General features: G+C 47.3%; 66 protein-coding genes. 34 read left to right on the top strand and 32 right to left on the bottom strand.

The features are described from left to right. Together HMPREF0650_RS13545 and HMPREF0650_RS13370 are read left to right on the top strand one after the other, a co-directional pair. The coding region (locus HMPREF0650_RS13545) for an IS256 family transposase, variant Zn-binding type (protein ID WP_004349642.1) at positions 1-549 on the top strand (549 nt) is incomplete at its 5' end. A 434-nt stretch (positions 550-983) separates the two neighbouring features. Further along, the gene (locus HMPREF0650_RS13370) at positions 984-2462 is read left to right on the top strand and encodes a hypothetical protein (protein WP_040562848.1); all 1479 of its coding nucleotides are present in this window, start codon (positions 984-986) and stop codon (positions 2460-2462) included. 168 nt (positions 2463-2630) lie between these two features. Here the strand turns inward: HMPREF0650_RS13370 and HMPREF0650_RS07350 are convergent, their stop codons facing one another. The 4 genes from HMPREF0650_RS07350 to HMPREF0650_RS07365 all read right to left on the bottom strand — a co-directional run bounded on the left by HMPREF0650_RS07350 (position 2631) and on the right by HMPREF0650_RS07365 (position 6471). Next, positions 2631-3149, bottom strand: coding sequence for an outer membrane beta-barrel protein (locus HMPREF0650_RS07350; RefSeq protein ID WP_004349645.1), 519 nt, complete (start codon positions 3147-3149; stop codon positions 2631-2633). Between the two features lie 175 nt (positions 3150-3324). Further along, positions 3325-4350, bottom strand: coding sequence for a recombinase RecA (gene recA, locus HMPREF0650_RS07355; protein WP_004349647.1), 1026 nt, complete (start codon positions 4348-4350; stop codon positions 3325-3327). A 215-nt stretch (positions 4351-4565) separates the two neighbouring features. Next, the gene (locus tag HMPREF0650_RS07360; protein ID WP_004349648.1) at positions 4566-5783 is read right to left on the bottom strand and encodes a saccharopine dehydrogenase family protein; all 1218 of its coding nucleotides are present in this window, start codon (positions 5781-5783) and stop codon (positions 4566-4568) included. Positions 5784-5871: 88 nt separating this feature from the next. Next, on the bottom strand, positions 5872-6471 hold the full coding sequence (locus HMPREF0650_RS07365; protein WP_040562830.1) for a DUF6621 family protein: 600 nt from the start codon (positions 6469-6471) through the stop codon (positions 5872-5874). Between the two features lie 490 nt (positions 6472-6961). On the opposite strand from HMPREF0650_RS07365, the gene nhaD reads away from it, so the two are divergent. The 3 genes from nhaD to HMPREF0650_RS13140 are packed head-to-tail and all read left to right on the top strand — an operon-like array spanning position 6962 to position 8708. Continuing rightward, positions 6962-8311, top strand: coding sequence for a sodium:proton antiporter NhaD (gene nhaD, locus HMPREF0650_RS07370; RefSeq protein ID WP_004349652.1), 1350 nt, complete (start codon positions 6962-6964; stop codon positions 8309-8311). Positions 8312-8371: 60 nt separating this feature from the next. Further along, a complete protein-coding gene (locus HMPREF0650_RS13135) occupies positions 8372-8527 on the top strand; it encodes a hypothetical protein (protein WP_155813609.1) in 156 nt (51 codons plus the stop codon). Between the two features lie 19 nt (positions 8528-8546). Continuing rightward, positions 8547-8708, top strand: a complete 162-nt coding sequence (locus HMPREF0650_RS13140) for a hypothetical protein (protein ID WP_004349656.1) — start codon at positions 8547-8549, stop codon at positions 8706-8708. Here the strand turns inward: HMPREF0650_RS13140 and HMPREF0650_RS07375 are convergent. The 4 genes from HMPREF0650_RS07375 to cysK form a co-directional block, all read right to left on the bottom strand. Next, positions 8692-9273 (bottom strand): GNAT family N-acetyltransferase, encoded by a 582-nt coding sequence (locus HMPREF0650_RS07375; RefSeq protein ID WP_004349658.1) that lies wholly within the window; start codon positions 9271-9273, stop codon positions 8692-8694. The two genes, HMPREF0650_RS13140 and HMPREF0650_RS07375, sit on opposite strands and share 17 nt — an antisense overlap. Next, positions 9270-10685 (bottom strand): sensor histidine kinase, encoded by a 1416-nt coding sequence (locus HMPREF0650_RS07380; RefSeq protein WP_004349660.1) that lies wholly within the window; start codon positions 10683-10685, stop codon positions 9270-9272. Before HMPREF0650_RS07380 ends, HMPREF0650_RS07375 begins: the two co-directional genes overlap by 4 nt. Continuing rightward, positions 10682-11377, bottom strand: a complete 696-nt coding sequence (phoB, locus tag HMPREF0650_RS07385) for a two-component system response regulator PhoB (protein WP_004349662.1) — start codon at positions 11375-11377, stop codon at positions 10682-10684. The genes HMPREF0650_RS07380 and phoB overlap by 4 nt, the downstream gene beginning before the upstream one ends. A gap of 300 nt (positions 11378-11677) precedes the next feature. Next, the gene (gene cysK, locus HMPREF0650_RS07390; RefSeq protein WP_004349664.1) at positions 11678-12625 is read right to left on the bottom strand and encodes a cysteine synthase A; all 948 of its coding nucleotides are present in this window, start codon (positions 12623-12625) and stop codon (positions 11678-11680) included. A gap of 423 nt (positions 12626-13048) precedes the next feature. Here cysK and HMPREF0650_RS07395 point away from each other — a divergent pair, with 423 nt between their 5' ends. The 3 genes from HMPREF0650_RS07395 to HMPREF0650_RS07405 are packed head-to-tail and all read left to right on the top strand — an operon-like array spanning position 13049 to position 15204. Further along, positions 13049-13870: an AAA family ATPase gene (locus HMPREF0650_RS07395; RefSeq protein ID WP_004349666.1), complete on the top strand. Its 822-nt coding sequence runs from the start codon at positions 13049-13051 to the stop codon at positions 13868-13870. A 33-nt stretch (positions 13871-13903) separates the two neighbouring features. Beyond that, the gene (locus HMPREF0650_RS07400) at positions 13904-14938 is read left to right on the top strand and encodes a DUF4435 domain-containing protein (RefSeq protein ID WP_004349668.1); all 1035 of its coding nucleotides are present in this window, start codon (positions 13904-13906) and stop codon (positions 14936-14938) included. A 32-nt stretch (positions 14939-14970) separates the two neighbouring features. Further along, on the top strand, positions 14971-15204 hold the full coding sequence (locus HMPREF0650_RS07405; RefSeq protein ID WP_040562833.1) for a hypothetical protein: 234 nt from the start codon (positions 14971-14973) through the stop codon (positions 15202-15204). A 237-nt stretch (positions 15205-15441) separates the two neighbouring features. Here the strand turns inward: HMPREF0650_RS07405 and HMPREF0650_RS07410 are convergent, their stop codons facing one another. Genes HMPREF0650_RS07410 through dxs form a run of 4 tightly spaced genes read right to left on the bottom strand, consistent with a single transcriptional unit; the run spans position 15442 to position 21216 of the window. Beyond that, positions 15442-16404: a type I phosphomannose isomerase catalytic subunit gene (locus tag HMPREF0650_RS07410; protein ID WP_004349670.1), complete on the bottom strand. Its 963-nt coding sequence runs from the start codon at positions 16402-16404 to the stop codon at positions 15442-15444. A gap of 40 nt (positions 16405-16444) precedes the next feature. After that, positions 16445-17902, bottom strand: a complete 1458-nt coding sequence (locus tag HMPREF0650_RS07415) for a TrkH family potassium uptake protein (RefSeq protein ID WP_004349671.1) — start codon at positions 17900-17902, stop codon at positions 16445-16447. Positions 17903-17922: 20 nt separating this feature from the next. Continuing rightward, on the bottom strand, positions 17923-19266 hold the full coding sequence (gene trkA, locus HMPREF0650_RS07420; protein WP_004349672.1) for a Trk system potassium transporter TrkA: 1344 nt from the start codon (positions 19264-19266) through the stop codon (positions 17923-17925). A gap of 42 nt (positions 19267-19308) precedes the next feature. Continuing rightward, complete coding sequence (gene dxs, locus HMPREF0650_RS07425) at positions 19309-21216, bottom strand: 1-deoxy-D-xylulose-5-phosphate synthase (protein WP_004349673.1); 1908 nt, start codon at positions 21214-21216, stop codon at positions 19309-19311. Positions 21217-22018: 802 nt separating this feature from the next. Here dxs and HMPREF0650_RS07430 point away from each other — a divergent pair. After that, on the top strand, positions 22019-23377 hold the full coding sequence (locus HMPREF0650_RS07430) for a C1 family peptidase (RefSeq protein WP_375342088.1): 1359 nt from the start codon (positions 22019-22021) through the stop codon (positions 23375-23377). 57 nt (positions 23378-23434) lie between these two features. Then, positions 23435-25885, top strand: a complete 2451-nt coding sequence (locus HMPREF0650_RS07435; RefSeq protein ID WP_004349679.1) for a S9 family peptidase — start codon at positions 23435-23437, stop codon at positions 25883-25885. A 52-nt stretch (positions 25886-25937) separates the two neighbouring features. Here HMPREF0650_RS07435 and HMPREF0650_RS07440 read toward each other — a convergent pair whose 3' ends face one another. After that, positions 25938-26837 (bottom strand): diaminopimelate dehydrogenase, encoded by a 900-nt coding sequence (locus tag HMPREF0650_RS07440; protein WP_004349681.1) that lies wholly within the window; start codon positions 26835-26837, stop codon positions 25938-25940. 436 nt (positions 26838-27273) lie between these two features. On the opposite strand from HMPREF0650_RS07440, the gene ruvA reads away from it, so the two are divergent. Together ruvA and sov are read left to right on the top strand one after the other, a co-directional pair. Beyond that, the gene (ruvA, locus tag HMPREF0650_RS07445) at positions 27274-27888 is read left to right on the top strand and encodes a Holliday junction branch migration protein RuvA (RefSeq protein WP_004349682.1); all 615 of its coding nucleotides are present in this window, start codon (positions 27274-27276) and stop codon (positions 27886-27888) included. A 41-nt stretch (positions 27889-27929) separates the two neighbouring features. Next, entirely contained in the window at positions 27930-35558 is a 7629-nt protein-coding gene (gene sov / locus HMPREF0650_RS07450; protein WP_040562834.1) for a T9SS outer membrane translocon Sov/SprA, read from the top strand. Here the strand turns inward: sov and HMPREF0650_RS13145 are convergent. Beyond that, the gene (locus HMPREF0650_RS13145) at positions 35516-35722 is read right to left on the bottom strand and encodes a hypothetical protein (RefSeq protein ID WP_155813611.1); all 207 of its coding nucleotides are present in this window, start codon (positions 35720-35722) and stop codon (positions 35516-35518) included. The genes sov and HMPREF0650_RS13145 overlap by 43 nt on opposite strands. Before the next feature lie 456 nt (positions 35723-36178). Between HMPREF0650_RS13145 and HMPREF0650_RS07455 the strand changes: the two genes are divergently transcribed. The 4 genes from HMPREF0650_RS07455 (at position 36179) to HMPREF0650_RS07470 (ending at position 40462) form a co-directional block, all read left to right on the top strand. Continuing rightward, positions 36179-36622, top strand: coding sequence for a PH domain-containing protein (locus HMPREF0650_RS07455; protein ID WP_004349685.1), 444 nt, complete (start codon positions 36179-36181; stop codon positions 36620-36622). Beyond that, entirely contained in the window at positions 36619-37881 is a 1263-nt protein-coding gene (dacB, locus tag HMPREF0650_RS07460; protein WP_004349687.1) for a D-alanyl-D-alanine carboxypeptidase/D-alanyl-D-alanine endopeptidase, read from the top strand. The genes HMPREF0650_RS07455 and dacB overlap by 4 nt, the downstream gene beginning before the upstream one ends. A gap of 45 nt (positions 37882-37926) precedes the next feature. Next, positions 37927-39138 (top strand): mechanosensitive ion channel family protein, encoded by a 1212-nt coding sequence (locus HMPREF0650_RS07465; protein WP_004349688.1) that lies wholly within the window; start codon positions 37927-37929, stop codon positions 39136-39138. Between the two features lie 82 nt (positions 39139-39220). Further along, positions 39221-40462: a serpin family protein gene (locus HMPREF0650_RS07470; protein ID WP_040562836.1), complete on the top strand. Its 1242-nt coding sequence runs from the start codon at positions 39221-39223 to the stop codon at positions 40460-40462. Between the two features lie 103 nt (positions 40463-40565). On the opposite strand, the gene HMPREF0650_RS07475 is transcribed toward HMPREF0650_RS07470, so the two are convergent. The 3 genes from HMPREF0650_RS07475 to gdhA form a co-directional block, all read right to left on the bottom strand. Further along, complete coding sequence (locus HMPREF0650_RS07475) at positions 40566-41423, bottom strand: enoyl-ACP reductase FabI (protein WP_004349690.1); 858 nt, start codon at positions 41421-41423, stop codon at positions 40566-40568. A 606-nt stretch (positions 41424-42029) separates the two neighbouring features. Next, positions 42030-42614 (bottom strand): septal ring lytic transglycosylase RlpA family protein, encoded by a 585-nt coding sequence (locus HMPREF0650_RS07485; protein WP_004349693.1) that lies wholly within the window; start codon positions 42612-42614, stop codon positions 42030-42032. Positions 42615-42631: 17 nt separating this feature from the next. Further along, a complete protein-coding gene (gene gdhA, locus HMPREF0650_RS07490; RefSeq protein WP_004349694.1) occupies positions 42632-43969 on the bottom strand; it encodes an NADP-specific glutamate dehydrogenase in 1338 nt (445 codons plus the stop codon). Positions 43970-44282: 313 nt separating this feature from the next. Between gdhA and HMPREF0650_RS07495 the strand changes: the two genes are divergently transcribed. Then, positions 44283-47249 (top strand): PEP/pyruvate-binding domain-containing protein, encoded by a 2967-nt coding sequence (locus HMPREF0650_RS07495; protein ID WP_004349695.1) that lies wholly within the window; start codon positions 44283-44285, stop codon positions 47247-47249. Positions 47250-47910: 661 nt separating this feature from the next. Here HMPREF0650_RS07495 and HMPREF0650_RS07500 read toward each other — a convergent pair. Both HMPREF0650_RS07500 and HMPREF0650_RS07505 read right to left on the bottom strand, forming a co-directional pair. Then, positions 47911-49050, bottom strand: coding sequence for a sensor histidine kinase (locus HMPREF0650_RS07500; protein ID WP_004349697.1), 1140 nt, complete (start codon positions 49048-49050; stop codon positions 47911-47913). Between the two features lie 3 nt (positions 49051-49053). Next, positions 49054-50382, bottom strand: a complete 1329-nt coding sequence (locus tag HMPREF0650_RS07505) for a sigma-54-dependent transcriptional regulator (RefSeq protein ID WP_004349698.1) — start codon at positions 50380-50382, stop codon at positions 49054-49056. 295 nt (positions 50383-50677) lie between these two features. On the opposite strand from HMPREF0650_RS07505, the gene HMPREF0650_RS07510 reads away from it, so the two are divergent. The 15 genes from HMPREF0650_RS07510 (at position 50678) to HMPREF0650_RS07585 (ending at position 78798) form a co-directional block, all read left to right on the top strand. After that, positions 50678-52003, top strand: coding sequence for a TolC family protein (locus tag HMPREF0650_RS07510; protein ID WP_040562852.1), 1326 nt, complete (start codon positions 50678-50680; stop codon positions 52001-52003). Beyond that, positions 51988-53241 carry an efflux RND transporter periplasmic adaptor subunit gene (locus HMPREF0650_RS07515; RefSeq protein ID WP_004349702.1) on the top strand — a complete coding sequence of 418 codons (1254 nt, stop codon included), beginning with the start codon at positions 51988-51990 and terminating at the stop codon, positions 53239-53241. Before HMPREF0650_RS07510 ends, HMPREF0650_RS07515 begins: the two co-directional genes overlap by 16 nt. 70 nt (positions 53242-53311) lie before the next feature. Beyond that, a complete protein-coding gene (locus HMPREF0650_RS07520; RefSeq protein WP_004349704.1) occupies positions 53312-55678 on the top strand; it encodes an ABC transporter permease in 2367 nt (788 codons plus the stop codon). Between the two features lie 2 nt (positions 55679-55680). After that, a complete protein-coding gene (locus HMPREF0650_RS07525; RefSeq protein ID WP_004349705.1) occupies positions 55681-58026 on the top strand; it encodes an ABC transporter permease in 2346 nt (781 codons plus the stop codon). A 55-nt stretch (positions 58027-58081) separates the two neighbouring features. Further along, positions 58082-60469 carry an ABC transporter permease gene (locus HMPREF0650_RS07530; RefSeq protein ID WP_004349706.1) on the top strand — a complete coding sequence of 796 codons (2388 nt, stop codon included), beginning with the start codon at positions 58082-58084 and terminating at the stop codon, positions 60467-60469. A gap of 2 nt (positions 60470-60471) precedes the next feature. Then, positions 60472-61203 carry a head GIN domain-containing protein gene (locus HMPREF0650_RS07535; protein WP_245543476.1) on the top strand — a complete coding sequence of 244 codons (732 nt, stop codon included), beginning with the start codon at positions 60472-60474 and terminating at the stop codon, positions 61201-61203. Between the two features lie 41 nt (positions 61204-61244). Continuing rightward, positions 61245-63617 carry an ABC transporter permease gene (locus tag HMPREF0650_RS07540; protein ID WP_004349710.1) on the top strand — a complete coding sequence of 791 codons (2373 nt, stop codon included), beginning with the start codon at positions 61245-61247 and terminating at the stop codon, positions 63615-63617. 67 nt (positions 63618-63684) lie between these two features. After that, on the top strand, positions 63685-64347 hold the full coding sequence (locus HMPREF0650_RS07545) for an ABC transporter ATP-binding protein (protein ID WP_004349712.1): 663 nt from the start codon (positions 63685-63687) through the stop codon (positions 64345-64347). A gap of 1214 nt (positions 64348-65561) precedes the next feature. After that, positions 65562-66536, top strand: a complete 975-nt coding sequence (locus HMPREF0650_RS07555; RefSeq protein ID WP_004349714.1) for a YitT family protein — start codon at positions 65562-65564, stop codon at positions 66534-66536. Between the two features lie 71 nt (positions 66537-66607). Beyond that, positions 66608-67705, top strand: coding sequence for a porin (locus tag HMPREF0650_RS07560; protein ID WP_004349715.1), 1098 nt, complete (start codon positions 66608-66610; stop codon positions 67703-67705). A 249-nt stretch (positions 67706-67954) separates the two neighbouring features. After that, a complete protein-coding gene (locus HMPREF0650_RS07565; protein WP_040562842.1) occupies positions 67955-70489 on the top strand; it encodes a zinc-dependent metalloprotease in 2535 nt (844 codons plus the stop codon). Positions 70490-70508: 19 nt separating this feature from the next. Further along, on the top strand, positions 70509-73754 hold the full coding sequence (locus HMPREF0650_RS07570) for a SusC/RagA family TonB-linked outer membrane protein (protein ID WP_004349718.1): 3246 nt from the start codon (positions 70509-70511) through the stop codon (positions 73752-73754). 6 nt (positions 73755-73760) lie between these two features. Next, entirely contained in the window at positions 73761-75116 is a 1356-nt protein-coding gene (locus HMPREF0650_RS07575) for a RagB/SusD family nutrient uptake outer membrane protein (RefSeq protein ID WP_004349719.1), read from the top strand. Between the two features lie 117 nt (positions 75117-75233). Then, complete coding sequence (locus HMPREF0650_RS07580; RefSeq protein WP_004349720.1) at positions 75234-76841, top strand: hypothetical protein; 1608 nt, start codon at positions 75234-75236, stop codon at positions 76839-76841. Positions 76842-77025: 184 nt separating this feature from the next. After that, positions 77026-78798, top strand: a complete 1773-nt coding sequence (locus tag HMPREF0650_RS07585) for a MutS-related protein (RefSeq protein WP_040562845.1) — start codon at positions 77026-77028, stop codon at positions 78796-78798. A 183-nt stretch (positions 78799-78981) separates the two neighbouring features. Here the strand turns inward: HMPREF0650_RS07585 and HMPREF0650_RS07590 are convergent, their stop codons facing one another. From HMPREF0650_RS07590 to HMPREF0650_RS07605, 4 genes are all read right to left on the bottom strand, one after another. Beyond that, entirely contained in the window at positions 78982-80148 is a 1167-nt protein-coding gene (locus HMPREF0650_RS07590; protein ID WP_004349723.1) for a DUF4876 domain-containing protein, read from the bottom strand. A 122-nt stretch (positions 80149-80270) separates the two neighbouring features. Next, positions 80271-81749: a hypothetical protein gene (locus HMPREF0650_RS07595; protein ID WP_004349725.1), complete on the bottom strand. Its 1479-nt coding sequence runs from the start codon at positions 81747-81749 to the stop codon at positions 80271-80273. A gap of 31 nt (positions 81750-81780) precedes the next feature. Further along, entirely contained in the window at positions 81781-83247 is a 1467-nt protein-coding gene (locus HMPREF0650_RS07600; RefSeq protein WP_040562856.1) for a hypothetical protein, read from the bottom strand. An 8-nt stretch (positions 83248-83255) separates the two neighbouring features. Beyond that, positions 83256-85673, bottom strand: coding sequence for a TonB-dependent receptor (locus tag HMPREF0650_RS07605; protein WP_004349727.1), 2418 nt, complete (start codon positions 85671-85673; stop codon positions 83256-83258). A 367-nt stretch (positions 85674-86040) separates the two neighbouring features. On the opposite strand from HMPREF0650_RS07605, the gene HMPREF0650_RS07610 reads away from it, so the two are divergent. Next, positions 86041-87270, top strand: coding sequence for a sugar MFS transporter (locus HMPREF0650_RS07610; protein ID WP_004349728.1), 1230 nt, complete (start codon positions 86041-86043; stop codon positions 87268-87270). Between the two features lie 799 nt (positions 87271-88069). On the opposite strand, the gene HMPREF0650_RS07615 is transcribed toward HMPREF0650_RS07610, so the two are convergent. The 7 genes from HMPREF0650_RS07615 to HMPREF0650_RS07645 form a co-directional block, all read right to left on the bottom strand. Continuing rightward, complete coding sequence (locus HMPREF0650_RS07615) at positions 88070-89521, bottom strand: PA14 domain-containing metallophosphoesterase (protein ID WP_004349730.1); 1452 nt, start codon at positions 89519-89521, stop codon at positions 88070-88072. 30 nt (positions 89522-89551) lie between these two features. After that, positions 89552-90379 (bottom strand): ROK family protein, encoded by an 828-nt coding sequence (locus tag HMPREF0650_RS07620; RefSeq protein WP_245543477.1) that lies wholly within the window; start codon positions 90377-90379, stop codon positions 89552-89554. A 32-nt stretch (positions 90380-90411) separates the two neighbouring features. Beyond that, entirely contained in the window at positions 90412-92025 is a 1614-nt protein-coding gene (locus tag HMPREF0650_RS07625) for an MGH1-like glycoside hydrolase domain-containing protein (RefSeq protein ID WP_004349733.1), read from the bottom strand. A 147-nt stretch (positions 92026-92172) separates the two neighbouring features. Continuing rightward, positions 92173-93300, bottom strand: coding sequence for an alkaline phosphatase (locus HMPREF0650_RS07630; protein WP_004349735.1), 1128 nt, complete (start codon positions 93298-93300; stop codon positions 92173-92175). 105 nt (positions 93301-93405) lie between these two features. After that, positions 93406-95043 carry a RagB/SusD family nutrient uptake outer membrane protein gene (locus tag HMPREF0650_RS07635; protein ID WP_004349738.1) on the bottom strand — a complete coding sequence of 546 codons (1638 nt, stop codon included), beginning with the start codon at positions 95041-95043 and terminating at the stop codon, positions 93406-93408. Between the two features lie 27 nt (positions 95044-95070). Next, entirely contained in the window at positions 95071-98256 is a 3186-nt protein-coding gene (locus tag HMPREF0650_RS07640; RefSeq protein ID WP_004349740.1) for a SusC/RagA family TonB-linked outer membrane protein, read from the bottom strand. 1246 nt (positions 98257-99502) lie between these two features. Further along, on the bottom strand, positions 99503-100513 hold the full coding sequence (locus tag HMPREF0650_RS07645; RefSeq protein ID WP_004349743.1) for a class II fructose-bisphosphate aldolase: 1011 nt from the start codon (positions 100511-100513) through the stop codon (positions 99503-99505). A 316-nt stretch (positions 100514-100829) separates the two neighbouring features. On the opposite strand from HMPREF0650_RS07645, the gene bglX reads away from it, so the two are divergent. After that, positions 100830-103091, top strand: coding sequence for a beta-glucosidase BglX (gene bglX / locus HMPREF0650_RS07650; RefSeq protein ID WP_004349745.1), 2262 nt, complete (start codon positions 100830-100832; stop codon positions 103089-103091). A 195-nt stretch (positions 103092-103286) separates the two neighbouring features. Here the strand turns inward: bglX and HMPREF0650_RS07655 are convergent, their stop codons facing one another. Next, complete coding sequence (locus HMPREF0650_RS07655) at positions 103287-104333, bottom strand: DUF4831 family protein (protein ID WP_004349747.1); 1047 nt, start codon at positions 104331-104333, stop codon at positions 103287-103289. Between the two features lie 3 nt (positions 104334-104336). After that, entirely contained in the window at positions 104337-105854 is a 1518-nt protein-coding gene (locus HMPREF0650_RS07660) for a bifunctional ADP-dependent NAD(P)H-hydrate dehydratase/NAD(P)H-hydrate epimerase (RefSeq protein ID WP_004349749.1), read from the bottom strand. Positions 105855-106115: the final 261 nt, after the last annotated feature.

A 106115-nucleotide genomic window follows, 5' to 3' on the forward strand; every position in this document is an offset into this window, starting at 1 on the left:
TGTATTGAGAAGCGTGGATATGTCATACGCGGTCTAATCATTGACGGGAAAAAGAGCCTCTTCAAGTCTTTCTCCGAGTACCATGTACAGATGTGTCAGTTCCACATGAAGCAGATTGTCAGAAGGTATCTTACGCAGAATCCAAGAATGCTGGCCAGCCGGGATTTAAAAGCTCTTGTGGACAGGCTGCATCGAATCCACGAGGCTGATTTTAGGAGCGAATATCAAGCATGGAAGGAAAAGTGGAAGGGTACGATAGAACACCGCAGCCTGCACAAGGACGGCAGGCTGCATTATACGCACCGACGGTTGAGGTCAACCATGAACAGCCTTGATTTCTACTTGCCTTATCTCTTTACCTGGCAGCGGGAGGACTGCCGAGGAATGCCCAATACTAACAACAAGATAGAGGGAACATTCACTGACCTGAAGAAAAACTTGAACAATCATAGCGGACTTACACAAGAGAATCGCAAAAGGTTCATCAATGGGTTTTTCTTGGCATTGATAGAAACTCAAAGTATGAAAAAGCAGGAACCACACCCATAGTGGATCCTGCTCATACTTGTCGTTTTATACAATCCTATTCCTCATGGAGTTGCTCCCCAGCAGAGCCCCATTATGCTTCAGACTGCATGGCAAAGGTATATAAACTCTTTGAATATTCTGAATAAAGCCAGCCTGCAATTTGAGCTATTGAACACCTAATACAAAAAACAGCCTGCAAAATGAGCTATACGCCTGTTTTTTCTAGATTGAAAGTTTTTATGAGCCGTTTTTGGGGGTGAAAATTCAGAAAAAACCGAACAATTCATGCCAGACGTATTACATTGATGGGGTGGGAATGTGGGGGTGATTTTCGTTCAACCACCTTGGGTAAAGGAGGATGTTTATTGTTGGCGGACGTGTGTAATATTGACAATAATGCTTTTGTCGTTCGAAAAAACTCTGTATCTTTGGAAATGAATAATAGAAACAACCTGATGGCAAAGAAAAAACATAAAACGCAAGGCGGACAACAGTTCTTGTCAGATACCGACTATCTGAAACAGCGTATGCGGTCGGTTGAAATAGGGACATGCTATATTTCACCATCCATTCATGAACTTGGATTGGGGCATGTCGTGGTTACCCGTAGGCATACTGGAGGTAATGTCAGTGTGGGGTGTTATTTTGTGGATACCTTTTGCCTGGGTGTGAAAGACTCGTTCTACCGCCTGCGGATGACTCCGTACGAATTTTCCTTCTTCATGAAGCCGCTGGAACGGGAGGGTGTTGAGGAATGCAGCTACGAGGAGGCTCACAATTGGATATATGGTGCCATTGACTTTGCAGAGGAAGGCGGCATAAAGCCCGACAAGAGCTTTGCTCTGACGAAGTATATATTGGAGGAAGACACCGACGACGTGCCGCTGATAGAATATGAGTTCGGCAAAGACGGCCAGCATTTTCTGGCTGTGGACAGTGAACTGGAGGCAAGCAAGTACCTCCCCACGCTGCGGAAGACGCTGGGCGACGATTTTGACTTCATGATTAATGACGACTTGGATGACTTCGATGAGGACTACGAAGATGAGTTTGACGACATGGAGGACGATGACTGGGACATGCCACGCAGCGGGACAGATGCGCTCGTGGACATGCCTTATACCTACAAGCATCCGCCTTATCCATCGACCTGTACCATCAAGCACGAGTGGCTGTTGCAGGAACTGGGTAAAAAGGAGAATGCCTTTGGACTGAAAGACGAGCTGACAGACCGTATTCTGACACTGCCCAAGGAGGAATCGCGGCAAGACTTAGAGCAAATTTTAGCGTTCAACCTGGGGTTAACCTGCGATGAAGATTTGACTGATGGCGATGATGAAGAGTTTATTGGCATTGTCGGCTCGTGCATTCTGTTACTGGGCGAGGTGGGGAACAGTGACAGTAGTTTGGATTTGGTATTGGAGATGATGAGGCAGTCGCCCGCGTTCTACGAGTATCATTTCGGTGATTTTGGTCCCGATATCTTGGTTCCGACGCTGAATAAACTTGGGCAACATCGAATCGACAAACTGCTGGATTATTGTAAGGAAGCGGGACTGTATACCTATGCCAAGTGTCAGGCAATAACAGCTTTGGCAAGCATTGGTGTTCTACAGCCTGACAGGCGGGACGAAATAGTAGGCTTGTTTAGAGAGCTTCTTGTGTTTGCCACAGAGCACTTGGCCGAAAATACCACCTTCACTCCTACGCTGACCGGACTGATGACTTGTGATGTGATGGACTTACAAGCCCGAGAGTTGTTGCCAGAACTGAAGAACCTGTATGATACCAGGCTGGTGGATGAGGGCATTGCCGGACATTTCAGTGAAATAGAAAAGCAGCTGACAGGGCAGCTTCCCATGCTCATTGGTATACAACAAGAAATGGACATTCGAAAAATATTTGCCAGGATGCGTACAATTTCATCAGATTAACAGTAGGTAGGTTTGATGGATGGAATTTCAGTTGTATGTCAAGAGAATGATAAATAAGAAAAACCATATCATTCCGCCTCATGACGGGTTGATATGGTTGAATGATATGAAATACCTTAGCCTGCTAAGGCTGTTCGTATTTTGACACGGTCATGCAGCTCGGTCTTATCAGAATTTGTAGGCAAGACCAGCAGAGATGACGCCTTGGTTGGTGTTTTTAATAATCTGGAATTTAACCTCTGCATTCAGGGCAAGCTTGTCTGTGAGGTCGTATTGGAAACCACCACCAAGGTTAAGACCAAGATTGCCGTCACTGTATGAATATTTGCTTCCTTCCACGACTTTACCTGTATGTTCGTCGAATGATTGAATGGCGCCATCAGCAGAAGCGTGGAGATAGGTAAGTCCCGCCAGAGGGTATACCTTGATATTGTTTCCAAGTGGGAAGAGATAATGTACATCCAGATTGAGATCCCACCAAGAAACGTTGTTCTTTTTTAGGAAGTAGTCGAATGTTGCCTGTGCGCGGATAGCGTCAGTGATTCCATAGCCACCCTTTACACCAATACCCAACGATTCGATTTCTGTTGGATACGCCAATTGCCCACCTAAATAGGCTTGACCCTTTTGCGCATAAGCGCCAATACTGAGCAATGCAATGACTGCTGTTAAAAATAATTTCCTCATAATTACGATGATTAAATGAATAATGTATCCTATTCCTTAGTCATTGATGCTTAGTGAGAACCAATTTTGACTGATACCACCAGCCTTGACTTATGGGTTAAGAAAATGTTGTTACAAAGATAGAAAATGTTTATTATTTAAGGATGAATATATCATCTTTTTTTATTATGTTTTTTTATTCCATCTTATCAGCGATCGCCTGCTTAATCTTTACTTCCAACTCTTCGCACAATTCTGGATTGTCTTTGAGTAAGTTTTTGGTCGCATCGCGTCCCTGTGCCAATTTAGAATCTTGATACGAATACCACGAACCGCTTTTCTTGATGATGTCATATTCAACACCAAGGTCAACAATCTCGCCAATTTTTGAGATACCTTCGCCGAAGGTTATTTCAAATTCAGCCTTGCGGAAGGGAGGTGCCACCTTGTTTTTAACCACTTTTACGCGAACCTGGTTTCCAAGAACCTCGTCGCCATCCTTCACACTCGATTTCTTGCGGATGTCAAGACGCACCGAAGCGTAAAACTTCAGCGCGTTACCACCTGTCGTTGTTTCAGGACTTCCAAACAGCACGCCTATCTTTTCGCGCAGTTGGTTGATGAAGATGCATGTGGTATTGGTTTTGCTGATGGTAGAAGTTAGTTTTCGCAAGGCCTGACTCATCAATCGGGCTTGCAGGCCAACATTGCTATCGCCCATGTCACCTTCTATTTCTTTCTTGGGAGTCAGTGCAGCCACTGAGTCGACAACCAGGATGTCTATAGCCGACGAGCGGATGAGTTGGTCGGCTATTTCCAACGCTTGTTCACCATTGTCGGGTTGTGAAATCCACAGATTGTCGACATCCACGCCCAACTTAGCCGCATAAAAACGGTCGAAAGCGTGTTCGGCATCGATGAAAGCAGCAATGCCGCCAGCTTTTTGTGCTTCGGCAATGGCATGGATTGCCAATGTTGTTTTACCCGACGACTCTGGCCCGAATATCTCTATGATTCTTCCTCGTGGATATCCACCAACGCCCAAAGCCACGTCTAAGGCGATGCTGCCAGTGGGAATTACTTCCACATCGGCTATTTGTTCGTCGCCCATGCGCATGATGGCGCCTTTACCAAAGTCTTTTTCTATTTTAGCCATCGCAGCTTGTAGGGCTTTCAATTTTCCCTCGCCGGATGTAGGATTGTTTGTTTGTTCTTTTGCCATAAATAAATGGAAGCCTCACCCCCGTCCCCTCCCCAAAGGGGATGGGCGTAGATAGCTTCTTTTTTTATTGTTATTGTTTAATAATGTTATTTCTCACTGTTGATTAAATGAACGGTCATTTATTGTTTATCTTTATTGGTAAGCAATGATGCTTTCAGCAGAAAGTCTAATCACTCCCCTCCCTTTCGGGGAGGGGCAGGGGGAGAGGCCTCTTTTCATTCCTCTCCAAACACTTCGTGCCAAGGCAAGCCTTGCTTGTTGAGTTGTTCCATGAAGGGGTCGGGGTCGAAGTCTTCTACATTCCAAACGCCGGGTTTCTTCCAAAGACCTTTCAGGAACATCATGGCACCAATCATGGCAGGCACACCAGTGGTATAGCTCACTCCTTGCATCCCCGTTTCTTTGTAGGCATCCTGGTGTTTGCAGTTGTTGTAAACGTAATAGGATAGTTCTTTGCCGTCTTTTATACCACGAATGCGACAGCCGATGCTCGTCTCACCGTCGTAGTTCTCGCCAAGGTCTTGTGGATTGGGCAAAACGGCTTTCAAGAATTGTAGAGGAACAATGTTCACCTTCACCTTCTTGCCCGAACCGTCTGCCAATTCAGCTTCGTATTCAATCTCGTCAATGCGCGACATTCCCAAGTTTTGAATGACATCCAGATAGTTAAGGTATTGCTCTCCGAAAGTCATCCAAAAGCGAGCCTGCTTGATGGTAGGATAGTTTTTCACCAAACTTTCCAGCTCTTCGTGGTGCATCAGATAGCTCTCACGCGGCCCAATGTTTGGGTAAGTAATGGGTTTATGAATTTCTAACGGTTCGGTTTCTATCCATTTGCCGTCTTTATAATAAAGACCCTTCTGCGTAATCTCTCGAATATTGATTTCTGGATTGAAGTTTGTGGCAAATGCCTTGTGGTGATTGCCCGCATTACAATCCACGATATCCAAATAATGTATCTCGTCGAAATAATGCTTGGCTGCGTAGGCGGTGAAGATACCACTCACGCCTGGGTCGAAACCACAACCCAGGATGGCCGTAAGTCCAGCCTGCTCAAACTTTTCTTTGTATGCCCATTGCCATGAATATTCAAAGTGCGCCTCGTCTCTGGGCTCATAGTTGGCCGTGTCCAGGTAGTTGCAACCACAGGCCAGACAAGCCTCCATGATGGTGAGGTCTTGGTAGGGCAAAGCCAAGTTGATGACCAATTCGGGTTGATAATCGTTCATCAGCGATTTGAGTTGTTCCACATCGTCAGCATCTACCTGAGCTGTTTTGATGCTTGGCTTACCAATTGCTTTCACAATTTCATCACATTTTTCCTTTCGTCGGCTTGCTATCATGAAGTCAGTGAAAACCTCTGGGTTTTGTGCAATCTTAAATGCGGCAACTGTTGCCACGCCACCGGCGCCAATCATTAAAACTTTTGACATGATAAAGATTCCCCGTCACCCCCAGCATGTGGAGGAGAGTGCCTCGCAGGGTACGCTTTTAGCGGCACTTTCTGTTGGTTGTTATACGTTATTTTATTTCTTCACTCTTGATTCCCAAGGCGTTCATCAGCGAGTAGCCCAATATCTCTTGCCTGAAGTTGCCTCCTGGTAAGGGTTGCATGGCAAACACCGTGATGCGCTTGTCGTCGTCTACCTGTTGCAACACATGGCGCATACGGTCGTACAGACCATCTTTCTCGAAGTTTGGAACGATCATCACGCGTTTCACATTAGGCTGTTCGCATGCTGCTTGCACAATCTCCATCAGGAAGTCTGTCTCATCAACAATCTCCTCGATGGGCAGCGAACTGAGCATGAATTCACCCAAGTGGTCTTTGAAAGCCTTTCCGTTCAGGTCACTTTCATAATCAGATGGCATGAAATTCTCCATGCCCTTCCTGTCTTTTCGATGAATCAGCACCACCTGAGTTTGGTGTTCACCCTCCCTGATGCCGCCGTCAAGCGCCACGCAGTCTAACCACCTGGGCAGGTCAGCAGCGGGAATACGTCGCCCAATCATCCGCTCGAAGTTGACGATGAGGTCAAAAGTCACGCTGTCAACATAATCAGCATCTGCGATGATGATGTTTTCGCTCCATTGCGCTTCGCTGTTGATTTGTGTATCCATACCTTGCAAAGTTAGTGAAAAAAGTAAGAATAAGCGGCTGAATGCCATTCTTTTTATTTTCTAATTTTGGAATTATCAATTATTCTGGCCCATGTGACTGAAATGTGTCATGTAAAAACAAACAACACATCCCTTATTTCCTTCAAAACCAATCTCAATGAGTTTGGAGGCTAATATCAATGACTTTGGAGGTCAAACTCAATGACTTTAGAGGCCAATCTCATTGCTTTTGGAAATCTGTATTTTTGGCCTGTTTTTCAGGCCGACGACGGGTTCGTAGTTCTATGTTGAGGTTGGGATATGCCATTAGAAGGGTGTTGCAAAATAAAGAGGGTGTTAATAATAATAAAGATGTGTTTTTTTTTGGTTGTTCAGTAGGCAACAACTATCTTTGCAAAGATTTTTCAGCCAAGGCTATCAAAGACACTTTTCAGCACTCTGTAGCATGATTTCAGCTGAACTTAACGAAAAATAATTAGATATAAATTTTATGACATCTTTAACGTTAGCGATTGTTGTCGTTTTCATCATTGGTTATCTATGTATAGCCATTGAGAGTGTTACTAAGGTGAATAAGGCCGCTGTTGCCTTATTGATGTTCGTGTTCTGCTGGACACTGTTCATGCTCGACCCAAATGCGTATATGCCTGGGGTTACGGGGCAAGACTTGATTAACCAGGTGAGCCATGTCATTGAAAAGCATTTGGGTAGTACGTCTACCACTTTGTTCTTCTTGATGGGTGCCATGACCATTGTCGAGGTGGTTGACCAGAATGGTGGATTCAACTTCGTGCGCGATGTCATGAAGACTAAGAGCAAGCGAACCCTGTTGTGGCGTATCGCTTTCATGACTTTCATCCTCTCTGCCATCTTGGATAACCTGACTACCAGTATCGTGATGATCATGATTTTACGCAAGTTGGTACATAGTCACGAAGACCGTTTGATATATGCTTCTTTGGTCATCATCTCGGCTAACGCCGGTGGAGCGTTCTCGCCTATCGGCGATGTGACGACCATTATGCTGTGGAACAAGGGTGTTATCACGGCTTTGGGCGTGATGGAAGAAATCTTCCTGCCATCGGTTATGGCCATGGTTGTGCCAGCATTCATCATGCAATATTCATTGAAAGGCGAGTTGGAGATGGCGGAAGTCAACATGAAGTCCGACTATCATGTGCTTGACTTTACTGAGCGGCAGCGCAAAGTGATATTCATAGTCGGCGTTGGCGGCTTGATGTTTGTACCGATTTTCAAGAGCTTGACCCACCTGCCGCCGTTTGTAGGCATCTTGTTGGTGCTGGGTGTGCTTTGGACTGTCACCGAGGTGTTCTACCGTGGGTTGGATCATAAGAAAGATGGAATGGGCAAGCGCGTGAGCAAACTGCTGTCTAACATCGACATGTCTACCATCCTGTTCTTCCTTGGTATCCTCATGGCAGTGGCTTGTTTGGAAGAAATTGGCGTGCTGGGAGGCCTGGGCGTATGGCTCAACGACGTGTCTAACGGCAACCACTATGTGGTGACAGGTGTGATTGGTGTGATTTCGAGCATCGTAGACAATGTTCCCTTGGTGGCTGGATGCATGGGCATGTACCCCTTGGAGGCTGTTGGCGACATGGCTATTGATGGAATTTTTTGGCAGTTGCTGGCTTACTGTGCCGGTGTTGGTGGGTCTATCCTCATCGTGGGCAGTGCGGCTGGCGTGGTTGTGATGGGTCTGGAGAAGATTACCTTCGGTTGGTATATGAAGCATGTCAGCTGGTTAGCCTTCGTTGGTTACCTTGCAGGTATCTTGAGTTACTGGGTTATCCGTTCGTTCATCATACCTATGCCCTAATAATTTCACTGAACAACGCTTTACAAAATGGTACGGCTGACCTGATTGAAACATGAAATAATGGGGAACAAACGTACGACATTCCTGTCTGTGTTATTACTGATAACGGTATCGGTGATGGCACAGACAGGTTCTGTTTTTGAGCAATACCTCGCCAATGCCACCGCGTTTGTTAACCTCTGCTGTATCCTAAGAGTGGATTTGACGATACGATGAAAGATAACCGCCGCAGGCGTTGTATTGGAATCCACGATTAAAAACTGACGAAAATGGTTGTGCCACCATTGAGAATTACAACGGTCGTAATGTCACTTACATGAATGTGGATGTCGAAACCTTGGTGGCTGGCAAGCCTGCTGCGGTGAATACGCTATCCTATCCTACGAGAAAAAGGTAGCATGATATTGCAAGTGTTTCATGGGATGGCCACCCCATGTGGTGTCACCAACATACCTGAATCCTTGGGCTACATACAGTTTTTCGGCCAAAGGGTTATCTTTGTCTACCAATAAGCCAATCTTGTGAATGCCCATTGATTGAGCCTTTGTAATCGATTCCAATATGAGTCGTTTCGCAATACCTTGTCTTCGATAGTCGGGATTGACGGCCAAGCTGTCGATGTATAGTTCATCATTATCGGCTTCATCAATCTGGTTCTGGTAGTCTATATCGAATTTTTTGAGTGCAGCGTCAATGAATGGCTGCCGAAGGTCATGCAGCTGGGCGCCGTCATAGCTTACGCAAACGCCGATAACCTCATCTTCATCGTTCAATGCAACCAGGGTATTGGTATAACTGTATTGTGATTTTTCCAGCGCAACGAGCTCTGTCAGCAGGTCTTCAAACTCGGTTAACGTATGATGAGGCCCCGCCAAGTTTTGACAACATTCATAGTTCATGGCCAGCATGATGTACTTTGCAATCTCTCTGGCCTGGTGTTTGCTTGCTTGTATTATCTTCATTTCTTCTTTTTTAAATTAAACTCGAAACAGAGTCCGCCTGTTTCTACATTGTGAACTTGTATGCTTCCTCCGTGCAACATGATGGCATTCTTGACAATAGCCAATCCAAGTCCGGTGCCACCGAGCTTCCTACTCCTGCCTTTGTCTACGCGATAGAATCGTTCGAACAGTCTGGAAAGATGCTGATTTGATACGCCTATGCCGTTATCTCGGAAGGTAAATCTCCATTCTTGCTCATCTTCTTTTCCGTCAAGGGTGATGGTTGTCCCGTCACCAGCGTATGTAATGGCATTGTCAGTCAAGTTTCTAAATACGCTGTACAACAGACTTTGGTTGCCTTGGATGATGACGTTTTCTGGTAAGTTGTTGACAAAAGCCATGTGATGATTATGCATTTGCAGTTCCGTTTCCTTGCAGATGTTCTCAATCATCTGCGAGATGTTCACGGGTGAGTATTCCATCAAGTCGGGAGCATCATCAATTCTGTTCAGCGTAGAGATGTCTTGCAGCAAGGAAGTGAGCCGTTGACTCTGCGCATAGCTGTGTTGCAAGAATTGTTGTCGCGTCGCTTCATTGATGTGAGGGTTGTCCAAGATGGTTTCCAAATAGCCTTGAATGCTGGCCACTGGCGTTTTTAATTCGTGCGCAATGTTTTGAGTAAGCTGTCTTTTCAGAATGTCCTGTTCCTGTCTGGTGCTCTGAAGACGCTTGTATATCTTGATGATTCGTTCGGCTATTTCGCCCAACTCGTCGTCTGGAAAGGCAATTAAGTCTTCGGTATCGAGGCTCTCATTGTGGTCGGCACGACTGGCAAACAACTTCAATTTGGTGATGTTGGCCGACAATCTTCTTAAAAATCGCCACAACACCAGCGTCAAGATGACAATCGCTGTGAGTGCAAACCAAATGAAATGTTGGTCGGCTTGCAGCGACTTAGCTAAGCCGTTGTTGTACGGCAAGGCACTCCTAATCGTCATCTTGTCATCCTTGAAGTAGGTTGCCGAATAGAAAAACTCTTGTTTCAGGGTCTTACTGTTTCGTTCTACGCTTGACCCTGTCCCCGTTTTCCGTGCCTCAATTATCTCCGGACGGTTGGCATGATTCTTAAAGTTGCTGTAGTCTTTTTGGAAATTGTCAAACACAACCTGTCCTTGATCATCGATTATTGTTACCCGCAGGTTAGGTATGCTGTGCGTCTTTACATAGGTACTCAGCGTTTGTTCGTCTCTCTTGCCCAGGTATTGAATGGCATCTGCCATCCTGGTGTTATAGCCTTGCAGCCTCATGTTCAGCAGTTCCCGCTTGTATTGCTTTTCTCTTGTCTGTTGAAAGACTATGAACGAGATGGCAAAAAGCAAGAATACCGCCAAGATACTGATGTATAGTTTGCTGCCTACCGATACCTTTCTCATAGAACATCAAAGTAGTATCCAAAGCCAAGTCGGGTGACAATGCACTTGGAGAACCGTCCAATCTTCTTTCTTAGTCGTGTGATGTTCACGTCTACCGTGCGGTCGAGCACCAAAACGTCCTTTGGCCATATCCTGTCTATGAGCTCCTGACGTGAGAAGACGTGTCCCTTTTCAGAAAGAAATAGGTGCAGTAACTCGAACTCTGTCTTGGTGAAAGGAACATTTTCACCGTCGATGGTCACTGTCTTTTTGTCCAAATCCATCTCCAACCCTTGGTATTTCAGCGTCTTCGGCTCTGTGTGATCGTCAGTTTCGTTGGTCCTTCGGATGACAGCACGAATGCGAACCAATACTTCGCGAATGGAGAAAGGCTTACTGATATAGTCGTCAGCGCCAAGATTGAAGCCGGTTACCGTATCGTTCTCGGTATCGCGAGCGGTCAGAAAGATGATGGGAATGCTGGCTGTCTTGGGATTCTCTTTCAGCTTTTTAGCCATGGAAAATCCCGACATCTCACCCATCATCACGTCTAACAGCAGGAGGTTGAACGATGAAATGTCCATCATCATGGCCTCTTCGGCAGAGTTTGCCGTTTCTACCACATAGCCTTCTGTTTCCAAATTAAACTTCAGAATTTCACATAAGTCTTGTTCGTCGTCTACAACGAGAATACGATATTTGTTCTCTTTCATATAGTTTGTTATCTATTTTCACTTGACAAAGTTAGCACGTTGGCTCTTCATAAGCATGTCAAACGTGTTACAATCGTATTACTTTTAGACATAATTCCAGCTGGGCATGCTTGAAGTATGCATCTGGTGGCAGGCCGATATCCACTTGCCTAATGCTACAAAGTTACGCAATAAAAAGCATTTTGTCAAGTCTTGGCGGTAATTATTTAAAATGGTAGATTGATATACAATAGCGGGAAACCTCTTTGTGGTGGCCTCCCGCTATGCTTTTTCGATGTGTAGTTGTGCTGTTACAGCTTTTTATAATGGATATTCGTCAAAAGCATAGAGCACCGTTGAGAGGTAACGCTCGCCGGTATCGGGCAGCAACGCCACAATCTTCTTGTCCTTATTCTCCGGTCGTAGGGCCAATTCTGCTGCGGCAAAGACTGCTGCCCCTGACGAGATTCCCACCAACAGTCCCTCCTGTTGAGCCAACTGCCGGCCTGTTCGGATGGCGTCATCGTTGTCTACGGGCAGTATCTCGTCTACCACCTCGGCATGATAGGTTTGTGGAATAAAGCCGGCTCCGATGCCCTGAATCTTATGAGATCCCGATTTTCCGCCGCTCAATACTGGGGATGCCGATGGCTCCACAGCTACAATTCTAACGTTGGGCTTCTTCTCTTTGAGGTATTTGCCGATGCCAGAGAGCGTGCCACCAGTCCCCACACCAGCCACGAAGATGTCAATGTCACCGTCGGTGTCGTTCCATAATTCAACAGCCGTGGTGTCATAATGTTTCTGGGGATTAGCAGGATTGGTGAATTGTCCCAGTATCACTGCACCTTCTATGCTGTCTCTCAGCTTCTCGGCCGCCTTGATGGCACCATTCATCCCATCCTTACCAAGGGTCAACTCAACCTTGGCACCGTAGGCTTTGACGAGGTTTCGGCGTTCAACGCTCATGGTTTCGGGCATGGTGAGAATCAGTTTGTAGCCTTTTACGGCCGCAACGAGCGCCAAACCCACGCCCGTGTTGCCACTGGTAGGCTCGATGATGGTGGCTCCAGGCTTCAAGGTTCCGTCTTTCTCTGCGGCTTCCACCATTCCTAAGGCGATGCGGTCTTTCACGCTGCCGCCTGGATTGAAGAACTCAACCTTGGCCACAAGGGGCGTTTTAAGCCCGCGAAAGGCTGAATATTTGTTCAACGCTACCAAAGGAGTCTTACCAATCAAGTCTGTCATTTGTTTTGCAATCTTGCTCATATTGTATCTCGTTTTTAATGAATAAATAGTATCTGGGTGCTCGCCTCATCATGCTCTTCCGTCCTATAGCATGTTGCTTGTTCTCGTTCAGCGTGTCGTTTTCTCGACGGTGGATGCGGAAATATTGTCATGCGGCGTTGCTCCCCATGAATGATATTGCAAATATACACAAAAAAACGCTGACATGCAATCGCACGATAACGGTATTTGGCCTACCACGATTGTGGTATTTTGCATCTTTGTGAATCCTCCTTTCTTTGACGAATAGAACGTGCTGACTTCTAAAATTGATGTCATTAAAAGGCCATTGTGCTTGCTGCATTGGTGATAATTGCTTATATTTGCCCTACTAACAGTACCTGATGCGTCATGATTGGCTCGCATTGTTTCATGCCAACCTCAGGTACATAACGCACAAAGCTCATGAAATACGCTGATTACATCGAAAGGGTAGAGATAGACTCGTTGTGGAGTGGTCGCAAGCATGTGGCCTGGAATCTTGACAGACAGGTTAACGTGCTGAGCGGTGTCAATGGTGTTGGCAAGAGCACCATCTTGAACCGGGTGATCAAAAGCTTGTCAGAAGGTGGCGACTTCAACTCGCATTTGCCCAAAGGGGTGCACATCACGGTGTCACCGGCCGATGCTACGGCCATCCGTTATGATATCATCCGGTCGTTCGACCGACCGTTGATGAGCTCGGAGATGGTTGCCAAGGTAGACATTAGTTTGGCCACAGAACTAGACTGGCAGCTCTTTCAGTTGCAGCGCAAGTATCTGGATTATCAGGTAAACATCGGCAACCGCATCATCGAGGTGTTGCAGAAGGGGGGCGCAGATGCAGCCGTTGAGGCGCAACGCGTATCGGCCAACAAGTTGAAATTTCAAGACATGGTGGACAAACTGTTTGCCGAAACGGGCAAAACCATCGTCAGAACCGAGAACGAGATACGTTTCATGCAGATGGGAGAGAAGCTCTTGCCCTACCAATTGTCAAGTGGCGAGAAACAAATCTTGGCCATCTTGCTCACCGTGCTGGTGGAAGATCGCCTGCCCTACGTGCTGCTCATGGACGAACCAGAGGTGAGTTTGCACGTTGATTGGCAGGAACAACTCATCGACCTGATACTGCAACTCAATCCCAATGTTCAAATTATCCTCACTACGCATTCGCCTGCCGTCATCATGAATGGGTGGATGGGACATGTTACCGAGGTTAGTGACATAACGGATGTTCACAGATAGGAAAGGTCTGGATGTGAAAAAGATACATGAACCATGGGCAAAAAACTAAAAGACAACCTCTCCTCACGCTATTTCGAGGCGGCTAACAAGATGAAGTCGCAAAACGCCAGACGCCGCATCGCAGCCTATGTGGAGAGTTACGACGACATATTTTTCTGGCGTTCTGTCTTGAGTGACTTCGAAGACGACACCCGGTATTTCCAGGTGATGTTGCCCTCTCGCATGCAACGTCTTGATAGAGGCAAAAAAGCGGTGCTGATGAACCTGCTCATGGACAAAGTAGGACGTGACATGATTGCCTGCGTGGACGCCGATTACGACTATCTTATGCAGGGTGCCACCGAGATGTCAAAGCAGGTAACAACCAATCCTTACGTCTTTCACACCTACGCTTACGCCATTGAAAACCTGCAATGCTATGCGCCATCGTTGTACGAAACCAGTGTCATGGTTACCCTCAACGACCACCACATCTTTGACATGGAGGCTTACCTGCGCGACTATTCGCGAGCCATCTTCCCGCTTTTCATATGGAGCATCTGGTTTTATCGAACGCCCAATTACGGCGAGTTCACCATCATGGACTTTCTGCGCGTCATCGAACCGGGACACTTTACCATGGCGAAGGCTGAGGACATGGTGGCCAGAGTGCGCAGAAAGGTGGGCAAGCGCATCAACCAACTGCAACAAAAATATCCAAACAACAAGGAAAATTATCTGCAAGTAAAGGAGGATATCAAGCGACTGGGTGTGACCCCCGATACCACCTATTTATATATACAAGGTCATCATCTCTTCGATAAGGTAGTGGTGCCCATGCTTAACAAGGTTTGTATGCAGCTTATTCGTGAGCGAGAAGTAGAGATTTCTCAACAAAGTGTTCACGGCACACAGCAGCGTAACGAACTGTCTTGTTACCGCAACAGCATCGAAGCCATTCCGTCGATGCTCAAAAAGAACACCCGTTACAAGCAGTCAGAGCCGGTGGCGCGCATACAGGCTGATCTTCAACGATATTTAGAGCTGACCAAACAAAATCGTACAACCAGCGACACAGACCGAGAGTAACCTGTGCCCAGATAAATATTTAAAACCATTTGATGATGTTAGATTTGATTTTTGCCGTATTGGGAATTTGCTTGCTGCTGGTCATCGTGGTGCCTGGCGTATACAATTATGTGAAGTCGATGAGGGAGAATGTACGGGAGAAGGATGTTAAGAACGCCTTTTTCAACACGCTGTACTTTGGCGTCGTGCTGGTGCTGAGCATCCTTTTATTAAAATCTATTGGCGTTTTCAAGGGCTTTGACACCATTGCGGCATACCTGCATTGATGCAATGTCACGAATGGGGCATTGAGCATGGGTTTCAATGTCATTGAGTTTGCGTTCCAATGTCATTGAGTTTGGGCATTAATAGCATTGACTTTGGAGGCCAAACTCAATGCTATTGGAAGGATATCTATATCTTCTTGTCAACCAAACGATTAACCATTACAAGAAAGGTCTGCACCATGACGTGTGTCCATGATGCAGACCTTTCCTGATTGTGGGTTTCTTTGCTACTCTTTTTTAAACGTAGGTTTCGAGGAACTTCACGGTTCCTTCCACCTTTAACTCCCGGGTTGTGGCGGGAATCAAGATGGTTTCGCCGGCGCAGAGTGAGGTTTCGTTCCCCTCGTTGTCTGTGATTTTGCCCTCACCCTTCACGCCAATGAGGATGACAAAGCTGTCCAACTCGCTGTAATCGAGCGTCATTGGCTCGTCAAGGTCGTATACGGCCGTGTTGAAGTAGGGACAGTGAACGAGGCTCACACCTTGGTTCTTGGTCGACGTATAATCGGTGCGATAATCTTTTTCCACGTTATAGTTGATGCATTCGGCGGCCTGCGCGGTGTGCAGTTCGCGATAGTTGCCATTCTTGTCCTTGCGCTTGAAGTCGTAGATGCGGTAGGTCACGTCGGATGTTTGCTGAATCTCGGCCAGGAAGCATCCCGTGCCAATGCTGTGAATGCGGCCGGCTGGCAGGAAGAAGCAGTCGCCTTCTTTAACCGAGTAGTCGGCAATGGCGTCGAGAATGGTATCGTTCTCCACCATCTGTTTGTACTCTTCGGGCGTGATTTCTTTCTTCAGTCCGCTTCGCAGGTGTGCGTTTTTGTCGCTGTCCATGATGTACCACATCTCCGTTTTGCCACGGCTCTTCCCTTGTTTCTTGGCAATCTCGTCCGTGGGATGTACCTGGATGGAAAGATCTTGTCGGGCATCAATGAACTTGATGAGCAGGGGAAACTCGTCACCAAAGCGCTCATAGTTGGCTTCTCCAATGAGTTTGCCTTTCAATTCGCGCACAACGTCGTTCAAGGCGCGGCCTTCATACTCGCCTTCACTGACGAGGGTCTCGTTGTCTTTCACGCCGGATATTTCCCAACTCTCGCCAACGTTTTCCAGTTGTTCGTCGAGTTTCTTGAATGGAATGATTTTGTCGCCCCCCCAAATGGTTTGTTTGAGCAGGGGTTTAAACTTGAGTGGTTTCATATTTTTTTATTTTATGTTGACAGATTTGTTGTCTTCTTGTTTAATTATCTTTCCAGAACGCTGGTGACAGGATGACCAACACGCTGAATATTTCCAAACGCCCGATGAGCATGAGCAGTGCACATACCCATTTTACAAAGCCGGGCAGCATGCTCCAACTCATCGTCGGTCCGATTTCAAGTCCCAGCGTTGGCCCCACATTGCCGATGCAGCTGAGGATGATGGTGATGGAGTTGGTGCTGTCGATGTGGGCCATCATCAGTACGAACGAGGCCAGCAGGCACAAGATGAGGTACATGGTGAGGAAGGCCAGAAGGGTTCCTCGCTTCTGGTAAGGTATGTTGGTGTCGTTGACCTTCAAAGGCAGTACGGCGTTGGGGTGCAGTATTTGTTTAAATTCATTGCGGATAGTTTTGAGCAACATCACCACTCGGATGCACTTGAAGCCACCACTCGTCGAGCCAGAACAGGCTCCGATGAACATGCAGGTGGCCAGGATGACCCAGGTGACGTGTGGCCATTGGCCGGCGTCATCGTTGAACAGACCAGTGGTGGTGATGAACGAAACAACTTGGAAGACGCCCGAACGGAATGCTGGTTCTAAGTCGTAACCCCGATTAATCATCAGTTCGAGCATGATGAACAAACTGAATAGGATGACAACACTTAGGTAGAACTTGAACTCAGAGCTTTTGAATAATGCTTTGAAGCGCCGCTTCACCACCGCTGTGTACAGCAAAGTGAAGTTCACTCCCGAGAGAAAACAAAAAATAGTGCAGATGTATTCCAGCGCTGGAGAGTGGAAATATTCGGTGCTGCTGTTGTGTGTGGAAAAGCCTCCCGTAGCCGTTGTGGTCATTGAATAGTTGACAGCATCGAACCAGTTCATGCCATAAAGGATGAAACAGCCTATGCAAGCGATGGTCAGAACGAGGTACACGGTGAGAATCCACTTGGCACTGGTGGAGAGCCGTGGGTGTAATTTCGACTTAATGGGGCCGGTTGCTTCGGCTGCAAACACCTGAACAGAGCCTCCTACCATGGAGGGAAGCAGGGCAACGGTGAAGAATACGATGCCCAAGCCGCCAATCCATTGGGTCAGTGAGCGCCAAAAGAGTAGGGCGTGGGGAAACACTTCTACGTCATCTATGATGGTAGCGCCGGTGGTGGTGAATCCCGACATCGTTTCAAAGTAGGCATCCGTGAAGCCGTGAATGTAGCCACTGAGGGTGAAGGGGAACGTGCCGAAGAAGCTAAAGACTATCCATGAGAGCGTTACCACCAGGTAAGCGTCGCGCCTGGACAAGGTGTTGTTGGAGTTACGGCCTAGGTATCTCAGGATAAAGGCTGTGAAGAGACTGATGAATACCGACAGAAGAAAAGCCATGGCGTCATCTTCACCGTAGAAAAGAGCCATACCGAAACAGGCGAAAAGGATGAAGGCTTCGATGAAAAGTAGCGAGCCTATCACTTTATATATAGTCCTGAGGTTAATCATTGTTTGCTGTTTTGACTTTGCTAAATGAAGAGTCTTTCTATCGTCTTGAGGTTAATGTTATGGCAGAACACCATCACAATGTCGCCAGCCTGTATCTGTGTGTGCCCCGAAACGAGCATCCCTTCATCTCCTCTGACCAGTCCTCCGATGGTTGCCTCCTTGGGTAAACCTAAATCTTTCACAGGCTTTTTGGTGACGCGAGAACCTTCTTGGGCCACGAACTCAACCACATCGGCATTGGCAGACATGATGAAGCGCATGTTTATGACTTTGGCATCGAGCATGATTTGGTAGATGTGGCTGGCCGCAATGGCCTTTTTGTTGATGATAGTGCCGATGTCCAGGCTTTCAGCCATGCTCACATAGTCAACGTTTTCCACCATGGCAACGGTCTTTCGCACGCCCAATCGTTTGGCCGTAAGGCAGGCCAGGATGTTGGTTTCGGCATTGTTGGTCAGGGCAACGAAGGCTTGTGTGTTCTTAATGCCTTCCTCCATCAGCAGCTGGGTGTCACGACCGTCGCCGTTGATGATAAGCGCTTTGTCGTCGTCCAACAGGTTGTTGAGCTCTTCACATCGCTCCTCGCTGATTTCAATGAGTTTGGTATCCAGGTAGTCGGGCATGGTATTAATGGCTCTGACGGCCGTTGCACCGCCGCCCATAATCATCACATTCTTCACGTCTACATACAGTTCTTTGCCCACTATCTTGCGGATGTAGGGGATATATTGTGTAGTTGTCATGAAATAAGCCAAGTCGTAGAGCTTCAATTCGTCGTTACCACCGGGGATGATGGTTTCGTTCAAACGCTTGATGGCCACCACATGATACGGATCATCGGGTCCGCAGAGGTTCTTCAACGGGTTGTTGAGTATCTCACAGGTTTCCCTTAGCTTGATGGCCAACATCACCAATGCGCCATTGTGGACATCCCATCGCTGACGAACCCACGACATTTTGAGTCCGTTGATGATGTCTACGGCGGCCAACTTCTCTGGGTAAATCAGCGAACTGACACCCAATCCGGTAAAGAAATCCTGTAGTTCGGGGGCTGTGTATTCGCTGTTGCTGATTTTAGCCACGGTCTTCTTGGCTCCTAAAGCTTTGGCCAGAACGCACGAAGTGATGTTCAGACTCTCTTCGGGCGTTACGGCAATGAACAAATCCGCATGTTCAGCGCCCGCTTCATGCAGTGCCTTGATGCTGCTGGGCGAGGCTTGTGCGGTCAGTAGGTCAAAGTCGCTTCCTATCTGAGCCAGCCGTTCGTCGTCTTCATCAATCAGCGTAATGTCTTCATGGTTGCGTGAAAGCATCTTGGCCAGATGTGTGCCGATGCCGTAAGCGCCACAGATAATAATCTTCATGTCTATGTGATTTTTCGAAAATCCTTTGATGTTTCAAGTATTTCAGACTTGGTCTGATGCCAGCATTTCTTCGATGTTTTGCTTGATGTGAGGTGCGTCCAGTCCCACGATTCTCCTCAGTTCGTCCACTGAACCATGCGCCACAAACTCGTCGGGCAATCCCATTCGCTGCACGCTTGGGGCATATCCATGGTCATTGAACCACTCCAAGACGGCCGAACCGAAGCCGCCGTTGCGCACGCCGTCTTCAATTGTGATGACCTTCTTGAACTTTTTCCCAATCTCATCCAACAGATCTCCGTCCAAAGGTTTGATGAACCGCATGTCGTAATGAGCCACCTTGTCCTGCTGAGGCAATGCTTCAATGGCCTTCTGTGCATCATTTCCAATGGGGCCTACTGTGAGAATGGCCACCTGGTCGCCGTCTTTCAACTTGCGACCCGTGCCCACTTTGATTTCTTCCAGGGGGCATTTCCAATCTTTGTTCACCCCCCTGCCGCGCGGATAACGGATGACAAACATGCCCTTGTCGGGCAGTTGAGCCGTGTACATCAACCGTCTCAGTTCCTTTTCGTCCATCGGTGCAGCGATGGTCAGGTTGGGGATGGGGCGCAAGGCGGCCAAGTCGAACACGCCATGGTGCGTGGGTCCGTCCTCACCAACAAGTCCCGCACGGTCCAAACACAGTACGACGGGTAGGTTGAGGATGGCCAAGTCGTGGATGATATTGTCGTAAGCGCGTTGCGCAAACGAGCTGTAAATGTTGCAAAATGGCTGCAAACCTTCTTTTGCCATGCCGCCGGAAAAGGTCACCGCGTGTCCTTCGGCAATGCCAACGTCAAACGCTCGGTCGGGCATGGCTTTCATCAGTTTATTCATCGAGCAACCGGTTGGCATGGCAGGGGTGACCCCTACAATCTTTGGATTCTGCAAAGCGAGCTCTACCAGCGTGTCACCAAAAACGTCTTGGTAACGTGGTGGTTCTTCAGAACAGTCTTTAACGATGCGTTCACCCGTCTCGGCGTTGAATCTACCTGGTGCATGCCATTCGGTTTGTGACTGCTCTGCAGGCTTGTATCCCTTGCCTTTGGTGGTGTGCAGATGCAGCAGTTTGGGGCCTTTCATGTCCTTCAGCTGTCGCAAGATGCGCACGATTTCAGTCACGTCGTGTCCATCAAAAGGTCCGAAATACCGAATATTCATGCCCTCGAAGATGTTCTGTTGGCGGCTGATGGCCGACTTGATGGCGTTGTTGAGCCGCAAGATGCCTTTCTTTCTGTTCTCACTAAGGTAGCCACGTTGATGGAGCCATTGCGAAGCCTTGAACCTCAGCTTGTTGTAAGTGGCATTCGTATCGAGGGTTAGGAGGTATTTTTCCATGCCCCCCACTGCGTGATCGATGCTCATGTCGTTGTCGTTGAGGATGATGAGAAGGTCGTTCGGAGTCGACGAAACATTGTTCAGTCCCTCGAATGCCAATCCACCACTCATGGCACCATCGCCGATGATGGCTACAATCTTCTTGTCATTCTCGCCACTTTTCTTGGCTGCGACGGCCATACCCAATGCCGCCGAGATGGAATTGGAGGCATGTCCACAGGTGAAGGTGTCGTACTGGCTCTCCAAAGGCGTGGGAAATGGGCGCAGTCCATGCAGCTTCCGGTTGGTGGAAAACAACTCCCGGCGCCCGGTGAGTATCTTGTGTCCATAGGCTTGATGCCCCACATCCCATACAAGTTTGTCGCTCGGCGTGTCAAACACATAGTGCAAGGCCACGGTAATCTCAATGGCTCCCAGTGAAGACGCAAAGTGTCCGGGGTTTACGGAGACCTCTTGGATGATGTCTTCGCGAAGTTCACGACACACCTCTGGCAACTCTTCAACGCTGAGTTTTCGTAAGTCTTCGGGGTAATTTATTTGGGGTAAAAGCCTTAAATTAGTCTTGTCCATCAATAAGCTCTCTTCTATAACCATGCAAAGATAATAAATTTATATGAACAATGCGTCCTTTGTGCTGAATTTTGCTGGTAGACATGCGGTGCTTTCATGTAGGAATGACGCATTGTGTTTATTACGTCAAGCAGAATATTTATTGGTGAAAAGCCCGCGGTCGCTACGTCTTTTTAACACAAATGCTGGGCGTTTTTGAAGCCAACCTGTTGATGTGCTGAAAATAAGCCAAGGATTCAACGGTTTTATTATCCGCTTGATGGTGAGTGAGTTAGATGGTTTTCTAACTTTGAAGGCCATCAATAAGAGATGTGTTTGTGACAAAAACTCCATCTATTTGTGCCAAAACGGCCTTTTATAGCATGTTAATAGGTGAGCAATAGCATGCATATTGCGGGGCAAAAGCATAGCTATTGGGAGATAAAAGCATGGCAATTGGCAATTTGTTCCATGCGAATGGGCCAAAAGATGATGCGTTTATGACTTGTTTTCTCTATTTCGCGATTTTGTTTTGTCAAAGAAAATGAATCGATTTAACAAACGAAAGGTTTGTTAACACGAACAGATTTCGTTGTGATTCGTAAGCAGACAAAAAGGGTTCCGTTGACAAAGAAAATCCCTTCTCCATGCCGCATATCTGTGTGCTGCAATGGTGATTAGGGCGGTTAAAAATGAGTTTTATCTTGAAATGCTGAATTTTTTCATGAAAAATGCTTATTTTTGTCAACAAATCAATTATACAAACAAAACTATCATGAAACAAAAATCTTTCTTCTTAGCTGCCGTCCTGCTGTTCTCGAGCATGGCCGTAGGAGCGCAAAAGCCTGGTGGACTATCTGCTGATCTATTGAAAAAGATACAGCAGGCACAACCATCTTCACCTGCCGACAAGGCTATCATCAATGCTGTGGCATCTAACAACATTGACGATTTGGTTAAAAACCGTGCCAATCAGGGTGCGGTAGACACCTATTTCAGCATCGAAACACCCAAGCAGAGCATACACGACCAGCAGAAAAGTGGCCGCTGTTGGATGTTCTCGGGCTTCAACGTGCTGCGCGCCAACTTTGCTAAACGGCATCAAGACACGCTCGCCGTGGAGTTTTCACATGCCTATTTGTTCTTTTATGACCAATTAGAGAAGGCCAATCTCATGCTGCAAGGTGTCATTGACAATGCGTCGAAGCCATTGGATGACAAGCGTATGCAGTTCTTCTTCAAGAATCCTGTCAATGATGGCGGTACCTTTTGCGGGGTTGCCGACTTGGCCGAAAAGTATGGTTTGGTGCCTATGAGCGTGATGCCCGAGACCTATTCGTCTGACAACACCAGGGTGATGGCTCGCCTGTTGTCATCTAAATTGCGCGAATATGGGCTGGAATTGCGACGCATGGTGAACGCTAAAAAGAAAAAAGCGGAGGTGGAAAAGCGGAAAACCGAGATGCTTGCCACCGTTTATCGTATCTTGTCGCTAACCATTGGCGAGCCTGTTCAGAACTTTACATACGCATTCAAAAACAAAGATGGCAAGACTGTCACACCACAAAAGCACTATACGCCACGCGAATTTTATAACGAGACGGTGGGACATGGGCTCAACGGAACGTTCATCATGGTGATGAATGACCCTCGACGGGCTTATCATGAAACTTACGAAGTGGAGTATGATCGGCACAGTTACGATGGACACAACTGGAAGTATCTTAATCTTCCGATGGAAGAGATTGCGCAGTTGGCCATCGCCAGCTTGAAAGATGGACACAAGATGTACAGCTCTTACGATGTTGGCAAGCAGCTGGATCGCAAGCGCGGCTATATGGATGTGGACAATTACGATTACGGTAGCCTGCTGGGAACAACGTTCAACATGGGAAAGGCCGACCGCATTGCCACGTTTGACAGCGGCTCTACACACGCCATGACATTGACAGCTGTCGACTTGGACGCACAGGGTAAGCCCTTGAAGTGGAAGGTGGAGAACAGCTGGGGAGCCGCTAATGGGCAGAAAGGTTGCCTCATCATGACCAATCAGTGGTTCAATGAGTATATGTTCCGCCTGGTTGTCAATAAGAAATACGTACCTGCGAAGTTGCTCAAGGAATACGATAAGACCCCAACCATGGTCATGCCCGAGGATCCTCTCTTTGGGTGTGATGAGTAAGGATAGAGGTCATGGTGGGCTATCCCTCCATTTTACCATTTCTAACCATTGAAAATAATGAATAAGTTTTATATCCTTTTATCAGCTGTCTTGTTGACAGCTGATTTTGTTTACAGCTCCGTCATTCCCGTGAAGACGGTTCGTTATGCCGGTCCTTTTGTGGTGCAGCATCCCCTGATGATTGACAGTGTCGATGTAAAAGGCCACACGTTCAACGCCAAGTCGCTGCTGGACACGCCTTTGTCGCTGGAACAAGTGCGTCAGGGACGGGAAGTTTCCGGCGAAGTGTTGCCCACTTCCGATGCACCATACGCCCTCCATTTGCTGGGTTTTCGCATTCAAGCCGACGGATATGGTCAGGCAACGGTCAAAGTGGGCAAGCTCTCCGATTTCAATTTGTATGTAGACGGTCAACAAAGTCGTGATGGTAAGCTGACATTAGAGCCGGGTTCCCACGATGTGGTGGTGAAATACCTTTCCAAACGCGGCCGGTCAGACACGTTGGACATACAGGTCGAGCCTCAGAAAGGAGCCTTGTTATCGGTTGGTGAGGGCGAAAAAACGTTCACATTGCGCAGCCTGACCGACCGTAGGTTCGTGACTGGAGTGGAGCTTTCGCCTGATGGTAAATACCTCATCACGGCTTTTCGGGACGTAGCACATGGTGGTAAAACGTCATATCGTTGGCAAGTGAAGGAACTCAAGACAGGTCATATCGTGGCAACTCGTAACGAAGCCGTTCACTGGATGCCGCATTCTCACGAGCTATATTGGGCTCGTCAGGGCAAATACAGTAGGGAGTTGATCACGTCAGACGTTGAGACGGGAATCGAAAAAGTCATCGCCACGAATCTACCGGAGGGTTCTTTCGTGCTGTCACCCACTGCCGATTACCTGGTGGTGATGCAGAAAAACGAGGGAAAGAAGAAAGATCGTGATGTCTATGAGATTACCGAACCCGAGGATCGGCAACCGGGTTGGCGCAACAGAACAAGTCTGTTGAAGTTTGATTTGCGCACCGGACTGGCCCAACCGCTCACCTTCGGCTATCACGACGTGTCGCTCTTGGACATCAATAACGATGGTTCCAAGGTGCTCTTCATGACCACTCGCACCCGACTTACTCATCGTCCCACCACCTTGTTCTCTGTTTTCAGCCTGGATGTGCGTACTCTGAAAGCCGATACGCTGGTCTTTGACGATGGATTCATCGCCAGTGCAGCCTTCTCACCCAATGGAAAAGAGATTGTGGTGATGGGCTCTCCCGAGGCTTTCAACGGCATCGGAGCCAATGTTCCCAATGGAAGAGTGCCGAGTATGTACGACTATCAGTTGTTTACGCTGCGCCTCTCAGACCGACAGGTCACGCCGCTGACCAAGACATTCAACCCCGGCATCAGTCAATACGCATGGAACCACGCCGACGGCAAGCTGTATTTTTCGGCCATGAACCGTGATAGCGTAAGCCTTTACTGCTGTGACACGAAGTCGAAGAAGATAGTGAAAATTCATCAACCCGAAGAGGTTGTCAAACACATGTCGTTCGCCCATTCGGCTCCTGTCATGGCATGGACGGGCGAAAGTGCGTCCAATGCCGACCGTGTGTACACCATGAACCTGTCTGCGAAGCGTCCAAAGGTGGTGGAAGACACCAATCTTCAAACCCTTGCCGGTATTCGCTTGGGGGAATGCAAGGCTTGGAATTTCGTCAATTCGCATGGAGATACCATCTGCACGCGCTATTATCTGCCGCCCCATTTCGACTCATCAAAGCATTATCCGCTCATCGTTAATTATTATGGAGGATGCTCGCCAACGAGCCGTAACTTTGAAACACGCTATCCGCACCATGCCTATGCCGCACTGGGTTACGTCGTGTTGGTCATCCAACCCAGTGGTGCCGTGGGATTTGGACAAGAGTTTTCTTCCCGTCATGTTAACACAGCGGGGCAAGGAGTGGCTGAAGACATCATCGAAGGAACGAAGAAATTCGTGGCCGACCATACGTTCATCAATAGCAAGAAGATTGGATGCATCGGCGCATCGTATGGCGGATTCATGACACAATACCTGCAAACGCAGACCAATCTCTTTGCGGCTGCCATATCGCATGCGGGCATCAGCGACCATACCAGTTACTGGGGCGAAGGTTATTGGGGCTATAGTTACAGCGAAGTGAGCATGGCCAACCGTTATCCTTGGACGGACAAGAAACTATATGTGGACCAAAGTCCGCTGTTCAATGCCGACAAAATTCACACGCCGCTGTTGTTCTTGCATGGCAGTGCCGATACCAATGTGCCGATAGGCGAAAGCATCCAGATGTTCACGGCACTGAAACTCTTGGGGCGCCCCACGGCCTTTGTGGTGGTAGATGGTGAGAATCACCACATCACCGATTACAACAAGCGTCTGAAATGGCAGAATACCATCTTTGCATGGTTCGCCAAATGGCTCAAAGACGATTCCACTTGGTGGGACCATCTGTACGGAGAGCCGAAGCTGTAGACCTGCTTTTCATTAGCTTTCCTTCCCTCTCAAAGAGGGAAGGTTAAAGCTGTTAAACCAGATGTTTGATGAGGTCTTCCCGCTCACCGGGCAGCATGTCGATGACAGGAAGCTCCACCATGGTGTAACATCCTGGCTGTTGGCGCATGCTGGCGCGTGCCACGTTGACCAATACTTGTGCGGTGAGCGCTGGATTGTTGATGCTCATGCTGAACTCCATGCGCTGGTTTTGCGTGTTGCCGCTCACTCCCTTGCGCACCAAGTGTACGCCATGTCCCATGTCACGCACCGCGTCAACCGACTCAACGGCCATGACATGCGTTTCGTCGTGTGCGAAATAGGGGTCGGCCTTGATTTCCTTGGTCACCTCATCGAGCGTGGCACCGTCTTCCAACTCCACGTATACCATGCGTCGGTGGATGCCCTCGCCCAGTGGAATGGTCATCGATAGCGCATTCTTCACGCCCTTCTTGCCTCTGGCGCACACGCTGTGTCCCATCGACATGCCTGGCCCGAAGTTGGTATAGCTAAGACCTTTCGGTGCCAAGCTCTGCATCAGCGTGCGCACAATGGAGTCGGATCCCGGATCCCATCCCGCACTAATGACGCTCACCGCATGGTGCTGCTTGCACAAGGGCATTAAGGCAGCGCGGTAATCAACGATGTCTGTGTGGATGTCAAAGCTGTCCACGGTGTTGATGCCAAGGGGTAAAATCTGTTGGGTGTGCTCCTTACAGCTGCGTGTGGGTGTCGCCAGGATGGCCACGTCCACGTCTGTCAGTTCTTTTATATCCTTCACAACCTCGTAAGCGGCCAACTCAGCTGGCTTGTTCTCAGCACCTTGGCGGCGTACGATGCCAGCTATCTCAAAATCTTCTGCGGCCTCCAATGCCTGAACGGCATAGTGACCTATGTTGCCGTAGCCTACTACGGCGGCTCTGATTTTCTTCATAATTGATTTTCTTTTCATGTATTACGCCCGGTCGGGGGTGATTATCCATGCCCCTGCCGAACCCGTTCAACAATCTTTTTTATGTCTGTAAATACGATAATCGTTCGCAAAATTATAAATTTCTCCAGACAAACAAAGATGATTTAAAAGGATAATCGCAATTTTTACATTTCTTTGAATGTAGCAAACCCTTTTTGGTTACAAAAACAAGTCATTGACTTTGGTGGGCAAACCCATTGACTTTGGCCTTCAAACCCAATGCTTTTGCCGCCCAAACTCAATGCTCTAAAAACCCTAATGATATGAGTTTTAAATGTCACCCGTATGCGTGAGCGGTTGGATGGCGGCTGCATGGTGTGTTCATTCTTTCCATGCGCCACGCAATAAGCGGGCCTTTGCTGCGTTATCTCTAGCGTATATATACATATTATAACACATGATAGAATACATCAGGGGTGAATTGACCGAATTAACTCCCGCACTGGCTGTACTCGAAGCCGCAGGTGTGGGCTATGGATTGAATATCTCGCTGAACACCTACAGTGCCATTCAGGGCAAGAAAGAGGTGAAGTTGTATGTGCACGAGTCGTTGGTGACGGGCGGACGTGATGACAATTTCACGTTCTACGGCTTCTTCTCGAAGCAGGAACGCGAGTTGTATCGCCTACTAATCACCGTGTCTGGCGTGGGTGCCAACACGGCCCGAATGATTTTATCCACTCTCTCGCCCGCCGAGTTGTGCAACGTTATCGCCAATGGTGATGAGCGGATGTTGAAGGCCGTCAAAGGCATTGGACTGAAAACGGCACAGCGCATCATCGTAGATCTGCGCGACAAAATCGTGAGCAGCGGTATTGCCACCGAGCTGCATGTAAGCAGTGAGCCTGCAACGGCGGTGGATGCCAGCATCCGTGACGAGGCGGTGAGTGCGCTCACCATGCTGGGTTTCTCGCCCGCTCCCAGTGCCAAAGTGGTGGAGGGCATCTTGAAATCCGACCCATCGCTGCCGGTAGAGCAGGTGGTGAAGTTGGCTTTGAAGCAAATCAAGTAAGCGTGCCGTGGTGAGGTACGTGTCAATCGCGGTAGTTCAGCATGCGGAATAAAAGGCGCATATATGGTTTTGTTGTGACATTGCTCGTCATGAGTATGGCGAGTTATGCCATGCGTATGCCCTTTTGGCAAGACAACCGCACGCGGACAACCAACAGGCAACAGCCTCAGAAGCAGACAGAACCGCAGCGGAAAGACACCATCGACATCAAGGCGCAGCCCCAGTTGGATGATGACCTCAATATCCCCGACTCGCTGTTGAATCCACGTTGGAAGATTCAGCGCACGCTCCCGGTGACGATTGACGACCTGAACCAGAGTCCATTAGACTTGAAACGTCCTCAAAATCTACAGCAGAATGTGATTTACAACGATACGCTTGACCGGTATATCATCGGCTCGAAAATCGGTGCGGCGTGGCTCAATGCACCCATCATGATGACGCCGGAGGAGTATCGGGCATGGAGTGAGAAACGACTTTTCGACCAGTATTTCCGCTCGAAGAACGCAGAAATCTTTGAAAACAAAGGGAAAGAGAAGTTCGACTTCACCAACATGCACTTTGAACTGGGACCGGCCGAGAAGATATTCGGCCCGGGTGGCGTGCGCATCAAGACGCAGGGAACGGCCGAACTGAAGTTTGGCGGCACGGTGAAGAAGATAGACAACCCCTCGTTGCCTATCCGCAACCGAAAAATGACCACGATGAACTTTGACGAGAAGATTAATCTTAACGTCAATGGTAGGGTAGGTGATAAGGTGAACATGAATCTCAACTACAACACCGACGCCACGTTTGACTTTGATGCGCAGAACCTTAAACTGAAATACGACGGCAAGGAGGATGAAATTATCAAGCTGGTTGAGGGGGGTAACGTGTCGTTTCCGTCCAACTCTTCATTGATCAAGGGAGCCAGTTCGCTGTTCGGTTTGCGTACGGACATGCAGTTTGGTAAGCTCAAGTTGCAGATGGTGGCCTCGCAGAAGAAGTCGGCCGACAAGAGTGTGTCATCGCGCGGTGGCGCACAGTTCACGCCGTTCGAGATTAATGTGGCCAACTATGAGGAGAATCGCCACTTCTTTTTGTCACAATACTTCCGTCAGACGTACGATGACAACATGAAGTCGCTGCCCAATCTGACATCGGGTGTGAAGATCAATCGGGTGGAAATCTGGGTCACCAACAATTCAGGTGTCACCACAAACACCCGTAACATCATCGCATTGACCGACTTGGGCGAGAACAAATACATCTCCAATGGACTGTGGAATGCCACGGGACAGATGGTTCCTTCTAACAATGCGAATACCGAATATGGCACGTTGGTGGGCCAACTTGCGTCGGCACGCAACATCGATCAGTCGACAACGGTGCTCGATGGGGGCGGACTTGTGGGCGGTGTTGACTATGAGAAGCTGGAACGCGCGCGGCTTTTAAATCCCTCTGAATACACAGTTAACACGGCATTGGGTTACGTTTCGCTGCGCATGGGATTGCAAACCGACCAGGTGTTGGCCGTAGCATACGAATATACTTACGGTGGTGCCACCTATCAAGTGGGCGAGTTTGCCAGTGACGTGACCGATGTGAATGCGGCGTTGTTCGTCAAGTCGCTCAAAAACACCAGCAACAACCCACGACAAGGCAACTGGAGGCTGATGATGAAGAACGTGTACGAGTTGGCCAGTAGAGTGGAGCGCGAGAAGTTTCGCTTGGATGTGAAGTTCCAAAGTGACACCGCCGGCGTTTATCTCACCTATATTCCTGAGCCACAAGTGAAAGACCAACCCATCATTCGGCTGCTGGGTGCCGACCGATTGGATAACAACAACAAGCCGCATAGCAACGGCTATTTTGACTTTGTAGAGGGTTATACGGTGAGCGATGGTCGCGTGTTCTTCCCCGTGGCCGAGCCTTTTGGGTCGTATATCCATCGCTATTTGGTGAGCAAAGGTGTGAATGAAGAGAAAGCCAAGCGGTATGCTTTCACCGAGTTGTACGATTCTACTAAGACCGTAGCCAAGCAAATCGCCGAGAAAAACAAGTATGTGCTGATGGGACAGTTCAGGGGTTCGGCGGCCAACGTCATATCCTTGGGAGCCTACAACGTGCCGCAAGGGTCGGTTGTGGTGACGGCTGGTGGCGTTAGGTTGACCGAGAATGCCGATTATTCGGTTGACTATGCGGCAGGGGAGGTGACTATTTTGAATCAAAGCATTATCAATGCGGGGACAAACGTTAACGTTTCGCTGGAGAGTAACACCGACTTTGCGCAGGAACGAAAGACGATGTTCGGCGTGAACTGGGAGTACGATTTCAGCAAAGACCTGCAACTGAGCGGTACGTTGCAGCATCTTTCTGAACAAGCCTTAACCAACAAAGTGAACATGGGGTCTGAGCCGTTGAACAATACCCTGTGGGGAGTCAACCTAAACTGGAAGAAAGAGAGTCAGTGGCTCACCAATGTGTTGGACAAAATCCCATTCTTACACCTGACACAACCATCGAACATCTCGCTCAATGCCGAGTTTGCACAGCTCATCGCAGGGCAAAGTCATGGCACGCAAGACAACGCTTCGTATCTCGATGACTTTGAAAATACGACCAACAAGATAGATGTTTCAACGCCAACATCATGGATCATGTCGAGTGTGCCGTCGATGTTTCCCGAGTATAGTGACAAGACTACCCTGCGCAGTGGCTACAATCGGGCGCTCTTGGCTTGGTATACCATCGACCCATTGTTTACCCGTCGCAGCAGTTCTTTGACGCCAAAGCATATCAAGAGCGACTTGGAACAGCTGTCCAATCATTACGTTCGCGAGGTGTATGTCAGGGAGTTGTACCCCAAGCGCGACCAAAGTAGTTACAGTGGAGCCACCGCTACTCTTCCAATCTTGAACCTTGCGTACTATCCAAGCGAGCGTGGACCGTACAACTTCAACCCTGATTTGACGGCAAAGGGGTTGCTCAACAATCCCAAACAGAAGTGGGGTGGCATGATGCGGAAGCTGGATTACAGCGATTTTGAATCGTCCAACATCGAATATATCGAGTTCTGGATGCTCGATCCGTTCATCTATACCCGTCAAGAGGGTACCGCCAGCGAGTACGGAGGCGACTTCTATATCAACTTGGGTGAGGTTAGCGAGGACATTCTTCATGACGGAAAGAAGTTTTATGAGAGTGGACTTCCCGTCGATGGAACGCAAACTTATATCACAACCCAATGGGGAAAGATTCCCACTCCGGCCACTGTGACGTATGCTTTTGCCACAAACAAGGGGGCAAGAGCTTTGCAGGATTTGGGCTTCAATGGCCTGACTGACGAGGAAGAGAAAAACTTTGAAGCTTATCAAGACTTCTTGAAGCAGATTCAAGGCAAGGTAAGTCCGGACGTGTTCAATGCCATTTTGAACGACGTGGCCAACGACAACTATCATTATTTCCGTGGTCGTGACTACGATGAGATGCAGGCTTCCATCCTAAGGCGGTACAAATACATCAACAATCCGCAAGGAAACTCGCCCGATACCGATACGCGCGGCGAACGTTATGATACGTCGTACAAGGGCACACCCGACGTGGAAGACATCAATCAAGACTACACTTTGAACGAATATGAGAAGTATTTTCAGTATCATGTGTCCATCCGTCCGGAAGACTTGGTTGTTGGAAAGAACTACATTGTAGACAAACGTGATGCCATAGCGCCCCTAAGAAACAAGAAAAAGGAGCCAGTTACCTGGTATCAGTTCCGCATTCCGATACGCGAATTCGAACGCCGTTTCGGTTCAATCTCCGACTTCACCAGCATTCGTTTCATGCGAATGTTCCTCACAGGGTTTGAAAAACCCATCGTATTGCGATTCGGTAGCTTCGATCTGGTGCGTGGAGATTGGCGCATATACGAGCAACAACTCGATCCTGCGGGTTCCAATTCGGGCACCATGTCGGTGAGTTCAGTCAACATTGAGGAGAACAATGACAAGACACCTGTTAACTATGTGTTGCCTCCTGGCATTAGGAGAGCGCAAGATCCCACGCAACGTCAGCTGGTTGAAGCCAACGAACAGGCGTTGGATATCGTGGTTTCAAATCTCGCTACGGGTGATGCTAAGGCGGTTTATAAGAACGCTTCAGTCGATCTTCGTCAGTATATACGCCTGCAAATGTTCGTGCATGCCAACGCCATGGAGCAGAATACGACCAATTTGCAGGATGGTCAGTTGGCTGTTTTCGTACGCTTGGGCAATGATTATAAGAGCAACTATTACGAGTATGAGATTCCCCTGAAGCTGACGGCACCCAAGGAATACAACCGCTACTCGTTGTCGGATGTGCGCGAAGTGTGGCCCGAAGAGAACATGTTAGACATTCCTTTGAAGCTATTTACCGACCTGAAGCGACAGAGAAACAAAGACAAAGCGCAAGGACAAGCATCGTATAATCGGGTTTATACAAGCTACGATCCCGACAAACCCAACAACAAAGTCAGCGTGATGGGTAACCCTACGCTGGGCGAGGTGAAGACTATGATGATTGGTGTGCGCAACAAAGCGGGCGAAATGAAGTCGGGTGAGGTGTGGGTTAACGAACTTCGTTTGCTGGAATACAACAACGAAGGCGGTTGGGCGGCACAAGGTAACCTGAATGTACAGATGTCTGATTTCGGAACGGTCAATCTCCAAGGACGCTATATGAGTGAAGGTTTTGGCGGATTGGAAGAGGGTGTGGCCCAAAGGTCTACCGATGATTACCAGAATTACAGCGTGACAGCCAACTTGGAGCTGGGCAAATTCTTCCCGGAAAAAGCCCATGTAAGCGCACCTTTGTATTACAGTGTGCAGCAAGAACAGCTCAGTCCGAAGTACAATCCGCTGGACACGGACATGCGATTGAAAGATGCTTTGGATGCTGCCTCTAACCGTCAGGAGCGCGACTCGATAGAGAGCATCGCCGTGACCAAGACCACCAACACCAATTTCTCGTTGTCCAACGTGCGCGTGGGCATCCAAACCAAGCGCCACCCCATGCCCTACGACCCAGCCAACTTCTCGTTCTCGTACAGTCATTCACATCGAAACACCAGCGGAGAAACCACCGTTTACGAGAAAGAAGACAGTTGGAACGGTAGCCTTTCATACAGTTGGACACCCGTGTTCAAGCCTTTGGAGCCATTCAAGAAGATCAAGAACAAGAGTAAATGGTTTGACATTCTGAAACGATTCGGTCTGAATTGGCTGCCGCAGAACATCGCCTTCAACACCGACATGATGCGCAACTACTACGAATTGCAAGAGCGTGACATGCAAGACCTGGGCGGTTCACAACTTCCATTGACCTTTAATCAGCAGTTTATGTGGAACAGAGACTTCACGCTGCGTTGGGATCTCACCAAAAACATCCACATGAACTTCCAAAGCACCACCCAAGCCGAGATTGAAGAGCCTTACACTCCCGTTAACAAAGACCTGTATCCCGACCGCTATTCGGCCTGGAAAGACTCGGTGCGAACCAGCATTCGCAACTTTGGCACGCCGCTGGATTACCGTCAACAGTTCTCCTTGTCGTACCAACTGCCGCTTAACCTCCTTCCCATTTTCGACTGGGTGAACGCCGATGCCAACTACTCGTCCAATTATTCGTGGGTTCGCGGAACCCGTTTGGAGGACGGTACGTCGCTCGGCAACATCGTCACTACCAACCGAAGGGTGAATGTCAATGGCCGTTTTGACCTGCAACGCTTGTACAATCACATCCCCTTCCTGAAAGCTACGAACGACCGATTCAACCGCAATCCGCAGCGTAACGCCACTAACCGCTCACGGTCATCGAGAATCGTTGGCAACGATGGCAACCGAAACACCCGAAACAAGAACGCGCGGAACGCAGCCAGACGTTCGGCACAAGATGCTAAGGCCGAGGCACAAAAGAAACAATTGCCCAAGAACAAGAAAGGATTTGAGCAGCAAATCACGCTCCTGCCCGACACCACCATCACCGTGAGCCACGGCAAGAAGAGCAAGCGGCTCATCGTTTCGGCCCGCACAGAGGATGGAAAAACCTATCACTTGAAGTACAAGAAGATTAATCCAAACACCATCCGCATCAAGAATAAGGTTGATTCGGCCTTGAAACTCAAGATTACCGTCTTACCGAAAGAGCCGTTGGAGAATAAAGGTTGGTACCGAACGGCACAGTCGGTGGCGCGCCTGTTGATGATGGTGCGCAACGTCAGCGTGAGCTATCGTGACGACTATGCCATGGCGTTGCCGGGATTCTTGCCTACGGTGGGTGATGCTTTCGGGCAGACCAAAGCACCAAGCGCACTCTCGCCGGGCCTCGACTTCGCCTTTGGTATGGTGGATGATTCGTACATCGAGCGAGCCAGGGCAAACAATTGGCTGTTGATTTCCGACTCCATAGCCACGCCGGCCACGTCTAATCACACGCAAGACCTGCAGCTGCGCATGACTTTGGAGCCTGTTCGTAACTTCAAAATCGATTTGAATGCCAGTCGCACGCAAACCACTTCAAGGAGCGTGCAATACATGTATCAGGGCAACCCGATGACCCAAACCGGCAATTTCACCATGACCACCCTCTCGCTTCGCAGCGCCTTTGAGGGGATAGGTGACGCTGGCAACGGCTTCCGCAGCAAGTCGTTTGATGATTTCTGCCAGTCGCTCGACGGCTTCCGTCAGCGGGTTGAGGCGCAATATGCGGGCTTTGTCTACCCCAAGGGCACACCGCTGGCCGGCCAACCTTTCGAGCCTGCCAATGGTGGCGTAGACCGCTACAGCTCGGATGTCATGATACCCGCCTTCCTCTCCACCTACACCAGTATGGGTGGTCATTCGCTCAACATCTTCCCTTCGTTGGCAAGACTGCTGCCTAACTGGACCATTCGGTACAGCGGACTGGGCAAACTGCCTTGGTTCAGGGATGTGTTCAAAAGTGTCACCCTCAACCATTCCTACAAAAGCATCTTCGCCATTGGGTCGTACAGCAGCTACAGCACCTTCCAAGAGTTTATGAACGGCTTGGGATTTGTCACCAACGCCACCACCGGAATGCCCGTTCCCAGCAGCATGTACAACGTTTCTGCGGTGAGCATCAACGAGGCCTTCTCGCCTTTGTTGGGGCTGGATGTCACGTTTAACAACAACTTGACCACCCGTTTGGAATATCGATCAACACGCGTGTTGAACCTCAGTACCACGAGTGTGCAAATCAATGAGGCCATCAGTCGCGACTGGGTGCTGGGCATGGCGTATAAGGTTAACAACCTGGAGCTATTTGGCGGCAACAAACGACGTGTGGTTCGGCGTACGAAGGGCAATGGCCAGCAGCAGCAACAACAGCAAAACAGCAGCACCAGCAACCGCAACAGTACCAGATCGAACCGTGACCTGAACATGCGCCTTGACCTGAGTTACCGCCGACAGGCAGCCATCAGTAGGGACATCGCCACCATGACCAGTGCCGCAAGCAGTGGCAATACAGCCTTCAAGTTCCAGTTCTCGGCCGACTATACGCTGTCGCGTCTGCTCACCATGACGCTTTATTACGACCAACAAACCAACACGCCGCTACTCTCCAGCAGCAGTTTCCCGACCACTACTCATGATTTTGGCGTCAGTCTCAAGTTCAGTCTCACCCGATAACGCTTCGCCTCGCCGCCGCTGTTGTTCATCGGAAGGAGCCTGTTTGTATGGGATATTTTCTTGACAATCACTTCGCCAATACTTCCATATTTTCGTTCTTCGCCCTGTCGGCGGCAAATATCGCCAAAATAGCGCATTTGCTCTTCTTGCTGATGTTCAATCACTTAGCTTGTTTTGAGACTCCTTTTTGATTTCACCACTTATGCTTTAGCCCTGCAAAAGCATGCTTATTGCCGTCTTAGTAGCATGCTTTTGCGCGTCAATCTGTACGTTCTAAGGCAGTAAAGTCATTGACTTTGGAGCCATAAGGGCATGATTTGCGCCCGAAAAGGCTTTCAGAAGCGTCTTTTCATGGGCTGTTCTTGTCTAGAATGTGTGTTGCAGAAGTGTTAAAATTTGACCATTTTTCTTGACAAAATCTTTGCATCATGACGGCCATATCGATGGTTCGTGGCGGCCTTTTGGCATGCCGAAAAACCGTTGAGGGATAAATCTTACGGAGTATTACACTTTCGTAAAAGAATGTAAATATCCGCCTGTGAGCGGTGAAAACGTGAATAATTTCGTATTTTTGCAGTTACAAACGACGGTCGTTTGTCCAATCTGGTCAATATTTATACATGGCACAACGTGTTTTTCATCAACGACTCACCTTGGGATTCAAGTGTGGCTTAGCACTCTTTACGATGCTTGTCATCTATCTTTTTTGGATCAAGCAAGCCATATTTGGGCTGTTGGTCGTTATCATCATCGTGGGCATGATTGAACGTGTGCTGCACACCACCTATACCTTTGCGTGTGTCAAACCCATTGACCGTGATGAGGAGATGGAATTTTTGTTGATAGACAAAGGGCGTTTCTCGCGAAGTCAAAGCGTCCCCCTTCGTGATGTGGTACAATGTAAGGTGATGCACACCAACTTTGGGCTATCTCACTACTTGCTCATCGAGTATGGTGCCCATCATTTGGTGGCGGTTCAACCCAAGGACGAACAGGCGTTTGTAGAAGAATTAACAAAGCGTCAGCAGGCGGAGGTTGCATCTTCCGCATCACAAAACACATGAATAGATTAAAAATTCTTTCCTGTTTGCTTGTTCTGGGCATGTACATGCCCCTTCAGGCGCAGGTGGTTTACGAAGACATAGCGGATAACGACAGTTCGGAAGTGACCGACGAGGCCTTGATGGACACGCTCTCGGACGACAGCGTGGCACTGCCTTGGCCACAAAATGCGCAAGCACGAATTGACAAATTGCTTACGCACGACATGTTTGAAACCTCGCAGTTGGGACTGATGGTGTACGATCTCACAGCCGACAGTGTCATCTATGCCCACAACGAGCGTCAACTGATGCGCCCCGCCAGCACCATGAAGGTGGTTACAGCCATTACAGCACTCGACAAGTTGGGCGGCAGCTATCAGTTTAAAACCGCACTCTATTACACCGGAACGATACAAAACCGCACCCTCATGGGTGATCTCTACTGCGTTGGGGGCTTCGATCCGCAGTTCGGTAGAGATGACATGCGTGCTTTTACCGATTGTATGAAAACTCTTGGCGTAGACACCATACGCGGCAATCTGTATGCCGACAAGAGTATGAAAGACCTTGACGTGTTGGGTGAAGGATGGTGTTGGGACGACGACAATCCCGTATTGTCGCCCTTGGTGTACCGGCGTAAAGACCATTTCATGACCGAGTTTGAGAAAGAACTGCGTGATGCCGGCATCCAAGTGGAAGCGTTCAGTTCGGTAGCGAAGTGCCCTGCCGAGGCCATTCGCATCTGTGAACGAACGCACAGCATTGATCAAATCTTGCTGCCGATGATGAAAAAGAGCGATAATCTGTACGCCGAGGCGCTGTTCTATCAGCTGGTGCCGCGCGAAAACGGTCGAACGGTGACGGCCAAAGCGGCGCGGTCGGTGGTACGCCGACTAATAAATAAGGTGGGTCTGGATGCCTCTCGCTATAAAATCGCCGATGGTAGCGGACTGTCATTGTACAATTATGTCAGTGTAGAACTGCTGGTGAAGTTGCTCAAATATGGCTATCAACACCAAAATATTTACAGCCATCTGCTGCCATCGATGCCAACTGCGGGTGTGGATGGTACGTTGAAAAAACGCCTGAGAGACACCCATACGCGCGGAAAGGTGTGGGCCAAGACGGGCACCGTGACGGGTGTGACCAGCTTGGCGGGCTATTGTGAGGCTTCAAACGGGCACCTGCTGTGCTTCGCCATCATCAACCAAGGGGTGATGTACGGTAAGAACGGGCGCGCTTTTCAAGACAGAGTTTGCCGTGCGTTGTGCTTGCCATGACGCATGGGTCAAGATAAATTATTCATGAATAAACAATAAAAGATTATGTGGGATATTACAGAAACGATGAATCAGATACGAAGTGTTGTGGAAGATCTGATTCAGATGTGTGGAATTACAGGCGTGGCAGTGCCCGTTGTGCGCTATGTGTCGATGTCGTTGGCAGCCATTTTCTTTTCTTGGCTTAGCTATATTATCGCCAAGAAACTGCTGATTCCGGTCATTGATAAGATCACTGCGCGGACTAAGGCCACGTGGGACGAGGTGTTGCTCAACCACGATGTGTTGCTCAAGGTTTGCGCCATCGTTCCAGCGGTAGTCATTTACAAACTGTTGCCGTTGGTATTTTTTGAAGCACCGTTTGTGCAAGAGATGCTCAACCGGCTCACCAGCATCTACATCACGGTGACCTCGGTGCAGCTGGGCATTGCCGTGATCAACTCGTTCCGCCATCTCGAGACCACAAATAGCTCGAGTAAGCAGCAGTATTTGCAATCGTTCTGCGGCGTATTGAAGATTGTTGCCATCTTCATCGGTGTCATCGTGGTGGTTGCCTTGGTGATAGACAAGAGTCCGATGAAGCTGTTTGCAGGTCTGGGTGCTACCTCTGCCGTACTGATGTTGGTGTTTAAGGATACCATTGAGGGGTTGGTGGCAGGCATCCGTCTTACCAGCAACGACATGATTAGGCGTGGCGACTGGATTACGGTGCCGTCGACAACCGTGGATGGTGAGGTGATGGAGATGACGCTCACCACGGTAAAAGTGCAGAATTTTGACAACACTATTGTGACGGTGTCGCCCAAGACGCTGGTAGATGGGTCGTTCCAAAACTGGAAAGGCATGCAGGAAAGTGGCGGAAGACGTGTGAAACGACTGGTTTATTTCGACTTTCTGTCCATTAAACCGGCGACGCAGGAGCTGAAGGATATGTGTCAGGAGAAGGGATTCCTGACGACGCAAGAGCTGAAAGGCGACCTCACAAACCTGGGTTTGTATCGCAAATACATGGAAAACTGGCTCAGAAAGTCGCCCGAGGTCAATACCAGTCTTACTTGTATGGTACGCCAATTAGAGGCAACGAATACGGGCTTGCCCATCGAGTTTTACTTCTTCCTGAGCAATAAAGAGTGGATTGTCTACGAACATAACTTGGCTGAGATCATGGAATGGGCGTACACCATGGCGCCAGTGTTTGGATTACACATCTACGAACGCTATTCGGTGATGCCAAAAGCGCAGCAGCTGTTGGGATAAAAAAATAAAAATAAATTGTAAATCGGTGCAAGATTTCATTGTTTTCGTCATTCTATGAGTAGATAACTAAAACAGAATAGATATGATGAAACATTTTTTTCCTTTAATCGGTGTATGTTGTTTATCGGTTGGCATGCTGACATCGTGTAGTGAAGACGAACCTGTTTCGCCTGACGTGAAGTACAATCCAGGAACCATCAAGCTGACAACAGCGCAGCAAGCGCAAGTAGAAAACAGCAATGAGTTTGCGTGGAAGTTCTTTAAAGAGGTGTCGAAAGGCGAGCAGCAAGACGTGTTTGTTTCGCCGCTGAGCGTGACCTATGCGCTTGGCATGCTGGCCAATGGGGCGGTAGGAGATACACAGAAAGAAATCTTGGAGGGGCTTGAGTTCCGTTCAGGCAAGGTGGATGATATCAATTCTCTTTGCCATCAACTCATGATAGAATCCCCAAAATTGGACAAGTCGACCAAGGTTTCGATAGCGAATGCAGTGGTTGCGAATAAAAACAAGCCGCTGCAGCCAGACTTTAAGAATGTGGTTGAAAAACAATATCAAGCGCTTGTAACCAATCAAGATTTCAGTTCACCGGCCACTTTGTCATTTATCAACCTGTGGGCGAGTGAACTCACGCACGGTATGGTGCCGCAATTGTTGGATCGTGTCCATCCAGATGCGGTTACTTATCTACTCAATGCGTTGTATTTCAAAGGCATTTGGTATCGGCAGTTCGATAAAAAACGCACACAGCAAGAATCGTTTACGCAGGCGGACGGCAAGAAGTTGACGGTGAAGATGATGCATCAGAAGGAGCGATTCTTTGCTGCTGAGAACGACAACTATCAGACCGTGGTGCTTCCTTACGGCAATGGATCGTACGAAATGGTGGTGCTTTTGCCTCGTGAGGGAAAGGATTTGTCGAGCTTGTTGCAGACCATGGACGCCAAAAAGTGGAAAGACAACCTGAAGAGCACGCATAGCAGTGAGGTTGATTTGAAACTTCCACGCTTTACATCTGCGTACACCCGTGAGTTGAACGATGTGTTGAAGCTGTTAGGGATGAACACAATGTTTGAGCGTGGCAAGGCCGATTTGACAAAAATGTCAAAGGCAAAAGCTTTCGTTTCCATGGTTTTACAGAAGGCAAAGATTGAGGTTGATGAGGAAGGCTCAAAGGCCGCAGCCGTCACGGTGGTTGAGACACTTGATGCAGCTGCACCTCCTTCTCGTCCTATAATGTTCCATGCCAACCGTCCTTTCATGTATGCCATTGTTGAACATAGTACGGGTACCATCTTTTTCATGGGTACTTATCAAGGCAAGTAAACGGTTTTTAAACCGTTGGTAGATTGCTTTTTCAGCGGAAGAAATAAAAAGGGGCGACGTTACATCGGTAGCGTCGCCCTTATAATTGGTTGTTGTAATGCGTTTATCCGTAGATAATTTTTCCGTGTTCGTCTTTATATTCATCTAATCCTTTCTCGTAAGTGGCCATGGCGCGCAGGCTCATTCCCACGTTAGAGAAGCCACCATCGTGATAAAGGTTCTGCATGGTGACCTTCTTGGTGAGGTCAGAGAACATCACGATGCAATAGTCTGCACACTCTTCTGCCGACGCGTTGCCCAGTGGAGACATGCGGTTGGCAAAGTCAAAGAGCTTATCCATGCCCTTCACTCCTTGACCAGCTGTGGTGAGGGTGGGTGATTGTGAGATGGTGTTGATGCGCACATGCTTCTCTCGGCCATAGATATAACCAAAGCTACGAGCAATGCTTTCCAACAAAGCCTTGGCATCTGCCATGTCATTATAGCCGAAGAAAGTGCGTTGTGCGGCTACATAACTGAGCGCAACGATAGACCCATATTCGTTAATGGCATCCAATTTCTTGGCGCTTTGTATCATCTTATGGAAAGAAACAGCCGAAATATCGAGCGTCGTGTCCAGCATTTTGTAGTCCAAATCATCGTAAGTACGATGTTTACGAACGTTGGGTGACATGCCGATGGCATGCAACACAAAGTCGATTTTGCCACCAAGAATCTCCATAGACTGCTTGAACACATTCTCCAAGTCTTCTACATTGGTGGCATCTGCGGGTATTACTTCGCAGTGAAGCTTTTCGGATAAGGCACTTACTGTGCCCATTCTCACTGCTACGGGCGTGTTTGATAATGTGATTTTAGCACCTTCTTCAACAGCTCTTTCAGCTACTTTCCAAGCGATAGATCGCTCATTAAGGGCACCAAAGATGATGCCTCTTTTTCCTGATAATAAGTTGTTACTCATATTTACGTATTAAGAGTTTGGTGACAAAGGTACGTAAAAATAATGAAATTGCTGTTTCGCCCTTATCTTTATTGATTCTGCCATCGTTCAAGGAAGACAAAAGTGGTTCACTACTTTTCTCTTAAAAAAGTGGGAAAATTATTATTTTTCGGACTGTGTTTACTCCTTGCTACTAATTTCTTCATAGGAAGTTTAATATCATTATTACCATAAAAAATGAAAATATACATAGGAAAGCGAGGTCTCTTTTAGTTCTTTTTTGTAAGAATGTGATAATGCTTTCTATGTAACAAATAAGGAGGATTATATAAAGAGGAGTCGGGCTGATAGTCAAGTTCTTTCCCTTAATACAAGATTGTATTCCAGCTATTATGGCAAAACTGGCACCAATAAGAAGCATGAGGGTCTTCTTGCTGTTTCTTTCTTTCTCTTTACAAGTATCATAAATTTCAAAAGGTAGTAAAACTATAATGTAGAACCAAATAATCCAATTATTTGATAAAGATGATAAGAAAGCAGACATGATGTTATAGTTGGAGAATTTATATGTCAAAACTACTATAAAAAAATAAAAACGACATATAAGTGATTGATTATTTTTTCTTCTTATCTCTTTTTTACCTGTTTCTCTTTCGGTTTTAAGGTTTTCTTTTTGTTTTCTAAAGCATTGTCCTTCTTGAATTTAGTGAGCTGTTCTTTTGTTTGATGGGCATTTTGTTTCTGTTGTTCCGCCCATGCATCAATGAAACTACTCGCTTCGGTAGAAACGCCAAAGTCAAGCTCTGGCAGTTCTCTTCTTTCCTTTGAACGGTATGGAACCTTGATGATATCCGCCGAATCGATGCGTTCTACCGTCACCATGGCAACGCCGTCGGCGAGAATTCCCAACTCTTTGGCTGCTCCCCACGACAGGTCAATAATCCTTCCTCGTGTGAAAGGTCCCCTGTCAGTTACCTTGACGATGACCTCTTGCTTGTTGGAAGGATTGGTTACCTTTAATAATGTTCCAAATGGATAGGTGCGATGGGCGCACGTCATACTATCGTGATGCAGCCTTTCACCGCTGGCTGTGCGTGTTCCTGTCGATTTTTTAGAATAATAAGTGGCTTTACCCTTCTGCTTCTGAGCCAGCAGAAAGGTAAAGCCTGTCAGTAGAATTAAAAATAAAATACTTATTTTTTTAAAATTCACCCTACGTTGTTTTGGGTTTATACCACACCCTGAGCCATCATGGCATGGGCTACTTTCATGAATCCGGCCACGTTAGCACCCTTCACATAGTTGATGTATCCGTCGGGTTGTGTGCCGTATTTCACGCATTGTTCGTGGATAGAGTGCATGATGTAGTGCAACTTCTCGTCCACTTCAGCTTCGCTCCAGCTCAAACGGATGGCGTTCTGTGTCATCTCAAGACCTGATGTTGCCACACCACCAGCGTTCACTGCCTTGCCAGGAGCAAAGAGCTGTCCGGCTGCAACGAACTTGTCAACAGCCTCAGCTGTACATCCCATGTTACTTACTTCTGCTACACAGAGAGGCTTGTTGGCCAAAATGCGGTCGGCATCTTCACCGTTCAACTCATTTTGAGTAGCACATGTCAAGTAAATATCGGCTTTCTGTTCCCAAGGTTTCTTGCCTTCATGGAATTCAGAGCCTGCGAATTTGTCGGCGTATGGTTTGCAAACGTCATTACCGCTGGCACGTAATTCGAGCATATAGGCAATCTTTTCGCCGCTAATGCCGTTGGGATCGTAAATGTAACCGTCAGGACCACTAATGGTAATCACCTTTCCTCCCAGTTCTGTGGCTTTGAGAGCAGCGCCCCATGCAACATTTCCGAAACCGCTGATAGCTACTGTCTTGCCCTTGATGTCGATATTGCGTGTCTGCAACATTTGGTTCACAAAGTACAAAGCACCAAATCCTGTTGCTTCTGGACGAATGCGAGAGCCGCCATATTCCAAACCCTTACCGGTGAGAACGCCTTCCCAGCGACCTACCAACTTCTTGTATTGACCGAACAAATAGCCAATTTCACGACCACCAACACCAATATCTCCTGCAGGAACGTCAGTGCTTGGACCAATATGCTTGTAGAGTTCGCACATGAACGATTGGCAGAATCTCATCACTTCTGCATCGCTTCTTCCACGAATAGAGAAGTCAGAACCACCTTTGGCACCACCCATAGGTAAGGTTGTCAATGCGTTTTTGAAGGTTTGTTCAAAGCCCAAGAACTTCATAATAGATAAGTTCACAGATGGGTGGAAACGCAATCCGCCTTTGTACGGACCAATGGCGCCGTTGAATTGTACGCGATAGCCGATGTTGACATGAACCTCTCCCTGGTCGTCTACCCAAGGTACGCGGAACATGATGATGCGCTCTGGCTCAACAATGCGCTCTATGATTTTAGCTTTCTCAAACTCTGGATGCTCGTTGTACACGTCCTTTACGGATATAAGCACCTCTTTGACAGCTTGTAAATACTCAGATTCGCCTGGATGCTTCTTCTCCAGGTCTTGCATGATTTTTTCAATTTCCATAGTAGAATTTATTTAATTAGTTGGTTATACATGTCATGGATATTATCCAAGACGTGGCAAATATAGTTTTTTTATAAATACCCACCAAATATAAAAGGATAAATTCCGATGTCAATGTTTATAAATGTGAAAACTGATGGAATTACACCTTATATAATAGTTGGCACGAGAGCAGATGAAAGTTCGTTAGAAATTTGTACATATACATTGTATTTCCTACATTTGTCGTGTCTATATGATCCAATGAAAGGAAGTTCTTTATTTTGGAAACCTTATTCGTTTGGTTAGTTCTTACTTCTTGAATAAATCATTTATGAACGATTCTGTGCCTTCTCAATGGCGTAATTTCTTATTGAAGGATGTGACTTTTGTCAATCTCATGATGAGACGTATTTATAATGTCTTAATCGTTGCCAATCCCTATGACGCATTCATGTTGGAAGATGACGGCAGGGTAGAGGAGAAAATTTTCAACGAGTATATGGAGTTGGGTTTACGCTATCCGCCTACCTTTACACAGGTGAGCACCACGGAAGAGGCGACCCGCATACTTCAGTCCACACCGATAGATTTGGTGATATGTATGCCAGGAACCGCTGACAATGACGCTTTTACCGTGGCGCACAACATTAAAGACGCCTTTCCTGATATTCATTGCATCGTTCTCACGCCTTTTTCGCATGGCATTACGCGTAGGATGGAGAACGAAGATCTGAGCATTTTCGATTATGTATTTTGTTGGTTGGGCAACACGAATCTCATTATGTCCATCATCAAGCTGATGGAAGACAAGATGAACTTGGAGCACGATATCATCGAAGGTGGCGTACAAATGATATTGTTGGTAGAGGACAGCATTCGTTTTTATAGTTCCATACTGCCCAATCTGTACAGTTACATATTGGAACAGAACAAGCATTTGTCCTTTGAGGCATTGAACAGACATGCTGCTACGTTGCGTATGCGTGGTCGTCCAAAGGTGGTTTTGGCTCGAACTTATGAGGAAGCGATGGATTATTACAATCGTTTTGCGGACAACATATTAGGCGTTATCAGCGATGCCCGTTATCCTAAGGGCGGAGTGAAAGACGCCGAAGCGGGTTTGAAACTGTTGCGTGAGATTCGCAAGCGTGACCCTTATCTGCCTTTAATCGTGGAAAGTTCGGAGTCAAGCAATCGGGAAAAGACCGAAAGGGAGGGCTTCCGCTTTGTCGATAAGAACTCGAAGGTGATGGGAATAGACCTCCGTCATATCTTTGAAGAGCACATGGGCTTTGGCGATTTCATCTTCAGAGACCCGCTTACCCGTCAGGAAATCATGCGCGTGCATTCGCTCAAGGAACTGCAAGACAATATTTTCAAGATACCAGATGATTCGTTTCGCTTTCATGTCTCACGCAATCACATGAGTCGTTGGCTCAGTGCACGCTCAATATTCCCCATCTCCGAGTTTCTTAAAAACATCACTTGGGACAAATTGCAAGACTTGCAAGCGCATCGGCAAATCATCTTCGATGCCATTGTGCAATATCGCAAGATGAAAAACATAGGCGTGGTAGCGGTGTTCGACCGATTGAAATTCGACCAATATGCCCACTTCGCTCGTATCGGTGAAGGCTCGTTGGGCGGAAAAGGGCGTGGCCTTGCTTTCTTAGACCATATCATCAAGATGCACCCCGACTTTAATCAGTACGAAGGAGTGAAGGTGCAAATCCCAAAAACGCTGGTTCTTTGTACGGATTTGTTCGACCAATTCATGGACGAGAACAATCTTTATGACGTTGCCTTGAGCGATGCGACAGACGAAGAGATACTGCACAGCTTCTTGAAAGCCAAGTTGCCAGAGCGTCTGCGCGATGACTTTATCACGTTTTTCGATGCTACCAAGAGTCCGATAGCCATTCGTTCCAGTTCGTTGTTAGAAGATTCGCATTATCAACCTTTTGCCGGAATCTATTCTACTTACATGATTCCCTCGCTCGATGACAAGCAAGTGATGCTCCAAATGTTGGCCTGTGCCATCAAGGGCGTGTATGCATCGGTGTTCTATCATGATTCCAAGGCTTACATGACGGCTACTCGCAACCTGATTGACCAAGAAAAAATGGCGGTTATCTTGCAAGAAGTGGTGGGCAAGCAGTATGATACGCACTATTATCCCAAGATAAGTGGGGTGCTGCGCTCGCTGAATTATTATCCCATTGGCAACGAAAAGGCCGAAGAGGGCATTGCCTCATTGGCTTTGGGATTGGGTAAATACATTGTAGATGGCGGTCAAACTTTGCGTGTGTCTCCTTATCATCCTCGTCATGTCTTGCAAACCAGCGAACTGGAAAAGGCCTTGCGCGAGACCCAAACGCAATTCTATGCCCTCGACACGGCTCACGTGGGACAGGATTTTCAGGTAGACGATGGTTTCAACATCCTCAAATTGGATGTAAAATCTGCCGAGAAAGATGGCTCCCTGCAATACATTGCGTCTACTTACGACCCTAACAATCAGATGATTAGAGATGGACTGTACGACGGAGGGCGCAAGATTATATCTTTCTGTAGTGTGCTGCAACACGATGTGTTCCCATTGGCACCCATCATGCAGATGGCAATGAACTATGGTGCGGAGAGCATGCGGTGCCCCGTAGAAATAGAGTTTGCCTGTGATATCAATGCCGATAGGACAGGGGAATTCTACTTATTACAAATCCGTCCCATTGTCGATTCCAAGCAAATGCTCGACGAGGACGTTGTCGCCATTGCCGATGAACGGTGTTTGTTGCGTTCGCACAACTCGTTAGGACATGGCATTATGGACGATGTTTGTGACGTTGTTTATGTAAAAACCAACGCTTCATTCACTGCGAAGAATAATCCTGCGATTGTAGGGGAGATAGAAAAGCTCAACGAGCAGTTCTTGTCTCGAGGTCAAGGTTATGTATTGATAGGGCCGGGACGCTGGGGTTCGAGCGACCCTTGGTTGGGCATTCCTGTAAAGTGGCCACAAATCAGTGGTGCAAAGGTTATTGTCGAAACCACATTAAACAACTACCGTATCGACCCAAGTCAAGGGACGCACTTCTTTCAAAACCTCACCAGTTTTGGTGTGGGCTATTTTACGATTGATGAGGTGGGTGGCAATGGCGTGTTCAGACAAGATGTTTTGGATGCCATGCCAGCTGTCGAAGAAACCACTTATGTTCGCCATGTTCGGTTCGATGCCCCATTGCGTATTTTGATGGACGGTCAGAAACAAGAGGGAGTGGTTCTGCTTTCTGAAACATAGAAAACGGCTTGGCGGCTTGTGGGGAATAAAGCCCTATGTTCATCACAGTTCTTTCATTGACGAAAGGTGTTTTGTTGGGAAAACAATCTTTGATTACATGTTTCATTGATTGTACAACAATTCTCCTTCAATGAAAGAGCTGCGTCTTTTAAGCCATGTTGTTTTTGTCCTATCGTTTTACCAAAAAACGACCATTAGAAATCTTCAAAATAGAAAAAATCAATAGGCAAGCGGTAGACAAAAGTACGCTCATTTGGGCAAAATAAACGTCGTTTTTAGGTTAGAGCATTGACTTTACGTCCTTAGAAGCATCATCTTGGAGTGTTATCAACATGACATTGCAGCATAAAAGCATGCATATTCGATGCTAATCTCCATGCTATTGCCAGCAAGAAGCGATAAAAATAGGAATGAAAAGAGGTGGTTTTTGTGTAATGTATTCAATAACAATAAATTACGAATGTCGCTCATATTTTGCGTATTTGCGACCAATTGTACCGTTGGTGGTCTACACGCGAATTATGAGAGGCACTTTGTAAAGAATAATCGGTGCGAAATTTGAAGAATTGGTCATACGGATGACTGAGAACGGCAAATGGTTGGCAGCTCTTGGAACCTACGCCATGACTGCCTAATATGTCAATCCAAGACTTGAGTTGGGTTAATAAAATGTCAGTCGGAAGGTGGTCAGTCCATCGGTCTTGTCGGTGATGAGGTCGATGGAACCATTGCAAGCCTGCATGATCTGTCGGGAAATGGATAGGCCAATGCCGCTCCCCTGCGGCTTGGTGGTGAAGAAGGGCACGAAGATGTGGCTTGCCACATCATCGGGAATCATCGCTCCGTTGTCGGTGATGTCGATGATGACGGATTCCTGCGCGTTGGTGTATGCGCACAGTGTGATTTGCCCTTCTTCTCCGATGGCCTCGGAAGCGTTTTTCAGTAGGTTGTTAACCACCCTGCTGACGAGGCTCTCGTCGGCATACACCAGCAAGTCGCCAGGTTCTACCTCGCAGCTCACGTTCACGTCGGACTTTAACATCGGGCGAATGAGGTTCACCATGCGCTCGAGGAACGGTCTTACATAGAACAGGGTGGGTGTGGGCGTGGGCACATGCGTGAACTTGCGGTAATTCTCCACAAAGCGCATCAGTTCCTTGCCAGTCCTGCTGATGACCTCTAATCCCTGGCGTTGCTCGCCCTGTGAGTTTTGGAGTAGGGTGTCGCTCAGCGATATGATGGGTGTGACGGTGTTCATGATTTCATGGGTGAGTACGCGGATGAGCTTCACCCAGCTATCTATCTCTTGGTTGGCCAGCTCGCCCTTGATGTCGCTGAAGCCGATGATGCGCACCCGACGACTCTTGAGAGTTGTGTGGGTCTCGCGCAGAGAGAATCCCGCCATCTTCTCCTTGATTTGATTGATGTGGGTGATGGTCTCCACCTGCAACAGGTTGAGCGCGGCTCGGTTGCTGCGGAGTACGATGCCCCGCTCCACGTCGACCACCAAGATGCCCGTATCCACCGAATCGAGTATGAGTTCGAAGTATTTTTCCCGTTCTATCTGTTCATCCCGGGCGTGTTGTAAAATTTCCTTCACGCGGTTGAGCGACTCGTTGAGCAAAAGCTCGCTGCCGTATTTCTTGTTGATGGGAAACTGGAAAGTATAGTCGCCGATGTCTATGGCGTTGAACATGAATGTCACCTTGCCAAGGTCGCGTCGATACCTCCGCCACAGTTGCAGATAGGCAACGAGGGCGGCAAGCAATGCCAGGCAGAGTATGATGACAATCACGTTCATGCGCTATAGTCCGTAACGTTTAATCTTGTTGTATAAAGTCTGTCGGGAGATACCTAACCTGAACGCCACCTGCGAGAGGTTGCCGTCGCATTCACGGATGGTTTTCTCGATGAGCCTGCGTTCCATCTCGTCGAGCGTACGCACGTCCTCAATTGGTTTCTCCTGTCGGGCGGGACCACTCTCTATGTCGTCCTCGGCAATAGTAGTGCCGCTGCACAGGATAACCGCTTTCTCCATGGCATGTTGCAGTTCGCGAATGTTACCGTACCAAGGTTGCTCTTCGAGCTTGGTCATGGCGTCGGCCGAGAATTTTGTCTCCGGTTTGTTGTACATCGTCGCGTAGCGTTTGAGGAAGATGCTGGCCAAGGCTGTGATGTCTTCTTTGCGCTCGCGCAAGGGCGGCAGATGCAGGTGAATGGTGTTGACGCGGTAGAGCAAGTCTTCGCGAAATTCGCCGTTGGTCACCATTTCTTGCAGGTCTCGGTTGGTGGCGCAAATCAGCCGCACGTCGATGGGAATTTGCTCGCTGTCTCCCACACGCACGATGCTCCTGCGCTGCAAGGCCGTGAGCAGCTTTGCCTGCAACGCATAGCTCAGGTTACCTATCTCATCGAGAAACAACGTGCCTCCCTCCGCCAGTTCAAACTTTCCCGGCTTGTCTGTCTTGGCATCCGTGAAAGCACCTTTCGTGTGTCCAAAGAGTTCGCTTTCAAAAAGTGTCTCCGTGATAGCTCCCATGTCGATGGGCATCATCTGGTGTCCATGCCGTTTCGACAGGCGGTGTATCTCTTTGGCCAGCACTTCCTTGCCGGTTCCGTTCTCGCCCGTGATGAGGATGTTGGCATCGGTGGCTGCTACTTTCTCCACCATCAAGCGCAGATCTTGCATGGCCGGCGACACGCCCCAGTACATTTCTCCCTCATGGGTGGTGGCGTTCTGGATGTTTTTCTTGGTTTTTCGGTAGGCATTGGTGAGCGTATCGATGAGTTTGGCATTGTCGAAAGGCTTTACCACGAAGTCGGTTGCGCCCTCCTTGATGCCCGTCACCGCTAATTCAATATCGGCATAAGCCGTGAAGAGCACCACCTGCGTGCGGGGACTCAGTTTCTTGATCTCGCGTAGCCAGAAGAGTCCCTCGTTGCCATTGTTGATGCCGCTGCGGAAATTCATATCGAGCAGCACCACGTCGGGTTTGTCCTCGCGTAGGCGGGTGGGGATATTCTCAGGCTTGGCTATCGCCGCGATATGCTCGAATACATTTTCTATCAGCATCTTCACCGTGGTGAGGATGTTTCGGTTGTCGTCAACTATCAGTATGCTACCTTGTTTCATCTATTGTCTAATGTCTGTCTACCAGTTGCACAGCCTTTCACGGAGGTGGTGAAAAGGTTGTTGTTTTTGCAAAGATATTCTTTTTTCTCTTTAGTATCAAGCCGTTGTCTAAAAATCATATCATAAAAACCTGTGCGCCGCATGAGAGGACATCGTGGAGATGGTGGGGTTCACTGTCAAATAATTGGGCAGCAGTGTCTAATTGTTGGACAGGCTTGTAATCACGCTTTTTGCGCAACGTGCAGATAGATAGGGTGTTATGTTTCTGGCACGGCATTGGCAACTGTTTATGCGTATGAGAACAGCAATTACGATAATATTATTAGATTTGGCCGCTCTTCCGCTATTGGCGCAAGAGACTTGGACCATGAACCGCTGCATTCAGTATGCGGTGGAGCACAACAACGGAGTGCGCAAACAGCGATTGGAGGTGCGACAGAGCAAGGTTGACGAGCGCACGGCGAGGCTCGACCTTCTGCCCACGGTGTCGGCACAGACCACGGCGCAGTATGCCTGGGGACGTAACATCAACCCAGAGACGAACACCTACAACACCATCACCACTTTCAACAACTATTACAGCATTGGGGCGGAGGTGCCTTTGTTTGACGGTGGCCGTACCTGGAATGCCTTTCAGCAAGCTCGACTGGCGCGTGCCAAGAGTATGACGGTTCTGCAAAAGACAGCCGACGACAAGGCCATAGCCGTGATGGCGAAATTCGTGGAGGCGGTGTACAGCCAGCAGAGCATTGGTTTGGCACGGCGCAAATTGGCCGATAGTCAGGCTCTGCTTCGCAAGACCCGCGCGATGTTCGACCTTGGAGAGAAGTCGCGACCCGATGTGGCGCAGATGGAAAGCCAGGTGGCGGAGGACGATTACAACTTGCTGCACCAACAGAACGCAGCCAGTTTGGCATTGATGGCCTTGAAAGCGGAGATGAATTTTCCCGTAGGCGATACGCTTGCCCTCGACACTCTGTTGACCGCGAACCTGTCTGTTGCCGACGATGTCGGAAGCCTTTATGCCGCTTTCCAAGCTGAATCGCCGGAAGTAAAGACGGCAGCGTTCAATGTCAAGAACGCCCGCTACCATTATCTTATACAACGCGGACAGCTGCTGCCCGTCCTGGCATTGGGCGGAGGAATCAACACCAACTATTACCGCAATCTCTCGCAGGGCAGCAGTAAGACCGACAACTTCGGCAAACAGTTCAACAACAACATGGGCGAATATGTCTACCTTTCATTTTCCATCCCCCTTTTCATGCCTTCGCGCTGGCGTGCCGCACGCAGAGCGAAAGCCGATTGGGAGGCAAGCAAACTCGACTTGGAAGATGCGCGTCGCAAACTGCACGATGATATTGCGCAGGCGGTGCTCGACCGTGACGGCTATTCGCGTGAGCTCATGAAGATGGAACGAAAGACAACGGCCGACTCCATAGCCTGGCACCTGGCGTCGCGCAAGTATGAGGAGGGCATGCTCTCGACTTTCGACCTGCATACAGCGGCGCAAACCTTGCTCGACAGTCGCATCAAACTGCTGCAAATGCGGTTGATGCTTGAGATGAAACAACGATTGGTCAACTATTATAAAGGAATACGAACATGGACATTGAAATAAAACAAAAGAAGTTTTGGATACCCCGAAAGTATTGGACTTGGATAGGGGGAGGCGTTATTGTGGTGGCTGCGCTGCTGTGGTTGGCTCTGGGAAATTTCTCGTCAACACTGAAAGTCGACAGTCGGGGGCTCAGCATTGGTGATGTGAAGCAAGCGCAGTTTGACGACTATGTGAGCGTAGATGGCAATGTGGTGCCCATCCAGGTAGTACAGATCTCGCCGGAAGAAGGCGGTGTAGTCATGGAGAGAGTGGCGGAGGAAGGCTCCCATGTCAGGAAGGGCGATGTCATCGTGAGGCTGAACAACAGCAATCTCGACCTTGAAATCCTCAATGCTGAGAGCGAACTGGCGGAGAAGCAGAACATGCTCCGCAACACGCAGATTACGATGGAACAGGACCGACTCAACAATCAGAACGAGGCGGCGCAGCTGTCAATGGACGTACAGGCCAAGAAGCGAACCTACAACCATCAGACCGCATTGCAGCAGGAACAGCTCAACAGCCGCGAGGAATACCTCAAAGCAAAGGAAGACTACGAGCTGGCCGTGAAAAAGAATGAGCTGATTGCGCAACGACTCAAGAAAGATGCGCAGCTCCGTCGCGCGCAGATGAATCAGATGAACGACAACCTCTCGTCAATGAGGCGCAACGTGGAGCTGGTGCGCCAGCGCAAGGAGCATCTCAACGTGCGCTCGCAAATCGACGGCGAGGTGGGACAGCTCAACATCGAGCTGGGACAGAGTATCTCTCCAGGACAGAAGATTGGTGTCATCAACGACCTCAGCGACTATAAAGTGGAGGCGCAGGTTGACGAGCATTACATCGATCGGGTGCACCAAGGGCTCACAGCGACTTTCGAACAGAACGGTAAGCATTATTCTCTCACCGTGCGCAAGGTGTACCCCGAGGTGAAAGACGGCAGGTTCAAGATAGATTTCGTGTTCAGCGGCAAACGTCCGACCAACATCCGAACGGGCCAGACCTATTATGTCGACTTGCAGTTGGGCGAGTCGAAACGGGCGGTGCTCATCCCCAAGGGCACGTTCTACAGCGTGACGGGTGGGCAATGGATCTTTGTACTCGACAAGGATGGCAAGAAAGCCTACCGTCGCAACATCCGCATCGGACGGCAGAATCCGCAGTATTACGAGGTGCTGGAAGGTCTTCAGCCCGGCGAGCGAGTCATCGTGAGCGGCTACGAAAGCTACAAAGACAACGAAATTTTGGTTTTGGAATAACAAGTAAAATGAATTGGCGCAGGAGCAATAAGCAAATCATATTGGCACCGAAATAACAAACAAATAAGTCATGAAGCAACTATTCAATCTCAAATCCTATTTCACCTTCCTGTCGAGGAACAAGGTGTACACCGCCATCAACGTGTTCGGACTGTCAATAAGCCTGATGTTCGTCATCATCATCGGCTTGTACACCCAACAGGAATACGCCGTCGATACCATGCACAGCAAGGCCGACCGTATCTATGCGCAAGGCTATGATATGGAGCACAACGGGCAGAAAGAAGCCACCACCGGCTCACACTGGTATATACAGAAGCACCTGAAACAGCGGTACCCAGAGATAGAAAGCAGTTGCGCGTTGGTTAGTTCCAATTTTAAATTGAACTTGCCCACCACCGAGAAAGTGATGAAACGGATTCTTTTCACGGATTCTACTTTCTATCGTATCTTCGATTTTGAGCTGGTTCGAGGCGATCGCAACCATGTGTTGGATGCAGTGAATAGCGCAGTGGTGACCGAGGAAACTGCCCGGCAGCTCTACGGCAATGTTGATCCGATAGGCAAGCCCTTGGTTTATTCTGATACCGTTCGCCTGGTCATTACGGGCGTGGCACGCAAGATGGAAGGCTCAAGCATTGACGGCGCCGACGTTATCGCGCGTTTCGAGAACGTAAAGGGAATCAATCCGGGGATGACCAGCGAGTACATGAACAACGCCACGGGTGCGGAATTGATGTTTCTGATGAAGCCCCATCATGATATCAGGACGAAAGGCAAGGATATCGACAAGTTCATGAAAGATGTAAACTGGCTGTACCAGATGCCCGGTGTCAAAACCAAGATGGTCTTTGTTCCGCTCAAGCAACTCTATTTTTCAGAGATAGGAAGCTCGTCGGGTGCAACATCGCGAGGCGACCGGAAACTTGTCAACATGCTGTTTGCGGTAGAAATCATGATTCTTCTGTTCTCCGTTTTCAACTATATCAACCTCACGGTGGCACAATCCGGCAGGCGAGCAAGAGAGATGGCTACCCGACGTCTCTTTGGCAGTCAGCGAAAACACATCATGGAAAGGCTGATATTGGAAAGTATTGTCATGTGTTTGTGTTCCCTGCTCATCGCCATTGGCTTGGCATTCGCGTTTGTAAAGTATGCCGACAAGTTGCTGGTAACCGAAATCAACATGGCTCACCTGTTCAGCCCAACCAATCTGCTCGTCATCTTTGCGTTCGTCTTAATGGTAGGCATACTGGCAGGTATGCTCCCCGCTGTATTCATTTCACGCTCGAAACCCATCGATGTGGTTCGTGGAACGTTTCGCACCCATGTGAAAATGGGATTCAGCAAACTGTTCATCATCTTGCAAAGTGCGGCAACCATCTTGTTGTTGGCTTGCTCATTGACCATCGGTTTGCAGACCCACCATCTCTTATCGGCTCCGTTGGGCTACGATACCGACAACCTGATCAAAATCGAAAACCCCTCAGCGGACAGTGTGCCCATCGAACAATTCAAGTCACGTGTAGCTCATTTACCTTTTGTTAAGGGCATCACCGCTTGTCAAGGCATCCCGTTGGACTGGGGAAACAACCAGACGATGGAGATTAACGGGCGTACGCTCAGTTTCCAAATGTTCGGGGGCGATGAGAATTACTTCAAGGTGTTGGGGCTTCAACTTGTAAAAGATTATCACTTGGCATCCCAAGAAGGCATTTACGTCACCCAGCATACCCTTCAGGAAGTTGGCTTGAAACCCGACGCAAGATACATTGATTTGGGTCCTTCCAGGAAAAAGACTCCTATCAGAGGCGTGCTTAGAGATTTCCGGATTGGAAACATCACCAGCGAGATACACCCCATAGGCGTGTGGATCTACCATAAAGAAGTCTTACGTCCGTGGCATTTCGTGATGAAAATCACCGGCGATCCTATGGCGGGATACGAGCAGATAAGAAAAATCTATAAAGAGGTGTTCAAAGAGGAAGTGGAAGCTGAAAAGCCTTTCGTGGACCAACAACTGCAAATGTTCTTTGACAAAGAGATTCGTCTTTCAAAGATTGTCATGCTGTTTGCCTTTATTGCCATCGTCATCTCTCTGTTGGGGTTGATTGCCATGAGTCTGTATTTCATTCAGCAACGCTATAAGGAAATCGCCGTGCGCAAGGTGTTCGGAAGCAACAACCGACAAATCCTCATGAAGCTACTGCGCACATTCGCCGTCTATGTGTTGGTGGCATTTGCCATAGCCGTGCCTGTCATTCATTTCATCATGACGCATTGGCTCTCCAACTATAATTATCGCATCTCGCTTTCACCATGGATCTATCTTGCTGCAGGTGCGGTATGTATGCTCCTCTCTCTGACGGCGGTATATTTCCAAAGCCGAATTGCCGCGAATGAGAATCCTGTAAACCATATCAAAGACAATCAATAAAAATGAGACAACTGTTTAATCTCAAATCTTATTTCACCTTCCTGTCGAGAAACAAGGTGTACACCGCCATCAACGTGTTCGGACTGGGCATTAGCTTTGCGTTCGTTATCCTCATTGGTCTGTACTATCAGCACGAAACGGGCATCGACAAGAGCATCGCCAATGTGGACCGGCTCTATTTGTTGGGCTGTGATTTTAGTTCCGACAAGATGAGCGGAACATCGCGCGAAATCATCAGAGTGCTGCAAAAGCAACTGCCACAAATAGAAAAAGGCTGTGCTTTCCACATCAACCGTGAACAACATGTGACAACGGCCGACGAGGACAATGTGAAAGTGACCATGATGTACACCGACTCCACGTTCTACTCCATGTTCAATCAACCGCTTGCAGAAGGTGATGCCGCCACGGCCCTGAACGGACTGACCGACGTGGTGATTTCCCGTAAGTTGGCGCAGATGCTGTTCCGCAACGGCAATGCAATGAGCAAGGTGTTGACGGTAGAGAACCGGAAAGTGTATGTAAGGGGCATCTATGAGAACATGAGCGGAACCTCTTTCCCCGACTGTGACATCATCGGGCGGTACGAACTGCTGCGCGAACGCATACCTTGGCTCTTTAAGATCGACGGCAATTTCGGCAGTCCGGATGTGGTGTTGAGTTTGAGACCAGGCACAGATATCGGCGCACTGGAAAATAATGTTAACCGTATTTTACCAAAGATATACAAAGAAAATTTCAAGATTGAATGCAAGTTCCGCCTGATACCATTCAGTGAGAGCTATTTTTCAGAATACTTTTCCAACGTATGCCAGCGCGGAAAGGGCGGCTTGGTTTATCTCATTTTCATTATCGGTATCATCATCTTGGTGTTCTCGGTGATGAACTACATCAACCTGACGGTCGCCCTGTCGGGCAATCGCTCTAAGGAAATGGCGACAAGAAGGCTGTTGGGCAGTCGGAAGAGCGACATCCTCTGGCGGTTGGTCATCGAAAGCGTGTGCCTTTGCTGCTGCTCAGTTGTTCTTTCTGTGTTGTTGGCATGGGCTTCCATTCCTTATACCTGTCAGTTGTTGGACACCCACATCACCATCGCCGAGCTGTTCAGCCCCATCAACCTGTTGTTGTTGGTAGGCATTGTGCTGGCAGTAGGTATGTTGGCGGGAGTTCTGCCGGCGGTCATCCAATCGCGCGTGAAACCCATCGACGTGGTGCGCGGCACCTTCCGCCGCCAGACAAAGATGCTATTCAGTAAGGTGTTCATCGTGGTGCAAAACGCCATCACCATCATTTTCATTGCCGTAGCACTCATTGGCAGTCGACAGATACGGCACCTCATCAATGCCCCGTTGGGCTATGACACCCGGGGCGTGATGGAAATCGGTGTTCCGCAGGATGCCCGCAAGGCCAATCTGTTTAAGAAAAACTTGCAACAACTGACACCAGTCAAGAAGGTTTCCGTCTGCTTGTGCTCGCCCCTCTTGGGCGGATTCAACCAGATGGCTTACATTGGCAAGAAGGCAGTGCGCTGCCAACGCTTCTATGCGGACAAGGATTACCTGCCTTTGCTGGGCATCGAGGTGAAGAAGCAATTTGCGCAGAGCGATTCCGCCAAGCTCTTTGTGTCGCCCAACTTCCACTCGGTAATGCAGTTGAAACCTGATGAAAGGGCATTCCGCTATAATGAGACTTACGAGCGTGAGCAAATCAACGGCATTCTGAATGATTTCCATCTTTACACCATTGATATGGACAACGCTGACGATCAGGTGACAGTGGTTTACCTGTTCGACCAAATCACGCACGACGACTTTGCGAACAATGTACTCATCAAGGTGGAAGGCGACGAGCAAGAAGCCTACCGACTGGTGCAGGAGACTTACAAGAAAGTTTATCATGAGGATTTGGCGCAGGAGTCGCCTTACCTCAATCAGAAGATAGCCGAGGTGTATAAGGAACAGACCCGCATCGTGCGCATCCTCACCATCTTCTCGTTCCTTGCCGTTCTTATCTCGCTGTTGGGACTTGTCGCCATGTCCACCTACTTCATTCAGCAGCGCAGCAAGGAGATTGCCATCCGCAAAGTGTTTGGCTCCACGAGCAACCGAATCCGCCGTGACCTCATCCGCACCTTCCTTCAATATGTGGGCGTTGCTTTCATTATCAGCGTACCCGTCATCTGGTATTTTGCAGGCGAATGGATCAGCCAGTACAGTTACCGTATCGTGTGGTGGCCGTGGATCATCGTAGCTGGCATCCTCGTGCTGCTCATCTCGTTCTGCGCTGTGGCCGTTCAGAGCTATATGGCAAGTAATGAGAACCCGGTAAAGAATATCAAGCAAGAGTAGAGTAACGCCGAAAGAGGTAAGTTTCTCAGGTCTATTATCGAAAAAAGACGCAATTATGAAACAGCTATTCAATCTCAAATCTTATTTCACCTTCCTGTCGCGGAACAAGGTGTATACCGCCATCAACGTGTTCGGACTGAGCATCTCGCTCATGTTCGTGCTGCTCATCGGCGTCTATACCTGGCAGGAGAAGAGTGTCGACCGCCAGCACAGCAAGGGCGACCGCATCTATGCGATGGGGCTCGACTTCTATGAAGACCATGAAAAGGTACTTGGATTCCACCATGCCCTACTGAGTCGTTTCCGCAAAAATTATCCGGAAATAGAAAACACCTGTGGCTTTGTCGTCTCAGACATGCGGCTGCAAAAGGGAGATGAGTTCTACAAGGCAACGGTGTTGGAGACCGATTCCACCTTCTTCTCCATGTTCGATTTCAAGCTGCTGCAGGGCGACAGGCAGACCTGTCTGAACGACCGGAACAACGTGGTCGTCACCAAGCGGTTTGCCAATAAATGGTTTGGCACGGAGGAAGTGCTCGGTCGCGAGATTACATGGAACGACAGCATTCGGTATCATGTCACCGGCGTGGTGGAGGATTTCGACAATACGATTATCAACAAGAACGTTGAAATGATCATCGACTTCTCCTGGGAATGGTATCACAACACGGCGAATATGGACGAGTCTTTCCCCAAGGCAGTGAATTTTTCGGGTGCAAGCATCTTCCTGCAAGTGAGAAAGGGTGCAAAGATGATGGGGCGAGAGAAAGAGTTCGGCAAATTCATTCACTCGTTCTGGCCTGATTTCGACAAGGTGCCCTTCTATTGCAGACCGTTCTTGGTGCCGCTGAACAAAATATATTTCTCTGGTTACGAGAGCTACAACGACAACTTGCGCACCGGAAACAGCCGACTGGTCAACCTGCTTTTCATTGTGGGCTTGGTGGTGCTGCTCTTTGCCATCATGAACTACATCAACCTCACGGTGGCGCAATCGGGCTATCGTGCGCGGGAGATGGCGGCACGACGTCTCTTTGGTGCAAAACGCAAGCACATCATCCTGCGGCTGATGATAGAAAGCTCAACGCTCTGTTTCATCTCCCTGCTGGTAGCAGTGTCGCTTGCGCTGGCTTTCGCCCCAATGACTGGTTGCTTGCTCAGCACCACCATGGACATGCGTGTGCTCGCAACACCTGCCGTCATCGGCCTGTTGCTTGCCTTTACGCTGCTCGTCGGCTTCATCTCGGGCATCTTCCCCGCCTACGTCTTGTCGAAAGCCAAGCCCATTGAGGTGGTGAGGGGAACCTTTCGGCACCGCACGAAGATGGTGCTGGGCAGGGTGTTCATCGTGGTTCAGAACATCATCACCATCGTGATGCTCGCCTGTGCCACCATCATGTCGCTGCAAATGCTGCACCTTGTGAACGCACCATTGGGTTTCAACACGAAGAACCTGATTTGCCTCTATCAAGGAGATGCTTTCAGCAGCACGAACTTCCCGGTGTTCCTCAACAAGGTGAAGCAGGTTTCGGGAGTGAAATTAGTGTCCTGTTCTGATGGTACCCCGCAGGACGGCGGCAACAACAATACGGTGACGGGAAAGGACAAGGTCTATTCCTTCCAAATGCTCATCGGCGACCCCAACTATCTGAAGGTGTATGGGCTGTCGCTAAAACATGACAATCACGTGGGACATCGACCCGTCATTTATCTCAATGACCAGGCAGTGGGTGATTTGAAGATGAAGTCCACGGACAGTCACATGAGTGATTTCTACAAACAAACAAAATTCTTTCTTTTCCCGGATAATGCGGCGTTTGGTGGCATTCTCAACGTTTTCCGACTGCGCAACATCACGGAGACCAAAGTTTATCCGCTGTTGCTCTGCATCAAGGACAAGGTGGAGAACCCATGGAACGTTACGATTCAGTTTGAGGGAAATCCCGCTAAAACCTACAAGGAGATACAGCGCATATATAAAGAGGTGTTCCATGAGGAGCTAAACCAGGCACATCCGTTCGTTGACAAGAGCATTGAATCGGTGTTTGAGTCGGAGTTGAGACTTTCAAAGATTATCGCCCTCTTTGCTTTCATCGCCATCGTCATCTCGCTGTTGGGACTTGTCGCCATGTCCACTTACTTCATTCAGCAGCGCAGCAAGGAGATTGCCATCCGCAAGGTGTTCGGCTCCACGAGCAACCGAATCCGCCGAGATCTCATCCGCACCTTCCTCCAATATGTGGCAGTCGCCTTCGTCATCAGCGTGCCCGTCATCTGGTATATTATCAGCGAATGGATTAGCCGGTACAGTTACCGCATCGTGTGGTGGCCTTGGATTATCGTTGCCGGCATCCTCGTGCTGCTTATCTCGTTCTGCGCTGTGGCCATTCAGAGCTACATGGCCAGCAACGAGAACCCCGTCAAGAACATTAAACAAGAATAAATATGAAAAAGAAAATCTTTTTTTGCATGACAGCTGTCCTTTTCTTGCTGTCATCATGTATCGTTGTACAAGCCAACTCATACGAGGCTGCAAATGACGAAAGTAGAGCTTACACGCTGAGAGATTTCTCGGCAATCGAAGTCTCCGGAGCCATCAATGTAGAGTTTGTGCAGAGTAACAATCAAAACTACCGTGTAAAGGCGGTAGGTTCGCCTGACATGCTGCCGAAGTTGCAGATGGAAGTGCGCAGTCAAGTGCTAACCATCAAGCAAAAACCTAACCCCGGCATTCATTCAGGCAATTATCACCTCACGGTTTATGTGCAGTCACCCAACTTGCAGTCGGTCAAAGTTTCTGGCGCATGTGATGTGCTCATTCGGTCGCTCAATGCCTCGGCAGTGCGGTTGGAGGCACGCGGTTCGAGTGATGTCAAGGTCAATCAGCTGACGGCCAACAGCTTGGAAGTTCGGTTGCAGGGTTCTTCCGATGCTCGTTTGGCTGGTAAAGTGTCGAATGCCGTATATACCTGTTCCGGTTCTTCCGATGTGAGAGCCTACGATCTCAAGGCGAAAGACGTGTCGGCCACATGCTCCGGCTCGTCGGATGTCTATTGCTTCGCCACCCGTTCCGTCAGTGCCAAAGCCTCCGGCTCGAGCGACATCCGCATCAAAGGCAACCCTGTCCAACGACAATTGGATAAATCAGGGTCTTCGGATATTTACGTATTACATTAATCATCTATACTATGTTGCATCTTATTCAACAGTCTTGCCGCATGGCTTGGCGCAATCTATTCCGCCGCAGGCAGCACAATGTGGCCAAGATTCTATGTTTGGCGCTCGGATTGAGTGTCAGTGCGGTTATCATTGCCGAGATTTATTACGAACAGACTTTCGACCAGAGTTATCCCGATTACGACCGTATCTGCCGTGTGACCGAGGGCTTCAAGATGAAAGCGCAGGAGTTCACGGAGGGCTTTAATACGTCGGGCGGCGTGGCACCGATGATGAAACGAACCATTCCACAGGTGGAACTGGCTACGCGCACCAATCCAATCGTGACCGATGGAGAGGTGGAGACTGATGACAAAGTACGTGTCCGTGCCGATGTCTACTTTGCCGACAGCTGCTTCTTCCGCATGTTTCCGGCCCGCATCCTTGAAGGTGATGCCGACCGAGCACTCACGGAACCGTTCTGTTGTGTGGTGAATCGTTCGACGGCAGAGCGCTTGGGCGGCAACGTTGTGGGTCGGCATATCCAGTCGAAGGATATGCCTGGCCTGAAGCTGACCATCGTGGGCGTCTACGAGGATTATCCTCACAACTCAACGTTCCACAACTATGATGTGATCGGATCAATGAAGACGCAGAAGAATTTTAGCTACGACGGTCAGGATAACCTGGTCGGTAACGACCGTTACATCAGTTTTGTGCGTCTCAGGAAAGGTACTTCTCCCGATTCGTTGAAGCCCCTTATACACCGCATGATACAGACACATTATCCCGTCCAGGAGCTGCGAAAGTCCGGCACGTGGCTCACTTACAAGCTAACCCCCATATCCCGCTATTACACGGAGGCGGACAATGTGCGCCAAATGTTCTGGATTCTGTCGCTCCTGGTCATCATCCTGCTTTCGGTCTCGATACTCAACTATGTGCTGATTGTGGTTGGCAATTTGGTCAGTCGTGCCCGTGAGATGGCGGTACGAAAATGCTATGGTGCCGGACAAGGTGCCGTCTACAGCATCACCTTCAGCGAAGTGTGCCTGCATCTCGTGCTATCCCTCATGTTAGGAGCAGCTCTGTTGTGGGCTTGCCATGGCACAATCGAACAGTTGTTGTCGGCTCCGCTCTCTGTGTTGGTATTCAACCGTGGTGCGTGGATTTTGCTTTTGATTGCGTTGATGGTGCTCTTTGTGGGTGGTATCGTACCCGGATGGCTTTACAACCGCATGCCCGTGACCATTGCATTTCATGGCTATGTTGAGGCCAGGCGTCGCTGGAAGGTGGCACTCCTGGGGCTTGAGTTTGCCATGGTGAGCTTCCTTTTAGGTCTGCTTTTCATTGTCAGCATGCAGTATAGGCATACGGTTGGCTTTGACTTGGGCTATCAGTGTACCGGTCTCGCATCAGTTAACATCACCGCATTGCAGCCCGATGAACGGCAGACGGCATACGACGAGGTAGGCCGTATGAGCGGCGTGCGTCAGGTGTCGGCGTGCAATACGTTCCCATTCTATGGTATGAGTGGTAACAACGTAACTGTTCCAGGGGAAGAATCACAACTGTTCAATATCGCCGATCTCTTCACTGTCGCCGACCATTACTTTGATATGCTGCAGATTCCTGTTGTCGCAGGCCGTGTCTTCGCATCGGGCAGCGACAGCCTCAAGCAAGTAATGGTGAGTCAGGACTTTGCCTCTATGATGAAAAAACTGCGTGGATGGGACGACGTGGTGGGTCGGAAGGTGATTATCAGTGAGCATAGCGGCAACGAAAACAAAGATTTACTGACCATCGTAGGCGTCTATCGTGACATTCATCTGGGCAGTGCAGAGAACAATGGGAGGGACAGACCCTCTGTGATTTTCTACGGACGTGCGGCCAACTGGATGAACAATTACCTGCTGATACAGCTGGACGATTTCAGCGTAGAGAAGCTGACAGACATCCAGACGCGGCTCCAGCGGTTCTTCCCGGGCAAAACAGTCTTGGTCGAGAGTGTGGAGAACCTCAAGAACATGCAGTATGTTGCGACCCGCAACTTCCGCAACGGTGTGATGACGGTTGGCATTGTGGTGCTTTTCATTGCGCTGATGGGACTTATTGGTTATGTCAGCGACGAGGTGAACCGTCGTCACAAGGAAATAGCCATCCGCAAGGTGAACGGTGCTTGCGTGGGCGACGTGATGCGCATCTTCCAGCTAAACATCCTTCGCACCGCCATTCCAGCCGTACTGATTGGGGCTGTTGGTGCCTACTGGGTAGCCGCACAGTGGCTGCAGCTCTATGACAACCGCATTGCGTTGACGGTGTGGCCGTTCCTCGTGACAATCGTCCTCGTGCTGCTCATCATCGTTGCCGTTGTGGCAATCAACTGCTGGCGCGTGGCCAACAGCAACCCGGTGGAGTATCTGAAACAAGAGTAAGAATGGAACATCCGATTGTCTGGAATACAAACCATAAAACATATAAAAACCATAATATTTTAAGAATATGATCAAAGTAGAAAATTTAAGCAAATCGTTCCGTACGGAAGAAGTGGAGACCATTGCGCTCAACAATGTGTCGTTCCAAGTAGAAGACAAGGAGTTTGTTGCCATCATGGGGCCTTCGGGCTGTGGCAAGTCAACTCTGCTCAACATCCTCGGACTGCTCGACAATCCCACGGGCGGCAAGTATTGGTTAGGCGACAAGGAAGTGTCGGCGCTGAAGGAGAAGGATCGCACCGACGTGCGCAAGGGAGAGATAGGGTTCGTGTTCCAGAGCTTCAACCTCATCGACGAGCTCAATGTGGAAGAGAACATCGAACTGCCCCTGACATACCTTGGCATGTCGAAGGCAGAGCGCAAGCAGAAAGTGAAGGACATCATGAAACGCATGGGCATCAGTCATCGCGCCAAGCATTTCCCTCATCAGCTCTCGGGAGGTCAGCAGCAGCGTGTGGCCATCGCCAGAGCCGTGGTGTTCGGACCGAAACTGATTCTCGCCGATGAGCCAACAGGTAATCTCGACTCGAAAAATGGTGCAGAGGTGATGGGCCTACTCACCGAACTCAATCGCGAGGGAACCACCATCGTCATGGTTACTCACAACGAGCATGACGCCTCCATCGCCCATCGCATCGTGCGACTGTTCGACGGACAAATTGTTGGTTGATTCAGGAGCAAAGCGTAAGCAAGCCAAGTGGCTCGGCAGGCTGCTTTGGCAGAACGTGCTTACGCTTTGCACCTATGGCTTTTTCGGACAGCATGCGTATCGTCCGTGATTCGAGAATCCGTTGCTTTTGTCCTTTCATTTTACCAAAAAATGACCATTGAAAATCTTCAAAATAGAAAAAATCAATAGGCAAGCGGTAGACAACAATACACTCATTTGAACAAAATAAACGTCGTTTTTAGGTTAGAGCATTGACTTTACGCCCTTAGGAGCATCATCTTGGAGTGCTATCAACATGACATTGTAACCTAAAAGCATGCATATTCGATGCTAATCTCCATGCTTTTGCCAGCAAGTAGTGGTAATAATAGGAATGAAAAGAAATGATTTGTATGTAACGGATTTAATAACAATGAATTACGAACGTCACTCATATTTGGCGTATTTGCGACCAACTATGACGTTGGTTGTCTACACGAGAAATATGAGAAGCACTTTGTCAATAAAATTCAGCGTTAATCATCGTTGCACACAATGTACCCCCGATTTTATATACGCTGCTTGACGGGTGGTTTTCGAGATAAATAGTTCATTCTTCAGTGACAGTGCTGTGTATGTTCATGGGCCGTGTACGCAGGTAAATAGTTTCTTGCTGTCTGCAACGATGCGCGATAATCCATTGGTATGTAATTTGATATACATCAAGAAAAGGTGCGTATTTAGGATCGAAAAGCCTTAGTTGCTTGCAACATCATGAGATAACCCTTATCTTTGCATCGTGTTTTTCATGGTATTAGATTTAAGGTTAACAAAGATTGGACTACAGCGGTAGTCCTTTTTTTTACTTCTCTCCATCGGTTCCTGTTGATGAACAGGTTCAGTTATTGTTGGCTCAACCGTTTATGGAGGAGGCAGTGACGTCAATTGCGTTTCTGTCTTTCCAACGTGGCATCCAAGCATATTTGCTCTTATTCATAACCAGCATTTGTTGTACTCATCAGGGTTTTTATTTCGTTTTTCAATCTTGTTGGGAAGATTTTTAACTAAAAAATAGACTAAAAACTTGCGTATTGATAAAAATACATTAAATTTGCGAAGTTTTAATCATTGTTGCCGCTTATAATTCGAAAGAGGGGGCAGCTGAGAAGCGCAGAACGACTGGGAACACCATGAGTTCTCGATAGTTAACCTGAAAACCTTTAAATTTAAACATTATGAATAACAAGCAGGAAAACGAAATGACTTTCGTTGAGAAGTTACAAAATGCACCGAATCGTATCAAACGAATCATCTGTACTCGTCAATTCTGGGTTGAATTAGTCATCATGACGGTGGGTATGTTTGTTGCAGCCATTGGTGTGTACTTTTTCTTGATACCCAGTAAGCTCATTATTGGCTCTATTACGGGTTTATCCTTGGTACTCGCCAAGTTGCTGCCTTTTGTGTCTGTGGGTACGATGATATTTATTATTAATGCGATACTGCTTGTGCTTTCGTTTCTGCTCATCGGTAATGAGTTTGGTGCCAAGACCGTGTATACGGCGTTGATATTAGGACCCATGATTGACTTCATCGGTTCTATCGTTCCTATCCATGAATCTCTCTTCACCACCTACGTTGCCGGACAAGCCGTTGCCAATCCTTGGTTTGACCTTCTCTGCTTCGTTCTCATCCTGAGTGCCTCCCAAAGTATTTTGTTCAGTATCAACGCTTCTACAGGTGGGTTGGATATTCTTGCAAAGATTTTCAACAAGTATCTACATATCAAGCTTGGTACTGCCGTGATGGTAGCAGGTGGTGCTATTTGTTGTACCGCTTTTGCTATTAATCCTGTTAGTTTAGTGATCATTGGCTTAATTGGAACCTGGCTCAATGGTTTGATTCTGAATCATTTCATGTCGGACATCAATTCGAAGACTCGTGTGTATATCATCTCCAAAGACTACCAGAAAATAGTGGATTTTGTCGTTCATACCATTCGTCGTGGTGTGACCCTGCACGAAGTGATTGGTGGCTACACCAACGAGCGGCAGATACAGTTGGAAATCGTGTTGACAAAAGAAGAATTTTCTACTTTGATTGATTTCATGAGTAAGGAAAGACTTAAAACATTTATTACTTCTGATACCGTGAGTGAAGTGTATGGTCTGTGGAACAAGAAAGGACTGTTGCGAACGGGTAATTATTGATACCGTCATGTCTTTGTTGAAAAGAAGCATGACAGTTGCACGGAAATTATGATGTATAATTTAAACCTACTATGAAATTAAAGATATATCTGCTTTTGCTGACATGCTATGCTATGGGGCTTTATGCGCAAGAGTCAAAGCATGTAAACCTGTCTGTTGAGGCACGAGCCGACTACCAACGTGAATCGATTGACGGGGTGAAAAACAATGATAGAACAGGTTTTAAAGGAAATCTTTTCAACATTCTTATCAATGGCAACATCTCACCAAAGTTTTCTTTTAAGTACCGACAGCGTTTGAATGGCATCAACAAGGAGTATACCTTCTTTGATGCAACCGACTGGCTCTTCCTTACTTATCACGCAAACCAAAATTGGACACTCTCTGGTGGTAAGTGGGCGGTGCTATGTGGACCGTGGGAGTTCGATCCAGCGCCTATCGATTGTTTTCAACTCTTTGAATTCTGTTACAACTTTCCCTGCTACGAGTGGGGACTGTGGTTGGGCTATCAAACCACGAATAAAAAAGACCAATTCTTCTTGCAAATGGTGGAAAGCCCGTTCCGGAAAGTATATAAGCGAAATAGTGGAGCTTCTTCCGAGATGTATGCCTACAACCTGATATGGTATGGAAACCATGGTATCTTGCACACCGATTGGTCGGTCAACTTCATGGAGTATGCGCCAGGGAAATTTATCAACTACCTTTCTTTTGGTAACCGTTTCGATGTGACTGACAATCTGCAAATAGGCGTGGATTACATGAACCGCGCCACCACGGGACAGACATTCTTTTTCAAGGATTGCTCCATGACCGCTCGTGTTGATTACCAGCCTACACCACAGGTTAACCTTTGGGCAAAGGCGAGTTATGACGTGAATCATGCCGGTGTAGACACCAACCCCGAGACATCTGCTCCCATGGACGAAGCCAATCAGCAGAAAGCCGAGCAATCCAAGCCTCGCGCTGATCTGGCTTTGTATGAAGGAACCGAAATCACACGCGTTGGTGCTGGATTAGAATACTATCCACTAAAAAATAAGAAAGTGCGCCTACATGCCAACTATAGTTACTGCTTTGGTAAGAATACCAATCCTGCTGGCTATCTGCAAGACAAACATTCTATTCTTGACCTTGGCGTAACTTGGCGAGTAAATGTGATCAAGTAACTGTAGACCTATCTCAAGAAAATAGAAGAAAAGATTTCTTTATGGGTGATAATCTTGGCATTGTGAAAGAAAAAGTTTAATTTTGCAAACAGAAAGTATGAGATATATCGAAAAGCTGTAAATAGGCAATTTGCGAATAGAATAGCAGTTTCTCATTTCATTTTTTGTTTAATAATTATCAAATTAATGCTTAAAAGATTTTTTCGTCATAAAGATAAATCATTATTCTTAGTCATCTGTGCAGGTTTCATGTTATCAACCACACCCGTGGAAATGCGTGCAGCCTGTCAAATTTGGCCATTCACTAAAAAGAAGAAACCGGTAGAGAAACCCATTTCAACCTATAAACGTCTCACGGGACGCGACTCGGTTGAGATGAAGGGTGTATTTAATGTTATCAAGAAAGGCGACACCATTTATTACGAGATTCCCACCAAATTGATGGGAAGAGAGTTCCTGGTGGTGAACCGATTGCAGCAGGTTCCCTCTGAATTGAACGAATCAGGGGTGAACAAAGGCATCAATTATGAAAATCAAACCGTGCGGTTTGAGTGGGCGAAGAAGCAGAAACGGCTCATTATTCGCCAGCAACGCATCACGCCCGAAGTGCCCGTGTATGCAGCAATGGCGCAGTCGGTGAAGGACAATTACATCGACCCCATCCTCGCCAGCTTGAAGATTGAGGCTGTACCAAGCGACTCTTCCACCCTGATTGTTAAAGTGAACGACTTGTACAACGGCAAGGAGAACTGCTTGAACGACGTGTTCAACAACATCAATCTGGGCACCAGCCCCTCTACAGACTTGTCGCGCATACTCGATGTCAAGGCTTTTAAGAACAATGTGACAGCCATATCAGAGTTAACCACCACGGTTCACGAGGGCAACAGCAAGGTAAACGTTACGGTGGTGGTAAGTTCTTCGTTGTCGCTCTTGCCCCAATTTCCCATGCAGGGGCGTGAGGAAGATGCCCGTGTGGGCTTCTTTACCACGTCAAACCTTCGTTACGACGATTATCAACACAAGGTAGAACACAAGCACTATGTGACGCGCTGGCGTCTTGTTCCTTCTGATACCGCCGCCTATTTGCGCGGCGAACTGGTAGAACCGCAAACCCCCATCGTTTTTTATATCGACCAGGCCGTACCCAAACACTTGCGCCCCTATATAAAGAAAGGTATGACCGACTGGAACAAAGCTTTCGAACGAGCCGGCTTCAAGAATGCGGTGCAGGTGTTCGATTATACAGACAGTTTGGCTCAGGTGGGCGATGACATGGGCTATTCGGTGCTGACCTATTCCGCATCAACCAAGGCCAACGCCATGGGACCATCGGTCATCGACCCCCGGACGGGTGAGATATTAGAGGCAGACATCATCTGGTGGCACAACGTTCAGTCGCTCATCAGCGAATGGATTATGGTGCAAACGGGCGCGCAGAACCCCGAAGCCCGCTCCTTGCGACTGCCCGAGGAGCTCATTGGCGATGCGGTGCGCTTCGTAGCGTGCCACGAGGTGGGCCACTCTTTGGGTCTTCGTCATAACATGATTGCGTCTAACGCCTATCCTACCGATTCCCTTCGGTCGGCAAGTTTTACCGCGCGAATGGGCGGAACGTCGGCGTCCATCATGGACTATGCCCGCTTTAACTATGTAGCCCAACCGGGTGATGGGGTGAAAGTGATGTCACCCAACATCGGTCCTTACGACCTCATGGCCATTGAGTGGGCCTATCGCTGGTATCCAAAGGGAACCAATGAGAAGAAGGAGCTAAACGATTTCTTGAAAAAACATACAGGCAAGTTGTACAAGTACATGGAGGCGCAGTCGCAACGAACGGCCATCGACCCTCGTGCATTGAGCGAAGATTTGGGTGATGATGCCGTGAAATCGGCTCGATATGGCATTGCCAACCTCAAGCGCATCATGCCCAACATCGTCAAGTGGACCACCACCGGCGAACCGGGACAAGACTACGATGAGGCTTCCAATCTTTATTCGGCGGTGATTTATCAGTGGAGTTTGTACCTATATCATGTCATGGCCAATGTGGGCGGCATGTATTTGGAGAACCTCACGGTTGGTGACGGGAAGACATCGTTCCACTTTGTCGAGAAAAACAAGCAGCGCGAGGCCCTGCAGTTCTTGCTGGATGAGGTATTGACCCATCCCAAATGGCTGTTTGACACCCCGCTTTCCAAGCTGACTTACATACAACGTAAGACGCCATTGGGTGTTGAAGAGCAACAGCCCAACTACATGTTGAAAAATCAACAGAACTATATTCTGTGGGATTTGCTGAACAATGAGCGCATCATCCGCATGTATGAAAACGAATATGAAAATGGTAAGGCGGCCTTCACCGCAGCCACTTTCATGGATATGTTGCACCGCCACATCTTCAAATCTACTCTTTCGGGCAAGTCACCCGACTTGTTGGAGCGCAATCTTCAGAAGAGTTTTATTGACGCTTTGATTACTGCGGCGGCTGAAAATGAAGGGGTGAAGATTAACAAAAAACTGTATGAAGGCGACATGTTCGCAGATGCTCAGCGGCATTTGGCTTGTGAGCGTGACAATTGTTTGAGCAGTAAGTCAAGAAATGTCATGCTCACCAATGGACAGGTAAGCCGCAACAGCGATGCTTTGAGCCTGAAGCGTGGCGAGATGATTCGTGTGATGAAACTGTTGAAGACGCGTATGGGGAGTGCCAACTTGGCGGCACGCCTCCATTATGAGGACATGATTTTGCGCATACAGACAGGCTTGGGCCTAACAAAATAAGTATAATAACACAATCAAGATGAAGAAAATCTATACAATACTCCTTCTTATGCTATGCGCCTTGCAAGGCTTCGCACAAGAAAGAATTATCACCGGAACTGTGAAGGACGGTGACCTCAAGGACGAACCGCTCATTGGAGCCACCATCAGCAAGGGTAGTGGCAAGGTGAGTAGCGGTACCATTACCGACTATGAAGGTAAGTTTAAGCTACCTGTTGATAAGTCAACAAAGGAGATAACCGTTAGTTATATTGGCTACACCACGCAAACCATTAAGTTGAAAGCGGGTGTCAATCATTATGAAATCGTGTTGATGCCCGACGCACATTCCATCAATGAGGTGGTGGTGACGGGTTACCAGCGCATTGACAGACGCAAATTGACGGCGGCAGTCACCACCGTTGACATCTCTGACAAGGCCGTGGGAGCGGTGAAGAACATCGACCAAGCCCTGGCAGGACAGATAGCCGGACTGTCTACGGTAAGCAGTTCGGGCGCACCGGGCGCACCAGTGAAGATACGTATTCGTGGTACCGCCTCCATCAATGGCACGCAGGAACCGCTGTGGGTGTTGGATGGTATACCCTTGGAGGGTACGGATATCCCGTCTATGGAGAACCTGAACGACATCGATGACATGTATCAAACGTCCATTGCAGGTATCAATCCCTCGGATATTGAGAACATCACGGTGTTGAAAGACGCTGCCGCCACGGCCATTTATGGTGCCCGAGCCGCCAATGGCGTTATCGTGATTACCACTAAAAAGGGTAAAGAAGGGCGTCCAGTGATTAACTTTTCTGCCAAATATACTTATAGCCCGAAGTTGAATATTGACCGTCTGAACTTGTTGAACGCCGACGAAAAGGTGGATTTAGAGTTGGGATTGTTGGGTTCCGATTATACTTTCCGTGAGAACAAGGGCGAAGTAGCCAATATTCTGAAGACACTCAACGAGACAGAAGCATATAAGAAAGGTGGTTGGAACGCATTGTCACCATCGGCACAAACGCAGATTAACGCACTTAGAAGCATCAACACCGACTGGAATGACATCTTGTTGCGCAGCGCGTTCAATCAAGAGTACAACGCTAGTGTGGCGGGTGGTAGCGACCGTGCCAAGTACTATACCTCGGTAGGCTATTATGATGAGCAGGGAAATGTGAAGGGTGTTGATAACAAGCGCTTTAACATGACGTTGAAAACCGACTATCGCATCAACAAAATCTTGAAGCTGGGTGCATCCGTGTATGCCAATCAACGCAAGCAAAGTAGTTATCTCACAGACACGAACGGATTTACCAATCCTGTGTATTACTCGCGGTTGGCCAACCCATATTTCCGCCCTTTCATTGACGGAAAATACAACTATGACACCAACGTGCAGGGAAAAGAGACCTCATCGCTGAATTTCAATATCTTTGAAGAGCGAGAGAATAGTCACAACCGACGCACAGACCGATCGATGATGGCTATCTTTGATGCTGAATTGCAGTTCACGAAAGACCTGAAACTGACTTCTCAATTTGGCTTGCAATACGACAACTACTCACTGGAGAAGTATGCCGGAGAGAACAGTTATGCCATGAGAAAGGAAAAACTCAATACGGTTTACGATTTCAAGGATGGCAAACGGTCGTACTTGCCCGAGGGAGGAACCCATAAAACCACCAGTTATAACAGCCTGCAATGGACTTGGAAAGCCATGCTCGAATATGCGCGCCGATTCAATAAGATACACGACGTGGAGCTGTTGGCAGGTTCGGAAGTGCGACACATCGATTCGGAATCAATTTATTCAGCTGCATACGGGTATGACGCACGTACCCTGACCACTCATCCAGTCATCTTCCCAAGCGAGGTTTCGGCCGAGAGTTTGCCGCTTCATCGCGAGAACAAGGCCGAGAATGCGTATGTGTCATGGTTCGCAACAGGTTCGTACACGCTGCTTTATCGCTATACGTTGGGCGGAAGTGTGCGCTTCGATGGATCGGATGTGTTCGGCGTTGCCAAGAAATATCGTTATCTGCCGTTGTACTCTGTCAGTGCGTTGTGGCGCGTACATCAGGAGAAATTCCTGAAAAATGCCAAATGGTTGAACAATTTCGCACTGCGTGCATCGTATGGAATACAAGGTAACATCGACAAAAACACCTCCCCGTACCTCATCGGTTTGTATGACAAAACATCGATATTGCCTGGAAAGGGTGAACAAATGATTAAGGCCGAAACCGCCCCTAACCCTGACTTGCGTTGGGAAAAAACAAAGAACGTGAACCTTGGAACAGACATCGCCGTGTTGAATAACGCGCTTACGTTGTCGGTAGACTATTACTATCGACGCAGTAGTGACCTCATCGGCATGCGTATGTTGCCTTTGGAAACAGGCTTTGCAGCAACCACTATCAACTGGGCAAGCATGGAAAACAAAGGATGGGAGATTGCGCTGGGCTCGCGAAACATCTACACCAAGGACTTTCATTGGACCACCAACCTGAACTTGGGCTTCAATACCAATAAGATATTGAATGAAAGTGTGGCTGAAAACTCCACCTACCCAGGGCGCGAAGGCTATCCCGTGGGTGCCATCTTCGCCTACAAAACAGCCGGATTGGATGCCGAAGGTTATCCTGTGTTCGTTGGTGCAGCCGGTGAAAAGCTCACAGCTGAGGAATTTTTTAAATTGAACAAGGCAGGAGCAAGCACGCTGTCGGCAGAAAAACAACGGAACCTTTACACTTACATGGGCACGACAGACCCGAAGGTGTCGGGTGGATTCATCAACCATTTTGAATACAAAGATTGGCAGTTGGGCGTGAACTTCATCTTTAATTTAGGCATGAAAGTTCGGGTACAACCCACTTATTCGCCTACAAACTATGACAGAGGCTTGAACACCAATCGTGACATTTTAAACCGATGGACAGCCAATCACACCAACACCACCTTCCCTCGTTTGATGGTGAGTGGCTATCGTGTTCCGGAATATGTTCAATATTCTGAATATAACACCTACAGCATGCTGGATACTTGGGTGCGAAACAACAGTTATATGCGTCTGCAAAGCGTACGGTTGGGTTACAAATTACCGAAAACATGGGTGAACCGCGTGGGCATTGCTAACGCGTCCGTGTCGGTGGAAGCGCGCAACTTGTTTGTTTTTGCAAGCAACTACACCAACTACTTGGATCCTGAAACGATGGGAAATCCATTCGCTCAGCCTATTCCAAAGAGCGTAATCTTTGGCTTGAACTTGAATTTTTAAAATTGAATGATGATGAAGAAGCTTCAAATATTTATATTATGCGTGGGGCTGTCCGCACTGATGACAAGTTGTGACAGCTTTCTTGACATCACGCCAACGGGCAAAGTGATTGCTAAGACGGGCGAGGAATACCGCGCCATGCTTACCTACGAATACTCTACCTTTCCAGAAGATAGGGGACTGATGACACTCAGAAGCGACGAGATGGAATTGAGTCCTGTTGTTACAGACCCCAATGATTACGACACCTATTTTGATATATGGCGATGGAATGATGAAGCTCCTTCGCCTACCACAACCTCACCAAACTGGCGTCGCTATTGGCATGTTATCTACATCGCCAACTATCTCATTGAACACCAAAACGAAATCACCGGATACAGCCAAGCTGAAGTGCGCCAATTAGTAGGCGAATCGTATATGCTTCGGGCGTATTGTCATTTCTTGTTGGCCAACATGTTCGCACAACCTTATACCAAGGTCAATCCTGAAACAACGCGTGGCGTTCCTGTTTTGCTGGAGGCAGACGTCAATGCCATCCCTCATTGCAGCAGCTTGAAGGCTGTTTACGACCAGGTTTTGGCTGATATAGCTGAGGCGCAAAAGTATCTTAACGTGGAGAAGTGGGACGAAGGTCAAACCTATCGTTTTAATGTTATTTCGGCACAAGCACTCAAAGCGCGCGTTTGTTTGTACAAAGGCGACTGGCAAGGAGCGCTCACTGCGGCTCAAGAGGTCATCAAGCAGCATGGCGAGCTGGAAGATTTGAATGCGTCTAACGCCTTGTTGCCCGATCATTACAAGTCGGTTGAATCGATTGTGGCACTCGAGCAGGTGATGACCAATAGCTATAAAAAAGCGGGAACGCCATCCCAACAGTTCATAGCAGTCTTTAAAAAAGGCGACCAGCGTAAGACCAAGTACTTGGAGCGTAAGGGATCGAGAACGTATTTGCTGCTCAAAGGGGGCAGCAATGAATATCGTTGCTCATTCCGATCGGCCGAAGCATACTTGATAGCGGCCGAAGCAGCGGCACAATTAAACCAGTTAGCCGATGCCAAGACGTATCTTACGCAGCTGATGAACAAGCGGTACAAGCCCTCTGTCATTGCTACTTACACCGCCGAAGTTGAGGAAATGAACCAGCAAGATTTGCTTACTGAGATTTATCTTGAGCGTTTTCGTGAACTTTGTTTTGAGGGCTTCCGTTGGGACGACTTGCGAAGAACCACGCAACCAGCGCTGACCAAAACCTATAAGGACGAAACTTTTGAGTTGAAGAATAACGATGCTCGTTACACACTCCGATTCCCTGCCGAGGCTGTGGCAGCCAATCCAAATTTGGAGGCGTGGACAAAATGATGATTCTTCAGAGCTGTTTTTAATGAAATAGGCAACACTTTGCCGAGGTACATGAACTGTCTTTGAGTGGGAGTTGCGATATTTTCAAATAATATTCATGATTTAAATTTTTAGCGTATGAAAAAGATTTTACTAGTAATCGTGGCTGTTGTGGCAAACATAACAGTACAGGCCCAGGTGTTCAAGCAGGCTGCAAAGTGGTCAAAATCACTGACACCTGTCACGGAAGCAAAGAAATTGGGCGGCACCAGAACCGCTGTTGCTGCTGATGGTAGTGTTTTCACTACGGGTACATATAACAACGATCTCACGTTCGGTAGCTCATATCTTGAGCCAGATGGCCTCACACCGGCTTATTTGGCAAAATATAGTGCCGACGGCAAGGAGCTTTGGGCCGTTGGATTGGTTGGTAACTCGCTGATTCACGCGCTTACAACCGATGCGGATGGTAATGTGTATCTGCTCGGAACATTGGCAGAAGAAGTTCTATTCGAATCTGTCGATGGTGCAACAAATACCGCTAAGGGTATGAAGATTGATGGGGCGTTCACGCCTACTCGTCGTGCTGCCTTCATTGCCAAATACGACAAAGACGGAAACCTCAAGATGGTTCGCACCATTGAGGCGGCTACCAACTATGAGGTTGTTTCTCCAGATACTTATTTCGATAACCTGGCCGAGGTGCAGCCTACCGCTTTAGCCGTATCCAATGGTAAGGTGTATGTGGGTTTGCGTCATGATGGTGACGTGATGATAGACAATGTTGATTGGAAAGGTCGTTACAACTTTGCTTTCGGCTTTATGCATGTAGACAACCATAGCGTAGGTATCATGTCGATGAACGCTGATGATTTGATGAGTGCTACATCGGTTGCTGACTTTGGTTCTAAAGAGATATTGACCAATGACGGCACGTACAATGCCATGGACGTGAACTTTACGGTAGACAATGGAACCGTTTATGCAGCCTTCGTGGGCTATGGCACGTTAGAGCTCAACACGGCTAAAGGCAAAGAGGAGTTTACTACAGAAATTGGAGAGGGTACCATGCCGCGTGTTTACGTATTGGCATCAATCAGCGAAAGCAACGTGGTGACAAAAGCATTCACGACGAAAGCCGATGCCGAAGGTGACAACTACCGAGTTGGTACCATGGCACTTGATGGTAACAAGTTGTTTGTCAGTGGCGTTTCGGCAGCCAGCAATCCTTTCAACAATGACCTGCAAGCTGTCGGTCCGCGTACCTTGTTCGTGGCATCCCTCAATGCTGCCGACCTCGCCCTTAACTGGGTTGCAGGTGATGCGTATGACGAAGGTGATGTAAACCATCATGCGCAAGGCCTTTTTGATATGCTCGTCAACAATGGAGAAGTTCTGTTGGCAGGTTATGCTGAAAAGACCGACGACCATTCTTTAACGGCTCAGCTCAATTATTGGGTTGCAGCTGATGGAACTGTGAAGTCTGCTGCTTCCGATTCTATTGTGTCCGTAGCCAAGAATAAGGATGTGGTTGCGGTTATTACAAATGCAAAAAATCAAACAACGGTTAGTGTTTACGATAAGAAAAACGTAACTGGAATCAACCAAGTTGTTGCTTCTAAATCTGAGAGAGTGGCCGTTTACAACCTCAACGGTCAGTATGTAGGCACCACGCTCGATGGTCTTTCTGCCGGTGTTTATCTCCTCAAGAAGGGAAACGATGTACAGAAGGTATTGGTAAAATAAGCAGAACACAACGTTAGGGACGTTCTATATCCCCCTATTGAAAAGGCTATTCTGGATAACAGGATAGCCTTTTTCAATTTTAACCACCCATATTGTCCTATCAATCAACAAGTTTTTCGTACCTTTGTCCACGCTGCTTGCCCACAAGCGGCTCACAGATTACCTGAAAGTAAACGTTTGATAGATGATAAACCTACCCATATTTTATACTGAAAAAGAACGACATTTGGCTGATGAGATTGCTCAACTCAAGCAAAAAAGCCGTTTGTTCGTGGCAGGACAAATCGTCTTTTTTCTGTTGTTCCTGACCTTTTTAGTCCTTTATACCCTTGTTTCGTGGGGCGCGTTGCCCCTTGTCTTGTCGGCAGTTTCCTTGCTGTTGTATGCTTTGGTGCGCCTGATGGATGTGAAAAACGATGAGCAGGTGCATCGTTTCTCTAATCTCCGAAAGGTTTATCTGCACGAACTCTCTTACCTAAAGGGCGACTTTTCGTGTTTCGATGACGGAGAATGCTACGTGGATGCGCATCATCCGTTTACGTTCGATTTGGATGTTTTTGGGAAAGACTCGTTGTTTCAGCGCATTAACCGCACGGTGACCACGGGCGGTAGCGACTGGCTGGCGGCTCAACTGTCGTCGGTTGCCAATCGGTCTGCACGTGCCGATGCTGTTGATGAGTTGGCTTCTATGGAACCATGGCGAGCCACATTCATGGCGTTAGGCGCTGACGGGAGGATTGATTCTGCCTTGATTCGCCAGGCGTTGCAAGAGATTAAGTCGTTGCAGATACCCACTTTCGCAGCAAAGCGATGGACTTTCGTGCTGGCGTGGCTGCTCATTGTCGGACTGTTTGCAGCTGTCGTGGCATCCGTGGCAGGCTGGGTGAGTGCCCAACTGCCCTTATGGTGGGGCATCTTGCATTTCTTCGGTGTGTTTTTTGTTTGTTCGGGCGCTTGCAGAGTCATTAGTAAGGCAGTTGACAAGCTGCACGAACAGTTGCAGGTATATGTAAAGTTGATACAGCAGGTGAGTGAGACAACTGCCTTTGCCACACCACAAAACGCAGCCATTGTCAATGTATTGCAAGGAGCAAGACAGTCGTTCGACCAGCTGAATGACATTCTGAACGGCTTGGACAGGCGTGGCAACATCCTTGGACTCTTTCTGATGGATGCGTTGTTCTTGAGCGATTATTTCTTGGTGCGTCGTTTCCTGCGGTGGCAAAGGCAGTATTTAGGTCAAGTTCCTGTATGGATAGATGCCATTAGTGAGATGGATGGACTGGTGAGCATGGCCACTTTTCGTTACAACGAGCCGCAAGCGGGTAGGGCAGAAGTGGTGGCGAGCGAGGAAATGGTGTACGAGGCAGTGGGACTGTACCACCCCTTCTTGGGTGCAAAGGCAGTGCGCAACGATTTTACATTGCAGCATCGTCACTATTATATCATTACGGGAGCCAATATGGCAGGTAAGAGTACTTTCCTCAGAGCATTGGGCATCAACTACATCTTGGCCATGAACGGCATGCCCGTGTTTGCCACATCGCTGCGTGTGTCGATATACAACCTGTTCAGTAGCATGCGTACCACCGATGATTTGGCGCATGGCATCTCTTATTTCAATGCCGAATTGCTGCGTCTGAAACAACTTCTTACGGCGTGTCGGCACAATGCAAAAACGCTCATTATCCTGGATGAGATATTGAAAGGAACCAACTCGGCTGACAAGCTCAATGGTTCGCGCCTGTTTTTACAAGCAGTGTCCGCATTGCCCGTAACGGGTGTCATTGCCACACACGATTTGGAATTGTCGAAAATGGAGGGCGAGCGGTTTAATAATTATTGCTTCGAGATTGCGTTGGGGCAGGATGTAACCTACTCATACAAAATCACTCCCGGCGTTGCACGCAACCAAAATGCCACTTTCCTGTTAAGGGAAATGCTATCTGATGTGTAGGTCACAGGCTGATAATTCGTTAGTTTGCAAGGTTTACCTCCGAGGGTTTAGGCAATATTCGATGGGGAATGTATAAAACGTATCGCCATAAAAAAACAGTACGCAAGTAGCACATGAGGATGTGCCAACTTGCGTACTGATGTTTGTATGAGAATTTTGATATGGTTGTTAATGGGCAAGTGATTACTTGCTGGGCTGGTTTTGATTACCTTTCTCTATGGTAGGCTTGCCTTGTTTTTTGCCCAACGTGGCATAAATCACCTCAAAGTCTTGTGTGGAATTATTGCCGTCGACAAATTTTTTGCCATCCCACTTACGGGCAATTGCCAATCCTGAATATTTGTTCCATTGTTGATTGGGTACTGCTTTCAATGGAGTAGTCGTTACGCCATGGTAGCCTTTGTCCATTTTCTCGCACGGAATCATCTGTGGCTTTGTAGGACAAATGGTAACACAGTCAATTACTTTCATCATTGGAACCTCCGTTACCTCCAATCCTGCTGCACCATTGTTGGTATAGATTCTGTGTTGATAGCCAGGTTTTTTGTTGGCCTTGTCTTCCTTTCTGTTTGCGCGGAAGTCTTCAGTAGTCCATGGCACCTCAATGAGTGCTATGCACACGTCCTCTGCAAGAATTGTGGGAAACTGTAATACTGGCTCATCATCGACAACCAAGATAGGTTGCATGTCTTTTACTTGCGGGTTGTTCAGCTTTTGGTCCTCACTGTTCAAGTAGTTGACATTGGTCCACTCAAAGTCTGCCTTGCTCAAGTTTATGAATTCATCCATGCCTTTGTACACCGAAGGTATATAAGGATAGTCTTCTGTTGCCTCCTCTTTCGCCATTTTTTCCTGCTCTTTGATTTCTGCTTTGAAAGTCTCAGCGTGGTCAATGGCAAATGCCGCAATCACCTTACTCTCGCCTGGCATGATAGGATACATTTTCCCTGAGCCTTGTTGGTCTGTGGGAAACATGGCCAATGACTGTATTCCAAAGTACTTATCGCGAAAATCATCGCCAAGTGCAAACTCGCGTTTAGGTTCTCCGGGTATGATGCCGTGAATGGCAAGAGCCATGCCGTCAAGGTATTTCACTTCGTCGGTAGGATTGTAAATGACGATGTATTGATCTTTGTCATAGAAATTATAGCCACCATATTTAGCTATTTTCCCATTCTGTAGTTTGGTGTATTCGTGTCCGATATAGAATACTTCCTTGATAATGAGGTGGTCGATTTTTGTTTCTGACGTGTCCGAGCCCTCTGTACCTGTTGTTCGTGTGCAACCTATTGTTGCCAATAACACAGCAAACAATGCTAAATTACTTCCGATAAGTTTTATTCTTTTCATGTTTATCAATGTTTTATTTTTGTTAGTATATATTTGAAATATTTTTTTTCTGTGTGTCACTCCTTGTGAAATGTTCTTTTTTTTAAAAAAGAGTAATTATGTCCTTGCAAGTAGGTTTTAGATTATAAATACCAGTTGGCGAAGCCTCTTCCTCCACCTATGGAGTTGGTTTGTACGCCACTTGCTGCTTCCATGGCATCAACAGGTGAGAGGTTCATTTCGCGTCCCATATAATAGTAGAATGGTTCATAGGGGTCGGCAGCCGTAGGATCCGAGTCGTATGAACTGCAAAACACTTTAATGGGGATGTTGAATCGTGCCACTTCTGTCCATTGTGTTGCCTCCTGAATAACTCCTTTCTCTTTGTACCATTCGGTACGGAAAGGCGCATTATAGTCGGTACAAACAAATTTACTTGAAAATTCATAAGTGGGATGACGGTATAGCCCATCTACCCCATACTGATAAGCCTTTGCTGGGATGAGTGCCTTCTTGCCCTTCTCACATTTCATAATGCGCACCGAAAGGTAGAACTTTGGCAACAAATAGGAGTCACGGTTCATGCGCCAAGGTGTTCCTATATAAGTATCGCGCCTGCTCTTGATGAGATAAGGCCATCCTTGTCGGTCTCTCCAACCCAGTTCGTTGTTGCTCCACCCGCCAAAGGTGATATGTCCTTTCAGTCCAACCCTGTCTTGGTCGGGGTCCCAAACATAGCCATTAGCAGCATCGTTGCGATCTAACGGGGGTAATAACTTTTGGTTGAACATGTCGCGGGCACCGTCGCTCATCAAGTCATGCTGCCATGTGTCTCTATATTCGTAATAGAATACGTCGGGTGTGGCGGCGGCACGGTCTTCCCAGGTTGTCTTTTCAGCAAAGTCAGTGGCAGGAACAGGAGTTGTGTCTACGAGTGACAAGTCTTTGTTTACGTCGTTACAATACTCCTCGTCGGTCTCGTCAGCCCTTTTCTTTCTTGGCTGTTTCCATGTTCCTCGGCAGTCCATCACCTCGTAAGGATTACCTTTGTCATCAAGATCGCTAACGGTGAAGAAGATTTGGTATTGATCTGAATTGTTCAAGATATCATCATTCATCAGTCTTCCGTCTTTGTCGAAGAAGTAGAGTACCATGCCCCACCGCTTCAGATGACCTCCAATAAGACGTATATAGTCTTTGGGACCCTCCTTTCCAGCTTCTCTTTCAAAGAACGTCGCATTCTTCTTGCTCAATACTTCCACCGTAGGCCACTGCGCATTGTTATGAACTACTGCGAATTCTTCTTGTGAATACGGAGCATGAGGGTAGATAGCGTTGCCGTGAATCATGTTCTCACCGTGCTTATGCCCTTCTTTGAACATGATGAGGCAATTGTACCAATTATTGAATGCACCCCCTTCGTCTTTGTTGGTGTATGGTGTTCCCTTGACATTTTTCAGACTGTCGGCAATCTTGTCGGCACCACTAAACTGCATCAAGCGTTTGTCAAGTGGGTTGTCCTCATAGTCGATGTGTTCGTTTCCAAAGATGAAATCCGTACAAGAGGTACAGGTCAGCATCGCAGCGACAGCCCATAATGTGTTGAATATATATTTTTTCATGTGATTGTTTCTTCTGTTTACTATCATTGTTTTACATAAATACCCTATCATGTCGATATCTACTGAAGTAGTCACTGGGGTTGAAAAGCATCTTTTCCAATTGTATCTTATCCGCTTTTGGATAAATCTTCAAGATATCATTCACGCACTTGTCTTTTCCATCCTTGGTGTTGCCAATCACGCGGATAGACAGTGGATAGTCTATATCAAAGCTGTCCCACCCATTTTGCAATTGGTCAAAGTTCCATACAAAGCCATTTTGTGCATTGTCTTTGTTGCCATATTTGGCAGGATACTCCCTTCCGTCGCCACGGGCGACCTTGTTCAGGATATGACAAATCTTCACTTGTAATTGGAAAGCCATGTTGGCTTGCTTGAATTGCAGCATCCCTTTAAAACCTAAGTGGTCGTAAGATTCTTCTGGAGTTAATGTTCTCTTCTGTCTTAATAGTCCTACGGTGTTGCCATATCTATCGCGTGCCATGCCGTCTTTGTCGATAAAATCGTCGTTTGAGTGCTCATCATAGAAGTAACCCAAGTACTTGTCTACGGGGTCTGTATCACGGTATTCGTAGGTGAATATTTCGTGTGTGAGCTTGTTGAGCTGCATGTAGTCCACCGATTTATACAACCAGTAGTCTGAACCCTTGAAGTTGAACTTGTCTAAAGATGCAGGCTTGCCCGACCGTCGTATGGACTCCCATGCCAACTCATTGTTGAATGGCACCTGAAGCTCGTCGGGTTTGAAACCTTTCTCCATAGGAACATAGACGTTATTCAAGCTGAACTTGGACGCTCTGATGCCTTCTCCGTTCTCTTGTCTGAAGGTATATCGGTTGTAATAGTGTGGGTTTTCTTCCAAAGTACGTGGGAAAGCCATCTGGAGTGTCGTGTTTCCTTGGTCGAACAGCTGCCTTTGGTCGTGCGTTACGGTTACTCCCGAGTCTCTTTTCAATGATGAACTGCCAATGCCAAAGAAGTGTTGATGCACCATCAAGGTAGAGTTTTCTGGATCAGGGATGACCTCATTGTCAGCTGATTTCTTCCATGGCAGACTTGAAAACTGGTGATTGATGGGCTTCCCATTCATGTCGTAGTAAATCAACTCCAATCCATAGTAAATCTCATCTGATGCAATGACATCAAAATGGTCGCGCTGCGTGGTGATGGTGATTTCCCCATCTTCGTTTCGTGACATATCTATCTCTTGTCGAATGGGGAGAGAAAGTGAGTCTGCCATGGTCTCGTAAACATTGTACACATCCACCATTTCATCTCCATTGATGCCAACACCCATTTGTCCCCCTTTGAATCCCATTCGCAGGATGGCATGTACGGAGTAGATTTGATCGTGTCCTTTCACGTCACGTTCAATGTGCGAAGGTGGTGCTTTCACAATTTTTTTGAAGAAATCGTCTACTGCCTCGTCAGAGCAACCAACGTTTATGGTAGCCAATGCGATGAGCAGGATGTTTATATGTTTGAATATTCGTTTCATGTCTATCATTAAAATTTAATCAATGTCCTTACAGAGAGGTTGACACCTCGTTCGTGTGCATAATATCTAAATCTATCTGTGTACTCCTTATATAATGCGTTGAGGATGTTTTCGCCTACGAGCATCAATTTTACCTGTCGTTTCTGGGGCAGTCGTATGGTTAGGTCGGCTGAACCGTTAAGCAAGAAGTACGCATCTGGTGATGCTGGTACCAGGTCTTTATCGGGGTCAAAACGTGTTTGTTTGGTAACATAAATGCCCGACAGGTTGACGGAAGCATTGTATTTTTTGTCGTTACCGAACGTTTTTTCGTATGTCCCCGACAGTCCATATCGATCGGAGGGCATGAACGGCAACCAGTCATTACGCGTGATGTTGCGTGCAAAAATCCACTCTCCTTTCGCCACAATCGCCAGTCCTTTCATGGGGTTCACAGTGGCTTCTATATCGCCTCCATACAAGTTCACATCGTCTTGATCGTACATAAACTTTGGATATTTGCCGCTGGGGTGATTGTGAAATCGCTCTTTACCTTCGCCAATGTGGTCGTAGATATAACTGTTGATTTTTTGAAAGAAAGCACTGGGTTCTACCGAAAGCCATGTGTTGCGGTAACGTCCGCCCAAAACAGATTTCCACCCACGTTCACTTTCCAAGTGTCTGTTGCCCACAACCCAATACGAACCGTCTTGCAAACCAATGGCATACAGTTCATTGATATCGGGCGGACGCCACGACCATCCGACATTGAACCTTGCATCCCAGTTGTCGTTGAACTGATAATGTGTCGCAAGACTGCTGGTAAAATTGCTGTAGATTTTGAAATCGTCATAATAGGTGTAGTTGCTTGTTGTGGTATAGCCATTCACCGACATGACGCGGAAGTCGTAGCGCATGCCCAAGGCGCACTGCAATTTGTGGATTTTCACCTTATGTAGGAAGAAACCACCCATGGACAATGCTGCAAAGTTAGGTACAAAGGCTGGTTGTTTGGTTCCCGGATAGTTGTAATTTTCTTGATATGAGTTTGATAATCCCACGTCTGAGGTCATATCCCATTTGTTCCATTTGGCGTTCCACAGCGCATCAAGTTTGTAAGTACTCAGCATCAAGTCCTGCATAGGTATCCAGCTCCACTGCGATTTCTTACGGTTTTCAAACTCTTGGCGCAGGTTTACTTGATAGGAGCCTGTGACATCTATTTTATGGTTTTTATTGATGTCCCACTTGATGTCGCCCTTTACGGTGAAATGCTGTGACTGTTGAAATGGCGGTTTTATTTCGTAAGAGAAGGGGAAGAATGTTTGTTCGTCGGGTCTTCCGTACTCAAAACGCTTGATTAGTTGGTCCATATCGGATATTTTGCTGGCATAATAAATGCCACTGCGTTGATAGTACAGGCTGGAAAACAGCGTGGCGGTTATCTTGCCTGTCTTCACTCCGCCCATGGCCGACATGCTGATGGTGTTATATCCCGTGTTGTTCAGGATGTAATCCGCCGTGCGATAGTCGCCACCCTTGGTATAGTTTCCATGCACACGCAGACCAAAGTTTTTGTAACCTGACTCTATAGTCCCCGAGCCGCTAAACCCTCGCGCGTTGGTGTCATAGCCCATGTTGACACTTCCCTGTACCACAGGCTTGTTATGTCCATAGGGTAGGGGCGCATCGTTGAGCAATACCACACCTCCCATGGCGCCAAAGCCGTAGCGGATACATTCGGCACCCTTCACGACTTCTACCATACTCGACCCAGTGTAGTCCAGTTCGGGAGCATGATCGGCTCCCCAACTCTGACTTTCTAATTTCACTCCGTTGTTCATCAGCAATATCCTACTGCTGTGCATACCCTGTATTACAGGTTTGGCGATAGTGCTTCCCGTGCTGATAGAGCTAACTCCCGGCACCGTTTCCAATAATTTTGCCAACGAAGTGGCACCACCTTTTTCGAGCATATCTTGATCCAGCGTCTTGGTTTGCTGCATGATGTCGGTGTGTCTTTTTTTCGATGTCACCGTTACACCGCCCAGCATCTGCGCATCTTCCTTCAGCTTTATTGGGATGATACCTGCACGGGGGGATATGTTGGCTGTATAATTCTTATACCCCACCGATGTTACGGTAATCTTGATTTTCTTGGTTTGGTCTTTTACCGTCATGACGCAGTTGCCCGAGGCATCGGTCACATATATCTTGGCGTCATCGGCTTTCACCATGGCACCAGGTATGGGTTCGCCTGTCACCGCATCTGTTATCCTGAGTGTCAGGTTTCCATTCTCGGATTTGTCAGCCACCTTCTCCATATTGTCGTGTGCAACTGCAGGTGCCGCAACCAAACTTAATAGTGGCAGCAGCGCCATGCAGCCTTTCAGGAGAGTGTACCGCATCTGTCCGTTCTTTTGTGTACGTTGGATGTTTCTTAACATTTTCACTAACTTGATGTAAAAAAAATAACTAATGTTTATTTCGAGGTGCAAAGGTATGGCAACTTTTTCAGCTGGTAAAAAATATGGCATACCCAGAAGTAGGCATTTTTCCAATCGTTTTTACCATACCCATACCTATTTATTATGTCTGCTCGACATAAACTTGCATGTAGGTTTGTATAGCAAAATAACGCTCCATTTTTCCTCCATGTTACACTCACGGCACTGATTCTTGTGCGAAAACAAGGTGATTTTGTCTGAAAATCATTATCTTTGTCGCCAACAGGTGTTTGTCTACTTGCTACCACATCAAGCGGAATGGGCGTGGTGCAGATACCTATATATATACTGTTAAGTAGAAAACGACATGAAACCAAACGACCACAAACTAACCGACAAGCGTTACACCATACCCTTTGTCCTCATCACCTCCCTGTTTTTTCTCTGGGGATTTGCCCGTGCTATCCTGGATGTGCTCAACAAACATTTTCAGAATGTTCTAGACATCTCTATCACACAGTCGGCCTGGATACAAGTAACCACTTATCTGGGTTACTTCCTCATGGCCATCCCTGCCGGTATTTTCATCAACCGCAATGGCTATAGGCGGGGCGTTGTCTTCGGCCTGTTATTATTTGGTATTGGTGCGTTGCTATTCATTCCCGGGGCACAGATAGGCGAGTTTTATGTTTATTTGGCCGCCCTGTTTGTCATTGGGTGCGGACTGGTGTTCCTGGAGACGGCAGCCAATCCGTATGTCACGGAGCTGGGACCGAGTGAAACGTCAACGAGCAGGCTCAATCTGTCACAGAGCTTTAACGGTTTGGGAAGTCTCTTCGCCACCTTGGTGGTTGGTCAGTTTCTGTTCAACGGCTCAGAAACGGGCGGCAACGTGGTGGTTCCCTACACCATTCTCGGCGCTTTGGTCTTGGCCATCGCCGTGGTATTCACGCGCGTAGACCTGCCTGAAATACAGCATCAGCAGACGGTTGAAGATCAAGCGCAGGGCAACAATTATTCAAAGCTGTGGAGGCACAGGCTGTTTGTCTTCGGACTGTTTGCCCTGCTGGCCTACGAAGTGGCCGAAATCTCCATCAACAGTTATTTCATCAACTTTGTGACAGGACAGGGATGGATGACCGATAACCTGGCTTCAATCGTCTTGACGGCTGCTTTAGCGTTCTTCATGGTAGGACGATTCTTAGGAAGTTGGATTATGCGGCGCATTCTTCCACAAAAAATGCTCTTGTATTGTGCTGTGGGATGTGTGTGTAGTGTCGGCTTAGTATTGATGGATATAGGAAAAGTTTCGATGATAGCTCTCATTGCTAACTATCTGTTTGAGGCTATCATGTTTCCCACTATCTTTGCGCTTTCATTGAGCCATTTAGGAAATCTAACTAAAAGTGCCTCGTCATTATTGATGATGACTCCTATCGGAGGTTGCGGTTTCCTATTGATGGGTTATGTGGCAGATACAACAAATATGGTGATTCCTTTTTTTATTCCATGGGTAGGTTATATGGTAGTACTGCTGTTTGCTTGGTATGTATGCAGAAAGAGCCTTTCTACCACAACAGAGCAACAACTCAATTAGCCTTACTTGTGAGTTGTATGTCTTGAAATAAGTGGAGCTTCTTAGTGTCGTTTTTTCGAGAAACTGAACGCTCCAATGTCTTTTATCTTCACATAGCATGGCTCTTTCATTAACAAGATTGCTTTTCGTTTTTTAGTTAAAACGGAATGTTTTTCAGTGAAATTTCTTCTGTCGCAACGTCTTTTTAACAAAAATGCCGGGCTTTTTTTCAACCAACTTGTTCGTGTGTTGTAAATATGCTAATAATGCAAAGGTTTTGTTATCTATTTGACAGTTAGTGTCTTATGTGATTTTTAACCGTCAAGTAAAATCAAAAAGCAAACTGTTTGAGGCAAAAAACCCCTTTTTTTTGTGCAAAAAGCTGTGTTATATGGTACAGATTGGGTGGTTAAAGCATGCAAATTGGGCGGTTAAAGCATGGTAATAGCTGGTTTGTTCCATGTGAATTGGGTACAAGATGATGAATTTAAGGCTTTGAACGCCTAAAAAATCTCCCAATTATATCTATTTTTCAATTTTGTTTTGTCAAAGAAAATGAATCGATTTAACAAACGAAAGGTTTGTTAACAAATGAGGGTGTTGTTGATTGCCATCCAGCATTATGTTTACATCGTGTCATAAATGGCAGTTTCATTCGTGTTCATACAAAAGGACATATTTGTTTTTTACACCGAACAACCTTGCTTAAACGGAAGAGTCGTGTTCATATAAGATGTTGGTTATCCAAGAAAAAAAAATCACTTGTAGAAAGATATCTACAAATGATTTTTATGGATGTTGGTTGTATGTTGAATAGGAGTTACTTCGGCAAATATAAGAGTTCGCTCGGTATGCTTTGTTCTGTAACGTTTCTTGCTGAATAGCCTACTTCTAAAGTTTGTCCCATGTAGTCTTCAAAGTATCGAACCTCAATTTCATGGAAGCCAGGCTCGAGTGCCACTTTTCCTTCAGCTCTTCGAGCACTGTGTCCCCCATCATTGTCTACAATCAATTGGTTGTCAATCAATAATTTGCTGCCATCGTCTGAATAGGTGTAGAAACGATATACGCCACGTTCTTTTATTTGGATGAATGCTCGGAAGATATAAGCAAAATGGTCGTTTTGCTTTGCGTTGCTGATAGAGAAGTTTTTCATTGTTCCACTCTCTACTTTTTTCAACGTGTGAATGTCTTTGGTGTGCTTAATCTTACCTTCAAAATACGTGTATGCTACCCCCTGCTTGGATGGTTTGACAGGTTTTGCAGGCAGATAGTTCATCGTTCGTTCATCTTTCGATGTGAGTGCAGACGGATAGTAAAAAGTGTCCTCTTTCTTGTTGGCTGTCCGTACCCATGTGTCAAATTTGCGTTGACCTTCGTATAGCTCGATGATTCTACCGCCACGGTCTACTTTTCCATACGCATCAAGACCACTCACACGGCCATAACCAAGGGTAATATCGTATTCCATGCCGATAAAATCGTTGTCATGATCGTGTCCACAAAATACGCCCATTACATCTTTCATGTCAATGAAGGAAGCAAACATGCCCGAATTGATATTGGATGAACAAACCTCACCGTCTCCATAGTTCCCCAAGTAATCGTTACGAGCCACGACATGCTTGAACTCTACCAGCGGTATGTGGAAGAAAGCAAGTGCAGGGAGTGGCTTGTTACTGTTGGCTTGGGTATATTTCTTGCTCTCTGTCCGATACCATTGTATCTGGTCAAAGTGTATCCAATCGTATGCACCATACTCTTTGATAGGCTGGTAATCGTTGGAGTCAATGCAATAAATCAAGGCTGCTGGTTGGTCGCTGCTCTTATTTGAAGAATAAATAGGAATAGAACAGTTGCCATACCCCGTGATATTGGTTGCCTCGATACATCCTGCGTAATAGGGAGAAGCTGTAAGCTGTTGGTATATTTCTTTTTTACTCATCACCTCGGCATCATGATTTCCCATTACAACCACAAAAGGCAGATGTGAATTTTCAAAGATTTGAATGATTGATTTCCAACCTTCTGCGGCAGGTTGTTCGGTTACAATGTCGCCTGTAAGAATGGCGACGTCGGGCTTTTCAGTTTGTATGACCTTCTGAATGATTGTTGAAGTTTGCTTGCAATTAGCAGATTTCGCATCCCAGTGAATGTCCGTAAATTGAGCTATCCTAAACTTTCCGTCATGGAAACGGAACGAGTGCTGACTCCATACGTTAAAGGTGGTTAGGAATGTCAGTAGCAATGACAAGAAAAGTGACTTTTTCATTATTTGTAAGAATGGATAAATGAATACATTTTATAATTGGGCAGCACCTAAAATATTACTGTCTTTAAGCTTAGAAAAGATGATTTGAACAGCTTGAGATTCTTTCGGAAACAAGAATTTTTCGTGCATTGACTCATACATTGATTGCTCAAAGAGTGAGTGTGACAAAGAGATTCCACCTCCGATGATGATGGCTTCAGGATTGTATGCGTACAGAATAACTTGCAATAACTTTCCTAAATGGAACCCTAATTCTTGCCATTTTTCGAGTGCTGCTTGGTCTCCTTGTGCGGCTTTCAATGCTTCTTGTTGCCCCGTTGTGTGCCATTTGTTGAACAACTGACTGCTGGTGTAGTCTTCGTAGATGCTATCTAAATAAGGAATACAGCCGATTTCGCCAGCACCAGTATGAACTCCTCGGTACACCTCATTGTTGATAACGATACCAGCACCGACTCCTGTTCCTAAAGTGATGCCTACAAAATCTCTGAAAGGTTGCCCCGCTCCCAGCACATTCTCAGCAGCAACAAAGCAATTCACGTCATTGTCTACCCTTGTTTCCATGTTAAAGCGTTGTTCAAGAATATCTTTTAGATGTACCTCTGTCCACGAGGGTATGTTTTGTACGTGGTAAACAATGCCCTTCTTGTAATCTACAATGGAGGGTACTGCTATGCCTATGCGTTCAACTGATGACTGGTTGAGCCGTGTTATCATTTGAATGATTTGCTCTAACACTTCATTTTGAGTCCCGTTGGCAAGGCATGGCTCTTGCAAGGAGGCTTCAATTTGCCCATTTCTTACTCTCGCAGCTCTAAGATTGGTGCCACCGAGGTCGATGGCTATACGTGTTGTCATTGTTTGATACATGCTTGGTTTTCAATAAAGTGTTAGAGAGAATGTTTACCAACCCCAACCTGTTGCTCTATTTTTTTGTCACTCCAAAGTAAGATGACTTTAAAGGGAACGTTTGTTTGAATCGTGACTTTAGGTTTTTCCTCTTTGGAGTTGCGTTTTTGTACTTTGAAGGAGATAAGACCATCTTGACCATAGGGATATTTATCAATGCCATAAGCATCTAACAGATTGACATCTATGGTAATGGTGTTTTGTTCATGGTTAGCTCGAATGCCAAAGATATATTCGATGAGTTCGGCAATGGGAGGAAGCCCCGTCCAACCCACAAAGTCCTTGCGAGCCATGAAGCCAGGATTGTTACTTTCAGGTGCATAATACTCAAAGAAAGTACCCGTCTTCTTGTACACCTCCAGCACGTTGTTATAATGATTCATGGTAATATCCCATGCCAACTGTCGATATCCTTTGTCTATGAGCCCAGAGATAATCATGTAATTGGTGCCTGGCCATACGCCTCCAACCCAATAACGCCCATTAGCCTTGTATTTAGGATGACTATGTGAGAGGGAAGGGACGCGATGCGGACGGTTGAACTTCGTGGTATCGGTCAAGTGAGCAACCAGTTTATCCAATCGTTCTTTGGACAACACGTCGGTATGTAAAGCCCAATAGGCATAGATGCCTTGTGTAGTGCTAAGGCAGTTGTCAGCGTATTGGTCATAGAGAAAGCCATCTTTTTCGTTCCACATATTGTCGTTAATGTATTGTGAAAGGTGCTTTATGTCATCTTCGAAGGTTTCTATCTCTTGCCAACGTTCCAAGTAGAAGCCCATCTTCAACAAAATCTTAGCCACCATAATTTGTTGCAGGCAGGCATCTAACCATATCATGTGTCCATGACTGTAGATGGTGTTGTATCCGTCTTGTACTCGTGGCATATTATCCATGCCCGTTCCCCAACCGCTCGACCAATAAGTGCCATTGCGCCAAGTACGGTTTAGCTTTAACCATTTGTAGTATGCCGCCAATACAGGGAAGACCTTGTTGAGCCGATTATCATCGCCAAACTGCGTATAATACAGCCATTCGGACCATGGCAGAATATTTGGACCCGTGCTGGTAGGGTCGTATCGGCCGAAACAATCGCTACCATCGGCACGTATCTCTCTACAAATAAAGCCGTCGGGATGTTGTTTGGCATAAAAGTTATCTAAGCTTTTCTGAAATGGGAAGAAGTTTTTACCATATCGACAGAACATTGTGATAAAGGCATTGTCCCACATAAAGATGTTTCCGTTGTAGGCTGGAGCGATATAACTGGTTACAAATCCAGAGTCATCTAACGGCTGACAGATGTTTTTAATCCCTATCTCCCAAGCCTTCCAGTACATTTCTATTTCCTTGTTGTGCCCTTCCCAATAGGGAGATGGCAACACTTTTTTGGCTTGTGTAAAGGTTCCGGGTTGGGTCTTCTCAACCTTAGCCGTACGAAAACTGTTCTCTGCCACTAACGTTTCCATGACGTAGGTGTTCTTGTAAGGAAGTTTGTACAGAGGAGAACCTGATGATATTAGGTTTTGTGCCATTATGTTCAGTGGCAACATGATACCGAGGAAGAGAAGAAGTTGATTAAGTTTTTTCAGCATAATTGATGATGTAAGCTTTGATAAGTTATCTTGCGATAGGATTTCTTTATAATGGATACCCGCTTTTTTTTTGCTTGTATCTTGTGTGACTGGTAAGTGTAATTTCGAGTATTGACCGACTTTTGAGACAAATAGTGCAAGCCACAATTATAGTCGCATCAGTTTTTTAATCTTCCAGAAGATTTCCGTATTGTCCATGAATCCAGTAAATTCTTCCGCACCGGGGCCGAAAGCGTATACGGGAACCATAACGCCAGTGTGACCAGTGCTTGCAAATTTGGCTTCAATGCGTCCAGTTGCTAAGTCACCACCGTGTAAAGTAAGACCTCCCGTTTCATGGTCAGCAGTTACGACAACTAACGTTTCACCATCTTTGGCAGCCCATTTCATGACTTCACCGATGGTGCGGTCAAAGTCGTGCAGTTCTTTCATGAGCATATCTAATTGGTTAAAATGTCCATAGTCGTCTAATTGTGACCCTTCAACCATCATGAAAAAGCCGTTCTTGTTTTGATTCATCAAGCTGATACCTTTCATGGTAGCGCGGGCAAGCAAGTCGCCACGCTCATCAGGTAGGGGAGTATCCACCTCGTAAGGCACGCAGAATACCTTTCCGCTTTCCCATTTTTCTAATTCCTCCCACGTTCTGGCAATGTAGTAGCCTTGATTTTTCAACTCTTCGAAGATGTTACGACCGTCTTTTCTGTTTGTGAAATACTTGGCTCCACCACCAAAAGCAAAGTCAACGCCACTGGTTGGATAGTCGGCTACGATTTCTTGTTCGTTGTCCCTGTTGATGTTATGGCAGCAGAAGTCGGCAGGCGTGGCATCCCATAAGCGGCATGTTACAGCAATTCCCGCATCTTTGCCTTTTCGTTTTGCAAGATCTATGATTGTTGTAAGCGGTTTCCCTTCAGGGTCAACCCCTACGGCATGGTATTTTGTTTTGTGTCCTGTTGCCAATGCTGTGCCACCTGCGCCCGAGTCGGTGATGAGCTTATCGGTGCAATGAGTCGCCGACAGTCCAATGTATTGTGCATTGTCGAGCCATAAACGTCCTTGATTGCACACCCAAGCGGCATAGACATCCATCAGCGACATGCCGTCGCCTATCATTAAAATAACATTTTTTACTTTCTTACCTTTGGGAGCCTTGAGCTTTTCTACCTTGTATGGGTGCTCCATGGTGTATGTTTGCATGTTGGTATTTTGTGCAAACAAGCCCGAGTAAGCGTTTACTAATAGTGCTACTAATAGCAGAATTTGACGTTTCATTAAATATTAGTTCTTAGAATTACAAAAGTACAAAATATTTATAAAAATAGTCTATCCTTTTTTGTGGAAAGGATAGACTATCTTCTATATTAACGATGGATAGAATTAGTTGTATTCCTCATTTTGCTTTAGTTGCCCATTCGATTCAGTGATCGCCTTACTTGGGTATGGGAACACAATGAGGTGGTCGTCGTAAGTAGTAATCCTATCCTGATTATCTGCATAAGGTACAATCTCAAAGGATGACTCGGGATTAGAACGATCCTTGTACTTACGAACACGAGGTTGACTTGTCAATGCTTTGGCTGTAACGTCTTTGAGCTCTGGACAGCTCTTATGCCAGCGTTTTAAGTCATAGAGAGCATCGTAAAACTCAAAGGTAAGTTCGCATCTTCGTTCGTGATAGATATCCATCATTGTAGGATTGTGGTCGAGTGAAGCGAGGCTTGAGCGATTTCGCACCTTATTAATATCCTTGGCGGCAGCAGCTGCGTTGCCCATCATGATGTTGGCTTCTGCACGGAACAGATACATTTCTGCCATACGAATCAACGGGAACATGATGCGAGTAGTGGGCCAGTTACCGTTGCCACTAACCATTCCTTTCTCAACACAGTCTTTGGGTTCGAATGCCTGCATGTACTTGTTGCACATGAAGCCTGATTCTACGTCAGATGCAGAAAAGAATTTTCTGGTTTCTCCAAAGAATTTGAACTCTTGATTGTACTCTAACAGAGTACGTTTCAAGCGTACGTTGTCTTTACCGTCTTTCATCAACTCTTCGTAGATTTCGTATGAGGGCTTGTTTTGTCCCCATCCGTTATAGACACCCCATGCTTTGTTTTCCAAAACAACGCCTGTAAATTCAATTCCACCAGGTGTTTGACCGCCATAGCCAGGCACACCCCATAGATATTCTTTCCCATAAAATTTGCTCATGTCAGAGGTAAATACCTCATCATAGGTAGAAGCAAGACCGCGTCCATATTTGTTTTCCAATTCATCAACACAAGCAACAACTTGTTTCCACTGTGACTTATCCCAGCAAGCCCAATATGCGTAAGTCTTTGCCTTGTATGCTACACAAGCAGCTTGGTGTGCACGACCCTTATTGTTGTCATCGTATTGATCAACCGTAGGAAGATATTGAATGGCTTTGTCCATGTCTTCAATAATCATCTTGTAATCGTCCATGACCGTTGCACTTTGCTTTGGAATGCTATTGTCATAGCCATTTTCAAAATCCTCGTAGCGTACAAATGGCACACCTTGTTTATCAGTACCATAGCGGTATGCGATATAGAAGTGGCACATTCCGCGTACAAACAATGCTTCACCTAACGAGCGACTCTCTACTGGAGTCAATTTGGTTTGTTTTTCCTTGTTCAGTAACTTTACAATAACCCAGTTGGCTCTTGCCATTTGGTTGTAAAATTGCTCAAAGGTGTCTCTTAATGGACTTTCGTCACCGCTGTATTTCAAGGTTGCTAACGTGCCATAGCCTCGTGTGCGTCCCCATACAACATCCTGACCGCCGCCTTGTTCCCAGAAGAATTCACGACCAAAAACATTCTCTTGGTGCAACCTTCCGTACAACATGTCAATGGCATCAATGGCTTGTTGGTCATTGACAAAATAGTTTTCTGTTGTTGGCTTTCCCTCTGGCTGTACGTCAAGAAAGTCGCTGCACGATGTAAAAGTCACAGCAGCTACAACAGTGATAATTGAAATATATTTTTTCATAATGATAAAATTCTTAGCTGTTTGGTTTTAATAAGTAATCTTTACACCTAATGAAAGTACTCTTGACAGAGGATATTTCATCGTGTCAAAGCCACCCACCTCTGGGTCCATGCCCGAATATTTGGTGATGGTGAAAACATTCTCTGCGCTGAAATATACGTAGAGCGAGCTTTTACGATCGTTCAGGTGTCCCCATTTCTGGATAAAGTCTGTAAAGTCGTATCCTATGGTTAGGTTCTTTAAGCGCAAGTAGGATGCATCTTCCAAGTACCAGTCCGAAGAAGTTGTGAAGTTGCCGTTGGGGTCGTTCTTTGAAATACGTGGAATATCGCTTCCCCTGTTTTCAGGTGACCAAGCATCCAATATCTTGTTCCAGCGGTTGAAGTTACCCTCTGTGTCGCTCAGTGTGAGGTGCTTTCCTACAAAGAGCGCCTGAGCGCCAGACACACCTTGGAACATAGCACTTACAGATAGTCCTTTCCAATTAAATCCTGCTGTGAGTGCATAGGTAGTCTTTGGCATAGAACTGCCACAATATTGCCGGTCTTTGTCGTCAATCTTTCCATCCTTGTTGGCATCAACAAACTTCAAATCACCAGCCTTAGCATTGGGTTGTATGCGTTTGCCATCTTTGTCAACGTATGCTGCGGCTTCTTCATCACTTTGGAAAATACCGTCTGTCTTAATGAGGTGGAACGAGTTAAGAGCTTGTCCTTGCGTTGTCTGGAAAAGATTCGTCAGGTTTTTGAAGTCATTATGTCCATAAACGTCACCTACCCAGATGCCAGGATTACCTTTCTCATCATAGGTTCCAGTGTCGGTAACACGGTTTTTCAGCCATGCAAAGTTACCATTGATATAATAAGAGAAGTCTTTATTCACTTGATCGTTCCATGCGGCTTGCACTTCCACACCTTCATTCTTAACTTCTCCTAAGTTAACAAGCATGGCATCAAGTCCTATTGTCGAGGGCCAACCTACCGATTGTTGTTGTATAAGATTGTAGGTGCGCTTGTTGAAATAGTCAAATCCTAAAGACAGCCTGTTGTTGAACATGGCTGCATCCAAACCTAAATCCCACTGCTCGGATGTTTCCCAAGTCAACGATGGATTCAATGCTGTACCATTATATATGAGGGTTCCCCATAAGGTGTTACTTGTAACGCCGTACTGTGCACCTTCTGACCATACGGCTGATGACAGTTGGGCAGCTTTGTAGCCATAACCAATGGAGCCAAGATTACCAACGCGTCCCCAAGAAGCACGAAGTTTCAGTAAGTTTAGATTTTTATTTTTAGCGAACCAGCTTTCATTTGAGATTTTCCATGCGCCTGTAAAAGCGGGGAAGTCGCCATAGTTATTATCCTTAGGCAGACGACCTGCGTAGTCTCTACGCCATGATGCCGTTAGGAAATAACGATCATCGTACGAATAAGAAGCACGTGCAATGCAAGCTACGTTAGCATCAGGACCAATGAGATAGTCGTCTGGTGTGGTAGTTCCAGCGTATGCCAAGTATTGAAGAGCAGGAGTTTCGTCCGAGAAACCACGTGCATTCACACTAACACCTCGTTGTACTAACTTGTTGGCTGTTGTAGATAACAAGAGCCCCAGGTTGTGTTTCCCAAAGGAATTATCGTAAGTCAGTGTGTTTTCTGTCATCCATTTTTTATATCTGTAAGCCGATTCGTTCATATCGTTAAAGAGTTGTGGCTTACCAGACTCAGGACGCATGGGGGTGAACTCCTTATAGAAGTTGTTTTCAATGTTGAAAGAAAATCTGCTGGTAAACTTCAATCCTGGAACAATGTTATGGAGCTGTAGTGAGGTGGTTGACCACATATCACTCGTTTTGTTATAAGCATTGCTGGCACATAGTATGCGCACAGGGTTGATAGCATCACCATGAATGTCGGTGTAACCGTTACCAGGCTCTGAAACGCCACCATAGGTTCCGTCTGGATTGTAAACACTAGCACTCGAAGGCATGTGTAATGCGTTCATAATGACACCACCTTCAGGGTTTGCAGTATTGGCTCCGCGCATTTGCGAGTTGCGCCAGGTGAAATCCTCGGTAATGGTTATCCATTTGTTAATGTCGAACTGACCGTTATAATGTATGGTGTGTCTCTTGTTGAACGTGCCAATCAATACACCGTCATCACCGTCATAGGCATAACTCAAACGGCTTCTTGCCGAGGAAGTACCTGTGTTAATCACCACGTTGTGTCTTTGGTAGAAAGCATTTCTAAATACTTCGTCCATCCAGTCTGTACGATTGGTGGCGATATAAGGATTCACTTTTGTATCCCAGCCAATAGGCGTATCCAGTCCTGCTGCCTTATACGAGATTTTAGCCAGCTTGATTTGCTCTTCTGCAGTGAGTGCTTTAGGCAGGTTGGTAGCTTGCCTGAAACCATATAATCCGTCATAACTCAAGCTCACTTTTCCTTCTTTGGCTTTCTTGGTTGTTACCAACACACAGCCTCCAGCTCCCGATTGTGCACCATAGATAGCTGCTGATGCAGCATCTTTCAGTACAACAATTGACTCTATGTCATTCATAGAAGGGATAGGAGCGCCTGGGATGCCGTCTACAACCCACAGCACATTGTCGCCATTCATGGAGCCTTGTCCACGAATAACAATGTTTGGTGCAGAAGTAGGGTCACCTCCATTGGCTGTGATAGTAACACCTGCTAACTGACCTTGCAGCATACCCTCCGTAGAGCTGACTGGACGAACGGATAGTTTATCCGCATTATTAATTACACCTACAGAGGCAGAAAGGTCTTGTTTGCGTTGACCAGCACCGTAGCCTAATACAACCACCTCATCAAGGGAGGCACGATCCTCTGCCAATACAACAGTTATGTTGTTGCTAACTACTGTTACTTTTTTAGTAACATACCCAATAGATGAGATTTGCAGTTCAGCATTTCTTGCAACGCTGAGTGTAAAATTACCATTCATGTCTGTGACAGTACCGTTGCCACTACCTACAATTTTAATGGTAGCCCCAATAACTGGTTCTCCATTAGTATCGGTTACGGTACCTGTAATGTGGTCAGCTTTCTGCTGACTCATCTCTACATTGTTTGCATTCGCATTGTTGGCGGATGCAATTGCAGGCAAACAGAGTGTCAATGCTGTTAAAGCGGTGACTTTGAACAGCTTGTTTCTTTTGCCTACTGAAAAAATAAACTTCTTCATGCAGTTGAAATTAATAGTGATAATATAATTGTTTTAGATTTCTCTTTTTGCCATGCAAAGGTAATTAGCGTAGCTTATATTTTTAGCATAAGTGGGTAAAAATAAATACGGTACTTGCTCTTTTCATAGTTTTGTAATCTATTTGTAATAAATGAGTTGCTTGTATTTCTCTTTTATTATTGAAAACTTCTTATTAGATTTTAAGACCTTTGGATCAACGATGCGAATTTAATACTTTTTTATAGAATAAAGATACGTTTTTGCGTATTTTAATGTTGAAAATGCGCAAATACGTCAAATACGGCGTGGCTCATTCAGTTAGAATGGTGTTTTAACATCGCAAAAACGCCAAAAAAACAGCGTGTGTGAAATTGGTGGTACGCTGTATGTAAGGACAATAGACGCTGAATTTTTCTTACAAAGTGCCTCTCATATTTCTCGTGTAAACAACCAACGTCACAATTGGTCGCAAATACGCCAAAAATGAGCGATGTTTGTAATTCGTTGTAGTTAAGTATGTTATGCTTGAGACTCCTCTTTTCATTCCCGTTTTTATTGTTTTTTGGCGACTAAAGCATTGAGATAAGCCTCTAATTTGCATGCTTTAATGCTGCTGAAGCATGTGAATAACACGCTCAATACATGTTTCCAAGCCCGTAAAGTCAATGTACTAACTTGAAGAAACGTTTTTTTTGTTCAAGTCAGCGTATTTTTGTCTACCGCTTGCCTATTGATTTTTTCTATTTTGAAGATTTTCAATGACCGTTTTTTGGTAAAATAATAGTACAAAATAGTAATGTCTGATGATAGCATTTGCTTCCTGTTTCTTTGGCCATACAACAGCACCTTTTATGCCATAGGTTTCTTTATACGAGGGGGGGGGTACATGCGGCAAACGAGCCATGCGTCTTGGTCTTTTTGTTTGGCACAGGTTAAAGACCTCCTGCAAGTAAATGGTGGGCGTAGGCTTCTGTAAAATCGGATAGAAAAATAAGACGTACCATATTTAGAATAATATCAAATCATCATTCATGTCATGATAATAAATTTCCTCTTTTACAGTAGAATGCTTACATGGATTTATAAAGAAAGCGGGTATCAAACAAAGTTGATCCCGCTTTTTTCGAATGCTGTACGATGTATTTACCTCAATGGAAGCAAGTGCTATCGTACTGCTTGATGAAAAGACTACGCCATGCTTAACAATGTTCTCATTGAATGGTCATCCTTTCATCTCCAATGGCAATTAGTCTAATTGTGCCAACTTGTTGTTAGATCCCAGAACGTTTACAATCTTGTGTGTGTAAAGTTCTGTCATCAAGTCGCGAGCTGGACCGCAGTATTTACGTGGGTCAAACTCTCCTGGTTTCTCGTTGAACACCTTGCGAACAGCAGCGGTGAAAGCCAAACGAGAGTCAGAGTCGATGTTGATCTTGCAAACAGCACTCTTCGCAGCCTTGCGCAATTGCTCCTCAGGAATACCAACTGCATCAGGCAACTTGCCACCATTCTCGTTGATAATCTTCACATACTCCTGTGGAACAGAAGATGATCCGTGGAGAACGATTGGGAAACCAGGAAGCTTCACCATGATTTCGTCCAAGATGTCGAATGCCAAGGGAGGTGGTACCAACAGACCTGTCTTCGGGTCGCGTGTGCACTGCTCTGGTGTAAACTTGTAAGCACCGTGCGATGTACCGATAGAAATAGCCAGAGAGTCAACGCCCGTACGCTTCACGAAATCGATAACTTCTTCTGGTTTTGTATAGTGAGACTTCTCTGCTACAACGTCGTCTTCAACGCCAGCCAATACGCCAAGCTCACCTTCTACGGTAACATCAAATTGATGTGCGTATTCAACAACCTTCTTTGTCAGGGCGATATTCTCTTCGTAAGGAAGTGAAGAACCGTCGATCATGACAGATGAGAAGCCGTAATCGATACAGCTCTTGCATGTTTCAAACGAGTCACCGTGATCCAAGTGCAGTGCAATTTCAGGATGCTTGCAGCCCAACTCCTTCGCATACTCTACAGCACCTTGTGCCATGTAGCGAAGCAATGTTTGGTTGGCGTAGGCACGAGCACCTTTTGAAACCTGCAAGATAACAGGTGACTTTTCTTTTGAAGAAGCCGTGATGATGGCTTGCAACTGCTCCATGTTGTTGAAGTTGAATGCTGGGATGGCGTAACCGCCATTGATGGCTCTCTTAAACATCTCGCGTGTGTTTACGAGACCTAATGATTTGTAATCTACCATATTATTTAAATATTTAAAGTGAGTTTCCACTATCTTAGGGAATTAATGCAAAGTTAGCATTTTAATTTGGCATGACAAAGTGATGCAACATTTTTTAATGAATGAACTCCCGTGCATAATCTTTCTGTCTAATGATAGCCATCTTCGCCTGCCTAATTGTCAATTGTACATGCCAAAATCAGATAGTTGTCAAACCCCTGTTACTTTTTGACGGAAAAATGATTGGAATGTCCAATCTGTTTTCATTAAAATGGTTAACTTTGCATAACTGGTAAATCTATACGGCAACAAAAAAATAATATAGCAATAAGATACGATGAAAAAACTGTTTGTTCTATTGGCTTTGTGTGTTGTTTCGACGAATGTCGTGGCACAAAACAAACCCATGAAGGAGTTCGTGGATGAACTTATGTCTAAAATGACCTTAAAAGAGAAGTTGGGGCAGCTGAATCTGTTGCCTGCCGGTAACATTACCACGGGAGCGGCGCAAAATAATCCTATCGTTCATCAAATCAAGGATGGTGAATTGGGTGGTGTGTTCAACATTAAAGGGCTGGATGAGATTCGCACTTTGCAGGAAATGGCTATCAAGAAATCTCGCCTTGGCATTCCATTGCTGGTGGGTATGGACGTGATTCATGGTTACGAAACCATCTTTCCGGTTCCTTTGGCCTTGGCTTGTAGTTGGAATTTGGAGGGCATTGAAAACAGCGCGCGTGTGGCAGCGCTCGAAGCAAGTGCCGAGGGAGTGAACTGGACCTACTCGCCTATGGTTGATATCAGTAGGGATGCGCGATGGGGACGCATTGTGGAAGGTGCCGGAGAAGATCCTTATTTGGGCAGTCTTATCGCCAAAGCCATGGTCAAGGGCTATCAAGGTGATTACAGTTTGCCATCGAACATCATGGCCTGTGTGAAGCATTTTGCTTTGTACGGTGCGTCAGAAGCTGGGCGAGATTACAACACAGTGGACATGAGTAGGCTGCGAATGTACAATGAGTATTTTGCTCCTTACAAGGCAGCTGTTGAGGTTGGGGTGGGCAGTGTGATGACCTCTTTCAACCTCGTGGATGGCATTCCGGCCACAGCCAATGCATGGTTGGTCAATGACGTGCTGCGCAAACAATGGGGATTTGATGGCTTTGTCGTCACTGATTACGCTTCCATCCATGAAATGACAACGCATGGCGTAGGCGATTTGGCAACCTCTTCGGCTCGAGCCTTGCGTGCAGGAACCGACATGGACATGGTGGCAAAAGGTTTTATCGGCACGTTGGAGCAATCATTGGCCAACGGACAGGTTTCCATGGCTGACATCAACCAGGCCTGTCGCAGGGTGCTGGAGGCGAAATATAAGTTGGGTTTGTTCAAAGATCCTTATAAATACGTGCGGGTGAAGAACAGAAATCAGTATGTATATACTGCTGCCAATCGGAAAGCTGCTCGTGATTTGGCAGCTGAAACGTTTGTGTTGTTGAAAAACGAGAACCAGGTTTTACCTTTGAAGAAGCAGGGTAAAATCGCTTTAATCGGCCCTCTGGCCAACGATAGAACCAATCTTTGTGGCACCTGGTGTGTGGCGATGGCTCCCGAGCGCTATTCAACGTTGAAAGAAAGTATGGAGCGTGCCTTGAAAGGAAAGGCTGAATTGCTCTACGCACAAGGCTGCAACATCGCTTCAGACGATGCTTTGCAGAAGGCTGGTGAGCAGGGTAAAAACATCATGCGGGTAGATGATGCGCAAGCAAAGGCCGAGGCTCTTGCCGTGGCTGCGCAGGCTGATGTCATCATTGCCGCCATGGGAGAGGCTGCTGAGTTTAGCGGTGAGAGCCACAGTCGGGTTAATTTGGAACTGCCCGACGTGCAAATGGCCCTGCTTAAAGAACTTGTTGCGACCGGAAAACCTGTGGTATTGCTGAACTTCTCGGGCCGTCCCACCATCTTAAATTGGGAAAAAGCGCATGTTCCGGCTATCTTGAACGTGTGGTTCGGAGGCAGTGAAGCAGGTGATGCCATTTGTGATGTGGTCTTTGGTGATAAGAATCCATGTGGCAAACTCACTACCAGTTTCCCGCAACATGTGGGACAAATTCCTTTGTACTACAATCATTTTAATACCGGTAGGCCTGTCGCAGACGGTGCTGACCGTTTCTTTAGCTACCAAAGCAACTATCTCGACGTTCGCAATGATCCACTTTATCCCTTCGGCTATGGCCTCAGTTATACCACTTATCAGTATGGTGAGCTGAAGCTGGACAGCAAGACGATGAGCCCAGATGGCCAAATTACCGTTACCATTCCTGTGACCAATACCGGCAACAGAGATGGAATAGAGGTTGTACAGCTTTACATTCGCGACGTGGTGGGCAGCATCGCTCGACCCGTTAAAGAGCTGAAAGGCTTTCAACGCTTGTCGCTAAAGGCTGGTGAAACAGCCACTGCGACATTCACTATTGATGCCAGTAAGTTGAAATTCTACAACTATGACTTAAAAGAGGTGGTCGAACCGGGTGAGTTTGACGTGATGGTAGGCCCCAATAGTCGTGACCTCAAGCGTGCCACCATCACCGTTCAATAAAATAAGGTGGCCGCATCGGTAGGGCAGGGGGCGGTGATTTGCCGCCACCCACCTAATCAGTAAACACCTGTTGTTCATCATCATCGACATGATAAAGCTTCAGAAAGCGGATGTTGTATCTAGATGTTGATAGCTGAATTGTTACCTCTCGCATGCCAAGCCCATTGGCCCCTCCGCATCCCTGCGCTGCCCTGCTTAATCGAGAGCTTCGGTTTCGAGGCGCTCCACGTTGCCGGTCACGGGATTAAGCACGATGTGCGTGGTGAATTTCTTGCCCCACAGCTCGCCGCTGAGGTTCTCCACGCGGCCGAACTGGGCGGCATAAGTCTCAAAGGTTGCTGCCGGCTGTTCTTCTTTGTACAGCGTGATTTTGATTTTTCCTGGCAGATTTACGTTGATGCCCACGTCGCGCTTGTCTTTTTTCTTCACTTCAACGGGCATCTTCAATGTTGGTATTACCTGTTCATCCTGAATGCTGATGTAGTAGGGCGCGCCCCCCAAATCGTCTTGATCCACCATGCCCAAATGCTTGGAAAAGCGGAAGAGCAGCGCCTTGTCCACCTCTTTCGTCGGCACAAAGTCAACGAACACCTGCATGGTATCTACGGTTGTGGTGCCTTGGAAGAACCGCAGCATGGCCTTTTCCTGCACGTTCAGGTTGTTCAGCATAATCTTCAGTTGCTCGCCATCCTTTGGCATGAACTCGGCTTCGCCGCGCGAAAGCTGGTTCTTGCTGTCGCGAATGTCGTAGATGTCCTGTGCAATCAGCTCGGCGGTCTTGGCACTACTGCCCGCCGCCAACATCTCTGCCGTCATGTATTTGGCCGGGTCGATGGGCGAAGGCTTGCGCGCTGGCTTGAACGCAGGTTGGCTCTCCACTGCCCGGGGTTTGTCGTTCACTGCCATGATGACCCCGTTTTGGTCGCGGCTCACACTCACAATACTGTGCTTCTTGTCGATGGTAGCCGTGAATTGTTTGGCCGAATCGGGCACCGCGTATGTGTCCATCTGTGTCGCCACGATGCGGTAAGTCGTCGTAGGCTGGTCGTTTACGGGCGTCTTGATGAATCTTTCAGAATATCGGGCGTATTCACCCGGCGTGAAAGTGGTTTTCTCGATGAGCAATGCGAAGCGCAACGCCGTCTTCGGAAGAAAGTAAGTAACCCCCTCTGTTGGTATCTGAGCTTGCGCCGTAGCGTGGCAGAAGGCCAGAAGCAAGGTTGATAAAATGAGTTTATTCATGTCTTAGTCGTTTAATCGTTTGAATGCTTGTGGGATGAAACGCACGATGTCGCCGGCCGTCATGCTCTCCTGTCCCAGTTCTTTGGCGGCCAAGTCGCCCGCCAATCCGTGCAGGTACATGCCCACGGCGCAGGCGTCAGCCGGTTGGTAACCACGCGCTGCCAGTCCCGTGATGATGCCCGTTAGCACGTCGCCGCTGCCCGCCGTGGCCATTCCCGCATTGCCGGTGGCGTTGAAGATGACGTGACCGTCGGGCAGACAGAGTGCCGTGTGATGCCCTTTCAGCAACACATAACCATGCAGACGTTGGGCCAGTTCGATGGCCTTTTGTAGTCTTTCGTAGCTACCCCCACAGGTATTTCCCACCAGTCGGTCGAACTCTTTGGGGTGTGGCGTTAGGATGATGTTCTTGGGCAGCTGCTGCATCCATGCGCGGTGCGTGCCCAGCATGTTCAGGGCATCGGCATCGACGACCACAGGGCACTGCGCACGGCGCACCTGAGCAATCATAGCGATGGCCGTGGTCTCATCCTGTCCCAGTCCGGGACCGATGCCCAACGCGTCAAAGTCGTCGGTATCAACCGGCTCACTGAACACATTCTCGTCGGCATCGGCGCGCATTACCGCTTCCGGAACGCTGATTTGCAAGATGTCATTGTTGCGTTGGGGCGAGCATACCGTTACCTTTCCCACGCCAGCTCGCAGACATGCCCTCGTTGCCAGTACGGCTGCGCCGGCCATGCCATAGCTGCCAGCCACCAAGAGCGCGTGTCCCATGTCGCCTTTGTGCGCCGTGCAGGACCTATGGAGCAGTTTTTGTCGCACGTCTTGCTCTTCCAAGATGGTGTAAGTTGCGTCCGTCTTGTTGATAAACTCCTCGGACAACCGGATGTCCAGCACCTTCACACGGCCAAGAAAGCATTGCATGTCGGGCAGCATCATGGCCAGTTTCTTTTGTTGTAGCGTCAAGGTTAGGTTGGCCTTAATGATATGTGTGCGCACGTTGAACGTGTTGTCCTCGGGCAGCAGTCCCGATGGCAGGTCGATACTCACCACTTGACAAGCCGACTGGTTGATGTATTTCACCAGCGAGGCAAAGCCGCCGTTGAGCGGTTTGTTAAGTCCCGAACCAAAAAGACCGTCCACCACCAGGGTATCAGCGTCTAGGGTGGGCGGCTCAAAGTTGAGCGTAATCTCCTTGAACAGGTCTGCTTTTTTCGCCTCTACGATGCGTTTCTTGTTAATGGCACAGTCTTCCGACAGCTTGTTGCTGGTGTTGAACAGGTAGACACTCACCGTGTAACCTTTTTCCGTCAGCATGCGAGCCACGGCCAGCGCATCGCCTCCGTTGTTTCCTGGACCGGCAAACACCACGACGGGCGTGCGGTTGGTCCACTCTTCGGTAATGGCTTGGGTTAAAGCCTGTGCGGCGCGTTCCATCAAATCGATGCTTTTGATGGGTTCGTGCGCAATGGTATGTTGGTCAAGCTCATGTATCTGAGCACTTGTAAATATCTTCATCCTTGCAAAAATACAAAAATAATACCAATGCATTAGCATGGGCTGTCCTATTTTTCGTTAATTTGAATCAAAATGGGGCATCTGTTTTCACGGCTCTTTCATTGAAGAGCAATGTTGTTTAACAACAAATGTAACAAATGTAACGTATAAAGTAAACAAGGCAATGAACGCAAGCGTTCTGCGAATGAAAGCAAGTCTACCGACATGAACATGCTGCATGTGTTTGCCAAACTCGTTTGATTAGATGAACGCTGGCGTTCA

This window comes from Hoylesella buccalis ATCC 35310, assembly GCF_000177075.1.
Classification (GTDB): domain Bacteria; phylum Bacteroidota; class Bacteroidia; order Bacteroidales; family Bacteroidaceae; genus Prevotella; species Prevotella buccalis.

Bases quoted from the DNA above. Each gene is read 5' to 3' on its own strand.
- HMPREF0650_RS13370 (WP_040562848.1), top strand. From the start codon at position 984: ATGGCAAAGAAAAAACATAAAACGCAAGGCGGACAACAGTTCTTGTCA.
- HMPREF0650_RS07350 (WP_004349645.1), bottom strand. From the start codon at position 3,149: ATGAGGAAATTATTTTTAACAGCAGTCATTGCATTGCTCAGTATTGGC.
- recA (WP_004349647.1), bottom strand. From the start codon at position 4,350: ATGGCAAAAGAACAAACAAACAATCCTACATCCGGCGAGGGAAAATTG.
- HMPREF0650_RS07360 (WP_004349648.1), bottom strand. From the start codon at position 5,783: ATGTCAAAAGTTTTAATGATTGGCGCCGGTGGCGTGGCAACAGTTGCC.
- HMPREF0650_RS07365 (WP_040562830.1), bottom strand. From the start codon at position 6,471: ATGGATACACAAATCAACAGCGAAGCGCAATGGAGCGAAAACATCATC.
- nhaD (WP_004349652.1), top strand. From the start codon at position 6,962: ATGACATCTTTAACGTTAGCGATTGTTGTCGTTTTCATCATTGGTTAT.
- HMPREF0650_RS13135 (WP_155813609.1), top strand. From the start codon at position 8,372: ATGGGGAACAAACGTACGACATTCCTGTCTGTGTTATTACTGATAACG.
- HMPREF0650_RS07375 (WP_004349658.1), bottom strand. From the start codon at position 9,273: ATGAAGATAATACAAGCAAGCAAACACCAGGCCAGAGAGATTGCAAAG.
- HMPREF0650_RS07380 (WP_004349660.1), bottom strand. From the start codon at position 10,685: ATGAGAAAGGTATCGGTAGGCAGCAAACTATACATCAGTATCTTGGCG.
- phoB (WP_004349662.1), bottom strand. From the start codon at position 11,377: ATGAAAGAGAACAAATATCGTATTCTCGTTGTAGACGACGAACAAGAC.
- cysK (WP_004349664.1), bottom strand. From the start codon at position 12,625: ATGAGCAAGATTGCAAAACAAATGACAGACTTGATTGGTAAGACTCCT.
- HMPREF0650_RS07395 (WP_004349666.1), top strand. From the start codon at position 13,049: ATGAAATACGCTGATTACATCGAAAGGGTAGAGATAGACTCGTTGTGG.
- HMPREF0650_RS07400 (WP_004349668.1), top strand. From the start codon at position 13,904: ATGGGCAAAAAACTAAAAGACAACCTCTCCTCACGCTATTTCGAGGCG.
- HMPREF0650_RS07405 (WP_040562833.1), top strand. From the start codon at position 14,971: ATGATGTTAGATTTGATTTTTGCCGTATTGGGAATTTGCTTGCTGCTG.
- HMPREF0650_RS07410 (WP_004349670.1), bottom strand. From the start codon at position 16,404: ATGAAACCACTCAAGTTTAAACCCCTGCTCAAACAAACCATTTGGGGG.
- HMPREF0650_RS07415 (WP_004349671.1), bottom strand. From the start codon at position 17,902: ATGATTAACCTCAGGACTATATATAAAGTGATAGGCTCGCTACTTTTC.
- trkA (WP_004349672.1), bottom strand. From the start codon at position 19,266: ATGAAGATTATTATCTGTGGCGCTTACGGCATCGGCACACATCTGGCC.
- dxs (WP_004349673.1), bottom strand. From the start codon at position 21,216: ATGGACAAGACTAATTTAAGGCTTTTACCCCAAATAAATTACCCCGAA.
- HMPREF0650_RS07430 (WP_375342088.1), top strand. From the start codon at position 22,019: ATGGCCGTAGGAGCGCAAAAGCCTGGTGGACTATCTGCTGATCTATTG.
- HMPREF0650_RS07435 (WP_004349679.1), top strand. From the start codon at position 23,435: ATGAATAAGTTTTATATCCTTTTATCAGCTGTCTTGTTGACAGCTGAT.
- HMPREF0650_RS07440 (WP_004349681.1), bottom strand. From the start codon at position 26,837: ATGAAGAAAATCAGAGCCGCCGTAGTAGGCTACGGCAACATAGGTCAC.
- ruvA (WP_004349682.1), top strand. From the start codon at position 27,274: ATGATAGAATACATCAGGGGTGAATTGACCGAATTAACTCCCGCACTG.
- sov (WP_040562834.1), top strand. From the start codon at position 27,930: ATGCGGAATAAAAGGCGCATATATGGTTTTGTTGTGACATTGCTCGTC.
- HMPREF0650_RS07455 (WP_004349685.1), top strand. From the start codon at position 36,179: ATGGCACAACGTGTTTTTCATCAACGACTCACCTTGGGATTCAAGTGT.
- dacB (WP_004349687.1), top strand. From the start codon at position 36,619: ATGAATAGATTAAAAATTCTTTCCTGTTTGCTTGTTCTGGGCATGTAC.
- HMPREF0650_RS07465 (WP_004349688.1), top strand. From the start codon at position 37,927: ATGTGGGATATTACAGAAACGATGAATCAGATACGAAGTGTTGTGGAA.
- HMPREF0650_RS07470 (WP_040562836.1), top strand. From the start codon at position 39,221: ATGATGAAACATTTTTTTCCTTTAATCGGTGTATGTTGTTTATCGGTT.
- HMPREF0650_RS07475 (WP_004349690.1), bottom strand. From the start codon at position 41,423: ATGAGTAACAACTTATTATCAGGAAAAAGAGGCATCATCTTTGGTGCC.
- gdhA (WP_004349694.1), bottom strand. From the start codon at position 43,969: ATGGAAATTGAAAAAATCATGCAAGACCTGGAGAAGAAGCATCCAGGC.
- HMPREF0650_RS07495 (WP_004349695.1), top strand. From the start codon at position 44,283: ATGAACGATTCTGTGCCTTCTCAATGGCGTAATTTCTTATTGAAGGAT.
- HMPREF0650_RS07500 (WP_004349697.1), bottom strand. From the start codon at position 49,050: ATGAACGTGATTGTCATCATACTCTGCCTGGCATTGCTTGCCGCCCTC.
- HMPREF0650_RS07505 (WP_004349698.1), bottom strand. From the start codon at position 50,382: ATGAAACAAGGTAGCATACTGATAGTTGACGACAACCGAAACATCCTC.
- HMPREF0650_RS07510 (WP_040562852.1), top strand. From the start codon at position 50,678: ATGAGAACAGCAATTACGATAATATTATTAGATTTGGCCGCTCTTCCG.
- HMPREF0650_RS07515 (WP_004349702.1), top strand. From the start codon at position 51,988: ATGGACATTGAAATAAAACAAAAGAAGTTTTGGATACCCCGAAAGTAT.
- HMPREF0650_RS07520 (WP_004349704.1), top strand. From the start codon at position 53,312: ATGAAGCAACTATTCAATCTCAAATCCTATTTCACCTTCCTGTCGAGG.
- HMPREF0650_RS07525 (WP_004349705.1), top strand. From the start codon at position 55,681: ATGAGACAACTGTTTAATCTCAAATCTTATTTCACCTTCCTGTCGAGA.
- HMPREF0650_RS07530 (WP_004349706.1), top strand. From the start codon at position 58,082: ATGAAACAGCTATTCAATCTCAAATCTTATTTCACCTTCCTGTCGCGG.
- HMPREF0650_RS07535 (WP_245543476.1), top strand. From the start codon at position 60,472: ATGAAAAAGAAAATCTTTTTTTGCATGACAGCTGTCCTTTTCTTGCTG.
- HMPREF0650_RS07540 (WP_004349710.1), top strand. From the start codon at position 61,245: ATGGCTTGGCGCAATCTATTCCGCCGCAGGCAGCACAATGTGGCCAAG.
- HMPREF0650_RS07545 (WP_004349712.1), top strand. From the start codon at position 63,685: ATGATCAAAGTAGAAAATTTAAGCAAATCGTTCCGTACGGAAGAAGTG.
- HMPREF0650_RS07555 (WP_004349714.1), top strand. From the start codon at position 65,562: ATGAATAACAAGCAGGAAAACGAAATGACTTTCGTTGAGAAGTTACAA.
- HMPREF0650_RS07560 (WP_004349715.1), top strand. From the start codon at position 66,608: ATGAAATTAAAGATATATCTGCTTTTGCTGACATGCTATGCTATGGGG.
- HMPREF0650_RS07565 (WP_040562842.1), top strand. From the start codon at position 67,955: ATGTTATCAACCACACCCGTGGAAATGCGTGCAGCCTGTCAAATTTGG.
- HMPREF0650_RS07570 (WP_004349718.1), top strand. From the start codon at position 70,509: ATGAAGAAAATCTATACAATACTCCTTCTTATGCTATGCGCCTTGCAA.
- HMPREF0650_RS07575 (WP_004349719.1), top strand. From the start codon at position 73,761: ATGATGATGAAGAAGCTTCAAATATTTATATTATGCGTGGGGCTGTCC.
- HMPREF0650_RS07580 (WP_004349720.1), top strand. From the start codon at position 75,234: ATGAAAAAGATTTTACTAGTAATCGTGGCTGTTGTGGCAAACATAACA.
- HMPREF0650_RS07585 (WP_040562845.1), top strand. From the start codon at position 77,026: ATGATAAACCTACCCATATTTTATACTGAAAAAGAACGACATTTGGCT.
- HMPREF0650_RS07590 (WP_004349723.1), bottom strand. From the start codon at position 80,148: ATGAAAAGAATAAAACTTATCGGAAGTAATTTAGCATTGTTTGCTGTG.
- HMPREF0650_RS07595 (WP_004349725.1), bottom strand. From the start codon at position 81,749: ATGAAAAAATATATATTCAACACATTATGGGCTGTCGCTGCGATGCTG.
- HMPREF0650_RS07600 (WP_040562856.1), bottom strand. From the start codon at position 83,247: ATGAAACGAATATTCAAACATATAAACATCCTGCTCATCGCATTGGCT.
- HMPREF0650_RS07605 (WP_004349727.1), bottom strand. From the start codon at position 85,673: ATGTTAAGAAACATCCAACGTACACAAAAGAACGGACAGATGCGGTAC.
- HMPREF0650_RS07610 (WP_004349728.1), top strand. From the start codon at position 86,041: ATGAAACCAAACGACCACAAACTAACCGACAAGCGTTACACCATACCC.
- HMPREF0650_RS07615 (WP_004349730.1), bottom strand. From the start codon at position 89,521: ATGAAAAAGTCACTTTTCTTGTCATTGCTACTGACATTCCTAACCACC.
- HMPREF0650_RS07620 (WP_245543477.1), bottom strand. From the start codon at position 90,379: ATGACAACACGTATAGCCATCGACCTCGGTGGCACCAATCTTAGAGCT.
- HMPREF0650_RS07625 (WP_004349733.1), bottom strand. From the start codon at position 92,025: ATGCTGAAAAAACTTAATCAACTTCTTCTCTTCCTCGGTATCATGTTG.
- HMPREF0650_RS07630 (WP_004349735.1), bottom strand. From the start codon at position 93,300: ATGAAACGTCAAATTCTGCTATTAGTAGCACTATTAGTAAACGCTTAC.
- HMPREF0650_RS07635 (WP_004349738.1), bottom strand. From the start codon at position 95,043: ATGAAAAAATATATTTCAATTATCACTGTTGTAGCTGCTGTGACTTTT.
- HMPREF0650_RS07640 (WP_004349740.1), bottom strand. From the start codon at position 98,256: ATGAAGAAGTTTATTTTTTCAGTAGGCAAAAGAAACAAGCTGTTCAAA.
- HMPREF0650_RS07645 (WP_004349743.1), bottom strand. From the start codon at position 100,513: ATGGTAGATTACAAATCATTAGGTCTCGTAAACACACGCGAGATGTTT.
- bglX (WP_004349745.1), top strand. From the start codon at position 100,830: ATGAAAAAACTGTTTGTTCTATTGGCTTTGTGTGTTGTTTCGACGAAT.
- HMPREF0650_RS07655 (WP_004349747.1), bottom strand. From the start codon at position 104,333: ATGAATAAACTCATTTTATCAACCTTGCTTCTGGCCTTCTGCCACGCT.
- HMPREF0650_RS07660 (WP_004349749.1), bottom strand. From the start codon at position 105,854: ATGAAGATATTTACAAGTGCTCAGATACATGAGCTTGACCAACATACC.